We start from the raw sequence: 112390 nt of genomic DNA on the forward strand, positions 1-112390 counted from the left end.
AACGACCCCAATGACCCACCACCGTTCTGACCGGGGCGTGCTGTCAGGCCACCTGGCCCTGCACCACCGGCAACCCGGGATCGCTGACAGCGTCCAGCGGGGACGGCTCAGCGCCGGCCGCGATCAGGTGCGCGGCGAAGGAGGCGATCATGGCGCCGTTGTCGGTGCACAACCGCGGGCGTGGAATGCGCAGCGTCATCCCGGCCGCCTCACAGCGCTCGGCGGCCAGTTCCCGAAGCCGCGAGTTGGCCGCCACTCCTCCGGCGATCAGCAGCGTGGACACCCCCAACTCGCGTGCGGCGCGCACTGCCTTGAGGGTCAGCACATCGGCCACCGCCTCTTGGAAGCCCGCGGCGATGTCGGCCTGCGAAGCCTCGGGATGGCGCTCCACATAGCGGGCCACGGCGGTCTTCAGGCCGGAGAAACTGAAGGCGTGCGGGTCGTCGCGCGGCCCGGTCATCCCCCGCGGAAACACGATGGCGTCGCGGTCCCCGTCACGGGCGAGCTCGTCGAGCACCCGGCCCCCGGGATAGCCCAGCCCGAGCAGCCGCGCCACCTTGTCGTAGGCCTCCCCGGCAGCGTCGTCGACAGTAGAGCCCAGCTCGACGATCGGCTCCCCCAGCGAACGCACATGCAGGAGATTGGTGTGTCCGCCCGACACCAGCAACCCGACGGCTTCGGGCAGTGGGCCATGGTCGAAGACGTCGGCGGCCAGGTGTCCGCCCAGATGATTCACGGCGTAGAACGGAACCCCCCAGGCCGCCGCGTAGGCCTTGGCCGCGGCCACCCCGACCAACAACGCGCCCGCCAGCCCCGGGCCGATCGTCGCCGCGACGACGTCGGGCCGCGCGATCCCGGCCGCGGCCAGGGCACGGCGCATCGTCGGCCCCAACGCCTCCAGATGCGCACGCGAGGCGATCTCGGGCACCACCCCACCGAACCGGGCATGCTCGTCGACGCTGGACGCCACCTCGTCGGCGAGCAGCGTGACCGAACCGTCGCCGCCGAGTTCAGCGATCCCGACACCGGTTTCGTCGCAGGAACTCTCGATAGCCAGAATGATCATCGCCGATCCCGTTTCATCGTGTAGGCGTCCGCGCCGCTGACCCGGTAGTACCGCTTACGCAGCCCCACCTGCTCGAAGCCCTCGCTCTCGTACAGCGCGATCGCCGCCGCGTTGTCGGTGCGGACCTCCAGGAAAATCGTGGCGTCGCCGGCGAAGTCGAACAGGCCGCGCAGCAGCTGCCGGCCGATTCCCTGCCCTTGATAGGCCGGATCGACGCCGATGGTGTGGACCTCGTACTCGAAGGGCTTCACGCGGCCCAGGCGTGCGATCCCGGCGTATCCCACCAGCTTGTCGTCGACGCGTGCCGCGACATAGTGGTTGTGCTTTGCGGCGAGCTCGGCCAGGAACGCGCGCTCGGGCCAGGGGTCGTCGCCGTCGAACAACAGCGACTCGAGCTCCGCGCAGCGGGCGGCATCACGCGGGGTCAGCGGGCCGTACACGACCGTGCTCATCGCGGGGCCGCCGGCGGCTTCGCGTCGGGCCTGCGCAGATAGAGCGGCACCAACGGCTGTGGCTCGACATCCCAATCAGCCACGGCGGCAACCAGTCCGGCGGCGCTCGGATACACCGGCGCCAGCCTGGGCAACTCGAACAACGCCGCGTGTTCAGGGGAGCCGGCCACCGCCCCGGCACCTGCGGGAACGTCGGTCGCAGCGTTGACGGCCGGACCGTCGACACGCACACCGTCACGGTAGCGACCCCAATACACTTCCCGGCGGCGCGCATCGGTGACGACCAGCACGTCACCCGTCGTCCCCGCCGCGATCGCATCCAGGCTGCACACCCCGCGCACCGCGATCCCGAGCGCATGCCCGAACGCTGCGGCGGTCGCCATCCCGACGCGCAGTCCGGTGAACGGGCCGGGCCCGCACCCCACCACGACCGCGTCGAGACGATCTGCGGCCAGCCCAGCGTCGGACAAGGCGCCCACGATGTTGGGGGTCAACTGCTCGGCGTGGGCGCGCGCGTCCACCGTGACACGCTCGGCGAGCACCTCATCACCCGACTCGTCGCACCGAACCACCCCCGCGGTGACGGCCGGGGTGGCGGTGTCGATCGCCAGGACAAACCTGCTCACGGCCGACTCCAATTCCAGATCGCCGTGCGGGTTTCGGTGTCGGGGGCGCGTTCCAGCCGGATGTCGAGGTGGCTGTCGGACAGCCGCTCGGCGACGCCTTCACCCCATTCGACGACGACGACCGCGTCGTCGAGGTCGGTGTCGAGATCCAGGGAGTCCAGCTCGCCGAGCAGGTCCACCGACGTCTGGTCCAGCAACCGGTACAGATCGACGTGCACCATCGCCGGCGCGCCGGCGCGACGAGCCCGATGCACCCGCGCCAGCACGAACGTCGGCGAGATCACCGGGCCCTCGACGTCCATCGCCTGTGCGATCCCCTTGGCCAGCACCGTTTTCCCGGCACCCAACGGCCCGGACAGCACCACCACGTCTCCGGCCCGCAGGGAGCGCCCCAAAGAGGCGCCCAAGGCGATCGTGTCCTCGGCGGTCGACAGCTCGGCCGTACCTCCCCGGTCAGCCATGCAACCCCACCCGCTGCCGCATCCGACGGGTCAACGCCACGAGTTTGGACGGCGTCGCCCGCTCGACGAGACGCACCAGCGCGTCGTCGATGACGTCGGGACGCTCGAGCTGCACGAGATGACCTGCGCCGCCGACGATCACGAGCTGAGACTTGGCCAGTTGGTCGGCCATGTCCTGCGAGTAGTCCATCGGCGTGAGCAGGTCACGGTCCCCGCAAGCGACCAGAGTCGGCACCTTGCTCAGCGTCGTCAGCCCCGCGGTCTCGTCGTGCACCTCCAGCGCATGCAGGAACTCCACCAGCGTCGCGATCGGGGTGTCGTGCATCATCCGCTCGGAGAAGGCATTCACGCTGCGACTGATCCGGTGATCCCCATAGGACGCCGCTCGCAGGATCGGACCGATCACCGAACGCGCCGCACCGCGTCCCCGATGTACGAGCGCCGGGGCGTACCTGGCTGTGAACCGAACCGCCTCCAACGCCGGGTTGTTCAGGATCTCACCCAACGGCGAACGCGCCACCCCCTCTGCGGCAGAGGCGATCAACGCCGCACCGACGACACTGGTGGGATAGCGCTGCGGATACTGCCGGGCATGCGACAGCACCGTCATGCCGCCCATCGAATGCCCGACCAGCACCACCGGGCCGCGGGGGGCCACCACTGCGAGCACGCTCTCGAGGTCCTGGCCCAACTGTTCGACGGTGTAGGTGTCCGGTGGCGCCTCCCCGGACTGGCCATGCCCGCGTTGATCGTAGAAAACCATGCGGACCTGCTCACCCCACTGCTCGCTGAGCCGGGCCCGCTGAAAGTGGAACGATCCCATCCGAAGGCAGAACCCGTGCGCGAAAATGACAGTGAGGCCTGCGTTCTCGGGACCGACCTCGCGCACGGCCAGCGGCACTCCGTCGGGCGTGGTGACGACAGAGCTGCGGTCGGCGTCGAGCAGCTCGAAATCCTCGTCCCGGTACGGATCGTCGTCGCTGAACTTGCGCCGCAACGACTTCGCCACCGACAGACCCGCGGCAGTGCCCACGGCGGTCACCCCGGCCGCACCGGCCAGCCACCCCGCCCGGGCGCTCACCGGGACCGACCTCCGCGCAGGTAGGCCCGTGCGATGCGCCGGCGGGGACTGGTCACGACCTCGTAGCTGATGGTGCCGAGCAGGTCCGCCCACTCCTGTGCGGTCGGTTCCCCGTGGTCACCGGGCCCGAAGAGGACGGCCTGGTCGCCCTCGGCGACGTCGACGGCTCCGGGTCCCAGGTCGACCACGAACTGGTCCATGCAGACCCGGCCCACATTGGGGTAGCGACGTCCGTTGATGCTCACCTGCATCCGATTGCTGAGCAACCGGAACACGCCGTCGGCGTAACCGGCGGGGATCAGCGCCAGTGTGGTGTCGCGCGTCGCCGTCCAGGTGTGCCCGTAGGACACGCTTTCACCCGCGGCGACGGGGCGCAGCAGGGTCACCGGGCACGTCACCGTCATCGCCGGACGCAGCCCGAGATCGCCGCGCTCGGGAACAGGGCTGAGTCCATAGGTCGCCAGGCCCGGGCGCACCATGTCGAAGGCCAGGTCCGGGCGCGTCATGGTGGCGGGCGAGTTGCTCAGGTGCACGACCTCGAACTCGAGTCCGAAGTCGCGGGCCAGCATCGCGCGGGCGGTGAGCCGGCGGGCCTGCTCGTCGTTGAAGGGATGTTCGGGGTCGTCTCCGTGCGCCAGGTGCGACATCAGCCCCCGTACCCGCACCGCGTCGTCGGCGCAGGCCCTGCGCAGCCCGTCGAGCACCGCCGGGTAGTCGCTCTCCCCCACGCCGTTGCGGTTGAGCCCGGTGTCGGTCTTGACGGTCACCGTGGCCTGACAGCCGGTGCGCGACACCGCGTCGAGCAGGTCGGCGAGCTGGCGGGGCGAGGAGACGGCGATCTGGACGCCGGCCTGCAGTGCGGGCGCGAAGTCGGTGCCGGGCGGGTGCAGCCAGGCCAGCACCGGTGCGGTGATACCGGCCTGGCGCAGGTGCACCGCCTCGGCGACGGTCGCGACCCCCAACTCGGCGGCACCCGCTTCCAACGCCGCCCGGGCCACCTCCGTGGCGCCGTGGCCGTAGCCGTCGGCCTTGACGACGGTCATCACCGCGGCTGACCCGGCGCGTTCGCGCAGCACAGCGACGTTGTCGGCGATCGCGTCGAGGTCGACTGACGCGACGGGCAGAGCCCCCGACAGGTGCTGGGTCATGTTCGGCGTGGTGGTCACTGCACCCGATTGTCCCAGGCGCGGTGTCAGTGGGCGAAATGCGCCTCGTCGGCGAACCCGCCCACGTCGATGGCATCGAGCTTGTCGAGGACCTTGACCAGGTCGTCACGCAGGGCGCGGGCCAGGTTCGCCGAGAAGCCCTCTCGGACCACGATCCGCAGCACCGCGATGTCGGCCGCGTCGTCGGGCATGGTGTAGGCGGGGACCTGCCAGCCGAACCCGCGCAGCAGCGCCGAGACGTCGAAGACCGTGTATTTGATGCCGTCGACCAGCTTGAACGCCACCACCGGGATGGCCGATCCGTCGGAGATCACCTCGAAGACCGGCTTCCGGTCGGGTCCGGTCATCCCGGCCAGTTCGTGGGCCAGCCACTGCGCGTTCTCCGACAGGCACCGCATCACCTGCAGATAGCCGTCGCGGCCGAGCCGCAGGAAGTTGTAGTACTGACCCACCACCTGGTTGCCGGGCCGGGAGAAGTTCAGCGTGAACGTCGGCATGTCGCCGCCGAGGTAGTTGACCCGGAACACCAGGTCCTCGGGCAGGTGCTCGGCATTGCGCCAGACCACGAAGCCGATGCCGGGATAGGTCAGCCCGTATTTGTGTCCGCTGACGTTGATCGACACGACCCGGGGAAGCCGGAAATCCCACACCACGTCCGGATGCAGGAACGGCACCACGAACCCGCCGCTGGCGGCGTCGACGTGCACCGGCACATCGCACCCGCCGTCAGCAGCGAGCTTGTCCAGCGCGGCGCAGATGTCCCCGACGGGCTCGAGTTCGCCGGTGAACGTGGTGCCCAGGATCGCCACCACCCCGATCGTGTTCTCGTCGACGGCGTCGACGACCTGTTCGGGGGTGATGACGTAGCGCCCCTCCTCCATCGGCAGATAGCGGGCTTCGACATCGAAGTAGCGACAGAACTTCTCCCACACCACCTGCACGTTGGAACCCATGACCAGGTTGGGGGTGCGGTTCTTCCAGTCCCGTCCCTCTCCGGAACCGGCCCGCTCGCGCCACCGCCACTTCATCGCCAGCCCGGCGAGCATCACCGCCTCGCTGGAGCCTACGGTGGACACCCCGGTCGCACTGGACGGATCGTCGTCGCGCAGGTCCTCGGCGTGGAACAGGTCGGCCACCATGCACACGCAGCGCTGCTCGATCGCCGCGGTGACCGGATACTCGTCCTTGTCGATCATGTTCTTGTCGAAAGTCTCCGACATCAGCTGCCCCGCTTCGGGATCCATCCACGTGGTGACGAACGTCGCCAGGTTCAACCGTGAGCTGCCGTCGAGCATCAACTCGTCGTGGATGAACCGGTAGGCATTCTCCGGGTCGAGGGACTCGTCGGGCAGCCGCAGCGCCGGGATGGGTGAGGTGGACATCCGGCCCGTGTAGGCGGGGGTCAGAGACGAGTGACGTGAGACGTTGGGCATGCCCCTATTTCTAGAGGATCGAACCCAACGCTGTGCGCAGATGCGCCAGGATCTGCGACGACGACGTCGGCACCGGAGCCGGACCGGGATCGCAGGCCGCCGCCCCGGCGGCGCGCGAGTGCACGAACGCCGCCGCCGCTGCGGCCTCACCCGGCGGCAGACCGCCGGCCAGCAGCGCTCCGATGACCCCGGTGAGCACGTCACCCGAGCCCGCGGTGGCCGCCCAGGAATTGCCGGCGACGTTGAGGTAGACCGGCCCGGCCCCTGGCTCGGCGATGACGGTGACGTTGCCCTTCAACAGGACGGTCACCCCCAACCGATCGGCGAGCTTGCGGGTGTCGGCGATGCGGTCGTCGCCCGGCGGCGACCCCGCCAGACGGGCGAACTCACCGGCATGCGGTGTCAGCACCGTGGGCGGCTCCCGATCGGCCACCAGCTCCGGGTGCGCCGACAAGATCGTCAGCCCGTCGGCGTCGACGATCACCGGCAGATCGGACTCGAGCGCGAAGCACAGCGCGGACGCGCCCGCCTCGTCGGTGCCCAGCCCGGGTCCCACCGCCCAGGCCTGGACCCGGCCCGCGGTGGCGTGGCTGGGTGTGGCGATCACCTCGGGCCAGTGCGAAACCACCTCGCCCGCCGCGGTTCCCGCGTAACGCACCATGCCCGAGTGGGCCGCGACCGCCGCACCGGTGCACAGGATCGCCGCCCCGGGGTACGTCGACGACCCTGCCATCACGCCGGTGACGCCCTGGCTGTACTTGTCGTCGGCACGTCCGGGCACCGGCCAGCGCGCGGCGACGTCGGCGGCCTCGAACCCGAGAATGTCCGAGGGCGGCAGGTCCAGCCCGATGTCGACGAGTTCGACCCTGCCGCAGCGTCCGAGCGCATGCACCGGTTTGAGTCCGCCGAACGTGACGGTCAGCGCGGCGTCGACGTGGGCCCCCTCGGCGGCCCCGGTGTGCACGTCCAGACCGCTGGGCAGATCAACGGCGACGACGGGGATACCGGCCTGCTCCACGGCGGCGAACACCTCGGCCGCATTCGGCCGCAACGCACCTGAGCCCGAGATTCCGACGACGCCGTCGATCACCAGATCAGTTGCCGCTGGCACGGTTTCGACGATGCGGCCACCGGCGGCGCGGAATGCGGACAGCGCCTTGGGGTGCGCTTTGTCGGGGTTGAGCAGGACCGCGCGGGCACCGGCACCGCGACGCTTCAGCAGCGTCGCCGCCCACAGCGCGTCTCCGCCGTTGTCGCCGGAACCGACGACTGCGCACACGGTGCGACCGTTGACAGTTCCCAGCTCCCGGCTGATCGCGGTGGCCAGCCCGAACGCCGCGCGGCGCATCAGTACCCCGTCGGGCAGCGCGGCCAGTAGCGGCGCCTCGGAGTCGCGGATCTGCTGGGCGGTGTAGTAGGACCGCATGAGTTCCACGCTACGCGGCGACGTTCTGGTCATGGAGCACAGTGGGTATGACGACAGGCATGACGTTGAGTGAACTGCTCGAACTCGAACACGCCGGCTGGCGGTCGCTGTGCGACGGCACCGGCGATCAGTTCTACGGCTCGCTGATGACCGACGACGCGGTCATGGTGTTGGCCAACGGCATGGTGATGGACCGTGCGACCGTGACGGCGGCGCTGGGCCAGTCACCGCCGTGGGCGCGCTATGACATCACCGACGTGCGGGTGATCGAGATCTCCGCGGACACCGCCGCGCTGGTCTACACCGGCACCGCGCACCGGGACGGACAGCCCGAACCGTTCGTGGCGGCGATGTCGTCGGTGTATCACCGCACAGCCGATGGGTGGAGACTGGTGCTGTACCAGCAGTCGCCTCGCGGCTGAGTCAGGTCGCGGTGGCCGGTCGTCCGGCTCGCGCGTCCTCGAGGGTCGGATAGAGGTCGATGATCTGGTCGACGCACATCAGGCGCATCGGCCTGCTCGTCGCCGGCCCCTCGGCGACCACCCGCAGCGACACCCCCGCCGGTTCGGTCAGGCGGTGCGTCTCGACGAGCACGCTGATTCCCGCCGAGGACAGAAACGTGACGTCGAGGAGGTCGACGATCAGCAGCGCAGCACCGCCGCTCAACGCGACGTCCAGGTGTGTCATCAGCGTCGGCGCGGTGAGCACGTCCAGATCGCCGGCGACGTGCAGCACCAGCGCGTCACCGTCGCGGCGTGGGCTCACCGTGCAGCGACCGCTGCGTTCGTACCCATGGTGTTCCAGCATGTGATTTCCCGACCTTTGTTTGCGCAGATAAGCGCGGTCGCACCGGATTCGTCAGAGGAGCCACGGCAGCGGCGACCAAGCTGCCAGAAAACTCATACTTTTCTTATCGAACCCACATGCTTCGGCGTTACTACTCGACGGTCACCGACTTGGCCAGGTTGCGCGGCTTGTCCACGTCGTAGCCGCGAGCCCGGGCCACGCCGGCAGCGAACAGCTGCATCGGAATGGTCGACAGCAGCGGCTGGAAAAGCGTTGGCACCGAAGGGATCTCGATCAGGTGATCGGCGTAGGGCCGCACCGTGTCATCGTCCTCCTCGGCGATGACGATCGTGATGGCCCCGCGGGCCTGGATCTCCCGGATGTTCGACAACAGCTTGGCGTGCAGCATCGCGGCGTTCTTCGGCGACGGCATCACCACGATCACCGGCAGGTTGTCCTCGATCAGCGCGATCGGGCCGTGTTTGAGCTCGCCGGCCGCGAAGCCCTCGGCGTGCATGTATGCCAGCTCCTTGAGCTTGAGGGCTCCCTCGAGCGCCACCGGGAACCCGACATGGCGACCGAGGAACAGCACCGTCGGCGACGGAGCGAACTGCTGCGCCAGCTGCATCACCGGCTCGGCGGTGGCCAGCACCCGCGAGATCATCTCGGGCATGGCTTCCAGATCGTGGTACTCGCGGGCCACCTCGTCGGGGTATTTGGTGCCGCGCGCCTGGGCGAGGGCAAGCCCGACAAGATAATTGGCGGCGATCTGGGCCAGGAACGTCTTCGTCGAGGCCACCCCGACCTCCGGTCCGGCGCGCGTGTAGAGCACCGCGTCGCACTCCCGGGGAATCTGGCTGCCGTTGGTGTTGCAGATCGCCAGCACCTTGGCCTTCTGCTCCTTGGCGTGGCGCACCGCCTCGAGCGTGTCGGCGGTCTCACCGGACTGTGAGATCGCCACGACCAGCGTGTGGCTGTCCAGGACCGGATCGCGATACCGGAACTCGCTGGCCAGTTCGACCTCGACCGGCAGCCGCGTCCAGTGCTCGATGGCGTACTTGGCCAGCATCCCGGAGTGATAGGCGGTGCCGCAGGCCACGACGAAGACCTTGTCGATGTCGCGGAGCTCCTGGTCCGACAGGCGCTGCTCGTCCAGCACGATGCGGTTGTCGACGAAGTGGCCCAACAGCGTGTCCGACACCGCGTCGGGCTGCTCGGCGATCTCCTTGAGCATGAAGTACTCGTAGCCGCCCTTCTCGGCGGCCGAGGTGTCCCAGTCGATGTGGAACCTGCGGTAGTCGACATCGGCCACGGCGGGGTTACCGTCGAAATCGGTGATCCGGTAGCCCCCGGCGGTGACGACCACCGCCTGGTCCTGACCCAACTCGACGGCCTCGCGGGTGTGTTCGATGAACGCCGCGACGTCGGAGCCGACGAACATCTCGCCATCGCCCACACCGAGCACCAGCGGGGTCGAGCGGCGCGCAGCCACGATCGTGCCCGGCTCGTCGGCATGGGCGAACACCAGGGTGAAATGCCCCTCCAGGCGGCGCAGCACGGCCAGCACCGACGCCGCGAAATCGCCGGCGTGCCTGCCGTGGGCGAACTCGCGCGCCACCAGGTGCACCGAGACCTCGGTGTCGGTGTCGCTGGCGAACTCCACGCCTGCGAGCTCCAGCTCGTGACGCAACGCGGCGTAGTTCTCGATGATGCCGTTGTGCACGACCGCGACCTTGCCGGTGGCATCGCGGTGCGGGTGGGCGTTGCGATCGGTGGGCCTGCCATGCGTCGCCCACCGGGTGTGTCCGAGCCCGGTCGCTCCGCTGGCGCCGTTGATACCGGCCTCGTCCAGCGCTGCTTCCAGGTTCGCCACGCGACCCGCCTTGCGACTCACGATGAGCCCACCACTACCGTCGAGAAGCGCGACGCCTGCCGAGTCGTAACCCCGGTACTCCATGCGGCGCAGCGCATCGACGACGATCTCGCAGGCAGGGCGCTGCCCGACGTAGCCGACGATTCCGCACATAGGCAACCAGGGTACGGCAGAAGCACCTCGAACCCTGGTGGGCTACGGTCTTCGGGTGGCGAGTACCAAGAAGCTCTTTGGCGCGCTGACCCGGCGCGGTCCACAGCGCGTCATGCGGGGTGACCTGGGTTTTGCCGGTCTGCCCGGGGTCGTCTACACCCCGGCGGCGGGTACGAACCTGCCTGGAGTGGTGTTCGCTCACGACTGGATCACATCGGCACACCGCTACCACGCGACACTCGAGCATCTGGCTTCCTGGGGCATCGTCGCCGCCGGTGTCGACACCGAGATCGGGTTCGCCCCGTCGGCACTGAATCTGGCCTATGACATGGGCACCGCGCTCGACATCATCGCGGGCGTGCGCCTGGGCACCGGCGACATCAGCGTGCATCCCGAGAAGCTCGGGGTCGCCGGTCACGGCTTCGGTGCGTCGGCGGCGGTGTTCGCCGCGGCGGGGATGCCGAGCAGAGTCAAAGCGGCCTTCGCGGCCTATCCCACGGTCAGCAGCCCGCCTGCCGAGCAACCTGCGGCCACCCTGACGGTGCCGGGGCTGATCTTGACCGCCCCCGGTGACCCCATGACGTTGCGATCCAACGCGGTCGAGCTGGCGCGGGTGTGGAAATCCGCGACCCTGCGCTCGACACCCAAAGCCAAGTCCGGCGGCCTGGTGGAGGGCCGGCGGCTGGGCCGTGTCGTCGGACTGCCCGGCGCCGACAAGAGCTCGCAGAAAACCGTGCGGGCGCTGATGACCGGATATCTGCTGTACCAGCTGGCAGGCGACAAGCAGTACCGCGACTTCGCCGATGCCGAGGTCGAGCTGCCGAAGGCGCCGGTGATGGACCCGTTCGCCGACGATCCCGTGGACCTCGAGAACAAGGTCGTCGCGCTGCTCAAGCCGTAGCATCCCGCCCACGCGCACCCAACCAACCGGTTGGGGTATATAACTTTGTGATGCGCACCGGCATCTTCCTGAGTTACGCGGGCGGCTTCCTGGAGGCCGTCGACGAGGTCGTCGAACTCGAGAAGCTCGGGGTCGACCTGGCCCTGGTGGCCGAGGCCTACTCCTATGACGCGATCAGCCAACTGGGTTTCCTGGCCGCCCGCACCTCCCGCATCGAGTTGGGCACCGGCGTGGTCCCGATCTACACCCGCACCCCCGCTCTGATGGCGATGACGGCCGCCGGCCTCGACTACGTCTCCGACGGCCGCTTCCGGCTGGGACTGGGCACCTCCGGCCCGCAGGTCATCGAGGGCTTTCACGGTCTCCCGTTCGACGCACCGCTCGGGCGTACGCGGGAGGTCGTCGACATCTGCCGGCAGGTGTGGCGACGGGAGCGGCTGGCCTACGACGGCAAGCACTACCAGCTTCCGCTGCCCGCCGAGAAGGGCACCGGCCTGGGCAAACCTCTCAAGCTGATCAACCATCCGGTCCGCGAGCGCATCCCGATCACGATCGCTGCGCTCGGACCCAAGAACGTCGAGCTGACCGCCGAGATCGCCGAGGGGTGGCAGCCGGTGTTCTTCTACCCGGAGAAGGCCGACGAGGTCTGGGGTGACGCGCTGCGCGCCGGTGCCGCCAAACGCGACCCGGCCCTGGGTCCGCTCGACGTGATGGTCAGCGCGAGCCTGGCCATCGGCGACGACGTCGACGAACGGCTGTCGTGGGCCAAGCCGCAGCTGGCGCTCTACATCGGCGGTATGGGGGCACGCGGCCGGAACTTCTATCACAGCCTGGCCACGCGGTACGGGTTCGGTGAGGTCGCCGACCACATCCAGGATCTGTACCTGGCGGGCAAGAAGGCCGAGGCCATCGACGCGGTTCCCGATGACCTGGTTCGGCAGGTCTCGCTCGTCGGACCGGCCGGCTTCGTCAAGGAGCGAGTAGCCGCCTTCGCCGATGCCGGCGTCACGACCCTGTTGGTGCATCCGCTGTCGGGTGATCGCCGCGAGACCGTCGGCTTCGTCGAGGAATTGCAGAAGCTGCTGCCCTGACGGCGACCGTAGGCTGAGTCCATGGCTGAGCTGACCGACGACGTCATCGAATTCCTCTCCGAGGGCACCCGCACCGCCAAGCTGGGCTACGTCGCCGCCGACGGGCGGCCACTGGTCGCGCCGGTGTGGTTCGTCGTCGACGGCCGCGAGCTCGTTTTCAACACGGGCAGGGACACCGCCAAGGGCCGGGCGCTGCGCCGGGACCCGCGGGTCGTGGTGTGCGTCGACGACGAACGGCCGCCGTTCTCGTTCGTCCAGGTGCAGGGCGAGGTGACGCTCAGCGAGGACCCCGAGGAGCTGGTCGCCACCGCCACCCGGATCGGCGGCCGCTACATGGGTGCCGACCGCGCCCAGGAGTTCGGCCGCCGCAACGGAGTGCCTGGTGAACTGGTCGTGCGGGTGCGGCCGACCAAGATCGTCAAGGCTTTCGACCTGGCCGACTGACAGCCGGCCTCAACTGCCCGACAGGGTGTTCTCCCAGAACAGCAGTCGCGCGCGGAACCGGGGGTGAGCCACTTTGTCCAGCACCGTGAGCCCGGCTGTGGTCAGGGCGGGCACGCCGACCAAGCGGTGGAACATCCTCCCGCGCCGGTACTCGCGGCCCCACGTCGCGTTGACCGCCTGCTCGTAGTGGGTGAAGTCGGTGGGCCCACCGTTGGCCAGCGCGGCGACCGCGCACTCCCCGGCGGCCAGCCCCGATTGCAGCGCCTTGGAAATCCCGGCACCCGATACCGGGCGGGCGGCGCCCATCGCATCACCGGCGAACAGCACGCCCGGGCGCCAGGGCGGCCAGGCCGTGAAACCCATCGGCAACCGCCAGCCCTGCAACGCCTTGGACTTCTGCAGAGCGCCGACCGGCGGCAGCTCCCAGTCAGGCGGCAAAGTGGCCATGAACTGTCCCAGCAACTCGGCTGCGTTGATCTGTTTCCAGTGCCGGTAGCTGTTCACGTAACCCAGCCCCACGTTGACCCGTCCGTCGCCCAGAGGGAACACCCAGCCGTAGCCGGGCAATTGATCGCCGCGGTGGGAGATCTTCAGATGAATGTCCAGAGAGTCGGAGTCGGGGCGAACCGCGGACATCTCGGCACGTATCGCGATGGCTGAGTAACCGTGATAGCGACTGTCCAGCTTCAGTGAGCGTTTGACCGGCGAATAGGCGCCGTCTGCAGCGATCACCGCGTCGGCACGCACCTGCTCGCCGCCCTTCAGCGTGATGCCGGTGACGCGGCCGTCCTCGTCGGTGACGGCACCGACAACCTCCTCACCCTGCCTCACGTCGGCCCCGGCCGATGCGGCGTGGTCGATCAGCATGGTGTCCAACTGGGTGCGGCGGATGCCGTGGCCGTGGTCGGGCATCCCGGGCCGGTTCGGGAAAGACAGCTCCCATTCGCTGGGACTGAAGATGGTGGCGCGGTTGAGCCGGTGGAAGCGAGCCACCTCGTCACCCAGCCCCATCTTCTGCAGGTAACTCACCGCGCGTGGAGTCAGTCCGTCGCCGCACGGCTTGTCCCGCGGGAATTCCGCCTTGTCACACAACAACACGCGGGCCCCGTTCCGGACGGCCTGCCAGGCGGCCGCCGATCCTGCCGGCCCACCGCCGGCCACCACTACGTCGTATCGGTCAGTCATCGAATACCGCCTTCGCTCGCCTGAGTGGTCGTCAGGTATTCGACGCTGTCAGCGTTGCGGACTGCCCGTTCAGCAAACTGACAGGAATACCCTGCCCATCAGGCTCGGATGCCCGCGGTGACTATCGCGGCGAGCTCGCGGTAGGCATCGGCATCGTCGAGCCCGGTGGTGCGCCGCACCACGCGCTGTTGGATGCGCACCATCGCCGCGGCAACCAGATCGGCGGCGAACGCGGCATGCACGTCACGGAAGTCGCCGGCCGCGACGCCTTCGGCGATCAGTTCCTGCACCCGGCGGGCGGCGATGCCGGTGTTCTGCTCGTAGACCGCCCGAGCCGGAGCGAAGCCGTCGAGGTCGGTCATGAACTGCTCGGAGGCGGGGTCCAGTGCCGCCCCGACCGCGGACAGATAGGCGGCGATCCGGTCCCGCGCACCGGTGGTGGCCGCCACCCGGTCCTCGACGAACTCGGTCGCCGAGCGGAAGAAGTGCACCGTCGCCGCCTGGACGAGCTGCTCCTTGCTCGCCGCGAGCGTGTAGAGCGTGGACTTCGAACAGCGCAGCCGTGCGGCCATGTCGTCGAGGGTCAGATGCGCGAAACCCTCGGCCAGCAACAGCGCGACCAGCGCGTCGAACAATTCGGTCCGCCGCCGGGTGGCGAACGCTGGCCTGGTCACCCGCTCAATAGTACTGCAGAACGTCCTGTAGTACTGTTCGCGGTATGGCTGTAGACCGGCTGCTGCCGACCGACGAGGCCCGCGACGTGGTCGAGCTCGCGCGACAGATCGCCGACAAGACCCTCGCGCCGATCGTCGACCATCACGAGAAGCACGAGACCTATCCCGAAGGCGTGTTCGCCACGCTCGGCGAAGCCGGGCTGCTGAGCCTGCCCTACCCCGAGCGGTGGGGTGGCGGCGGGCAGCCCTACGAGGTCTACCTGCAGGTACTCGAAGAACTTGCCGCCCGCTGGGCGGCCGTGGCCGTCGCGGTCAGTGTGCACAGCCTCTCGTGTCATCCGCTGATGTCCTTCGGCACCGACGAACAGCGGCAGCGTTGGCTACCGGACATGCTGGGCGGTGCCACGATCGGCGCCTACAGCCTCTCCGAACCACAGGCCGGGTCGGACGCCGCCGCCCTGAGCTGCCGAGCCGCCGCCGACGGCGACGGCTACCGGATCACCGGCGCCAAGGCGTGGATCACCCACGGCGGGATCGCGGACTTCTACAACCTGTTCGCCCGCACCGCGGAGGGTTCGCAGGGCATCTCGTGTTTCCTCGTGCCCCGCGACACCGCCGGCCTCACGTTCGGCAGACCCGAAGAGAAGATGGGGCTGCATGCGGTGCCCACCACGGCCGCACACTACGACGACGCATTCGTGCCAGCTGACCGGCGCATCGGGACCGAGGGGCAGGGTCTGCAGATCGCCTTCAGTGCACTGGATTCCGGGCGCCTCGGTATCGCCGCGGTGGCCGTCGGGCTGGCGCAGGCCGCCCTCGACGAGGCAGTCTCCTACAGTCAGCAGCGAACGACGTTCGGCCGCAAGATCATCGACCATCAGGGGCTGGGATTCCTGCTCGCCGACATGGCCGCCGCAGTCGACGCCGCACGGGCCACCTATCTCGACGCGGCCCGCCGCCGCGACGCCGGGATGCCGTACTCGCGCCAGGCGTCGGTCGCCAAGCTCATCGCGACGGACGCGGCGATGAAGGTGACCACCGATGCCGTGCAGGTGTTCGGCGGAGCCGGCTACACCCGCGACTACCGGGTGGAGCGGTACATGCGCGAGGCCAAGATCATGCAGATCTTCGAGGGCACCAACCAGATTCAGCGGCTGGTGATCAGCCGCCACCTGGCTCGCTAGGTTGCGCTTCGCCGACCTGCGGTAGTTCGTCGGCAGCGATCTCGCACGGAGTGCGCTCGTCGACCTCGGTCTCCGCCACCGGCGGCAGCGGCTCGGCCGGCGGGGGCGGCGGAGGCGGCGGTGTCGGTGCGGGCATCGGTTCACCGGCGGCACCCTCCCCCGGCTCCTCCTCGGGCTCGCCCTCGGGGTTCTCGTCGAGGTCCTCCGCGGGGTCCTCACCGGCGTCGCCCTCGGGGTCCTCGTCGTCCTCGTCGTCCTCGTGGGCGTCGTCCTCGAGCTCCACGGTGTCGACAGGGTCGTCCAATTCGGGCACGTCGAGCGGTGGCGGGTCGGGCAGGCCACCGCCGCCGCCCAACAGTCCGGTCAGCGCGTCGGCGAACGGCTGACCCAACCCGGACAGACCGCCGCCCCCGCCGAGCCCGGGCAGCGCCGGGCCCGCCGAACCCAGTGACGGCATGGCAGGCGGAGCCGCTTCCGCGGGCGCAGGAGACATATCGGCCGGAGCGGGTGCCGGCCACGCGGCGGGCACCGTGGCCGGAGCAGGTACCGCGGGAGCGGTGACGCCGCCGGCCGAACCGACAACCGGCGCCGGAGCCGGAGCCGGAGCCGGCATCGATGCCACCGACCGTGGCTCCTCATCGGGCCAGTCACCGCTCGGCGGTGTCGGGGCGCTCCACACGGGGCCGAGATCACCGGGAATCGCGAAATCGGCAAGCCGCGCTCCCGCGATGTCGCCCGTCGCCTGCCGGTAGGCGGTGGTGACCGACGACATCGCGGTCCGCATCGCTGCGAGCCAGTCGGTGCGAATCACGCTGTCCACAAACGGTTTCACCGCGTGGTCGACAAGCTCGCCGGCCGTGGACCGGTCACCCACACCGGACGTGACGGTCGCAGCGGCCGCCGACCAGTCGGTCCGCGTCGTGGCGGCTCTGCCCTCGATCTCGATGACCGCGCCGACCTTGTCGTCGACGGCTTCCCAGAGTTGTTCCCGCAGCGCCTCCATCGCCTCGCGAGCCGTATGCAGGGCGGCCGCCAGCGTGGCCGATGCGTCACTGTGACGGCGCAGGAACTCCGCGGACGTGGCCGCGCCGACTCCCTGCCACAGGTCCGGCAGCGCGGCGCGTTGCCGGTCCTGCACCTGGACGGCCTCGTCCGCGGCGGATGCGGCCGCCTCGAGCACACCGCAATCGTGGAGCAGCGCTTCGAGGTCCATGCCGTCCTCGTTGCGGTACCAGTCCTGCAACTGGCCCGCGTGCACGGTCAGGTCGGGGTGCCGGTACCCCACCTGCGCGCTGGCGGCGACATACTGTTGCACCGTCAGTACCGCTGGCATGCCGTCGGCCAATCGCGCTGTGACGTCACACATCTCAGCCATGTGCGGCGATCTGGTCGGCCGACCGGTCAGCGGCCGCCCCGTACCGGATCGCCGAGTTCTGCAATGCCACAGCGATCTCGGCTGCGGCGCGCGACCACAGACGCATCGCCGTCGACAGCTCGGCGAGGGCCGTGGCCAGCTCGCCGCCGTGCGCGGCGTAGGCACGGCCCGAAAGCGCGGCGCCGAAACGTAGACTTCCCAATTGGTTACGCACCGCCGCGTCGATGATCGCCGATGCCGTGTCGTATTCGCGCGCCATCGCGCGCAGTCCTGCGGTGTCCACCCGCGTCGCCCCAGCCGATCCCATACGAGATCAGACGCGGGCGAGCCGCGATCGGTTCCCTCAGTTCTGGGCGCTGACCGACTCGGCCACGCGCGCCGCCAATTGTCTGGCGGTGTCCTCATCCGCCGCCTCGACCATCACGCGCACCATCTGTTCGGTGCCCGAGGGGCGCAGCAGGATCCGTCCGGTGTCGCCGAGCTCGGCCTCCGCCCGGGCGACCGCTTCTTGCACCGACGGCGCTCGGGCCACCGCTGCCTTGTCTGTGACCTCGACGTTGATCAGCACCTGAGGCAGCGTCTGCATCGGTTCGGCCAGCGCGGCCAGGCTTCGGCGGGTCTGGGCCATCCGGGCCATCAGCCGCAACCCGGTGACGATGCCGTCGCCGGTGGTGCCGAACGCCGGCAGCACGATGTGGCCGGACTGCTCGCCGCCGAGCGAGAACTCACCGGCACGGAGTTCCTCGAGCACATAGCGGTCGCCGACACCGGTGGTGCGGACCTGCACACCGGCCGCGCGCATCGCCAGGTGCAGACCCAGGTTGCTCATCACGGTCGCCACCAGCGTGTCGGAGGCCAGCTCGCCGGCCTCCTGCATGGCCAGGGCCAGCACCACCATGATCGCGTCACCGTCGATCACCGTGCCGTCCGCGGCCACGGCCAGGCAGCGGTCGGCGTCACCGTCATGGGCCAGGCCCAGATCGGCACCGTGGCTGACCACGGCCGCGCGCAACGTCTCCATGTGCGTCGAGCCGCACCCGTCGTTGATGTTCAACCCGTCCGGCTCGGCGTGAATCGGCACCACGGTGGCGCCGGCCGCCCGATAGGCGTCCGGCGCGGCCGTCGACGCGGCACCGTGCGCGCAGTCGACCACCACGGTCAATCCGTCGAGCCGGGTGGTGGCGGCCTTGCCGACGTGGCGCAGATAACGCTCCAACGCGTCCTCGGCGTCGACGATTCGCCCGATTCCCGCGCCGGTCGGGCGGTTGCCCGGGCCCTGACGGACCAGCTCCTCGATGCGATCCTCGGTCGCGTCGTCCAGCTTGAGGCCGCCGGGGCCGAAGATCTTGATGCCGTTGTCGGGCATCGGGTTGTGCGACGCGGAGATCATCACGCCGAAGTCGGCGTCGTAGGCGCTGGTCAGATACGCCACGGCGGGGGTGGGCAGCACGCCGACCCGCAGCGCATCCACTCCTTCGCTGGTCAGCCCGGCGATCACCGCAGCTTCCAGCATCTCCCCGCTGGCGCGCGGGTCCCGACCGACGACCGCGACCCGCCTGCGGGTCGCGCCGGTTCTGATGAGCCGCCGGGCCGCGGCCGCCCCCAGCGCTACCGCGAGCTCAGCGGTCAGGTCCTGGTTGGCGACGCCGCGCACTCCGTCGGTGCCGAACAGTCGAGCCATCGTGCCAACCTCTCACAGCCGCCCGCGAGGAAGCCAACCGGCGACAGGCCGGTCCGTGCCGTCGCCGGATCGATACAACCGCGTGATTCTCCCACGCCGAGCCCCGAACAGAGCTCACCGCCCACACCCGGTGCGGGTGTGGGCGGTGAGTCGGCTGCTACTTACCCAGCCTCTTGACCAGCGTCGTCCGCAGCGCCGGCCTCAGGCTGCTCCATTTCTGCGCTCACGTTCTGGGTGAGCATCAGATCGCCACCCGGCAGGCCCGCACACACGGTCTGGTCGGTGCCGTCGGCATCGACCTGCTCGGCGAGCGCGTTGACGTCCTCGGGGGCGCTGGCACAGAGGGCCCCCGCCGTGGCGGCGGCCGCGTCGGTGGGCACGCCCTGCAGGATCGTCGTGTCGCCGACGGCGATGTTCACAAGACCGTCCGGGGTCGTCTCGACGGGCTGCGCATTCGCTACGCCGAGTCCCGCGGTGAACAGCACCGACCCTCCGAGGACGGCACCCGCTGCGGCGTTCTTCACGAAGCTCATCAATTCACTCCTTCTCAGTCGCGGAGCCGCGGACTGTCGTTGCCGCGCTCCGCAATCGAGGCTGTCCGAACCCGGCCGGGGAATTCAAGCTGCGCTCGGCCAGATGGCGTCGGTCCGGTCCCGCAAACGACCCGTCGGTGAGGGTGACTAGGTAGCTGAACCGGCATCAACACAGTTCACACCGCAATAGCGCGTTACCAGAACTGCCGCTGCGAGTTCGCTGTGCAAACCCGTACAGACGACTGACGCCCGGCCGCTCGCGATGCGAACGAACCGGGCGCCATGCCGTGCTGAGATCAGCGCTTGCTGTACTGAGGCGCCTTGCGCGCCTTCTTGAGGCCGTACTTCTTGCGCTCGATGGCGCGCGGATCACGGGTCAGGAACCCGGCCCGCTTGAGCGCCGGACGGTCCTCGGGCTGGACCAGGATCAGCGCACGGGCGATCGCCAACCGCAGCGCGCCGGCCTGCCCGGAGGGGCCGCCACCGTCGAGGTGGGCGTAGATGTCGAACTGCTCGAGGCGGTCGACGGTCACCAGCGGAGCCTTGATGAGCTGCTGGTGCACCTTGTTGGGGAAGTAGTTCTCCAACGTGCGCCCGTCGAGGTGGAACTGTCCGGTGCCGGGCACCAGGCGCACCCGCACCACGGCCTCCTTGCGGCGGCCGACAGTCTGGATCGGACGGTCGAACAGCAACGGATCGGCCGCGACGTGGGCATCTTGGTCGTCGGCGAACACCGCGTCCTCGACAGCCACGGGGGTCTCGGCGCCCTCAGGGACCTCGACGGCCTCGACGGCCTCTGCGGTCTCGATCGGCTCGGGCACCGCGGCGGTTTCGGTGAAGTCGGATTCAGTCACTGGGACACCTGCTTGACGTCGTACGGAATCGGCTGCTGAGCGGTGTGCGGATGCTCCGATCCGGTGTACACGCGCAGCTTCTTCTGGATCTGGCGGCCGAGCTTGGTCTTCGGCAGCATGCCGACGATCGCCTTCTCGACGAGGCGGTCGGGATGCCGTTCCAGCATCTCGGCGACCGAGCGGCGGCGCAGACCACCGGGATAACCCGAGTGGCGGTAGTGGAACGTCCGCTGCGGCTTGTTACCGCTGACGGAGATCTTGTCGGCGTTGATGACGATGACGAAGTCACCGCCGTCGACGTTGGGCGTGAACGTCGGCTTGTGCTTGCCGCGCAGCAGATTGGCAGCTGCTACGGCGAGCCGGCCGAGCCTCACGTCGGTGGCGTCGATGACGTACCACGAACGCGTGGTGTCACCCGCCTTCGGCGTGTACGTAGGCACAGCGCGTACCTCTTCCTCTTACTCGGGTGGATCCCGGGGTGATCCCAGGTGCCGGTCCGGCGTGCACGTCAGCACGACCTCGGCGACCGGCGGGGACCCGAGGCGACCTGTGGCCGCAAGGCCAGCACACGCCAACGTGGCAGCCTACCCGGGGGTGTCTGCGCAGGTCAAAACGCGCTCCCGGGCGCGGCCCGCGGCTCGATTACGGATCGACGCCGAATCGGCCATACCATTTCCTCTGACATGACCGACTCTGCCCTCGACGCCGCCTCGCCGACCACCACCGGCGGCGGTGACCGCGCCACCGCTCGCATCGCCGCCGAAGCGCAGCGCCGCCGCACCTTCGCCGTGATCAGCCATCCCGACGCCGGTAAATCGACGCTCACCGAGGCCCTGGCCCTGCATGCGCGGGTGATCACCGAGGCCGGCGCCATCCACGGCAAGGCGGGTCGCCGCTCGACCGTGTCGGACTGGATGGAGATGGAGAAGGCCCGAGGCATCTCGATCACCTCGACGGCGCTGCAGTTCCCGTACCGGGACTGTGTCATCAACCTGCTGGACACGCCCGGCCACGCCGACTTCTCCGAGGACACCTACCGGGTGCTGACCGCGGTGGACTGCGCGGTGATGCTCATCGACGCCGCCAAGGGGCTCGAACCACAGACGTTGAAGCTGTTCCAGGTCTGCAAGCACCGGGGCATCCCGATCATCACCGTCATCAACAAATGGGACCGGCCGGGCCGACACGCCCTGGAGTTGATGGACGAGATCCACGAGCGCATCGGGCTGCGGACCACCCCGCTGACGTGGCCGGTGGGCATCGCCGGGGACTTCCGCGGCGTGCTGGACCGCCGGTCCGGGATGTTCATCCGCTTCACCCGCACCGCGGGCGGCGCCACCGCGGCACCGGAGGAACACATCGCCGCCTCCGACGCCCACGCCGCCGCGGGAGTGGACTGGGATACCGCTGTCGAGGAGTCCGAGCTGCTCTCCGCAGACGGGTCCGACTTCGACGAGGACCAGTTCCGCAGCGGCGCAGCCTCACCGGTGCTGTTCACCTCCGCGGCACTGAACTTCGGGGTCAACCAGCTCCTCGATGTCCTCGTCGAGCTCGCCCCGGCGCCCGCCGGCGCGGTGGACGTCGACGGCAATCGGCGCGCCGTCGCGTCGCCGTTCAGTGCGTTCGTGTTCAAGGTCCAGGCGGGAATGGACTCCGCGCACCGAGACCGGATCGCCTACGCGCGCGTGTGTTCGGGCACCTTCGAACGCGGTGAGGTCCTCACCCATGCGGCCACCGGCAAACCGTTCGTGACGAAGTACGCGCAGTCGGTGTTCGGCCAGCAGCGCTCGACGCTCGACACCGCGTGGCCCGGCGACGTGATCGGCCTGGCCAATGCCGCCGCGCTGCGTCCGGGCGACACGTTGTATCGGGATGTGCCCGTGGAGTTTCCACCGATCCCGAGCTTCTCCCCCGAGCATTTCGCAGTCGCCCGCGGCACCGACCCGAGCAAGCACAAGCAGTTCCGCCGGGGCATCGAACAACTCGAGCAGGAGGGCGTGGTGCAGGTGCTGCGATCCGACCTGCGCGGCGACCAGGCTCCCGTGCTCGCGGCCGTCGGCCCGATGCAGTTCGAGGTGGCCACCCACCGGATGGCCACCGAACTCAGCGCCCCGATCGCGCTGGAACCGTTGCCCTACCAGGTGGCCCGCATCGTCGACCCCGAGGACGCCGAGTTCATGAACAAGCAGGTGTCGGCGGAGGTGCTGACCCGCTCCGACGGGGTGATGCTGGTGCTGTTCTCCACTCCGTGGCGGCTCCAGGGTTTCCAGCGCGACAACCCGGACATCACGTTGCATTCCCTGGTAGCCGCCCAGAGCTGAGGCGTTCGGTCAGGCGGGCCGGGGAACCCCCATCGGATTTGGCACGGGCACCACGCCGCGATCGACGAGGACAGTGGCGAGCCGGCCGAGGGTGCGCATGGTCCATTCGGCGTCGTCGAGCGCGCGCCACGGGCCGGTCGCCAGGTCATCGGTGAGCCGCTCCACGTTCTCGCGTAACGCCACGCCTGCGCCGGTGAGCGCGCTGTCGGCGCTGAGCACCCCGCGCTCCCGCAGCTCCTCGATCGCTTCCGCCCACTGCTCGTCTGTCCAACCCCGGTTACGTTGCAGCACATCGCGATCCAGCGCTCCGGTGGCGACATGGGTGATCGATGCCTGCAGACCGGTCAAGCCACACGCGGTCGCGGCGACCACATGCCCGTCGCCGCGGTGCTCCCGCAGCGCCGTCACCGCCAACCACAGGCGCGCACACCACGACGCCGGACGCGCCACCGACTGCCACGCGCCGGCCAGCGCTCGGCCGTCGACCGCCAGCGAGTCGACCACCCGTTCCACGTTGGCGGTGACCCGGCGGAGGTCGTCGGTGGACCCGGCCGCCGCGTGAACCCCCACCACCGCGTCGGCGGCCGCGAAGCGCGCCTCACGCACACCGGCGGGGGTGATCCGGTTCCAGATCTTGGGGACGGCACGGGCCACCATCGCCGGTGCAAACCCGTAGAACAGCGCGGTCACCACCTGCGCAGGCGGAGCGCCGAGCGGAAAGGCGCGACCGGCGAAGTAGCCGTTCCAGCCGCCGGTGAGCCCCGCCTCGACCATGGCCGCGGCGAATGCCGGGTCGAAGTAGCAGACGGCGTGCACGGGTTCGTAGACCCGCCAGAACCGGCGTTCGGGTCGTTCGATGGCCATGCGCGGCATTCTGCACGCCCGCCCGACCTCCGGGCAGCGCCAATCCCGCAGCGGTGGACCAGTCCACTTTCGCCGAATTGGCCGCTGACAGCGGCGATTGGATCACGTTGACTGGGCAGTCCGACCGATCCTGAGGAGGAGACGAGCGTGACCCAGCAGACGCTGCACGCGCCCGACACCGTTGCCCACGGTGGTTTCCGCGTGACTCTCAATCCGGCCGCCCGCTCCGAGCGAGACCGGGCGGCGGTGCTGGCCGCCCCGGGCTTCGGCGCGCACTTCACCGATCACATGGTGCTCGTCGACTTCAGCGAGCGAAACGGCTGGCACGACCGGCGCGTGGTGCCCTACGGGCCGTTGCCGATGGATCCGGCCGCGACGGCGCTGCAGTACGGGCAGGAGATCTTCGAGGGTTTGAAGTTGTACCGCCACCGCGACGGTCACCTGCGCCTGTTCCGGCCCGACATGAATGCCCGGCGGTTCGCCGCCTCGGCGGCACGGTTGGCCTTGCCGGCCGTGCCCACCGGGTTGTTCGTCGAATCGATCCGCCAGCTGGCCCTCGTCGACGCCGCGTGGGTGCCCGACCGGCCCGGAGACAGCCTGTACGTGCGGCCGTTCGTCATCGGCACGGAGGCTCTCCTCGGTGTGCGACCGGCCCGGCACGCGACGTACGGGGTGATCGCCAGCCCCGCCGGCTCGTACTTCGACGACGCCGAGTCCGGGATTTCATTGTGGTTGTCGCCGAGTCATTCCCGCGCCGGCGCGGGCGGCACGGGCGCAGCCAAGTGTGGCGGTAACTACGCCGCCGCGCTGGTGGCCCAGACCGAGGCCAAGGCACACGGTTGCCAGCAGGTGCTGTTCACCGACGCCGCCACGCGTACCTGGGTCGAGGAAGCCGGCAGCATGAACATCTTCTTCGTCTTCGCCGACGGAACCTTGGTCACGCCGCCGTTGAACGGGGCCATCCTGGCCGGGGTGACCCGCGACAGCGTGATCGAACTGGCTCGCGATCGCGGCCATCGGGTCGAGGAGCGGCCGATCAGCATCGCGGAGTGGAAAGCGACGGCCGCCACGGGTGAGCTCACCGAGGTGTTCGCCGCGGGCACTGCCGCGGTGATCACACCGATCGCCGAACTCGTCACCGAAGACACGGTGATCGCCACCCGCGCAAGCGGAAGCGCCTCCATGGCAAGGGAACTCAGGGCGCAGCTCACCGGCATCCAGCACGGCACGATCCCGGACCGGAGAGGCTGGCTGCTCGATCTGGGACCTGCCCGGCGATGACGCGGTCTCTCGCCCGGGCACACATCGGAGCCAGGCAACTGGTCGCGCTGTTGGGTGAGTGGGAGGTCGGCGATGCGGTGTACAGCGCGCTGGCCGCGCGCATCGCCCTCCTGCTCGACGACGGCCGCATCGCCACCTACACCCGGTTACCCGCCGAGCGGGAACTGGCCGACGCCCTCGGACGCAGCCGCACCACCGTGGTCGCCGCCTACCGCGCCCTGCGGGACAGCGGACATCTCATCAGCGTGCGGGGTTCCGGCAGCGTCGCCGTGCTGCCCACCTCCCCCACCGCGACGTCGGGAACCGAGGTCGACTTCGCGCGCGCCGTTCCCCCGCCGGTCCCCGGACTGAGCGACGTCTTACGCCGCGCCGGTGAAGCCGCGACGACCATCCTGGCGCACCCGGGTTTCGATCTCGTGGGGGAACGGCACCTCCGGGAACAGATCGCGGAGCGCTACTGCGCGCTGGGTGCCCCGACAACCGCCGAACAGATCATGATCACCGTCGGCGCCCAGCACGCCATCGCGTTGGTGTGCCGAACAGTGCTGCGGCACCGGGACAACGTCGTCGTCGAAGCACCGACCTACCCCCATGCCTACGAGGCCGTTCTCACCGCCGGCGGCCGCCTGGCGAGCACGCCGGTGTCGAATCTCGGTTGGGACGGCGAGCATCTCGCCAGCGTCGTCACGCGCGTGCGACCGCAGCTCGCGTACCTGATTCCGGACTTTCACAACCCGACCGGTGCAACGATGCCCGAAGCGGTCCGCGAGCGGGTCCTCGATGCGGCACGCCGGAGCGGGACGCTGCTGCTCGTCGACGAGACCACCGCCGACCTCGACATCGACAGGCCGAGCGCGCCACCATCGTTCGCCTGTCTGGCCGGCCGGCACTCGGCCGGCACCGTGGTCAGCGTCGGGTCGTTGAGCAAGACCATCTGGGGTGGGCTGCGCATCGGCTGGGTCCGCGCCGACCCTGTTCTGCTCAGCCGGATGGTCGGCGCCCGTCCCGCCGGTGACCTCGGCACATCGGTACTCGACCAGACGGTCGCCGCCGACGTGCTCGCAAACTACGACGACTTCCTGACCCACCGGCGCGCGCTGCTGCGCGATCGACGCGACCTGCTCACCGAACTGTTGCGCACCCAGCTGCCCGACTGGGACATCCCCGTCGTCCGCGGCGGGCTCTCGCTGTGGGTGGGGCTGGGAGCCCCGATCAGTTCGGCGCTGGCACAGGCCGCGCAACGTCGCGGGGTCCGGATCACCGCGGGCTCCAAGTTCGGCACCGACGGAGCGCACGAACGATTCATCAGAGTGCCGTTCACCGGCGACCCCGACCGCATCCGGCGCGGCGTCGGCATCCTGCGCGACACGTGGGAGTCGCTGCTCCCGCTCGCCGGTGCGGCCGCGCACCACCGGCTCCCACCGACCCTGTAGCACCTCGACCAGCGAAAGGACCGCCCATGGCGAAGTCCGGCGACCTCGACGCCGACATCACCCGGCACATCACCGACAGCTTCTCCCGCCAGGGGCTCATGACACACCTCGGCGCGACCATCGCCGAGCTGCGTCGCGGCTTCTGCGCCCTGCACCTGCCCTATCGCGCCGAATTGACCCAGCAACACGGCTATTTCCACGCCGGTGCCACCAGTGCCCTGGTCGACACCGCCGGCGGTTACGCCGGGATGTCCACCTATTCGCCGCGGGACTCGGTGCTGACCGTCGATTTCACCGTCAACCTGCTGGCCCCGGCGATCGGCGACGTCCTGGTCGCCGAAGCGACCGTGCTCAAGAGCGGTCGGACCCTGACCGTGTGCCGACTCGAGGCCTTCGCCGTCAACGCCGGAAGCCGCACCCACGTGGCGACCGGGCGACAGACCGTGATCCGGCTGGTCGACACCGCCGACACGGAGTGACGGGTGGATCGCGCCGTTGCGGCGTTCGCCGGGATCGCCGTCGTCGTCGTGCTCATGCCCGGGGCCGACACCGTGCTCGTGCTCAACGCCAGCCTGCGCGACGGCACCCGCGCCGGCATCGTCACCGCGACAGGGGTGGTGTGCGGGCCGGTGCTGTGGGGCGCGTTGGCGGGGCTGGGCGTCGCGATGATCCTGGGCCGGAACCCGCTGGCCTCCGGACTGATTGCCGCGGCAGGCGGGATCTATCTGTGTCACCTCGCGATCCGCAGCTTCGCGGCCGCCCGCGCTTCGTGGCGTGAGGCGGTCGACATCGACCTTGCGCCGCCGCACCCACCGCACCGCAGGGCGGCGGTCACCCACTTCCTGACGGGCCTGACCACCAACGTCCTCAACCCGAAGATCGGCGTCTTCTACCTCTCGGTCATGCCGGCGTTGTTCTTCGGCCGGCCCGTCACCGTCTGGCTGGGCGCGCTGCTGGGACTGATCCACGCCGCCGTCGGGATGGTCTTCCTCACCGGCGTTTCTGTGATGTCCGGATTGGCCCGGCGACGCCTGAGCCGCCCACACAACCGTGCAGTCCTCGAATCGATCTGTGGGCTCTGCCTTCTCGGCTTCGGCGTCTACGCGCTGGGCCAGGCCTCAGCTGCCGTGGCCGGTGCGGTGCCAGCGCGCGAGCAGAGCGTCGTCATTGGCCTCGATGACCGCCAACCGCAGCGCGGCACACACCTCGACGCGCAGCCGGGCGATTCCCGGCGAACCTGAATTCGGCAGCAGCGGGCCGGAGCACAGGTCCAGCGCCCGCGAGATGTCCCCGGTCGCCAGCGCGTCGAGCACACCGTCGAGGTCGCTGGTCACCGGTTCGAGCAGCCGGTAGGGCTTCGAGCCCAGGAATCGGGCCCCGATCGCGCGGCGCAGCCGCGACATCTCGGCGCGCACCGAGACCGCGTCGAGGTCGTTGTCGTCGAGCAACACCGCCAGATGGTCGGCACTGAGCCCCTCGGGGTGCTGCATCAACAACACCAGGATGTCGGCGTGGCGCGGGGCCAGGTTGACCGACTGCCCGGCACCTGCGCCGCGACAGACCGTCCACGTGGGGCGGCGGGCCGTCAACACGGTCAACCGCGCGCTGCAGGAGCCGGGCCCCGCCTCGGCGGCGGTCTGCGTCAGCCGCTGCAACGCGACGTACTTGCCGACGGCGAGCGCGGTGGCCCGCAGCAACGCCAGGGTCTGGGGTGCGGCCGCGTCCGCGTGGCCGGTCAGGTCGATCACGCCCAACAGCTCTCCGGTGGTCGGGTCACGCACAGGAGCGGCCGTGCAACTCCACGGCTGGGCCACGCGGGAGAAATGCTCCCACCGCCTGATCTGCACCTCGCGGTCCACCACCAACGCCGTCCCGGGAGCATTCGTGCCTGCGCTGCGTTCACTCCAGTCCGCGCCGGGAAGGAAGTTCATCGCCTCGCCCTTGCGGCACGCCCGGCGGTTGCCCTCCACCCACAGCAGCGTCCCGGAGGCGTCGGCCACGCCGACCATGTGCCCGGCCTCGGCGGCGTCGTCGACCAGCAGACGGCGGATCAGCGGCATCGCCGTGGTCAACGGGTGCGCGCGGCGCAGACGCTCGAGTTCGTTGTCGTCTGCCGACTGAGGGCCCTGACGATCGGGATCGACCCCTCTGCTGATGCTTCGGCGCCAGCTGTCGGCGACGATCTCGCGAAGCGCCATGTCACCGAGCTCGGTCGGGTCGACCTGGCCGGCCACGACGAGTTCGTGCAGCTCCTGCACCTGCCTGTGGGCCATCCGGTTATGCGGCACGCTGCCAGCCGACGGCGGGGAGCAGCCGCCTCCTTCCCGTGATCTGTCCTAATGACCTGTCTAATGAAACGTTAGCCGAACTTCCTGTGAACCAGATCTCTCTTGCCCGGTCCGGAGGCGGGCCTAGACGTTCGTCGGGAAGGCGGGACTCAGCCTGTCCGGCGCGGGCAGGCCGGGTTAACGTCAACGCATGGGCAGTGATGAGCGGGCGCCGGGGAAACTCTGGGCGGTGGGCCTCGGCCCCGGCGACAGCGAGCTGGTCACGTTCAAGGCGGCACGCGCAATCGAGCGGGCCGACGTGGTCGCGTTCCACTGCGCCCGGCACGGCCGCAGCATCGCGCTGTCGGTGGCTCAGCCGTACCTGCGCGACGGGCAGATCCACGAGCGGCTCGTCTACCCGGTCACCACCGAGACCACCGACCATCCCGGCGGCTACCGGGGTGCGCTGGCGGAGTTCTACACCGCGGCCAGCGACGTGCTGGCGGCCCATCTGAGCGCCGGCCGTGACGTCGCGCTGCTGGCCGAGGGAGACCCGCTGTTCTACAGCTCCTACATGCACATGCACAAGCGGCTCGCCGGACGGTTCGACACCGAGATCATTCCCGGTGTGACCTCGGTGTCCGCGTCGGCGATGGCGGTGGGGACTCCGCTGGTCGAGGGCGAGGAGACGCTGACCGTGTTGCCCGGCACGCTGCCGACCGCCGAACTGGTGCGCCGCCTGCGGGACTGTGACGCCGCGGCGATCATGAAGCTGGGGCGCAACTTCGCGAAGGTCCGCGAGGCCCTCGACGCGGCCGGTGTCGCCGATCGCGCATGGTACGTCGAGCGCGCGTCCACCGGTGCCCAGAAGGTCGCACCGGTCGACGAGGTCGACCCGGCGTCGGTGCCGTACTTCTCGATGGTGGTGGTGCCCGGGCCGCTGAACAACCCGTCGGTCGGCGATCCGGCCCAGGCCGGCGAGGTCGTCGTCGTCGGACTCGGCCCCGGCGCCGACCGGTGGACCACCCCCGAGGTGCGGACCGAGCTGTCGCGGGCCACCGATCTGGTGGGCTACAAGACCTACCTGGGGCGGATCTGTCCGCGTCCCGGCCAACGCATGCACCCCAGCGACAACCAGGTCGAATCCGAGCGCGCCTGCATGGCCCTGGATCTCGCCCGCCGCGGCGCGCGGGTCGCGGTGGTCAGCTCCGGTGATCCCGGCGTCTTCGCGATGGCCGCAGCGGTGGCCGAGGTGGCCGCCGAACCGCAGTTCCACGACGTGGCGGTGCGGGTGGTGCCGGGGGTGACGGCGGCCAACGCCGTCGCTGCGGCGGTGGGCGCGCCGCTGGGCCACGACTACATGACGATCTCGCTGTCCGACCGGCTCAAGAGCTGGGAGGTCATCGAACGCCGCCTGCACAGCGCCCTCGACGCCGACCTGGTGATCGCCGTCTACAACCCCGGGTCGCGCAGCCGCGGCTGGCAGGTGGCAGCCTTGAAGGAGCTGCTGCAGCAACGGTTGCCGGCAGACCGGCCCGTCATCCTCGGTCATGACGTGGGCGGTGAGCAGCAGCGCCTGACCTCGACCACGGTCGCCGGGCTGGATCCCGCCGCCGTCGACATGCGCACCCTGCTCATCATCGGGTCGTCGACGACCCGCGTCGTCGCTCGCGCCGCCGGGGACCTGGTGTTCACGTCGCGGCGCTACGAGCAGCCGGCGGACTGAGCCGCAGGGGCACCCCCACGACGATGCGTGCCGCGTTGTGCCCGGCCCGTCGCGCGGCGCCGGCGGACGCGGCGCCGTCACACGCGAGCTCGGGCATCGGCGCCGTGAGCATCTCGTGGCTGATGCGCACCCGGCCGCGCCGGTCGATGCCCACCCCGACATCGAGCGACGACGCCCGCGCCGCGGTGTGCGCGAGTTCGTCGGCGTCGGTGTCGGTGGCGGGTCGGCTGAGCTCGAACGGCACCCCCTCCTCCTCGATCCCCGCGAGGACCTCGCGCTCGACAGGTCCGGCGGCGACACTGAGCACGTGGACTGCCGGCCGTTCGGGTTGACCACCGTCACGCATAGGCCGCCACCAGGCCGGTGGCCACCGCGTTGCGGGGCCCCTCACTGCCACGAACATTGCCGGTGCCGCAGACGATGCCGTAGGGCGCCAACGCGTCGGCTATCAGCTCGGGGATCTCGAAGTCCAGTGCACAACCGCCCAGCAGCACGACGAACCCGATCCGGCGCAGATCGCCGCCGGGGGCGACCGAACGCAACGCGCGCAGCGCGTTGACCACGAACACCCGCTCCTTGGCGGTACGGCGCACCTGCCGGATGCGGTCGAGGGAATGCCGCGTCGGGATCGGCGACATACCTTCGGGCGACAGCGTCACCACCCGGGCGAATGCGGTGGCGGGGAGAGCCTTCTCGAAGAACTGCGCGGTGCCGTTCTCCATCCTGACGTGAAAAAAGCTCTCCGCCTTGGCCGCCGGGTACTTCTTGACGCCCTCGGCGAGTTCCAGGTTGTCCAGGCCGAGTTCGGCGTCGATGAGTTTGGTCACCAGATCGCCCGCCCCGGCCAGGTGCACCGCCTGCACATCGCCGCGCGTCCCGAGAACCGCGGCATCGGTCGAGCCGCCGCCCATGTCGAGCACCACCAGCGGCGTATCGGTGCCGGGCGTGGTCAGCGCGCCCCGGACCGCCATCTCGGCCTCCACCCCCCCGACCCGCACGGTGATGTCCCGGCCCGCGGCCTCGCTGAGCTGCTCGGCGATGACGGCCGCGACAGCCTGCATACCGCTTTCCCGGGTCCGCACCATCGCCGCGAGCGCGACCGCGTTCTCGAGCGCTACCTCGCCGGCCACCCCGCCGCGCACCTCCTGCGGGACCAGCGTGTCGATCGCGAGGAGATCCCTGATCTTGACGTCGCGCAGCTCGTGCTGGGAGAGGTCCGCCATGCTCTGGCGGACGGTGGAGATCATCCCGCCGGTGTTCGTGCCCGACTCCCCGGCGACATCGGCCAGCGGAGAGACCCGTTCGACCTCGGCCATGATCTCTGCCGCACCACGGGAGACGTCGACACACACCGTGCGGTTGACCCCGATGAGCTCGAGTGACCCGGCCGGGATGGGACGGTCCTCGACGTCTCCGGACGGGGTGCGCACCACGACCGCCGACCGGTTACCCGTCAACGCCCGCGCGACCGGGGACACCGTCCTGGTCTGTTCGGCGTCCAAGCCGAAGATCGTGGCCAGACCGTAGGCGTTGGACAGCGTGCGGATCGACTGCCCGGGCGCGGCCACCTCGACGGCGGCCAGCATGCCGACCGGCACCGCGTCGATCCGCGACACCTCGTCGACGATCGGCATCGGCACCGTCAGCCGGTTGGCGACGAGCACGGCGTCGTCGTTGCCGAGTATCGCCGCGACGACGTCGATTCCGCGTGCCATCGCGGCATTGAGGGTGGCCGCGGTGACATCGAAGTCCACGCCACCGGCGACCAGCACGATCACCGGTTCGCCCGGTGCCTGATCGGACAGGGTCTCGGCGGCGACGATGGTGCCGACGCCCAGGCCCCGGCCTCCCGGCGTCCGCGGATCGTGGCCGATCATCGTGGACTCGGTGATGATCGTTTCGGTGATGGTCTCCATCGCCAGCCCGCTGATGACCGGTGTCGCCTCGTTCAGCAACACCACGTCGACGGCACCGAGCCCGACCCCGGCGTGCTCGGCGGCGCGGGTGACGACCTTGACGACACCGTCGACGTTCTTGACGGTGCCCTTGATCCCGGTGGTGCGGGTCAGTGCGCCGCCGAGATAGTCGACCGTGCCGTCGGGGCCGATGCGGGCGAGACTGGCTTCCGTGGTGGAATTGCCGATGTCGACCCCGACGACCGTCCGGTGCACCGTCAGGACAGCGCCGCCGGGGCCGCCGAGGAGAACTCGGCCTGCACCTCGACCGGTTTGGCGCCCTTGCTGATCTGCTCGGTCTCCTTCAGGTGCAGCAGCGCCGCCTTGGCCTGCCACCGCGGACGGGCCATCTGGTCGTTGAGCGTCGGAACCGGCTGCGGCGACTCACCTTTGGCGTACTGGGCGGCGTTGGAGCCGATGTTGCGGTAGGTCTCGAGCGTGAGCAGCGGACACTGCGGGAACAGTTCCAGACTCGACAACCGCGGCAGGTCACGCTGATGGATCATCGACGTGCCGCGAGACAGGATCCCGATACCGATGCCCGAACCGGACAACTTGGCCGCCGTGTGCGCCACCACCGCCAGATCGGAGCTGTGCCGGACCCGGATCACCCGGGCCGCGACCTCCTGCTCCTCGATTCCCGCCAGGATCTGACGGATGACCTCGGCGTGCGGGATGTTGACGATGGTCTGGGTGAAGAAGTCCGCGAAGGCCGGCGAGACGGCGAGAACCACCTCGTCGGAACGGGCTCCGCGCTGCGCGGGCCCGATCTCGCTGAAGCTCATCGTCCGCTGTACGTCGCTGGTGGTGCTCGCCACGGTCACTCGACCTCCATCTCGGGGTTCGACGCGCTGGTCACGTGTCGCAGTTTCTTCATCTCTTCCCACCGCGCCCCCGACGGGCGGTAGCCGGTACTCGGCCCCTGGTAGTCGTTGGCGTCGTTGACCGCCGACAACGGCTCCAGCGCGGGGGTCATGATCGCCGAGGTCTGCAACAGGTCACCGGACACCCGCTGACGCAGCACGGCCAGCAGGTTGGCGGCGACATCGGAGAACCCGGTCGACTCGAGCGCCTTCACCAGGTCCAGGCCGGTGATGCCGCGGTCCATGACCTGCTGGGCACCCTTGAGATCTTCCAGCACATCGCGGGGCAACAGGTCGGCCGAGCCGTTGGCGTACACCGCCGCGTCGATCTCCGCGTCGGAGATCACCGGCAGATCCAGGTAGTCGAACACCGCCTGCAGCGCTTTGGCGGCCCGGGTGCGCACGGCGAGGATGTCGTCCTCCTTGACGTGGCGCAAACCCCCGTCGATCTGCAGATCGCGCTGAATGGTGTTGAAGTCGTCGAAGTCGTCGCTGTCGACATTGGAGCCGGCGAACATGTTGTCGTAGTTGGGTGTTGCCGAGTATCCGGAGCAGACGAAGTCGGTGCCGGGCATCATCTGCGGCATCAACCGGGCGGTTCGGCGCATCGGCGAATGCGAGAACGACTGGTCGTTACCCGAGGCGCATTCCAGGTCGACCGCCGAGGCGATCATGTTCTCGGCAGCCACCGCGCGGATTCCGGCCGGCACCGCACCCGGCACGCCGATGCACGAGATCGAGCCGTTCTGCAGCCCCTGCACACCGGCACCCTTGGTGACCAGGATGCAGCGGATCTCCAGGTACAGCATCGACTTGCCCTGGGCGTTGCCCATCTGCACCTCCGAGCCGGTGCCCGAGGTGAATCTCATCTTGATGCCCCGGGAGGCGTAGGCCGCGGCCAGGAACGCCTTCGACCACGGGGTGTCGTCTCCGTCGACGAACACCGGTTCGGTGCCATACACCGAGATCGTCTCGGCATAGGCGGTGATGCCGCGCATGCCGAGTTCGAGTTCGGTGGCCTCTTCGAGGGCGCACTGGGTCAGCGCCACCCCCTCGCCGACCTGGCTGCCGATCTGTAACGCCATGGCCACCAGCGGGGCGTAGCGCACCACGCCCAAAGTCGTTTCCACCTCGGAGAATCCACGGATCGAGGCTTCGGCCGCCTCACACACCACCTGCACCGGGTTGTCCCGGGCGCTGGTGCAGTGCGCCTGGTTCGCCGGGGTACGACGGGCGCGCATCTTCTGCATCCCCATCATGATCTCGACGATGTTCATCGTCTTGGCGACCTCGAGCAGCTTCGCCGGGGTCAAACCCTTGGTGACCGCGATGACGTCGCTGCGGGAGGTGTTCGGGTCGACCAGCATCCGGGCGATCTCGACGGCCGGCAACGCCATAGAGTCCTCGGTGGTCTCGATGTCGATCGCATGGTCGGCGATGAACTGGTCGATGAAGTCGAAGTCGGCCCGCGCGACGCCGTCCATCTCGACGATCACCCCGTCCTGCACCCGCACGCTGGGCGCGGGGTCGAAGGGGCTGTCCATTGCGACCATGCCGACCTCGGGCCATTCCTCGACGAAGCCGTCGAGGTTGACCGGCCGGTTCTCCAGCACCTCGGTGCGCAGCGAGTGACGCACCCCGTCGAGCGGGGAACCCTGAGGGGCAACTGAGGCAGTCATGTCCGTCTCTCCTATTCGCTCGTGGCCAGAATGTCGCGGCGCTCGTAGACCTCCGCGGCTTCGCGCACCAACGCGGCGAGCAGTTCCGCGTGGTAGGTCGAGGACAGTTCGTCGGCGATCGCCTCCAGCTCGGCCCTGCTCGACGCGTTCGGGCGCAGCGCGTTGTAGATCTGCAGGACCCGCTCGTCGGACAGCGCGGTCATCTCCGCGGCGCGACGCAGGTTCGCGCCCAGCGCGGGGCGGCCGGACTTCTCCGAGATCTGAGCCTGCAACCGCAACGTCTCCGGGCTGATCCGCAGATCGGCGGCGTCCACGTCGCCGGCCATCACCGCGGGCATCGTGATCGCATCCAGCGGCTTGCCGGTGGGCGTGACCAGCAGGTCCCTGCGGTTCACGCTCAACGGGTAGTCCACCGCGGGGTCGAGGTCGGGTTCCGTCATGCACTTCTCCAGCGGTACGGGGCGGCACCGGCCGCCCAGGTGTGTCGTGACTTGGGAAAGTCCGCGAACCAGTGTGGCTCGGGTCACGTTGCACCGACGTTGCAGTTTCGCCGGTACTAGCGTGTGCGCCCGATGGACGACCACACCGATCCGGCCGTGCCGGAACGCGTTGCCCGCCTCGGCGGATACTTCGCGCTGGACACGGCGACGGGCTCCGGCTGGCGGCCCCTGGCCGAACTGCTCGACACCGCGGCCCTCGCCGATCGGGTGGGTGCCACCCGGGCGGCGATCGCCGGCTTCTCGGGGTGCGCACCCACCGATGTCCCGGTGCGGGTGGCCGCCTCCTCGCTGCAGATGGCGATCGCGGCCCGACTGATGTCACCGGCGCTCGGATCGTTCGCCGCGCTGCGCGCCGTCCCCATGTTGACCGCGCGCTCGCTGCGCTGGCGCACCGCGGGGCATTCGGTGCAGTTCGGCGCCACCGGGCTCGAGTGGCGCGACACCGGGGACGCGCTCACCGCCGCCCGCGCCATCGACACCGCGCTGCTCGGCGACGCCCTGGCGCCGCTGATCGACCGCCTGCATGCCGACGTCGCGCTGTCTCCGCAGGTCATGTGGGGCAACGTCGTCTCGTCGGCCAACGGAGCGGCGACCGTGCTGGGCATGACAGACCGGTCGCTGGTGAGCGCGGGCCGCCAGCTCGTCACCGCGCTGGCCGACACGCAGAGGCTGCGCGGGACCGTCGACACTGCCCAAGGCGCGTTCCGCAGGCGCAGCTGCTGCCTGTTCTATCAGGCACCGCACGGGGGCCTGTGCGGGGACTGCGTGCTGCACGGCGCCGACGCGCCACGCTGAGCGCCGCCCTCGGACCCGGGTCTCATTGCAACGTCGATGCAACGCAGGCCTCATTAGCATTCGGCCCGCCGACCGACCGGACGGAGTCACCGATGAGTTTGTCCCCCAGCGACTACGCAGTGCGCACCGCGCCCCCGCCGCGCGCCGACCTAGCCAGAAGCACGCAAATTCCCAGCGCACGAAGGGGTTTGGTGTCACCGCGCCGAATGCGGGCCGCGGTGGTGACCGACGACGAACTGCTCCGGCACGGCCTGGTGCACATGATGTCGCGCACCGACAGCGTCCTGCTCGTCGGCAACATGCGCCCCGGGGCCGAACTGGTGGGCCGACTGCAGAGCCTGCGACCGGACCTGCTGGTGTTCGGCACCGACCGCGACGTCACACTCCCCACGCTGCTGGCCGATCTGCATCCGCGGCCGAAGGTGGTCGTCGTCATCGACACCGACGACCCCCAGACCGACCCGCTGGATCTGATCCGGGCGGGCGCCGACGGACTGATCGACCGGCGGTCGACCTCCCACGAGTTGCTCGCCACCCTGATGCGGGTGGCCGCCGGGCACAACGCGCTGGACGCGTCGTGCGCGAACGCCGTGATCACCCGGCTGCGCGCGCCGGTCGCCGCACCGGACGAGGCATGCACACCGGTGTTGACGCGTCGGGAGCACGAGGTACTGCACCTGCTCACCGACGGCCTGGACAACCGCACCATCGCACGCAACCTGTTCATCAGCGAGGCGACGGTGAAGTTCCACCTGCACAACATCATGGGCAAGTTCGGTGTGCACCGCAGGGCCGCGCTGGTGTCGACGGCGTTGCGCGGCAGGGTGATCGGGGGACGGTGATGACTTCGGCCGCCGTCGGGACGAACCGATGACCGCGGGTGTCACCGTCGAGTTACCGGTGCACGGACGTCGCGTCCTGCTCGCCGGAGCCTCGGCACGCGCCATCTCGACCGCAGCGGCGCTGGTCGATGCCGGGGCCGTGCTGACCATCGTCTGCCCCTCCCCCGCCCCGTACTTCGACGATCTCGCCGAACGCGGTCTGCTCACGTTGCACCGGCGCGAGCCGACGGCCGCCGACATCGGCTCCGCGACAATCGTGTTCGCGCAGACCGGCAGCCGGGACGGCGACCACGACATCGCGCGACGGGCAGAACAACTCAACCGGCTCTGCATCTGCGCCGAACCGCCGGCCGCCCCCACCACCCGCCGTGCGGGCCCCGGCCGGGTCGTCATCGTCGGCGGCGGACCCGGCGACCCGGGCCTGCTGACGGTCGCCGGGCGCGACGCGCTGGCCGGCGCGGACGTGATCGTCACCGACCGGCTGGCACCGGTCGCGGCGCTGGCCACCCTCGCACCGAACGCCGAGATCGTCGACGTCTCCAAGATCCCCGGCGGGCGGCGCACCGAGCAGAGCACCATCAACGCGCTGCTCGTCGAGCATGCCGCGGCGGGCCGCACCGTCGTCCGGTTCAAGGGCGGGGACGGATTCGTCTTCGGCCGGGGCGGCGAGGAGCTCGACCACTGTCTGCGCGCCGGGATCCTGGTCGATGTGATCCCGGGCGTCAGCGCCTCGATCGCCGCGCCCGCCGCTGCGCTGATCCCGGTGACCCATCGTGGCCTCACCCAGGGATTCACGGTGGTGTCCGGGCACGTGCCGCCGGGGCACCCCGACTCCACCGTCGACTACGCCGCGCTGGCGCAGGCGAACACCACCATCGTGTTGATGATGGCCGTCGCCAATCTCGAAGCCATCAGCCGCGCGCTCACCGAGGCCGGACTCGATCCTGACACCCCGGCCGCGGTGATCGCCGACGGATGCCTGTCCAGCCAGCGGCAGGTGCGCGCCACGCTGGCCACGATCGCGCAGGCCGCCCGGTTCGCCCGGATCGGCCCGCCCGCGACGACGGTGATCGGCGCGGTGGCCGGATTCATCCCCGGGCGGGTGACCGCCGAGTCGGTTCAGCCGGTCGCCATCCTGCAAGCCTGACAGGCACTTTCGTCGCCGCCGCCGGCGGCTCAGGTGAGCACGCCGGCCAGCAGTGCTGCCAGCGCCGCCCCGATGAAGGGGCCGACGATGGGCACCCAGGAGTAGGACCACAGCGGGTCACCCTTGCCCTTGATCGGTAGCAGCGCGTACGCGATGCGGGGACCGAGGTCGCGGGCGGGGTTGATGGCGTAGCCGGTGGGACCACCGAGGCCGAACCCGATGGCCATGATGACGAAGGTGACCCCGGCGTAACCCAGCGTGTCGTTCACGGCCGGGGTAGTGAAGATCCACAGCAGCAATACGAAAGTCGCGATCACCTCGGTGACCAGGTTCCACCCGGTGCTGCGGATCGCGGGGGCCGTGCAGAAGATCGCCCGGGTGCCGGAGTTGTCGTCGTTGTGGTCGTACTGCAGCTTGAACGCCGCCCAGCACAGAACCGCGCCGAGGATGCCGCCCAGCAGCTGACCGCCCATGTAGAACGGCACACTGCCCCAGGGGACACCGCCGTTGATGGCCACCGCCAACGTCACCGCGGGGTTGATGTGCGCGCCTGACGGCTCGGCGATGCTGGCACCGGTGAAGACGCCGAAGCCCCAACCCAATACGATGACGAGCCAGTCGCCACCGCCGCCGTGCGAGAACGAGTTCTTCAGCACGACCGCCGCGACGGAACCGTTGCCGATCACCACGAGTACGCCGGTGCCCAGGAGCTCCCAGATGAAGATGTCGGTGTACGACACTGCCAGCCTTTCCGAAGTGGGTGTCCTGCCAGTGTCGGCGCCGGCGGCGCGGAAAGCCTCGCTACAGAGCAGGTCCCAACCGGCAACTGGCCGTAGCACTGGGCTTTCGGTTAGGTTGGCGGGCCCGGCGACGCCGAAGCCGCACGAACACGGTGTGTCTCGGCGCTCCAGGCCATAGCATCGGAGCCGAATCAAAACAGTTGCCGTACCGCTCTTTCGAAAGGTTCACCAATGACCTCGTTGCCGTTGACGAAAGCCCAGGCCGTCCTGGAGGCCGCCATCGCCAAAGCCGACGAGATCGGTCAGCCGATGAACATCGCCGTCGTCGACGACGGCGGGCACCTGGTCACGTTCGCCCGCATGGACGGTGCGATCAAGGCCAGCATCGACATCTCCACGCGCAAGGCCACCACATCGGTGTTGATGAACGCGCCCACCGCCGCCCTGATGGGCCTGGTGCAGCCGGGTGCCGAACTGTACGGACTCGAACAGCTCTCCGGTGGACTGGTGGTGTTCGGGGGCGGCATCCCGCTCCAACTCGACGGCGTCACGGTCGGCGCCATCGGTGTCAGCGCCGGCAGCGCTGCTCAGGACGTCACCGTGGCCGAGGCCGGCGTCGCAGCCCTGGCGGGCTGACGCCGGCCCGGCGCCGCGCGGTCCGTCGACCGATCAGTCGACGTCCACCCAGTCCAGCGTCCGCTGAACGGCCTTCTGCCACCCCGCGTACCCGGACTCGCGCTGCTCCTCGCTCCAGTCGGGTGACCAGCGCTGCCCCTCCTGCCAGTTGGCGCGCAATTCCTCCTCGTCCTTCCAGAACCCGACGGCCAGCCCGGCGGCGTACGCCGCGCCCAGCGCGGTGGTCTCGGCGACGACAGGCTTGACCACGTCGACGCCGAGCACGTCGGCCTGGATCTGCATGCACAGTTCGTTGGCGGTGATGCCGCCGTCGACCTTCAGTACCTCCAGATGCACACCGCTGTCGGCTTCCATCGCGTCGACGACGTCGCGCGACTGGTAACAGATCGACTCCAGCGTCGCCCGGGCCAGATGGGCGTTGGTGTTGAAGCGGCTGAGCCCGACGATCGCGCCGCGGGCGTCCGAACGCCAGTAGGGGGCGAACAGCCCGGAGAACGCGGGCACGAAATACACCCCGCCGTTGTCCTCGACCTGGCGCGCCAGCGATTCACTCTGTGCCGCACCGCTGATGATGCCGAGCTGGTCGCGCAGCCACTGCACCGCCGAGCCGGTCACCGCGATGGACCCTTCCAGGGCGTAGACCGGTTTGGCGTCGCCGAAGCGGTAGCACACGGTGGTCAGCAGCCCATGCTCGGAGCGCACGATCTTCTCACCGGTGTTGAGCAGCAGGAAGTTGCCGGTGCCGTAGGTGTTCTTGGCCTCACCGGAACTCAGGCACACCTGACCCACCATGGCGGCCTGCTGGTCACCCAGGATTCCGGTCAGCGGGATCTCGGTGTCCAGCGGACCGGCCGGATGCGTCACACCGTAGGCGTCCGGGGACGACGACGACGCGATCGCGGGCAGCATCTGGCGCGGAATCCCGAAGAACGACAACAGTTCATCGTCCCAGTCCAGCGTCTCCAGGTTCATCAGCATGGTGCGGCTGGCATTGGTCACGTCGGTGATGTGCACCCCGCCGCGGGTACCACCGGTGAGGTTCCACAGCACCCAGGTGTCACAGGTGCCGAAGATGGCGTCACCGCGTTCGGCGGCCTCACGCACCCCGTCGACGTTCTCCAGGATCCACTGGATCTTGCCGCCGGAGAAGTACGTGGCCGGCGGCAGACCGGCCTTCTGGCGGATGACGTCACCGCGGCCGTCACGATCCAGCGCCGAGGCGATCCGGTCGGTGCGGGTGTCCTGCCACACGATGGCGTTGTAGTAGGGCCGGCCGGTCTTGCGGTTCCACACCAGCGCGGTCTCGCGCTGGTTGGTGATGCCGAGAGCCACCACGTCCTGTGCCGACAGATCGGACTTGTTCAGCGCCGTCTGCAGGACCGAGCCGGTGCGCTCCCAGATCTCGACGGGATTGTGCTCCACCCACCCCGCCCGAGGCAGGATCTGCTCGTGCTCGAGTTGGTGTCGGGCCACCTCACGTCCGGCGTGGTCGAACACCATCGCCCTGGTGCTGGTCGTTCCTTGGTCGATAGCAGCTACGAAGTCGCCCAATTCCCGCTCCTTGAATCCTCGACCGGCGCCCCGCCGGTGACACCGTCCAACCTATCGGCCGTGCTGCGGACTCAGGCCGTATTGCCGCAAACTATCCGAACGGTGGGGCCGAAAAGCGTTGCCGTGCTTGAGCATGTCGGGCGACTACCGGTGAAAACACAAACTCGCACGGATCGAGGGAAATCCGTGCGAGTTTGCGTCCAGGAGATCAGAAGAACCCGAGGGCCTGATCGCTGTAGCTGACCAGCAGGTTCTTGGTCTGCTGGTAGTGGTCGAGCATCATCTTGTGGTTCTCGCGGCCGATGCCGGACTGCTTGTAGCCACCGAACGCGGCGTGCGCCGGGTACTGGTGATAGCAGTTCGTCCACACCCGGCCGGCCTTGATGTCCCGGCCGGCCCGGTAGGCGGTGTTGCCGTCGCGGCTCCACACCCCGGCGCCCAGGCCGTAGAGCGTGTCGTTGGCGATGCTGATCGCGTCGTCATAGTCGGTGAAGGACGTGACCGCGACCACCGGTCCGAAGATCTCCTCCTGGAACACCCGCATCTTGTTGTTGCCGGTGAAGATCGTCGGCGCGACGTAGTAGCCGCCGTTGAGTTCACCCCCGAGCTGGGCCCGCTCGCCGCCGGTGACCACCTGCGCGCCTTCGCTCTTGCCGATCTCGATGTAGGACAAGATCTTCTCGAGCTGGTCGTTGGACGCCTGCGCGCCGATCATCGTCTCGGTGTCCAGCGGGTCGCCCTGGCGCACCGCCTTGGTGCGGATCGCCGCCAGCGCCAGGAACTCGTCGTAGATGTCGGCCTGGATCAACGAGCGCGACGGGCAGGTGCACACCTCACCCTGGTTCAGGGCGAACATCGTGAAGCCCTCGAGCGCCTTGTCCTGATAGTTGTCGGCCGCGGCCATCACGTCGTTGAAGAAGATGTTCGGGCTCTTGCCGCCGAGCTCCAGCGTCACCGGGATCAGGTTCTGCGACGCGTACTGCATGATCAGCCGGCCGGTGGTGGTCTCACCGGTGAACGCGATCTTGGCGATCCGGTTGCTCGAGGCCAGCGGCTTACCCGCCTCGACGCCGAACCCGTTGACGATGTTGACGACACCGGCGGGCAGCAGATCACCGATCAGCTCGAACAGGTACAGGATCGAGGCGGGCGTCTGCTCGGCGGGCTTGAGTACCACCGCGTTGCCCGCGGCCAGCGCCGGCGCCAGCTTCCACGTCGCCATCAGGATCGGGAAGTTCCACGGGATGATCTGTCCGACCACACCGAGCGGCTCGTGGAAGTGGTAGGCGACGGTGTCGTCGTCGATCTCCGACAGCGAGCCCTCCTGCGCGCGGATCGCGCCGGCGAAATACCGGAAGTGGTCGACGGCCAACGGGATGTCGGCGTTCAGCGTCTCGCGGATCGGCTTGCCGTTGTCCCAGGACTCGGCCAGCGCGATCGACTCGAGGTTCTCCTCCATGCGGTCGGCGATCTTGTTCAGGATCAGCGCGCGCTCGGCGGCGGCGGTCTTACCCCAGGCCGGCGCCGCGGCGTGGGCGGCGTCGAGGGCCTTCTCGACGTCGGTTTCGTCCGATCGCGGGATCTCGCAGAACGGCTGTCCGGTGACCGGTGTCGGGTTCTCGAAGTAGCGACCGGCGTTCGGCGGTACCCACTGACCGCCGATGAAGTTGTCGTAGCGGGCCTTGAACGACATCAACGAGCCGTCCGTCCCGGGTCGGGCGTACACAGTCATGGTGAGTCTCCTGCTCGTGTGTGGTGCGTCACTCAACCTACGCGCGGAACCGTTGCAGCACGGTTGCATCGTGGAGCGGAAAGCGAGGACAATTCCGGGCATCGCCCCACCGAGCAACACACCTCGCCGCCGTGCCCGCCAGAAGCGCTCCCGCGACACGGTCGACATGCTGGTGGAAGCCGCCGCTGCGGTGTTCTCCCGGGAGGGTGCGGGCGCGACGACCAACCGCATCGCCGAGCGCGCCGGGTTCTCGATCGGCACTCTCTACCAGTACTTCCCCGACAAGCTGGCGTTGTTGCGCGCGGTGGCCGAGAAGCACCTGAACGACGCCGATCGCCGGCTGACCGAGGTGTTCGCGCAACTGCGCGCCGACGCTCCCCCGTTCGACACGACCCTGCGCACACTCCTCGACGCCGTCGTCGCCGAGCACGCCGACCGGCCGCGGCTGCACGCGCTGGTGCACCGGCTGGCACCGCGCGGGCTCGACGAGCTGGCCACCGTGCAGGCGCTCGAGGACCGGATCTGCGACGAGGTGGCGTTTCATCTGAAGCGCTGCGACCGCGGTGGCGACGACCCGCAGCGGGCCGCGCGCACGGTGGTGCACACCGTCGACGCGCACCTGCACCGGGTGATGACCCGGCACGGCTTCGACATCGACGCCCTGATGGCGACCGTCAACCAGCTTGTGCCGCCACCTGGCCGCGGAGTGTGAGCATCGCCTCGCGCAGCTGGCCCAGCCCGGGCTCCTCGATCGGGTAGTGCCCGCAGTTCTCCAGCCGCACCAGACTGGTGGGCGCCGAAATGCGCTGCAGGAAACGGATGCTCAGCTCCGGCGGAGTCCAGGTGTCGGCGGTGGGCGCGACCAGGGTGACGGGCGCGGCGGTGAAATCTTCAGCAGCGGTGTGCCGGAAGTTCATCCAACTGGACACGAAGCCCAGCGGCACGCTGGCCCCGCCGCCGCGGGGATCGGCCGCACACTGGCGGGAGAGCGCGGGGTCGTTGCTCATCTGGGTCATGTCGGCCAGCCAACGGATCGGGACCCGAACACGGCCCAGGGCCGGGTCGAGCGCACGCAGCACAGCGGGCGCGGACCGGCCCAGGAACGGGTAGCGGGTGGCCGCGGCCCGCGCGGCAGGGTCGGCCACGTCGAGCAGGCAGGTCGCCACCACGGCGGCCACCTGACCCGTCCGCGCGGCCACCTCGTAGGCGAGCATGCCGCCCATGCTGGCGCCGAACAGGATCAGCGGGCGCGGGTCGGCGGCGCGCTCGGCGGTCACCAGATCGGTCAACAGCGCCACCCAGTCCGGATAGCGCACCCGCGCGGGCTGCGCCACGACGGTGTCCCCGTACAACGGCAGGTCCGGGGCGAGCACGTCGGCCCCGTCGACATCGCTGCCCGCGGCGACCGCCGCGACGGGCCACAGTGCCCCGCCGTACCCACCGCCGCCGTGGATGAGCATCATGCGCACGTCGGCTCCGGGCGCCGGCGCTCTGGAGATGTGCACCCGGGTGCCGCGCCACTGCCACCAGGTGCTGGTCGGTGGCGCGAGATTGTTCACGTAGCGGGCGGGCAGGAACTGTGCGTAGCTCCGGTAGTCCATGGACTCATGGTCGGAAGCGCGGGCGCCGCTGACAACTCGCCTTGGCATGGCCGCTGAGCTGGGGATCGTTTCTGTTGCTCAGGTTTGGTCAGCCGAGCTCGAAGTCCAGGCCGGCCAGATGGCCGCCGGCCTGGGCACGGGCCACCGCGGTGAGGCCGGCGCTGTCTCGCAGCGCCTGCCAGCCGTCGCGGTCGTCGCGTCCCTCCGGAAGCTCGAGCCAGCGACGCAGCGGGCTGCTGCGCCCCTGGGCGTGTTCGGCGAGCACCGCTTCCCGCAGCGTGGTCGACAGCTGGGTGCGCAGCCGGCCGATGGCCGGCGACACCGAATGGGTGAGCAGCGGGCCGGGGTAGCGCGTCAGCGCGGTCTCGACGTCACCGGCGTCGAGGGCGGCGAACACCTCGCCGATGTCGCTGGTGATGGGGGCGAGCAGCCGGTAGGGCCGTGACCCGAGGTTCTCGGCACCGACGACCTTGCGCAGCCGCGACATCTCGGCGCGCACGGTGACGACGTCGAGGCTCTTGTCGTCGAGCAGCACCGCCAGGTGATCGGCCGACAGACCCTCGGGGTGCCGGCTGAGCAGAACCAGGATGTCGGCGTGCCGGCCGGTCAGGCTGGCCGCCCGCAGATGGCCGTAGCTGTCGGTGGTGACCCAGCGGGGGCGGTCGCCGCCCAGGACGACCAGATGCGGTTTGCGGGCAGCCGGTTCGGCCGAGATCCCGGAGATACCCGACACCCGCAGCAGCGCCAGATGGTTCTCGACGGCGACCGCGGTGGCGCGCACCAGCGCCAGGGTCTGGGTGGTGGCCACCTGGTTGCCGCCGGTCAGGTCGATGGCGCCCAGCAGCGCGCCGGTGCTCGGGTCGTGCACCGGCGCCGCGGTGCAACTCCACGGCTGCACGACGCGGGAGAAGTGTTCGGAACCGCGGATCTGCATCTCGCGATCCAGGGTGAGGGCGGTACCGGGCGCGTTGGTACCTGCGCCGCGCTCGCTCCAGTCGGCGCCGGGCACGAAGTTCATCGCCTCGGCCTTGCGGCATGCGGCCGGGTCCCCTTCGACCCACAGCAGAGTGCCGTCGGCGGCGCTGACCGCCACGACGACGCCGGAGTCGGCGGCGTCGGCGACCAGCAGCCGCCGGATGACGGGCAGTGCGGGCGCCAGCGGGTGCGTCTCGCGCAGTCGTTCGACCGCGGCGACGGCCGCGGCCGCGCGGGCGCCGTCCAGGTCTGGATCGACCCCGCCGGCCAGGCTGCGCTGCCAGCTCTGTGCGACGACGGGCCGCACCGAATTCGTGTTCAGGAAGTTGGCGTCGACCTCGCCGGCGACGAACAATTCGTGGACCGTACGCAGCGCAGAAGACGACGGGCGGGTCGTCGCCCGTCCGCGCGATGCTTTCGGAGTTGTCACCCGCCGTTCACGCTCCTCGCGGTGGACCTGGCAGCAGCAACGGGCACTGTGCCGGTCATCACACCTGGCGCCAGGGTAGCGCACGAGACGCGTCTGAGGGTGTACTGCGCGGCCCCGGCCGGCTCCCCTCCGTGCCGAGGCCGCGCAGACTCTGGTGGGGCGGCGATCACCCGCCCCAGGCTCGGGCGGCGCTGCGGTCGGTGGCGGCGACGTCGTCGGCGCCGTCGCGGACCGCGTTGCCGAGGCTGATCAGGATGTCGTTGAGCGCCGCGGCGGCCTGCTCCCACCGGGCCTGTTCGACGCGGTAGGCCTCGGCCGCTTCGCGACTCCAGGTCGCCTGCAGCGGCGCGATCTGAGCGCGCAGGTCATCCAGTGCCGCGTTCAGCCGGGCAGAGGTGGCGTGGATCTCCTGGCGCACGGTGTACTCGATCTCACCGAAGTCGTAGGACAGTGTGGCGTTCATGGATGTGGGCTCCTCAGATCGTGGCGGCGACGGAGCCGATGCGGTCGGCGTGGCCGTCGGTGGTGGTCCGCAGGATGCGCTCGTTGTCCCGGATCGTCTCGGCGATCCGTTGCAGCGCGGCGTGCAGTTTCAGCGACTCGCCGTTCCAGCGCTCCATGACCTCACGGAACCGGGTGGCCGCGACCCCGCCCCACACCGAGGGCGGCACACTGCTCATCGCGGCGACGAACGACTGCAGCATCGCGCGGATCTCGTCGTTGCGGGCGTCGGTCTTCCCGGCGACCGCCAGCATCAGGTCGAAGTCGGTGGTGAGGGCAGATCCTGCAGATTGCGGGGGCGGTGGCGGGGTCGGCATCGCGATCCTTCCGGGTTCGGGCGGGTGATCTATGAGATTGGACGCGCCGAGGCGCCCGTTCGGTTCCGTGCCGTCGACGAAAACTTTCACCGCACCGCCCGCGCGGACCGCACCGCCTCCAGACAGGGCCCGGCGACGGCGTCGCGGTGTCCGGCGGCGCTCTGGCAGCCGATCGCGATACGCAGCGTGCCGTCGACGACGACGGCCCAGGTGATTTCGGTTCCGGCCCGGTGCTCGCGGTAGGTGACCGCCGGTCTGCCCGCGACTCGGGCGCCGGCGTCGAAATCGGAGAACACGCCGGGCGGCTCGGCTTCAAGGGCGCGTCTGAGCGACTCGCCCACCGGCTGCGCGGTGGGACCATCGGACTGAGTGACGTGCAGCGCCGTCGACCCACCAGGCGGACCGACGCGTACCCGAGCCGAGCCGGGGCCGTCGGTGAGGCGCTCGGCGACCCAGTCGGCGGGCACCCGCACGGCGGCGCGACCCTCCACCAGAATCGCTGTCGCGTCAACCTGTTCCGCCGGCCCATGCGCCAGAACCGCCCCGGTCGCCACGGTGACAGCCGCCCCGGCGAACAGCGCCGGCAGACGTCGACGACACCACGCCGCCGGCACCGGCCGGGGCGCGACGGTGCACGACCGTTCGGCGGCCGCTGCCACCCGGGCACGGTCGGTGAAGGACACGGGTGCGCCCCCGGCGCGAAGGCGTGCGGTGACCGCCGGGGCCGGCGGTGCCACGGCCGCGGGGACATCGACGATCACCTCGTTCGCACCCGCCAGAAGATCGACCAGAGCCTCGTCGTCGCGGCGAAGCACCGTGGGCGACACTCCGGGAGCGGCGATCACGACGAGCTCGCTGCTCAGTTCGACCACGGTGGCGCGGGCGTCCCCGCCGAGAAGCGCGGCCCGTCGCACCACCGTGACCGCGGCACCGAGACTTCGGGCGGCCGCGGTGAGCACCTCGACCCGCGCAACCGGCCACCAGGTGGGCACCACCACCGCCAGAGGTCCCCCGCTCCCGGCGGCTGCGGCGCCGAGCACGTCGCACCAGAGCCTGCCCACCGGCAGCGGTCGATCGTCCAGCAGCGTGGTCGTGTCGTCGATACAGTCGACGGCCTGTCGGCTCCGTTGCGGTGCAGCAGCTCCCGGACCTCTCACCGTCACCGGACCGACCTCGATCACCGCCGTCACGGTGGCGGCACCCAGCCGAGCTGGATCAGTTCGTCGGCTCGGCCCCGGACCAGCAAGGTGCCACGGCCCGGCGGTTGCAGCGTGGGCCGGGTGGAGCCGAGCAACACACCCTCGTCGGGGCCGGCGCTCATCATCAACCCCGAGCAGCCCATGTCGCGCAGCCGGGCCAGGACGGGATCGAACATCGCCCGCGCGGCGCCGCCGGAGCGGCGCGCGACGATCAGATGCAGCCCGAGGTCCTTGGCGTGGGGCAGGTAGTCGGCCAGCGGCGTCAGCGGGTTGCCGGTGGCGCCGGCGACGAGGTCGTAGTCGTCGACGACGACGAAGATGTCCGGCCCGTCCCACCAGGACCGGTCCCTGAGCTGCTGTTGGGTGACGGTCTCGTCCGGCATCCGAGCGTCCAGCTGGGCAGACAGCGTCGCCATGCGGGCCGACAGCGCCGGCCCTGACACCGAATAGCCGCCGAGATGGGCGGTTTCGACGACGCCGAGCAGGGTGCGCCGATAGTCCACGAGCTCGATGCGTGCGCTGCTGGGCTCTGCGGTGCGGATCAGTTCGGTGCACAGCAGCCGCAGCGCCGCGGTCTTGCCGCATTCACCGTCACCGAGGACCAGCAGATGTGGGTGTCGGTCGAAATCTATGGTGATGGGCGCGAGCTCACGTTCACCGAGACCGAGCACCACGTCGCCGCGGCGGTCGATCCGGTGGTGGGGAATCAGCGCCGGCAGCACCTCGACGGGCCGGGCCCGGCCGGTGTCGGACGGTCGGCGCACCGCGGTTGCGTCGGGCAGGGCGAGCAGCATCTCCTTTCCGTCGCGGGTCAGGCCGCGTCCGGGCGGTCGGGTGGTGAGTTCGCGGGCGCGCCGCCGGTCCATCTCCGAATCGGCCGGGTCACCCAGCCTGAGCTCGATCCGGGTGCCGATCTGGTCTTTGAGCGCCGGGCGGAAATCCGCCCAGCGCGCCGTCGAGAGCATGACGTGCACGCCGAAGGCCAACCCCTGTGCGGCGATTGCGGTGATCGCCGAGTCGAGGCCGTCGAACTCCTGGCGCAGCACCGCCCAGCCGTCGACCACGAGGAACACGTCGCCGTAGGGGTCGTCGACACTGTCCGGCTCGGCCGCGGCGCGGCGGCGGTACTCGGCGAACGACGTGAGGCCGAGCCTGCGCATCGCCGATTCCCGCGCTCGCAGCAGGGATTCCAGCACCGCGACGGTGCGCCGGCACAGGTCGGCCTCGGCGCGGGTGGCGACCGAGCCGACGTGCGGCAGCCCTGCCACCGCGCCCAGCGCGCCCCCGCCGAAATCGAGGCAGTAGAACTGCATCTGAGCCGCATCGTGGGTCGCGGCCAGCGCGGTGATCACCGTCGCGAGCGCCGTCGACTTGCCCGAGCGCGGCGCACCGACAACGGCGACATGACCGGTCGCCCCGGACACGTCGACGAGCAGCGGATCGTATCGCTGCTCGAACGGGGAGTCGACGATGCCGACGGGCGCCCGCAGGGGCGCGGCGGGGGTCGCGGCCAGCAGCGCCGGTAGTGGCGGCGCCCGATGCAGCGGCGGCAACCAGATGCGGTGCGCGGCCGGTCCGCGTCCGGCCAGCGCGTGCAGCACCACCTCCAGCAGCGGCCGCGACGAGTTGGCCGATGCCGGGGCGGGAGGTGACGCGGTGTCGGCCAGGGTGAACCGCCGCACCGCGACAGGCCCCTCTCGACGAACCACGGACAGGTGCGGACCGGAGACGAACGCGGTGTGGAACCGGGTCAGCCGGCCGTCGGCGGTCTTGAGATAGCCGGCTCCGGGATCCGGTGGCAGGTGGTGGGCGTCGGCGATACCGATGACCGCCCGGGATTCTGCGGCCGAGAACGTCTTCAGGCAGATCCGGTAGGACAGGTGGGTCTCCAGTCCGCGCAACCTGCCCTCGTCGAGGCGCTGGCTGGCGAGCAGCAGGTGCATGCCCAACGAGCGGCCCAGCCGCCCGATCGCGACGAACACGTCGATGAAGTCGGGATGCTGGCTGAGCAGTTCGGAGAATTCGTCGACGACGATGAACAGTGCAGGCAGCGCCGCCATGGACCGATCGCGCTCCCACATTCGCTGGTACTGGCCGATGTCGGTGGCGTTGCCGGCCGCCCGAAGGAGTTCCTGGCGCCGATTGATCTCCCCGGTCAGTGCGTCGCGCATCCTGGCCACCAGTGGCGCCTCGTCGGCGAGGTTGGTGATGACAGCGGAGACGTGTTGGACGGTGTCCATCCCCAGAAATGTTGCGCCACCTTTGAAGTCGATCAACACGAGGTTGAGGGACTCGGGTGAGTGGGCGGCGATCATGCCCAGGGCCAGTGTCCGCAGGAATTCCGACTTGCCGGATCCGGTGGCGCCGACACACAGTCCGTGCGGCCCCATGCCTCCTGCGGCGGCCTCCTTGATGTCGAGATGCAGCGGCGCGCCGTCGGCGGCCACTCCGATCGGCGCGGTCAACCTCGCGCCCCACACCTGGTCCACGTCGATCCCCGCCGGATCCTCGATGCCCATCAGCGCCGGCCAGTCCGGCGCCCGACCCGCCCCCGCCTGCCGGCCCGGGGCCGCATCGGCACTCCCGGCGATCCGCCGCGCGCAGGCGGTGGCGTCGGGTAACGCCAGCACGTCGAGCGCCACCTGGTACACCACCCCGTCGACGCGGATCGTCGGCGCGGCCGCCGGCTCTGTGGCATGCAGGACGACAACGGTGCAGCCCGGCGCGGCCGGCGGCTCCGCTGCACCGTCGACGAGGAGCACCCGGTGTGACGCCGCATCGGGGTCGCGGGTGTGCGGCAACCATTTCAGCCAGTCCCAGTGCGGCGCCGCCGCGTCGTCGAGCAGGGCGGTGACACCGAGATCGTGGGGTGCGTGCAGCATCGCCAACTGGCACAGCAGCGCACGCGCGACCGATCGTGCCGCCGCCGGCTCACCCTCGACCGACATGCTCCGGCTGTCGTTCAGCCGCAACAGGACCGGAACACCCCTGCTCAGCGACCACCGACGCACCAGCTCGTGCACCGCGGCGACGGTGACGGGGTCGGCCGCGCCGGCAGGCGGGGTCCGCGGCGCCACCACGGTGGTGGCGCAAGGCCCCTCGCCCACCCCGATCCGGGCGGTCAGGTGATCGGGGTGCGCCGGGCCCCGCTCCCACATCCGGTCGCCACCGGCCAGGTTCCAGAGCGCCGCGGGTTCCGGGTGGGCCCGATGCAGGCGGCGGTGTTCCTGGTCGGCCGACTCCGCCAGTGTGGCGTGCACGGTGTCGAGGTAGCGCAGGTATTCGGCCCGCTGGGCATTGATCTCGGCGCCCCGGCCCGCTCCCCTGGCACCGTAGACGAGGGTGCCGACGAGGGACACGGCCATCATGACCGGGAAGAGCAGGAAGGTCGGGCTGCGCGGTGCACCCGAGGTCAGATACACCGCGCTCATACCCGCGACGGCGACGATCATCACGACCGGCAGCAGTCTGGCCATCGGGTTGGGTGGTGGTGTCCGCGGCACCTCCGGCGGAGGGTCGATCACGAGTTGGCCTGGCGGCGGCCGGGACCGCGGCGTTTCGGTGTGCTCCATCATCTGAATAGACGCATCGAGGCATTAGCGGGTTCCATCCACAGGCGGACGAAGATCTGCGCGACGCCGGGTTGCACCCGAGTTACGTTGATGCCGTGACGGATACGTTGCGCCGGGTGACCGTTCACGCCGCCGGGCCGCGCGGATGGTCGCAGGCCGATCTGATGCTGCCCACCGGTTGTCCGCTGGGCTCGATGATGCCCGAGATCGTCGACGCCGTCGTCGGGCCCGCCGAACCCGGCGGCCCCAGCTCGGCATCGCCACCGCTGGGGTGGTACGCGTCCCGATTGGCCGGCCAGCGCCTGGACCCGTCGCTGACCCTGCACGAGAGCGGCATCGCCGACGGCGAGCTGATCCTCCTGTCGACGACCGAACCGCCGACGCCTCAACGGGTTCCCGGCGACGGGTGTGCCGCAGTACTCACCGCCGCGGACGGTTCCACCACCGGCTGGAGCCGCGCCGGGTCCTGGGTCGGCCTGACGGGATGCCTGGCCGCCGCAGCGACCCTGGCATGGTCGGGGGCGCAGACGCCGGCCCCGGGCCCCTTGTGGGTCGCGGCGGTACTGGCGCTGTCCAGCTCGGCGGCCGCCCTGGCCGTGCGACGAACCGCACACGCGGCGACGACGCCTGCCGGCCTTGCCGCAGTGGCATTCGCCGCCGCCGCGGGATTCCTGGCCGTCCCGGATCCACCTGCGCCGGCAGCGCTGCTGCTGACCGCCTCGGCGGCACTGGTGATGTCGACGTCGATGGCGCGCAGCGCATGTCGCGACAGTGTCGCCCTCGGTGCGGTCGTCACCGCTGCCGCCGGCGTGGTGGCGGTTGCGGCAGTGTGCACGCTGAGCTCGCCGAGGATTGCGGTGGCGGGCTCGCTGCTGGCGGTCACCGCGGTGGTCGTGTTGTCGGTGGCGCCCAAACTCGCCATCACCGTTGCCGGAATCGGCCCTTCCCACAGCGTGGTCGACGAGAAGCGATCGGCGGATGCGCACCGGCTGTTGACCAGTGTGGTCACCGGTTCGGCGGGGACCGCGGCCCTGGCTGTCGCCCTGGTCGCGCTCGACGCCGCGCGGTCCCCGGAGGCGACGCTTCCCGTGCGCCTCGCGGCGGTGCTGCTCGCGGTCGACATCGGACTGGTGTTGTCGCTGCGCCAGCGTGTGCACTCCGACGGCCGACGCCGTATCGCGTTGGGCTTCGCCGCAATGGCCGCGCTGGCGACCGCCCTCGCGGGCGCAGCGGTCACCGCACCGGCGCAGGCGTACTGGATCGCCGGGGTCACCGGGGCAGCGGGCCTGGCTGTCATCGGTGTGCGCCGTGGGGATGAGATCGCCAATCCTGTTCTGCGTCAGTCGGTCAACGTGCTGGACTATCTGTCCGCGGCGGCGGTGGTGCCGCTGGCGGCGTGGGCGGGCGGCCTGTATGACGTAGCGCGCAACCTGGGCTTGCCGTGAGGTCGCCCAGGACTCTGGCCGCCGCGACGCTGGTCGCCGCCGCGGTGTGGGCCCCACCCTCCGCGTCCGCGGTCACCCCGCCGCCGGTGGACGAGAATCTCCTGCCGGCACCGGCTCCGCCGGGTCCGCCGCAGCCCACCACCCGGTTCGGCGACTGTGTCACCGCCGATCCGACGGCGTCGGACACCGGCGGCCGGCCGGGCCAGGTCGCCGGACAGGATCTGCGCGCGGTGTGGGCGTTGACCAGAGGAGCGGGCCAGACCGTCGCCGTGATCGACACCGGGGTGGCCCGGCACCGACGTCTGCCGCACCTGCGCGCCGGCGGCGACTACGTCTCGAGCGGTGACGGCACCGACGATTGCGACGGGCACGGCACCGCGGTCGCCGCGATCATCGGGGCGGCGCCCGACCCCACCGGGAACGGGTTCACCGGCATCGCCCCAGATGTCTCGATCATGGCGATCCGCCAGTCCAGCAACAAGTTCCGGGCCGACACCGATCCGGCCGGTTCGGGTTACGGCGATGTGGCCACGCTGGCAGCCGCGGTGCGGACCGCCGCCGACCTGGGTGCGACCGTCATCAACATCTCATCGGTGGCCTGCCTGCCGGCCGGCGCCGGCCTCGACGACCGCGCGCTCGGCGCTGCGCTCGCGTACGCCGTCGACGTCAAGAACGTCGTCGTGGTGACCGCGGCCGGCAACACCGACGGGCCGGGTCAGTGCCCGGCAGGCAACCCGGACGCCTCGAGCGACTGGGCCGACGTCGCCGTCGTGGCGAGCCCGGCCTGGTACGACGACTTCGTGCTGACCGTCGCCTCGGTCGGGCCGGGCGGCGTCGCCTCGCCGTTCACGCTTGCCGGGCCGTGGGTCGACGTCGCCGCGCCCGGCGAGGACATCGTGTCGCTGGCCGCGGCCGGTGAGGACACGGTGCGGGTCACGGGCACGAGTTACGCCGCACCGACGGTGAGCGCGGTCGCCGCGCTGGTGCGGGCCCGCTTTCCCGAACTGACCGCACGCCAGGTCATGCGCCGTATCGAGGACACCGCACGCCATCCCGGCGCCGGCTGGAACGCCGAGGTGGGCCACGGCCTGGTCGACGCGCTGGCAGCGGTCAGCGGCGGATCATCGCCGCGCCCGACGCCGTCGACAGAGCCCCTCACCCTCACACCGGCGGCGCCGGTCACCGATACCGGCGCCCGGGATACCGCGCTGCGGGCAGCGGTAATCTGCGTGGCGCTCAGCGTGGCCGTCGCCGCGGGTGCCCGGTCACGGCGACGCCGCGACCCCGTCCCGGGCGACTGAGGCCGCCGCCCGGCTGAGGTCCGGTCCGGCGGGCAGCGCAGCCAGCACCGGCCAGGGGGCGGGCACCGGCGGGTCGGGCAGACCCAGTGCCGCCGCGGCGTCGGCGTCGGGGACGCCGTATCGCACCCCGGCGTCGCTGACGAGGAACGTGGGTCCGGCTTGGTGTGCGTCGCCGCTGAGTCCGACGGAACGGACATAGCTGCCATGACCCGCCGGGATCGCCACCGCGTCCAGCGCCGGACCGCCACCATCGGCTTGTGCGAGAGGCAGCGAGGTGTGGCCTGCCGCCGGCTCGGCACCTGTGAGCAGCGCAGTGTGCGGTTCGGCGTCGGCGTCCCAGCGCGCACACACGACGGGATCGGCGCTGACACCGGCACGCTGTGGAAAGGTGGTGACGGGCAAGCTGTCGACCACCGGCAGGGCACCGATGCGGTCGGCGCCCACGGCAGGGATCTCCCGGGCCGCCCGGGCGTCGGTGTAGCGGATGAGATCGGCGGCGACCTGCCCGACGCGCTGGACGCCGCCGGCGAGGACGACGAACAGCTCGTCGGAGGCGGGCGTAGCGCCGGGCACCCTCAGCACGGTGCCGGCCGCCATGCCCGGCAGCGCGGAGCGACCGGAGGGGATGTGTGGCGGCACGATCGCCGGTGCCTCCGGAATGGCAGCCAGCAGCAGCGGGGACACCGGCTGCGGCACGAGTCCGTCGAGCCGCAGGGCGCGAACCACGGCGGGATGGCGCAGGTCGACACGTGCGCGCCAGGCGCCGTACAGCAGGTAGGTGGGGGCGGCGGGTTCGCCGCGCGCGGTGACCAACACGCTGCGCCCCTCGGTCAGGTCCCGGGGCGCTGCTCCGGCGATGACGGTGGTGAGCTCGGAACGGGCGTCATCGCACACCGTCCACCGACCGTCGGCCACCGGCGGCGCAACGTGCGGTGGGGCGCCGGGAACGCCGACCATGGGTCCACGCAATGCGCGGTCGACCGCCTGCTGCGAGACGATCCGGGGTTCTGCAGGGGAACCGATGATCAACCGGGCCGAGGCGAGGTTGAACACCGGGTGCACGCGGTCGTCGATGCGCACGTACAACGCGCCGCTGTCCCGGACCAGCATTATCGGTGCGTCGCCGAGATCCCCGGCCGGTCGTAGGAATGCCGGCACGGCCGCGACCGCGACGGCCACCACCGCGAGCACCGCCCCGATGACCAACGAGATCGACTGAGCGGCAAGCGGATCGTCGAGCATCCGGGCGTCGCCGCGCACCAGCGCATGTGCGGTGCGCCGCATCAGGAACCGGTGTCCGCTGATCTGTAGCCGTGTGGTCGGTTGTCGTCTCATGAGCCCCTTGGTGAGCGTAACCACGGCCGGGGCGGGCTCAGATCACTTGTTGGAGCGGCGCTCCCGGTAGGCGGCGACATGTTGGCGGTTGCCGCAGTTGCCCGTGTCGCAGAACTTGCCGGACCGGTTGCGTGACAGGTCGACCAGCACCGCTTCACAGTCGGGGGCGGCACAGATCTTGAGGCGGCGCAGCTCCCCCGACCGGATCAGGTCCGCCAGCGCCATCGCCATCTCGGCACCCATCCGTTGCCACAGCGGATCGTGGATCGACGCCAGGTGCAGGTGCCACTCGGGCATCTCGGGATGGCGGGTCAACCACGGCGCCGCCCGGGTGTCGGAGAGCAGCGCGTTCACTCCCCCGACGGCGCGGGCCTCGTCGTCGGCGGCCTCCCAGATCCGGCCGAGCCGGTCACGCAGCCGGTGGACGGCAGCCAACTCGGCAGCGTCGTGGTCGCGCCGGCCCGTCCAGCCGAAGCTGTCGAGATACTCGTCGAGCGCGGCGAGATCGCCCAGCCGTTCACCGTCGACCCGGTCGCTGTTGATCAGGACAGCCACGGCGCGCAGCGTGTGCTCGGTGTCATGATTGAAAAGCATTTGACTCATGACCTCCTCCGCCAGTACTGTCATGACCGAAGCTCATTTTACTCCTTACATCCAGCCCGCGTAGGCGGGCTACCTGGCCTTTCTCTGGAGGTGGAACCATGGCCGCCGATCTGACGCAGTCCTCGCCGCGCGCCGGCGCCACCCAGGCGCACCAGTTCCAGATGGGTCTACTCTTCGCCATCGGCTCCGCGCTCGCCTTCGGATCGTCCGGACCGTTCGCGAAATCACTGATGGAAGCCGGGTGGAGCCCCACCGGTGCCGTCACCGCCCGGCTGGCCGGCGGCGCGCTGGCCATGGCCGTGTTCGCCTCGTTCGTGCGGCCGGGATGGCTCACCGAGGCGCGGGCCCATGCCCGCACCGTGGTGCTCTACGGGTTGGTGCCCATCGCCGGCGCCCAGCTGTTCTACTACAACGCCGTGGCCCACCTGTCGGTCGGCGTGGCGCTGCTTCTCGAGTACACCGCGCCGATCCTGGTGGTCGGTTGGCTGTGGGCCACCACGCGTCGGCGCCCCACCAACCTGACACTGGGCGGTGTGGTCCTCGCCGTCGCGGGCATCATGCTGGTGCTCGGCGTCGTCGGGCCGAACGGGGTTTCCGGTGCCGACATCAACCTCGTCGGCGTCGGGTTCGGGTTGGCCGCCGCGGTGTGCGCGGCGTGCTACTTCCTCTGGTCGGACACCTCGCGGACCGCCAAGCCCGGCGCCGGGGACGCGGCGCCGCTGCACCCGATCACGCTGGCCGCCGCCGGCCTCGTCGTCGGCGCGGCGGCGGTCGCCGCGCTGGGGGCCACGGGGGTGATGCCGCTGGCCTTCGCCGCCAACGACGCCGTGATCGCCGGAATGACCACGTCGTGGATCGTGCCGGTCGTCGCCCTGGGGCTGATTCCCACCGCGATCGCCTACACCCTGGGCATCGTCGGCATCGCCAAGCTGCAGCCTCGCTTCGCCTCCCTGGTCGGGCTCTCCGAGGTGATGTTCGCCGTGCTCGCCGCCTGGCTGCTGCTCGGCGAGGCGATCACCGGCACCCAGGCCATCGGCGGCGCCATCGTGTTGGCCGGACTCGCGCTCGCGCGGGCGGGCGACCGCGGCGAGGCGTTGGGTCTCGACGACACGGTGACGTGGCCCGATGCGCCCGCAGCCCCGGAGGCGTTGCGCTAGTACGGGCGGCCGATAGCCCGGCTAGCTATCATCGCGAGGGTGACCTCCGATCTTGATGCCCGGCCCACCCGACCGATCACCCGGCTGATGTCGGTGTGCGCCGCGGCGCTCGTCGCGGCCACCGCCGTCGTCCTCGGCCCGGGCGCCACCACGGCGCAGGCCCAGGGCTGTCCCGACATCGAGGTGATCTTCGCGCGCGGCACCGACGACACACCCGGCCTGGGCCGCGTCGGCGCAGCGTTCGTCGACTCGCTGCGCGGCAAGGTCGGCGGTCGGTCGGTCAACGCGTACGCGGTCAACTATCCGGCCAGCTTCGACTTCCTCGCCGCGGCCGGTGGGGCCAACGACGCCAGCAGGCAGGTCCAGTTCATGATGGCCAACTGCCCCGGCACCCGGATGGTGCTCGGCGGCTACTCGCAGGGTGCGGCGGTCATCGACATCATCGCCGCCGTGCCGTTCCCCGCGGTCGGGTTCACCAACCCACTGCCGCCCAACGCTCCCGACTTCGTCGCGGCTGTCGCCGTGTTCGGTAACCCGACCGCGAAGGTCGGCCTGCCGATGACAGCCAGCCCGGTCTGGGGAACGCGGGCGATCGACCTGTGCACGGTCGGCGACCCGGTGTGCTCGGACGGTGACAGCGTCCCGGCCCACAGCGCCTACGTGTCCAGCGGACTGACCAACGAGGCTGCGTCGTTCGTCGCCGGTCTCGTCTGACTTCGGACGTCTGACCGGCATACGCTACGGTGTCTTGTGCTTTCCCACCGATTCGTCCGCCGCGTCCTGGCGGCGACCGCCGCCGCGGTGTTCCCGGTGGCGGCGACAGTCCTCTCGCCTGCCACGGCGTCCGCGCAGCCCTGCCCGGACGTCGAGGTGGTGTTCGCGCGCGGGACCAGCGAAGCGCCAGGGGTCGGACGAGTCGGGCAGGCGCTGGCAGATTCGCTGCGCGCACAGCTCGGCGGGCGCACCGTCGGCACCTACGGAGTGAACTATCCGGCGACGTATGACTTCCTCAACGCCGCGGGCGGCGCCACCGATGCCGAGAACCGCATTGCGCTGATGGCCCAGCAGTGCCCCGGCACCCGCATCGTGCTCGGCGGCTACTCCCAAGGTGCCGCGGTGGTCGACATGCTCGCCGGGGTGCCTCCGCTGGGCAACCGCATCGGCACTATCGGCTCGGCGCCCCCGTTGGCGGGCAGCCTGAACGGCAACGTCGCGGCGGTGGCGGTGTTCGGCAACCCGGCGACCAAGTTCGGCAATCCGGTCTCGGCCACGGGCTCGTTCGCGGGCAAGGCCATCGACCTGTGCGCCGACGGCGACCCGATCTGCTCGGACGGCCGCAACCCGTTCGCCCACACCCGCTATGAGACCCCCGAGTTCATCGGACCGGCGGCGGGCTTCGTCGCGGGAAGGGTCTGACCGCCTGCCCGCTTTCACCTTCGCCGTTAATATCGGGCAGGTGATCGTTGCTCTGGCCCGGCGATGCCGAGCCCTGTTCCTCGTACTGACCGTGCTGATGCCGGCCGTCGTGGCGTTGGCCCCCGGTGCCGCGGCCCAGTCCTGCCCGCAGGCCGAACTGATCTTCGCGCGGGGCCGCGTCGAACCGGCGGGCGCCGGGCAGATCGGCAGCGCGTTGATCGGTGCGCTGCGGCAGAAGACCGGCATGGACATCGACCTGTATTCGGTCAATTATCCCGCCGACACCGAGATCGACATCGGCGCCAACGACATGAGCCGGCGCATCCAGTACATGATGGACAACTGCTCGGACACCCGGCTGGTGCTCGGCGGCTACTCGTTGGGCGCGGCCGTCACCGACGTGGTCCTCGCCGTGCCGATCGCAGCGTTCGGATTCCGCAACCCGCTGCCGGCCGGGGCCGACCGGCACATCGCCGCGGTGGCGTTGTTCGGCAACGGCATCGCCTGGGTCGGGCCGATCTCCAACTTCAATCCGCTCTACAGTGACCGGACCATCGAGCTGTGTCACGGCGACGACCCGATCTGCAACCCCACCGATCCGGAGAACTGGCAGGACTACTGGGCTGACCACCTCGCTCCGGCCTACATCAACGCCGGCATGGTCAACCAGGCCGCCGACTTCGTCGCGGGCCGGCTCTGAGCGGTCAGCCGACCTCGTCGGACGTGCGCATGTCCCGGGTGACCCGGTTGCGCTCGGCCAGTTCGGCGTCGGGCGGGTAATCCACCGACACCAGGGTCAGGCCCCGGGCCGGGGCGGCCGCGAAGTCACTGGACCTCGCCGTCGCGGTCAGCAGTCGCGCACACCATCGGGAGTCGCGGCGCTGCTCCCCCACCGCGAGCAACGCTCCGACCAGTGAACGGACCATGTTCCAGCAGAACGCGTCGGCGCTGACCTGCACGCTCACCCGGTCGCCGTCGGCGGTCACGTCCAGCCGCTGCAGCTCCCGAATCGTCGTCGCCCCGTCGCGGTGCCGACAGAACGCGGCGAAGTCGTGCAGGCCCAGCAGCGCGGTGGAGGCGTCAGCCATCGCGGCCACGTCCAGCGGACGCGGCCAGGGGGTCACGAACCGCGCCTCGTGCGGATCGGCGCCGTACCGCGCCGTCGTCAGACGGTAGACGTAGTGACGCCGCAGCGCCGAGAACCGTGCATCGAATCCGGTCGCGGCGCGAGTGATGTCCCGCACCCGGAGGTCCTCGGGCAACATCCGGGCGAGGCGGCGCACCAGCGGCCCGAACTCGGCTTCACCGGCACGCACCGTCCGCGGATAGGCGTGCGACACCACTGTCGACGGGATATCGGCATGGGCGACCTGGCCGGCGGCGTGCACGCCGGCGTCGGTGCGTCCCGCCGCTCTGGTGACGACCGGCACCCGGAAGATCGTCGACAGGGCCTCGTCGAGCACTCCGGCCACCGTGCGCTGCCCGGCCTGCGTCGCCCAGCCGGCGAAGTCCGTTCCGTCGTAAGCGATGTCGAGACGCAGACGGGTCTCGTCACTCGACGAAGGAGGAGCACCCGCACGCGAGGAGGAAAAGGGAGACCCCGCACGCGAGGAGGGAAACGGAACAAGCCCGCCACCGGTGTCGATGGCGGGCTTGTTCACAGCAGAATCGCTAGGACTTCTTGTCATCCTCGTCGGCTGCCTCGGCGGCCTCTTCCGTCGCGACGGCCTCGGCCTCGGAGGCCTGCGCCTCCTCGATCGCGGCGTCCTCGGCCTTGATCTCGTCCACCGTCTCCTCGACCGACTCGTCCTCTGTGGTCGGCCCCTCGGCGGCTTCCGGCTCGACAGCAGCCTGCGGCGCAGCGGCGGCGGCGACCTTCTGGGCGCCGGCTGAGCCCGACTCGATGTCGCCGCCGGAGCGGCTCCGGCGGGCCCGGTCGGCCTCCGACGTCACCGTCTTCTCCCGCACCAGTTCGATGACCGCCATCGGGGCGTTGTCGCCCTTGCGGTTCTCGACCTTGACGATGCGGGTGTAGCCGCCGTTGCGATCCGCGTAGAACGGACCGATCTCGGCGAACAGGATGTGCACGACGTCCTTGTCGCGGATCTTCTTCATCACCTCACGCCGGTTGTGCAGCGTGCCCTTCTTGGCGTGGGTGATGAGCTTTTCCGCATACGGCCGCAGCGCCCGGGCCTTCGGCTCGGTGGTCTTGATGCGGCCGTGCTCGAACAGCGACGTGGCCAGGTTGGCCAGCAGCGCCTTCTGGTGCGAGGACGACCCGCCGAGGCGAGGACCCTTGGTGGGTTTGGGCATTGCGACTATCTCCTAAATGGGGCCGGCCCCCGTATCAGGTAGGACCGGGACGGTTTTTCTTCAGAGCCGGTGGGCTCAGAGCTGTTCGGTTTCGCGCCTAGAGCTGTTCGGTCTCGGCGTAGTCCTGGTTGTCGTCGGCCTCGTAGCCCGAGTCGTAGCCGGCGTCGCTGTTCCACGTGCCGGTGGCGACGTCGTAGCCGGCGACCTCGGACGGGTCGAAGCTGGCCGGGCTGTCCTTGAGCGACAGACCCAGCTGGTGCAGCTTGATCTTCACCTCGTCGATCGACTTCTGGCCGAAGTTGCGGATGTCCAGCAGGTCGGACTCCGTGCGGGCCACGAGCTCGCCCACGGTGTGCACACCCTCGCGCTTGAGGCAGTTGTACGAGCGCACGGTCAGGTCGAGGTCGTCGATCGGCAGCGCGAAGCTGGCGATGTGGTCGGCCTCGGCCGGTGACGGACCGATCTCGATGCCCTCGGCCTCGGTGTTGAGTTCCCGTGCCAGACCGAACAATTCGACCAGCGTCTTACCCGCCGAGGCGAGCGCGTCGCGCGGGCTGATCGAGTTCTTGGTCTCGACGTCGAGGATCAGCTTGTCGAAGTCGGTGCGCTGCTCGACGCGGGTCGCCTCGACCTTGTAGGTGACCTTGAGCACCGGCGAGTAGATGGAATCGACCGGGATACGGCCGATCTCGGCGCCGGAAGCCTTGTTCTGCACGGCAGGCACGTAGCCGCGGCCGCGCTCGACGACGAGCTCGACCTCGAGCTTGCCCTTGTCGTTGAGGGTGGCGATGTGCATGTCCGGGTTGTGCACGGTGACACCGGCCGGCGGGACGATGTCGCCCGCGGTGACCTCACCGGGTCCCTGCTTGCGCAGGTACATGGTGACCGGCTCGTCCTCCTCGGAGGACACCACCAGGCTCTTGAGGTTCAGGATGATGTCGGTGACGTCTTCCTTCACCCCGGGGACGGTGGTGAATTCGTGCAGCACGCCGTCGATGCGGATGCTGGTGACGGCTGCGCCCGGGATCGACGACAGCAACGTGCGCCGCAGCGAGTTGCCCAGGGTGTAACCGAATCCCGGCTCGAGGGGCTCGATGACGAACTGCGAGCGGTTCTCGGCGACGGTCTCTTCGCTGAGGGTGGGACGCTGAGAGATCAGCATGGTGTTTCTCTTCTCCTTCTCGGCAACCGCTATTTGATGCCGTTAGGTGTTTCCGGGGCGGCGGATGCCGCCCCGGAACAGTGAGCGCTACTTCGAGTAGAGCTCGACGATCAGCTGCTCGGTGAGCGGAACATCGATCTGCGCGCGCTCGGGCAGCTGGTGCACGAGGATGCGCTGACGCTCGCCGACGACCTGCAGCCAGCCCGGGATGGGACGCTCGCCGGCGGTCTGGCGGGCGACCTCGAAGGGCAGGGTGTTGATCGACTTGTCCTTGATGTCGATGATGTCGTACTGCGCGACCCGGTAGCTGGGGATGTCGACCTTCACGCCGTTGACGGTGAAGTGGCCGTGGCTGACCAGCTGACGCGCCATCCGGCGGGTCCGGGCCAGGCCGGCACGGTAGACGACGTTGTCGAGCCGGCTCTCCAGGATGCGCAGCAGGTTGTCACCGGTCTTGCCGGGGAGGCGGTTGGCCTCCTCGTAGTAGCGACGGAACTGCTTCTCCATCACGCCGTAGGTGAAGCGGGCCTTCTGCTTCTCCTGCAGCTGCTGGCGGTACTCGCTCTCCTTGATCCGCGCACGGCCGTGCTGGCCGGGCGGGTAAGGGCGCTTCTCGAAGGACTGATCTCCACCGACGAGGTCGACGCCGAGGCGGCGCGACTTGCGGGTGACGGGTCCGGTGTAACGAGCCATGTGTTTCTAACTCCTCTTCCCTAGACCCGGCGCCGCTTGGGCGGACGGCAGCCGTTGTGCGGCTGCGGGGTGACATCGGAAATTGCGCCGACCTCGAGACCGGCGGCCTGCAACGAACGGATCGCGGTCTCGCGGCCCGAACCCGGGCCCTTGACGAAGACGTCGACCTTCTTCACGCCGTGCTCCTGCGCCTTGCGGGCCGCGTTCTCGGCGGCCAGCTGCGCGGCGAACGGTGTCGACTTGCGCGACCCCTTGAAGCCGACGTGCCCCGACGACGCCCAGGCGATGACGTTGCCCTGCGGGTCGGTGATCGAGACGATCGTGTTGTTGAACGTGCTCTTGATGTGCGCGGCGCCGTGCGGGACGTTCTTCTTTTCCCTGCGGCGGGTGGTCTTACCCCGCTTACCGGCGGTACCCGCGGCCTTCTTCTGTGGTGGCATGTCTGATTACCTGGCCTTCTTCTTGCCGGCGATGGTGCGCTTGGGACCCTTGCGGGTGCGCGCGTTGGTCTTGGTCCGCTGGCCGCGCACCGGCAGGCCGCGGCGGTGCCGCAGGCCCTGGTAGCAGCCGATCTCGATCTTGCGACGGATGTCGGCCTGCACCTCGCGGCGCAGGTCACCCTCCACCTTGAGGTTGCCCTCGATGTAGTCGCGCAGCTGGGTCACCTGGTCGTCGGTGAGGTCTTTGGTGCGCAGTTCGCGGCTGATGCCGGTGGCGTCCAGGATCTCCTGCGACCGGGTGCGGCCGACGCCGTAGATGTAGGTCAGTGCGACCTCCATGCGCTTGTCGCGCGGGAGGTCAACGCCCATTAGTCGGGCCATGTGTGCCATTCCTCGTTCTCTGCGGAGGTCTTGTCCCAGCCCGTTCCCCGTGTGGGGTCCGGCCTCCGTGCCGGACGTGTGTCGAGGGCCCTATGCCCTCAGTGGTGCTGGGATTTCTGCATTCAGTTGTGGGTGCTGCTCAGCTGGTCTGCTGTCTAGCCCTGCCGCTGCTTGTGGCGGGGATCGGAGCAGATCACCATGACCCGCCCATGCCGGCGGATCACCCTGCACTTGTCGCAGATCGGCTTGACGCTCGGGTTCACCTTCACGGCTCGTTCGATCCTTCTCTTGCTTCGGTCGGGGTGGTTGTGCGTGTGCGACGGACGCGTGCGCTCGGTTGTCGATCCCTCGCGCGAGCGATCGTCACTTGTAGCGGTACACGATGCGGCCGCGGGACAGGTCGTAGGGAGACAACTCCACCACGACGCGGTCCTCCGGGAGGATGCGGATGTAGTGCTGCCGCATCTTTCCGCTGATGTGGGCGAGGACCTTGTGTCCGTTCTCCAGCTCAATGCGGAACATCGCATTGGGCAGAGGTTCGACAACACGGCCCTCGACCTCTATGGCACCGTCTTTCTTGGCCATACTCTGTAGCGATCCTTGCTTTCGTTTCGTATCGGCTTGTTGGCCTGCTCAGCCTCATCGGCCTGGTCAGCACAGCCTTCGGTCCGACTTGAAAACGTGGGCCGGATCTGGAGAATTCCCGGGAATTCCCGACAGGGCACGCAAAGAAGTCGGCGCGGTAGCCGCACCGTTGGTCCATGCTACTCCGAGAGCGTCCGGGCCCAAAATCCGCTGACCAGCGGTCCCGGCACGACAAACCCAGCCGTGGTCACCCGCAGTCGGGGTGGGCCTGGCGATACGCCTCGACCGCGGTGGGCAGCGTCATGAAGATCAGGTCGGGCCCGATGCGGTCGAGAAGCCCCGCCGCGGCGAGCGCGTCGCGCAGATCCTGTTTCACTCTCGCCATCGCGAACACGATGCCGCGGCGCTCGCACTCGGTTCGCAGCTGTTCCAGCGCGTCCAGAGCGGTCAGGTCCACCTCGACATTGGATTCCGCGTTGAGCAGGAACCAGCGCACGGGTCGTGGCGAGTCCTCGATCGCCGCCAGGGCGCGGCGACGGAAGTCGGCGGCGTTGGCGAAGAACAGCGGCGCGTCATAGCGGTAGACCAGCAGTCCGGGCACCACCGTCGCCGCCGGATAGTCGTCGACGTCGTGCATTCCCGGCAGGCCGGGCACCAGGCCCTGGACGCTGTCGTGGGCGTGCGCCAGCCGGCGCAACAGGTCTGCCACCGACAACCCGATCGCGACCAGCACGCCGTTGAGCACCCCGAAGACGACCACCGCCGCGGTGGTGGCCAGTGCGATCACCAACTCACTGCGGCGGAAGCGGGCCAGCCGGCCGAACTCGGCGACGTCGACCAGCTTCGTGGCGGCGAAGACGACCAGCGCTCCCAGCGCGGCGGACGGGATGGCGGCCATGACGCCTCCCCCGAAGACCAGCGCGGTGGCGAGCACCCCGAGCACCACCAGCGAGTAGACCTGGGTGCGGGCCCCTGCGGCGTCGGCGAGCGCGGTACGGCTGCCACTCGAGCTGATCGGGAATCCCCGGAACATCCCGGCGACGAGGTTGCACACCCCCAGCGCACGCAGCTCGGCATGGGGGTCGATGTCCTCACCTCGGCGCGAGGCGAAGGCCCGCGCGGTCAGCACGTTGTCGGAGAACGCCACGACGGCGATCCCCAGTGCGGGGACGACGAGGTCGCCGAGCATCTCGCCGGACAACGCAGGCCAGTCCGGAACGGGCAGTCCTGCCGGGATCGCGCCGACGACGTCGACTACGTCGGCGCCGTTGCGGGACCCCGCGAACAGCGCGACCGCGGCGGTCGCCGCGAGGATGCCGATCAACGGGCCGGGAAGGCGCGGCGCGCGAGAGTCGAGCGCGAAGATCACCGCCAGCACCGCCGCGGTGAGCGCCACTGTGGGCCAGTGCAACTCGGGCACCACGGTCACGAAGGTGCGCACCTGCTCGATGACCGAGTCGCCGGAGACCGTCACACCGGTCAGCCGGCCCAGCTGGCTGGCCACCATCATCGCGGCGATGCCGGCCAGATATCCGACCAGCACCGGCCGGGAGAGCAGGTTCGCCAGGAAACCCAGCCGGAGCAGCCCGGCGACGACGCAGATCACCCCGACCAGAAGCGCCAACGTCGCGGCGTGTGCGGCGTAACGGCCGGGGTCGGCGGAACCCACCACCGGCACCAGCACCGCTGCCGTCATCAGCGCGGTGGTGGACTCGGGACCGATGGACAGCTGGCGCGACGAGCCCAGAAACGCGTAGATCACCAACGGAGGCAATGCGGCCCACAAACCGGCAACGGGAGCGAGCCCGGCGAGGGTGGCATAGGCGAGGGCTTGCGGCACCAGATAGGCCGACACCGTCAGACCGCCCAGGACGTCGCCGCGCACCGCGGTACGGGGGTAGCCGCGGAAGTTGGCCAGCCCGGGTACGACCTGCGTCACCCACCCGGCGCCGATCATGGCCCTCCTCGGCGTGCGGCCCTCCCCGGTCCGGATCGACGTTAGATCATCCGGCGCTGACCGGTAGAGGCATTTGGACCCTGCCGCACGGTGACGTATGCCTCCGGCGCCGGTCGTCGCTGCGCCATACCGTCGATCCAGGTTCGCCGGCACTGCCGGATCGTCGGTTCGAGGAGGTCATCATGGCATCACATCGAGGAATCGTGGTCGGGGTGGACGGCTCGCCGGAGGCCGAATCGGCCGTCGAATGGGCCGCGCGGGAAGCGCTCCTGCACGGGGTACCGCTGACGCTGGCCCACGTTCTGCCCACCGCGCAAGCCCTCACCTGGTACGAGGTGTCGGTATCCGGTGAACTCGACGAGATCGCGCAGCGCCGCGCCCGCGAAATCCTGCGCCAGGCAACGCTGGTGGCCGAGCAGGCAGTCGCCGACGACGGTCCGATCACGATCAGCGAACACGTGGAAGAAGGCAACGCCACGAAGACGATGGTCGACCTGTCCAAGGACGCGCAACTGCTCGTGGTCGGCAACCGGGGACTCGGCCGGGTGGGCCGGGCTCTGCTGGGCTCGGTCAGCTCCGGCCTCATCCACCACGCCCACTGCCCGGTGGCGGTGGTCCACGAGCAGGCCGACGCGACGATGCAGTCCGAGCAGGCCCCGGTCGTGGTGGGTGTCGACGGGTCGCCGGCGTCGGAGACCGCGGTGGCGGTGGCTTTCGACGAGGCGTCCCGGCGGGCGGTGCCACTGGTGGCGGTGCACGCCTGGAGTGACCCCACCATCTATGCGTTCCCCAACGAAGAGTGGATGACGTTGCGCCCCCAGGCCGAGGAGCTGCTCGCCGAGCGGTTGGCCGGCTGGCAGGAGCGCTACCCGGAGGTGCAGGTACGGCGCGTGGTGGTGCGCGACCGGCCCGCCCATCAGCTGCTCGAGCAGGCCGAGTCCGCCCAGCTCGTCGTCGTCGGCAGTCACGGCCGCGGCGGTTTCGCCGGCATGCTGCTGGGTTCGGTGGGGACCGCGGTGGCCCAGTCCGCCCGGACGCCGGTGATCGTTGCACGCTCCAGCTGAACCGGGCGATCTGCTCGCCTCCGCCGACGCGGCGCTGCACCACGCCTCGACCCGGGTCCCCACCGCTGATGAGCTGACCCCGGTCGACGCGGCGCTCGACGCCATGCGGGGCCGCCGGTTCGACAGCGCCGCAGCGGTGGCCGTGCTCGACGGCCGGCACCTGGTGGGCGTCGCCACCATCGAGCAGTTGTTGGCCGCGCCTGCCGGCGCCTGCCTGCGTGACGTCATGGATGCCAACCCGCCGGTGGTCGCCCCGGACACGGACCGCGAGCACGCCGCGTGGCAGGCCGTGCAGCGTGGGGAGCCAGGGCTGGCGGTGGTCGACGAGGACGGTCGCTTCCGTGGACTGATCTCGCCTCAGCAGTTGCTCACCGTTCTGCTCCAGGAACACGACGAGGACCTGGCCCGCCTCGGCGGCTTCCTCAGCGATGTCGAGCATGCGCGGTCCACCAGCGTCGAGTCGATCGGGCGGCGATTGTGGCACCGGTTGCCCTGGCTGTTGATCGGGTTGCTCGGGGCCATGGTGTCGGCGGTGTTGATGACGGCGTTCGAGGCGCAGTTGTCGGCCGACCTCGCGGTCGCCTATTTCGTCCCCGGCATCGTCTACCTCGCCGACGCGGTGGGCACCCAGACCGAGACGCTGGCGATCCGGGGGCTGTCGGTCGGGGTCGGGATCCGCCGGATCACCGGCCGTGAAGCGCTGACCGGGTTGTCGATGGGTCTGCTGCTCGGTGCTGTGATGTGGCCGCTCGTCGCTGTCATGACGGGCAACGTCGCGCTGGCGCTGGCGGTTTCGGTGGCGATTCTGGGAGCGAGCACGGTGGCCACCGTGGTGGCGTTGTGTCTGCCGTGGCTGCTGCACCGCCTCGGCAAGGACCCGGCGTTCGGTTCGGGACCACTGGCCACCGTCGTGCAGGATCTGCTGTCGATCCTGCTGTACTTCGCCGCGGTCTCGGTGTTCCTCGGTTGAGCCGGTCGTCATAGAGTCGCCCATAGCGGCCGGGTCATCCGGCCCGACGCCCGTAGACAGCGAAAGGAAGCCCCTGATGACTGACGCCGCCGAGAGCACGGAGATCGTTGTCGGGGTTGATGATTCGCCGTCGTCGCAGGCAGCACTCGAGTGGGCAGCCCGAGACGCGAAGCTGCGCCAGACGGCACTGGTCGTCGTCTACGCAGCCACCCTGCCGATGGGGACGTGGCCGATCGCGCCGGTGCCGACCGGCATCATGGACTTCCAGCGTCAGATCGGCCAGGACATCCTCGACGACGCCACGACGATCGCCAGAGAGATCACCGGGGACTCCGTCCCCGTCTCCGCCGAGTTCGCCGTCACCACCCCCACGGCCGCGCTGGTGGAACGCTCCAAGACCGCCGGCCTCGTCGTGGTCGGCACCCACGGCCGCGGCGCCCTCGGCCGGATCTTCCAGGGCAGCGTCAGCACCGGGTTGGTGCACCGCGGTCACGGCCCCGTGGCGGTGATCCCGGAGATGGAGAACGAACCCGATCCCGCGGCGCCGGTCGTGCTGGGCTACGACGGGTCGCCCGCCTCGCAGCCGGCTATCGCGTTCGCCTTCGACGAAGCGAGTCGTCGCGGCGTGGAACTGGTGGTGGTGCACGCCTGGTGGTCACCCGGCGCCTTCGAGATGCCCGGTTTCGACTTCGAGGAGGTGCGCTCCACGGTCGACGCCGAACTGACCGAACAGCTGAGCCCGTGGCACCAGCGCTACCCCGATGTGACGACACGACGCGTGGTGGTCGTCGACCAGCCCGCCCGTCGCCTCGTGGAACAGGCTGAGTCCGCCCAGTTGCTGGTGGTCGGCAGCCACGGCCACGGCACCGTCGCAGCGACACTTCTGGGGTCGGTGAGCAGCGCGGTGGTGCAGGCAGCCACGGTGCCGGTCGTCGTCGTGCGGCCCCGCTGAGCGAAGCACTCTCACAGCTAGGGACGAAAGTCCCTACGGATAGCCGTCGACCGGGCCTGGCAGCAGCCGCGTCGGCTTGAGACGGTGAAGTGGTGAACACCGCAACCATCGTCGTAGCGGCTGTCGGCTGGATTCTGATCGGGCTGCTGTCCGGTATCTGGATGGCGCGGCGCGGTTTCGACGCCCTGTGGATCCTGCTCGCCGCCCCACTCGGGCCGTTGTTCGTGCCCATCGCGGTCGAGCGGGTCCGGCGCCGGCCCGACAGTGCTGAGGCCACGCCGTCGGAAAGTCTGCCGGCAGGCGCCGGGCCGCGGATCCTGATCGGAGTCGACGGGTCGCCTGAGTCCGTGCACGCAATGACGACGGCGCTGCGCACCCTCGGCTCCCAGGGCAGCATGCTGGTGCTGGCCGAGGTGGTGAACTACGAGGCGGCAGAATCCGGAGACGGGGCCGACATGGATGCGGCGACCCGGCGACTCGAGGCGGCGGCCAACCGCGTGAGGGTACCGGCCGCGGTGCATACGCGGGTGTTGGTCGGGGCGCCCGGTCCGGCGCTGCGTGAGTTCGCCGCGCGGCAGGGCTTCGACATCCTGGTGGTCGGGCGCCGCGGCCGCGGCCTGTCCCGCCATGTGCTGGGAAGCGTGTCCACCGATCTCGTCACGCATTCCACGGTCCCGGTACTGGTCGTCGAACCGCAGCGCGAGGAATAGGGATGGTCGTGTCGGACGCAGTGACGGCGAACGCGCACCACGGTCTCGCCGCCCACGAGGTCGTGCTGCTGTTGCAGACCGACCCCCATCGGGGGCTGACCACCGAGGTGGCCGACGAACGGCTGAAAGAGTTCGGGCTCAACACTCTTCCCGCGCCGCGAGGGGCCGGCCTGGTCACCCGGGTACTTCGCCAGTTCCACCACCCCCTGATCTATGTGCTTCTGGTAGCCGGCGTCGTGACCGCCACGCTGCGCGAATATGTCGATTCGGTCGTGATCTTCGCCGTCGTGGTGGTCAACGCCATCGTCGGATTCGTGCAGGAGACCAAGGCCGAAACCGCCCTGCAGAGCCTGCGCTCCATGGTGCGCACCGAGGCCAAGGTGATTCGCGACGGCCGCGAACGCACCATCGGCTCCGATCAGTTGGCGCCCGGTGACCTCGTCCTGGTCGAGGCCGGCGACAAGGTGCCGGCCGACGTCCGACTGATCCGGGAGAGCGAACTGCGCGTGGACGAGTCCGCGCTCACCGGGGAGTCGGTGCCGGTGGACAAGACCGAGGTGATGCTGCCGGAAGCCACGCCGGTGGCCGACCGCTGCAACATTGTCTATTCCGGGACGCTGGTGACCGCCGGTTCGGGAGCCGGGATCGTCGTGGCTACCGGTTCGGAGACCGAGATCGGTGAGATCCACCGCCTGGTCGGCGCGGCCGAGACGCTCGCTACGCCGCTGACCGCCAAACTCGCCTGGTTCAGCAAGATCCTGACGATCGGCATCCTCGCCCTGGCCGCTGCCACCTTCGCCCTCGGTTTGGCACGCCGGCAGGACGCAGTGGAGACCTTCACCGCCGCGGTCGCGTTGGCGGTCGGCGCCATTCCGGAAGGCCTGCCGGCGGCGGTCACCATCACACTGGCCATCGGTGTCGGACGAATGGCCAAGCGACGTGCGGTCATCCGGCGGCTGCCCGCGGTCGAGACGCTGGGCGGCACCACAGTCATCTGCGCCGACAAAACCGGCACCCTCACCGAGAACCAGATGACGGTGCGCAAGGTGTGGACTCCGCAACGTGCCGTGACCGCAACCGGATCCGGCTACGCGCCCACCGGAGCACTCCTCACCGGTGACGGCGAGCCGATGCCGGTCGACGCCGACGAGTCGTTGCGCTGGACGCTGGTCGCCGGTGCCGTGTGCAATGACGCCGCACTCTCGCCCGACGGGCCACGGTGGCAGATCGCCGGCGATCCGACCGAGGCCGCGATGCTCGTGGTCGCCGCGAAGGCGGGCCTGGCGATCGAGGACCTTCGGAACGACTTTCCGCGGGTGGGGGCGATCCCGTTCAGCTCCGAACGCCAGTACATGGCCACCCTGCACCAGTCCGCACGGCACCGTCACGTCGTGCTGGTCAAGGGTTCGGTCGAGCGCCTGCTCGAGTTGTGTGAACGACAGATGGATGCCGACGGCACGCTACGCCGCGTCGACCGATCCGCGGCGGTGGCCGCGGCCGAAGCGCTGGCCGCCGAGGGGTTACGGGTCCTCGCGTGCGGAGTGGCGGTACCGGCCGATCCGTCGCGCTTCACCGAGGCGCAGATAGCGGGATCGATCACGTTCACGGGCCTGCAGGCCATGCTGGATCCGCCGCGGGACGCGGCCGCACCGGCGGTCGCGGCCTGCCACTCCGCGGGTATCGCGGTGAAGATGATCACCGGCGACCATCCGGGTACCGCCAGCGCGATCGCGGAGTCCGTGGGCGTTCTCGCCCCGGGAGGGCCCGGACAGCGGTCGGTGATGACCGGCGCGCAACTCGCCGCGTCGAGCGCGGACGAATTCCCCGACCTCGTCGACGAGGCCAGCGTCTTCGCGCGGGTTTCCCCCGAACAGAAGTTGCGCCTGGTCGAAGCTCTTCAGGCCAAAGGACATGTCGTCGCGATGACGGGCGACGGCGTCAACGACGCACCGGCGTTACGGCAGGCCAGCATCGGTGTGGCGATGGGTCGGGGTGGCACCGAGGTCGCCAAGGACGCAGCCGACATGGTGCTCACCGACGACGACTTCGCCACCATCGAGGCCGCGGTCGAGGAAGGCCGCGGGGTGTTCGACAACCTGACCAAGTTCATCACGTGGACGCTGCCCACCAACATCGGTGAGGGACTGGTGATCCTGGCGGCCATCGCGATGGGGGCGATGTTGCCGATCCTGCCCACCCAGATCCTGTGGATCAACATGACCACCGCCGTGGCGCTCGGCCTGATGCTGGCCTTCGAACCCAAGGAGGCCGGAATCATGACGCGGCCGCCACGCGATCCCGGTCAACCGTTGCTGACCCGAGCTCTGATGGGCCGAATCCTTCTGGTATCGAGCCTGCTCGTCGCGGGCTCCTGGTGGTTGTTCGAATGGGAACTGGCACAGGGCGCTTCGCTGGCCGAAGCGCGCACCGCGGCTCTCAACGTGTTCGTCGTGGTCGAGGCGTTCTACCTGTTCAGCTGCCGATCGCTCACCCGCTCGGCCTGGCGGATCGGCCTTTTCACCAATCGGTGGTTGATCGTCGGCGTCGCTGTGCAGGCTGTCGCGCAGATCGCGATCACCTATCTGCCGGTGATGAACACGATCTTCGATACCGCCCCTCTGGACGCCGAGGTCTGGCTACGGATCTTCGGCATCGCCGTCGTCGTGAGCCTGGTGGTGGCGTCCGAAAAGTGGCTACGCGCCCGCAGCAGCACGGTTCGTCGAATCTAGGAGTACCGCGGGCGCACCCGCACCTCGGTGATCGCGTTGCGGTCTACGGCAGTGACATCGATGCGGTAAGTCCCGACTTCGACGTGGTCTCCCGGCTCTGTCGGGATGCGGCCCAGGACCGACAACACCAACCCGGCGATGGTCGTGTAGTCACCGCCGGGGAAGTCGGTGACATCGATACCGACGTCGACGAGATCGTGAACGGGGAAGGTGCCGGGCAGTATCCGGCTACCGTCCGACAGCACCCGTGCCGATCGGATGTCCTGGTCCGCTTCGTCGTAGATTTCGCCTACGATCTCCTCGAGCAGATCCTCGAGGGTGACGATGCCCGCCACGCCGCCGCGTTCGCCGATCACCAGCGCGAACTGTTCGCGTTCGGCGAGCATCCGGTTCAGTGCGGCGGTGACCCGGACACTGTCGGGCAGGCTCAGCACCGCGCGCGCCACGTCGGAGACCGTGCCGTCGGCACCGAGTAGCTCGCGCAGGTGTACCACTCCGACAGTGTCGTCGAGCTCGCCGGCGGCCACGACCGGCGCCCGGGTGTGCCCCGACTCCGCGAGCTCGGCACGCGCCTGCACCACCGGCATGTCCCCGTTCAGCCGGAACACCGCCGTGCGTGGCACCACCACGTCGCGCAGCGGACGTTCGTGGATCTCCAACGCACCCGAGATGATGGTGCGCTGCTCGGCGGTCAGGCCCCCGTGGCTGGTGATCAGTTGCCGCAGTTCCTCGAAGGTCAGCTCTTCGCGCCCCCGATGCGGGTCGCCGCCGAGCACGCGGACCACCACATCGGTCGCCTTGCCCAGCAACCACACGATGGGCCCGGTGATCGTCGCAAGGGCGCTGAGCGGCGAGGCGACCAACGCTGCCCAGCGCCGGGAGTGCTGCATCGCGAGACGTTTGGGTGCGAGCTCACCGACCACCAACGTCGATGCCGTGACCACCACCGTGACGATGGCGATACCGACCGGTTGCGCTGCGCCGCCGAGGAATTGGAGTTGGGCGGTCAGCGGTTCGGCGAGCGTGACGGCGGCGGTCGCCGAGGCGAGGAAGCCGGCGAGCGTGATACCGAGTTGGATGGTCGCCAGAAACCGATTGGGTTCGCGCGCCAGACGCACGACGAGCCGATCACGATGCTTGCCCCGGCGTTCCAGCTCACGCAGCTGCCCTTCCCGCAACGAGATGAACGCCGCCTCGCTGCCGGCCAGCAGCCCGTTGACCAGAACGAGGAACGCGACCAGTGCCAGGTCGAACCAATATCCGTCCATCGCTCGCTACCCGCGAACCGTCATGCTGGTCACGCTTAGCAGCCTGCTGGGCCGCCGCCTGCGGCGCAAGTATGCGCCTCCGGCGAGGCCGGGCCGGACAATGCCTCAGCGGTGGCGGATCGCTGCGTCCACCTCGTCGGCGGGAAGCTGCTTGGTGCAGAAGAACCAGTCCTCGCACTCCACCCCGTCGACGCCGCCGGTCATCCGGTCGTCGGCCGTCCCACACGAGCCGGCCGGCGGCACGATCACGGCGTCGCCAGGGCGCCAGTCCGCCGGGGTCGCGACCTCGAAATGGTCGGCGGTCTGCAGTGCCTTGACCACGCGCAGCAGCTCGTCGAAGTTGCGGCCCAGACTCAGCGGGTAGTAGATGATGGCCCGGATCACGGCCTTGGGATCGATGACGAACACGGCGCGAACCGCCTTGGTGGAGTCCTCACCCGGCATGATCATGCCGTACTTCTGCGCGATCTCCATCGACACGTCGTCGATGAGCGGGAACGTCACCTCGACGTCGCGCATGTCACGGAACGTGATCTTGTCCTTGATGGTGCGCAACCATGCGATGTGGCTGTAGAGACCGTCTACCGACAACCCGACCAGCTCGGTGTTGTAGGCCGCGAACTCTTTCTGCATCGAGGCGAATGTCATGAATTCACTGGTGCACACCGGGGTGAAGTCTGCCGGATGGGAGAACAGGACGACCCACCTGCCGACGTAGTCGGACGGAAAACTGATGTCCCCTTGGGTCGTGCTTGCGGTGAACGACGGTGCGGGGTCACCGATTCGGGGCATTCCCGTGACGGGGATCGGTGTCTCGATGGCGGTCATGAATGCTTCCTCTCTGCGCGATCACTACTGATGAACTATACCCTATGGGGTATCCGACGATAGGGTCCAATGACCCGACCTGAACAGCTCGGTTGTGTGATGCCACACAGTGGGAGGCAGTGCGCAACCGATACGCCGACGGGCCCTGTACGGCGACGAAATCGGCTGCAAAGAAAGGTCTGAAGTCCCTCACAGCGACGACCAACTGCTCCGGATCCGCGAGGGATTCCTGAATAGAGTGAAGCTGCAACGAAGCGGGGACGGGAGAGCCACATGACCGACATGTCATCTCATGGCGTCGTGGTAGGGGTCGACGGGTCCGCGTCCTCGGCCGCCGCAGTGACCTGGGCCGCGCAGGACGCGCAATCGCGGGGCGTGGCCCTGAGCCTGGTGCATGTGGTGCCGCCGATCGTGCTGCCGTCGTCGCCGATGCCGGACATGCCGGCGAGCTATGCGCGGGCTGAGGAGGACCGGGCACGTCGCATCGTCGACGACGCCCGCAAGCTGGCTTGCGAGGTGGCGCCACAACACATGTCGCGAGTCAACACCGAGGTGATCATGGGGCCGATCGTCCCCACACTGGTCGACATGTCGAAGTCGGCCGCGCTGGTGGTGGTCGGCTGCCTCGGACAAAGTGCCGTGGACCGTGCGCTGTTGGGTTCGGTCAGTTCCGGACTGGTCCATCATGCGCACTGCCCGGTCGCGGTCATCCACACCGAACACACTCCTTCCCCGCGGGATCCCGTCCTGGTGGGTATCGACGGTTCACCGGCGTCGGAACGGGCCACGGCGATCGCGTTCGACGCGGCGTCCCGCCGTGGCGTCGACCTGGTTGCGCTGCACGCGTGGACGGACATGGGCCCCCTCGAATTCCCGAGTGTCAACTGGGCGCCGATCGAGTGGCGCAACATCAAAGAGCGCGAAGAAGAGGTGCTCTCCGAGAGGCTGTCCGGCTGGCAGGCTCAGTACCCCGACGTGGGCGTGCATCAGGTGGTCGTCGCCGACCGGCCGGGCCTGCGGCTACTCGAACATGCCGGCCGCGCCCAGCTCGTGGTGGTGGGCAGCCATGGCCGCGGCGGCTTTTCGGGCATGCTGCTGGGGTCGGTGAGCAGTGCGCTCATGCACTCGGCGCAAGTTCCGGTGATCGTCGCGCGGCAGGACTGATTCGCCTCAGCCGGTCTGGGTGTCCGGACGACCGGACCGGTCGGCGGGGTCGGCTCCGGTGACCAACCCCGACTGGATCAGGGCGTCGGTGACGAACTGCTGCACCGGACGGGACTGGAAGAAGCCCGCGTGACCGCCCCGGTACCACTCGATCTCGGGCCGGCCCCAGTGGTCCCACAGCCTGTTGACCTGCTCGCGCGGATGAACCACCTGATCGGCGAGACCGGCATAGATGAAGCGGCCGGACATCGGCACCTTCGGTGTCAGCGAGAGCGGCGAGATCATTCGGCCGAGCGGAGTGGCCAGCGCGATGGTCTCTCGACGGGGATCGTCCTGCGACAACCCCGAATGCCGCCCGAGCAGTTCGATCAGGTCGGCGACCGGAACACCGAGCACCGCGCAGGTCAGGTGGTCGTCGAGGCTGGCCACGAGAGCGGCGACGAAGCCCCCCAGCGACAACCCGTAAATCCCGATCGAGGCGTCGGGTTCCTGTGCCCGGATCCAGCCCAACACGCCCCGGACATCCCAGACGGCGTTGGCCGTGGCGTGGATGTCGTCGAGCACGTCTTCACCGGGGAACACAGCGCCTTTGGGCAGCCCCTTCGCACGGGGACCGTGCAGGGGCAGGACCGGGAGAACGACGTTGAGCCCGAGCCTTTCGTGCAGGTACCACGCCCGGAACAGCGCCAGGTCGATCGCCGCCCGGCCCATTTCGGTGCCGTGAACGCACACCAGCCACGGCCGAGGCTCGCGGTGGCGCAGCATCAGACCGTAGCCATGACTGACCGCCTGGTAGCCCAACCATCTGTCGGCGCCGGGCTCGTCGCGACGCGGGCGATAGCCGCTGTTCCAGCGCAGCCGAAAATACGACCGGTTTCGACGCTGCACCGGGCGGACCTCCAGCTCGTCCAACCGCCCCGGGGCACGAAAGAACCCCTTCGGCTTGTCCAGCCATCCACCGGCGCCGTAGAACTCGAGCGCCGCCAGGACCTCGGCGTGGATACGTTCGAACGCCTGGGGATCGCTGACCGGACGGCGCGCCCGCAGGCCGAGCAGGACGACTTCGTCGCGCAGGGCCTCGGCGGCCAGCGCGACGGTGGGCCGGGCGATCGGCATCTGCTGGGGCCCGTCGTCGAGATAGTCGCGCCACGACCGTGCGTAGTACCTTCCTGTCCTGGTCAAAGGCCCAATGACGTTGCGCACCGGAGCCGAACCAGGCACGCGGTCGACGACGGAACGCCGCAGTGGCCGGCTCGATCCGGCGGCGTCGCTGGAATCCATTCCCCCGACGCTAGCGGCAGGCCTGGGACGCCCACAGGAGTCCTTGGTCACACGGCGGGTGACCGTCTGGCCGAAAATCGGCATACGCTCCACACATGGTCGGGTACGGAGCCCGCGAGGTTGCCTTCGAGTCCGGCGGGTCGACGATCGCCGCTGTGTTCTACCGGCCGGACCGACCGGGGCGTCATCCGTGCGTGGTGATGGCGCACGGCTTCTCCGGGACGATGGACTGGATTCTCCCCGACTTCGCCGCAGTGTTCGCCGCCGCTGGGTTCGCCGTGCTGACGTTCGACTACCGCCATTTCGGCGCGAGCGAGGGCCGGCCGCGGCAACTGGTGGATTCGCAGCGCCAACTGGCGGACATCCGCAGCGCGCTCGCCCACGTTCGGTCTAGCGATGACGTGGACGCCGATCGTGTCGCCCTGTGGGGGACCTCGCTGGGCGGCAGCCACGTCATCGTCATCGCGGCCGAGGACCCCGGGTTGGCAGCGGTGGTCGCCAACGTGCCCGCTCTCGACATGTACAGGGGTCTGCGGGGGCGCTACAGACCACCGCATTTTCACCCCGGCCCCGCGCGCAGTGCGCTGGCCGCGGCGCGACTGGTGGGTTCGGCCCTTCTCGACGCGGCTCGGGGACGGCTCGGAGCGTCACCGCACTACCTGCCCGTCTACGGACGTCTCGGCCATGCCGCGTTCAGCGATCCCGCGCTGGCGGGCCTGTTCCGACAGGTCGAGCAGGGCTCTCCCCGCTGGCGTAACGAGTTCACCCCGCGGTTCCTGTTTCACGCTCCCCGGTACCGAGCCGGCACGGTCGAGAAGATCCGCTGCCCACTCCTGGTGACACTGGCCCGTGACGATTCGGAGGTGTCATCGGCTTTGGTGTTGCAGAAGGTGGGCCGGGCACAGCATCCCGAGATCCGGATATACCCGGTCGGGCATTTCGACATGTACCACGGTGCCGTCCGCGACGAGGTCGCCCGGGACCACCGCGACTTCCTGCTGCGTCACCTGATGCCGCTTACTGCTCGGTGATGCTGCGGTTCACCAACTCCAGCGCATCGTCGAGATGCCTGTCGGCCTGCTCCAGTGTGGAGGCGAACTCGCCGTCGTAGTTGTTCAGCGATCGCTGCAGCACCGAGAGGCACATGTGCGCCGCGGCGTGGGCGTCGCCGGCGGCCGCAGTCAACTCCGCGGTGACGTACGGGTCGGGCGCCGGCAGGTGCGCGGGAACCGCCACCGCCGCGGCGTCGTGCATCCGTTGGCACGCCGATGCGACCACCGTTGCGTCCAGCTGCTGCATGGCGCGGGTCGTGTCGTTGACGCCGGTTTCGAGATCGTGGACGGCCGGGTAGGCGCTCGACCACCATTCGGCCAGTGCAGTGCGGTCCGCGGGCGTGAGGCGTGCCGTGTCGTCCGGGTGATCGGACAGGGTGACGGCGAGGAACGCCGACGTCAGTACCACGGTGCCGACCACCGTCGCGGCGATCCACACAGAAAACCGGCGGTACCAGGGGCGGTTTGCGGGCTCCAGCCACGCGTCGAGCTGCGCCCCACACGCCGGGCAGGTGCCGGGGTGCCCGGCGTGCGCACCCGGCGGCGACGCGGACTGGGTCATCTCGATGTCACTTCGACGTTCGAGACGCGATGTAGGTGCTGACCACCGCCATCACGGCGATGATGGCGGCGATGAGCACGGCGGCGGTCGGCCAATCCATGGCGCCCTCCCGAAGCGATCGATACGAAACCCCGTCACGGACGACGCTATGACCGTGACAGCCCTGGCATCAGGGCCGTAGGTCCCGTCTTCGCGGCGGATTCGGGTCAGCACCGTGGGACGGACAGGTACAGCGCTGCGAGGGCGGCACAGAGCGCATGACCTCGTCGACGTGCTGACCGCATCCCTGCCAGCCCGTCTTTCCGCAGACGGGACACGTGGCCGGATAACACATGGGAAACCTCCTCGGTGATCGAGCGGGTCAGACCCGCGCGTCGGCTTGGCGCTCGGCGATCGTGGCGCGCACCTGCGCCATGTCCAGTCCCTGAACCTGTCCGATCAGGTCCTCCAGCGCAGCGGGCGGCATCGCACCGGCCTGGCTGTAGACCAGGACTCCCTCTCGGAATGCCATCACCGTCGGAATCGACTGGATGCCGAGGAGTGCCGAGAGCTGCTGCTCGGCCTGGGTGTCCACCTTGGCGTGCACGACATCTGGGTGGGCCGCGGCGGATCGCTCGAAGACGGGGGCGAAGGCGCGGCACGGTCCACACCACGAGGCCCAGAAGTCCACGAGGACGACAGGGCTTTCCGTGATGGTGGCTTCGAAGTCGGCGAGGGTGAGGTTGCGGGTGTTCATCGGTTGATCCTGTTCTCGTGTCGGTATTTTCGGTCAGGCACTCACGTGCGCGTCGGCCCAGGCGTGGTAGCCGCCCTCGAGGTCCGAGACGGTGTCGAACCCTTCGGCGCGCAGCAGCGAGGCCGCGACGCTGGAGCGCCACCCGCCGGCGCAGTGCACGACGATCGGGCGCTCTTTCGGGATGTCGGCCAGCCGCATCCGCAGGTTCGCCAGCGGCATCGGGATCGCGCCCGGGATGCTGCCCGCCTCGACTTCGCCCGGGTTGCGGATGTCCACGAGGGTGACGGCATCGTCGGTGAGCATGCGGTCCAGCTCGGCCACCGTGACGCGGGGCGCGGTGCGGACCAGATCGGCCAACTCGGCGGGGAACCCACCAGCGCGACCCACCGCGAAGTAGCCGATGACGTTGTCCGACCCCACCCGGGCCAGCCGCAGCGCGGCTTCCTGCTCCTCCCCGGGATAGGCGATCAGCGCGATCCTGTCACCGATCCCGGCCACCATGCCCCCGGTCTCGGCGAAGCGGCCGTCGAAGCCGACGTTGACCGAACCCCGGAGGTGGCCCGCGGCGAAGTCCTCGACGCTGCGCGCATCGACGACGCGCACCCCGTCGGCCAGCGCCTGGCGGATCTGCGTCGCCGTCAGCACCGGGATACTGCGGTCCTGGACCAGAAGCGGGTGGACGCGCTTGTTCATCGCGGCGTCGACCGAGAAGTACGCCGGCGCGGCGGGTTGACCGTGGGTGACCAGTTCGACGAAGTCCTGCTCGGACATCGGCTGCACCGACGGATTGGTGCGGCGCTGTTCGCCGATGGTCGAGGTCAGCTCGGTGGACAGATTCTTGCCGCAGGACGATCCGGCGCCGTGTGCGGGCATCACCGTGACGCTGTCGGGCAGCCTCAGCAGCTTGTCGTGGAGGGTGTGATACATCGCCCTGGCCAGATCGCTGGTCGAGCTGTCGCCGATGTTGACCAGGTCGGGGCGCCCGACATCGCCGATGAACAGCGAGTCGCCGGTCAGCACCGCGGTGGGCACGGCGTCGGGGTGCTCACGCACGAGCACGCTGATCGATTCCCAGGTGTGACCGGGCGTGGACAAGATCTCCAGATCGACCTCGCCGAGCGACAGATGCTCCCCATCGGCCAGGCGGCGAATCGGGTAGTCGGTTTCGGCGGCTTCACCGAAACCGATCCACGCTCCGGTCGCCTCGACGAGTTCGAGATGCCCCGAGACGAAGTCGGCGTGGAAGTGGGTGTTGATGACCCCTTCGATGGTCAGCCCGTACCTCTGGGCATCGGCGAGATAGTCGGTGATGTCCCTGCGCGGGTCGACGACGATCGCGCGACCGGTGGACTCGTCGCCGATCAGATACGACGCGTGTGACAGGCATTCGATGTAGTACTGCTCCAGAACCATCGGATTTCCCTTCCTGACGTGGTGGGCGGCGAGAACGTCGCTCGCCTATATACCCCTATGGGTATTATGAGCACCGGTTCCGCCGTTGCTATTCCCGCTTGACTATACCCCCTAGGGTATGTATGAATGATGTCAGTTTATACCCCTATGGGTATCTTGAGAAAGGATTCACCGATGACCGCACCGATGCCCGCCATGATCGATTCGGCCGAACTGAACCGGCGCCTGGCTTCTGCCGCGCCCCCGCGCGTGCTCGACGTCCGTACCCCCGGCGAGTTCGAGACCGTCCACATGCCCGGCTCGTACAACGTGCCGCTCGACCTGCTGCGCGAACACCGCGACGAAATCATCGCCCACGTGGACGAGGACGTGGTGCTGGTGTGCCGCTCCGGGCAGCGCGCCGCCCAGGCCGAGGAGACCCTGCGCAAAGCGGGGTTGCCCAACGTGCACATCCTCGACGGGGGGATCACCGCCTGGCAGACAGGAGGATTCGTGGTGAACCAGCGCGGCCAGCGCTGGGACCTGGAACGTCAGGTGCGTCTGGTGGCCGGGCTGATCGTCGCCGTCAGCATCCTCGCCAGCATCCTGGTGCCCGGGCTGAAATGGGTGGCCTTCGCCATCGGGGCCGGCCTGACCTTCGCCGCCGTGACCAACACGTGCGCAATGGGCATGCTGCTGGCCAAGCTGCCCTACAACCGCGGCGCAAGCTGTGATCTGCGCACGGTGGTTGCCCAGTTGGTGGACGCGAAATGACTGCCATGATCGCGCTGACGGTGGGCCTGGCCGTGCTGGTCGGCGTCTCCCTCGGCTTGCTCGGAGGCGGCGGATCCATCCTGACTGTGCCGCTGCTGGCTTATGTGGCCGGCATGGACGCCAAGCAGGCCATCGCGACATCCCTGCTGGTGGTCGGGGCCACCAGCGCCGTCGGCGCCATCTCCCACGCCCGGGCCGGCCGGGTGCAATGGCGCACCGGCCTCTTCTTCGGCATCGCCGGCATGGCGGGCGCCTACGGCGGCGGCCTGCTGGCCCGCTTCATCCCGGGATCGGTGCTGCTGATCGGTTTCGCGGCGATCATGATCGCCACTGCCGTGGCGATGCTGCGCGGCCGAAAGGACGTCGACCCCGGTGCCGCGCCGTCGTCGTTGCCCGTCGGCAAGGTCGTGGCCGAGGGCCTGGTCGTCGGCCTGGTCACCGGCCTGGTCGGTGCGGGCGGCGGCTTCCTCGTCGTGCCGGCGCTGGCCCTGCTCGGCGGGCTGCCCATGCCGATTGCGGTCGGGACCTCACTGGTCGTGATCGCGATGAAGTCGTTCGCCGGCCTGGCCGGATACCTGTCCAGCGTGCAGATCGACTGGGCGCTGGCCGGTGCCGTCACCGCGGCAGCCCTGGTCGGCGCGCTCATCGGCGCGCGCCTGACCGCGGTGATCGACCCCGACTCCCTGCGCAAGGCATTCGGCTGGTTCGTGCTGGCGATGTCCTCGGTGATCCTGTGGCAGGAGGTGGGCCCGGCCGTCGGCGCCGCCACCGCCGCGGTGGTCGCCCTCGCAGGGGCAACCTCGCTGGTCTGTGCCCGGTACGCGCGGTGCCCGCTGGCGCGGTTGGCCGGGCGGCGTGACACCACTGCCGCAGCGACGTGACCCGGGGAGAATACCCCGGGGCGTACCATGGAGTCATAGTGACAGAAAGGAGTGACCGCCATGACCGGAGATGAAGACTCCACCGCAGCGGTGCTCAACCGGCTTCGCCGCGCCCAGGGACAGCTGTCCGGCGTCATCGCGATGATCGAGCAAGGGCGCGACTGCAAGGAGGTCGTCACGCAGTTGGCGGCGGTGTCCAGGGCGCTCGACCGGGCGGGATTCAAGATCGTCGCGACCGGGTTGCGGGAATGCGCCACCGGCGACACCTCGGACGCCGGCAAGCCGATGACCGAAGACGAACTGGAGAAGCTCTTTCTGGCGCTAGCGTGACACCACAGGCCGAAGAAACGTACTTCCCCGAAAAGGAGATCCCATGGGATTCGCACTGTCCACCGTGCTGCGCACCTCCTTCGACGACGCCGTGACCCGCACCCGAGAAGCACTCGCGGCGCAAGGATTCGGCGTGCTCACCGAAATCGACATGCAGGCCACCCTGAAAGCCAAGCTCGGTGAGGACATGGAGCAGTATCTGATCCTCGGCGCATGCAACCCCCCGCTGGCCCACCGCGCCGTCGACGTCAATCGCCAGATCGGTCTCCTGTTGCCCTGCAACGTCGTTGTGCGCGCCGACCCGTCCGATGAGGCCGCGGTGCTCGTCGAGGCGATGGATCCGCAGGTCCTCGTCGACGTCACCGGTGAAGAGCAGGTGAAGCCGGTCGCCGACGAGGTCGCGGCCAAACTGCGCGCGGCCATCAACTCGCTGCAGAACTGACGTCGTCGCCGGGGTCGGGGCCGCCGACGCGTCCCGCCAGGCCCAGCACCTCGCCCCAGCGTGACTCGACTTCGTCACGATGGTCGAAACGACTGGAGACACCACTGGTCAACGAGATCAGGGCGCGGCTCAACGCCGTCGCGCCGATGCCCGTCTGACGGGCGGCCTCCGCGATCTCCGCGAACGCCGTTGCGGCCGAACAATGTCGACGCCCCATCAGTACTCCGACGGCGGTATCGAGTTCGGTGCGGGTGGACTCGGCACGCATCATGACGCTCCTCACGCCGACCCCATCGCGGAGCGGTCGGCGAGGTAGCCGATGACGTCGTTCAGCGTGCGCAACTTCCGGTAGTCGGCTTCGGGAATGTCGACACTGAACCGCTTGTGCAGGCCGACCAGGAAGTTCAGCCAGTCCATCGAGTCGAGGTCGACCTGGTCACGAAGCAGCGCGTCGTCGCGAATCTCGTCCGGCTCGACTTCGGGAGCGATCGCGGTCAGCACCGCCAGGACCTCGTCGCGGATGCCAAGGTGGGTCTGCGTCATCTCTTCTCTCACTTCTCCAGGAGTTCCGGTTGCTGCAACAGGTCGTTGATGGCGCTGAGGAACAGCGCCCCCCGGTGCCCGTCACTGGCCCGATGGTCGGCCGCCAGCGTGGCCTGGACGGTGGTCGCGATCCGGATGCCGCCGTCCACCGCGCACACCCGCTGGGCCGGCTTACCGAATCCGACCAGCGCGACCTGCGGTGGATAGATCACGCCGAAAACGGTCGCCGATCCCTGATCGCCCAGGTTGGTGACCGTGATCGTCGGGTCCGACATCTCGGAGCTCCGCAGCGAGCCGGCGCGGGCGCGCGCCACCAGGTCGGTGAGGTCGGCCATGAGCTCGTCGAGATTCTTGGCGCCGACTTCGTGGATCGCCGGCGCCACCAGGCCGCCGCCGCGCAACGAGATCGCCACCCCGACGTGCACGGCGTCAGCCGCAACGAACCGATCGTCGCGCCAGAAGCCGTTGAACTCCGAAAACCGTTGCGCCGCCATGCCGACCGCCTTGAGCAGAAGGACCGCCGGTAACGCCCGCTCGGTGATCGGCCGAGCGGCGTTGCGCTCACCCAGCCACGCCATTGCCGAGTCCATCACGACCTCGTCGGCCAGATAGTAGTGCGGGATCTCACGCTTGGACCTGCTCATCGCGGCCGCGATGGACCGGCGCATCTCCACAGCCCGGTCTGCTGGGGTGCGCCCGCGCAGGGGCTTCTTCGCCTCGGCCGCAACGTGTTCGACATCCCTGATGGTGACCGCACCCTGCGGGCCGGAACCGGTCACGGCATCGACGTCGACGCCCAGCGTGTGGGCAAGACGGCGCGCCGCCGGCGAAACCCACCGGCGGTGTGAGGTTGCCGCGGGACCCGCGGTCGGAGCCGGCATGATCTCCCCTCGAGCCGGCTCGACGACCGCGGGTGGCTCAGGGACGGTCGCGGGTTTCGCAGCAGGTGTCTGACCGGGGCGCTCCCCGGGCTCGAGCAACGTCGCCAGCGGCGTCCCGACCTCTACGGTCTGCCCCACCGGCACCAGCAGCTCCCCGACCGTTCCTTCGTGCCAGCACTCGACTTCGACTGCCGCCTTGGTCGTTTCGACGACCGCGACGACCTGACCGCGCTCCACCGTGTCACCGGGGGAAACCAGCCACTGGTCGAGCGTGCCTTCGTCCATGTCCGAACCGAGGGCCGGCATCGTGAACTCGATCACGGCTGCCCACCCATCGTGGTGCGCACCGCCGCGACGATGTCGTCACGCTGCGGCAACGCCGCCTGCTCCAGATGCTTCGCGTACGGCATCGGCACCTCCGCGCTGCAGACACGGGCGATCGGCGCGTCGAGGTCGAAGAACGCGTTCTCGGCGATCTGGGCACTGATCTCACCGGCCAGACTCCCTGTCCGCCATGCTTCGTCGACCACGACAGCGCGATGGGTCTTGCGCACCGAGTCCAGGATCGTCTCGGTGTCCAACGGACGCAGCACCCGCAGATCGATGACCTCGCAGTTGATTCCGGCCAGAGACAGCTCGTCGGCGGCGTCCAGTGCTTTGGCCAGACAGCCGCCGTAGGCGATCACCGTGACGTCGGAGCCCGTCCGGCGCACGGCCGCCGAGCAGATGTCCTGCGCCGCCAGCGTGTCGACATCGGCAGCGGTGTTGTACAACGTGACGTGCTCGAACACCACGACCGGATCGGGGTCGGCCAGCGCGGAGGCCAGCATCCCGTACGCGTCCTGCACCGTCGCGGGGGCAACGACTTTGATGCCCGGGATGTGCGCATACCAGTTCTCCAGGCTGTGCGAGTGCTGAGCCGCCAGCTGCCGTCCCGCCCCGGTGGCCATCCGCACCACCAGCGGAACCGAGAATTGACCTCCGGACATGTGGCGCAGCGTGGCGGCCGTGTTGACGATCTGGTCCAGGGCCAGCAGGCTGAAGTTGACGGTCATCACTTCGACGATCGGGCGGAGTCCCCCCAGCGCGGCACCGATTCCGACCCCGACGAACCCCAGCTCCGACAGCGGTGTGTCCCGCACCCGGTCGGGGCCGAATTCCTCCAGCAGGCCTTTGGACGCCGCGTAGGTGCCGCCGTAACGGCCGACGTCCTCGCCCATCAACACCACGCGGGGGTCGTCGCGCAGTGCGTCTCGGAGCGCGTTGTGGACTGCGGTGCGATATGTCGTCTTCATCGCCGAACCTCCGCTGCCGGGGTGAGCACATCACGTTCCAGGTCCGCGACGTCCTCCCACGTGCCGGCGTCGGCGAAGGCCACGGCCGCATCGACCTCGGAGTCGGCCGCCTGCTCGAGGTCGGCGATGTCCTGGGGAGCCAGCAGTCCGTCGCGTAGGCACCGATCGGTGAACAGCGTGATCGGGTCCCGGGTGCGCCATTCCTCGACCTCGGCCTTGCCGCGGTAGAGCTCGGGGTCGAACATCGAGTGAGCGCGGAAGCGGTAGGTGCGGAACTCCAGGAAGAAGGGGCCGCCCGCGGTGCGGATGGAGTCGACCGCCTTCGCTGTGGCGTCATGGCATGCCGCGACATCCATTCCGTCGACGGTCAACGTCGCCACGTTGTAGGCGGCAGCCTTGGCGGCGAGATCGGTCTGGGACTGGGCACGTTCGAGCGCGGTGCCCATCGCGTACAGGTTGTTCTCGCAACAGAACAACACGGGGAGTTGCCACAGCGCCGCCATGTTCAACGATTCGTGAAAGGCGCCCTCGGCGACCGCACCGTCACCGAAATAACACGCGGTCACGCGGTTTCGCTGCTGCATGGCGTCGGCGAGTGCCAGTCCGACGGCCAGCGGCAGTCCCCCGGCGACGATGGCGTTACCGCCGTAGAATCTGCGGTCGGCGTCGAAGAGGTGCATCGACCCGCCACGGCCCCGCGAGCAGCCCTCCTGCTTGCCGAACATCTCGGCCATGATCGACGCCATGGGCACTCCGCGCAGCAGCGCGTGCGCGTGTTCGCGGTATGTCGCGACCACCGCATCGTCGGCGTCGAGGGCCCGCAGCGATCCCGCGGCCACCGCCTCTTCCCCCACGTACAGGTGCAGGAACCCGCGGATCTTCGTCTCACCGTAGAGTTCGGCGCACTTCTCCTCCATGCGACGCACCCGGACCATGTCCGCCAACAGCGGCCGGGCCAGCGGGTCGGCGCTCATGAGCGCACCTCCTGCACATCGGGACGCTCGACCGTCTCGATCGTGGACGTGTCGCCCTCCGGGAGCCCCAACTCTCGGGCCTTGAGCAACCGCCGCATGATCTTGCCGCTGCGGGTGTGCGGCAGCGCGTCGGTGAACTCGATCTGTTTGGGGGCCACTGCCGCGCCCAGTCGGGTGCGGGCGTGCGCCATCAGTTCTCGGCGCAGGTCCTCACCGGCCGTGTAGTCGTTCTTCAGCGTGACGAAGGCCTTGACCACTTCACCCGACGTGGCGTCCGGGATGCCGATCACCGCGGCCTCGGCGACGGCGGGGTGGTCGGTCAGCGCGTTCTCGACTTCGAACGGTCCGATCAGATGTCCCGCTGATTTGATGACGTCGTCGGCGCGGCCGACGAACCAGAAGTAGCCGTCCGAGTCCCGGCTGGCCAGGTCACCCGACAGGTACAAACCGTCGACGAAACTGTCGCGATAGCGCTGCTCCTGATTCAAGTAGCCCCGGAACATCGACGGCCACCCCGGCTCGAGCGCCAACTCCCCGTCGACGCCGGGTTCGGTGACCACGGCGACGGTCCCGTCGTCGCGGCGGTGGACGATGTACGCCTCGACGCCGGGCAGCGGGCGGCCCATGGAGCCAGGCTTGATGTCGAAGGCCGGGGTGTTGGCGATCATGATGCCGCCGGTCTCGGTCTGCCACCAGTTGTCGTGGATGGGCAATCCCAGTACCCGCTGGCCCCACCAGACCGCCTCCGCGTTGAGCGGCTCGCCGACACTGGCGATGAAGCGCAGCTTCGGGAAACGGAACCGCGAAGCGAGTTCGGGACCGGCTTTGATCAGCATGCGGATCGCGGTCGGTGCGGTGTACCAGATCGTGACGCCTTGGCTCTCCAGGATGCGGTACCAGCGCTCGGCGTCGAAGTCCGCTTCGTCGACGATGGAGGTCACCCCGTGCAGAAGCGGCGCGATGACCCCGTAGGACATCCCCGTCACCCAGCCCGGGTCCGCTGTGCACCAGTAGATGTCGTCGGGATGCAGGTCCAGCGCGTACCTCCCGGTGACATAGTGCATCGTCACCGCGCCGTGTACATGCAGGGCGCCCTTGGGTGTGCCGGTGGTGCCGCTGGTGAAGTGCAGCAACGCCGGATCCTCGGCGGTGGTGACCTCGATCGGGGCCTCGGGGCCGGCCGCGTCCAGCAACGGCCAGAATCCCAGCGTTCCGGGAACGGCGTCGTCGGCATCGCCATCGATGATCAGCACGTGGCGCAGCGACGGCACCCGGTCGCGGATCGTCGCGACCTTCTTGCGGTACAGCGCCTTGGTGGTGACCAAGACGTTCGCTTCGCCCAGGGTCAGGCGGGTGGCGATGGGCTCGGGTCCGAAGGCCGAGAACAGGGGCGAGACCACACTTCCGTTGCGCAATGAGCCGAGAATCGCGACGTAGAGCTCGGGGCAGCGGCTGGTCAGCGTGAACACCCGGTCGCCCTTGCCCACACCCAGGGCGCGCAGGACGTTCGTGAATCGGTGCGCCCAGCCCGCCAATTCGGCGTAGCTGAGATCTTGGGTCTGCACGGCACCGTCCGAGCCCGCGGCGGAGACGAACCGCAATGCGGTCCGCGTGGCCGCCGGACCGTGCACATGCCGATCGAGCGCCGCGAAGGCGATGTTGCACCCGCCGCCCTCCATCCCTTCGCACACGTCGGGTGCGTCCTGCCACGCGAACCTCGCCCGCGTTCCCTCGTAATCCGTGAAATTCGGTTCCACGCGCCAGTCATCGGCGCGTTTGTGGATCACATTCATGGCAGGCTTCCCTAATTCTGCTGCGGCACAACGCCGGTCTGCAGGGCGGCGCCGATGTTGGCCATGACCCTGTCCAACAGGGCCTCGTAGGCGGTCCCGTCGTCGTGGAGCTGGTCGTATCCGCGGTGGCGCAGAAACGCGTCGAGTCGGCGGTCGATGGGCCAGTCCAGGTAGATCTCGCCGGCGAACTCCGAACGGAGGAACTGCCAGGCGACGTCGTCGAGCGCACTGCGGACCCCGGCTGTGTGGTCGGTCGATGTCATCGTCACTCCTGTCGACAGACGAACCGAACCCATCGTTTTCCAGCCGGGTGCCCGGCAATAGAGACGAAAGTCACATCCCGGAGATCGGGTGCCTTTGGTCCTTCGAGGACAGTCCGCTCGGCCCTGACGCGCGACTTCGGGGCCCGGCGACCATGTGGGCATGTCTCGCGACACGATGAGCCCGGTGCGCGACGCGGTGCGGACGTTCAACAAGCACGTGCTCAACCCGATGATGGTGCGGGCCGCCGGACGCAAACACTGGTATGCAGCGCTTGTCGAGCACGAGGGGCGTTGCTCCGGCAGGAGGTACGCCACCCCCGTCGTGGCGGACAAGGTCGCGGGCGGGTTCCTCGTCCCCCTTCCCTACGGAATCACCGTGGACTGGCTTCGCAACACCCAGGCGGCCGGCGGCGCAACGATCACGTCGAAAGGTGACACGTACGAGGTGGCGGGTCCGACGATCGTCGACGCCTCGACGGCAGCTGGTCTGCTCCCGCCCGGTCGACTGCGTGTTTTCCAGCGCTTCGGGATCGATCACTTCGCCAGGTTTGCTCTGGCGTCCGACCTCACCGGGCGGGATCGAGACCAGTGAACGCGTCCGCATACTCGTCGACCCACCGGGACCCTGGACAGAAACGAATCGGATTCCGGCCAGATCAGCGGTGACGCGCCACGATCACCGGAGCCCGGGCGTGCTCGGCGACCGCCGCACTGACCGATCCGAGCAGGGCGCCGCTGACGCTGCCACGACCGTGGCTCCCGAGCACGATGAGCTGCGCCCGCTCGCCTTGCCTGAGGAGTTGGCGTACCGGATTCCAGAACCGCACCAGGTGGTGGACCCGGACGGCGGGATGTTGCGTCCGCAACGCCGACAGCGACTTCGTCAGGATGGCCTCGGCCGCCTCGACGAGCAACGGGTCACGCTTCCCGCCGGCCGGTGGCGCCTCGGAGTCGTGACAGACATGCATCGCGAGCAGATCCACACCGCGCCACGCCGCTTCGTCGAACGCGATGACCGCGGCGAGGTTCGAGGCGCGGGACCCGTCGACACCGACCAGGACGGGGCGATGGTGTGGCGACGGGTGGCTGGGCTCCTCCCGGACGACGGCGACCGGGCAGTGCGCATGCTGGATGACGCCTCGGCTCACCGGACCCAGCCCGCGCCGATGCCTGCCGGTGACCCCGTGACCGCCCACTGCGACCAACTGGGCCGACCTGGACAGCTCCGCAAGCGCCGCCACCGGTCTGCCGTGGCAGAGCACCGCACGGATCTCGTGCACCCCCTCTCCGCTCTCCTCGGCCGCCGCGACCGAGCGGGCGAGCACGCCACCGGTGTCGCGTTCGGCGAGTTCGCGAACCTCGTCGGGTGCCCGGCCGGTCGGCCACGACCAGGTCGCGCCCACGGTGTCGTCCGCGTGGTTTCCGACGACGTGCGCGACTGTCACGTCGACGTTTCGGAACGCGGCGGCCCGGGCGGCCCATTGCGCCGCCACGAGCGCGTTGGACGATCCGTCCGTGCCGACCACAACTCCGTGAGCGGCGGATCTTCCAGACACGTCAGCGCCCACGAATCGTCTCTTGCACCTGCGTCATCCGTTCGCGGGCTCGTTCGTCGGCAGACCTCTGTTCGGCAGCCGTCACGACGATCGCGTCCGGGCCCGGGAACACCATCGCTTCGCGTCCGGTGTCCAGCCAGCGCACCACGAAGGGCGGGGTCCCGTCGGCGGAGTGCACCTCGGTGATCAACCCCCGCTGCTCGGAGCGGTCGACGGTGGGGCCCTTGAGCACCAGCCAGTCACCAACCTCGGCTCTCATCGGTCTCCCTTTCGCTGGTTCGGCCGGCTAACCCGGGTGGTGCAGGGCAGCGCCGGCCGCTGACTCCGAAGCGCCCGAACTCTCCGGCTGGGCTCGGCCCTCGGCGCGCCGTTTGATGCCCAGCAGGATCCCCCTGGTGATGAAGGCCCTGGCCGGTCCGAGAAGTTCGGCGAACGCGACCTCGGCAGGGTGGCGCAAGGCCAGCCGCGACCGGATCACCAACCGGCACCGGTCATCCCAGTGCGGGATGACGTGGAAGGACCACACGGCGTCCCAGGGCAACCCCGGCTGCGCCCGCAACACGATCGACTGACCGTCGATCAGCTCCGCGACGGCGAGTTCGATCCCGTCCGGCAGGCCCAGCCAGCCCTTCGGCACGAGCCGGACCACGTCACCGACCGTGATGTGCTGCCATTCGGGATGGATGCAGTCGGCATTGCGGTACCCCAGACCCACGGCGCTCTCCAGCTTCTCGAAGCTGTACAACCCGCCACGGTCCTGCCCCATCTGCACCAGCCACGGCCACACCTCCCCGGCGCCGGCATCGATCCACACCGCTTCGGTGGCCTGCAGCACCGGCGGAGAGATCAGTTCGTCACCGGGCATCTTTCCGCTGCATTCGGCCTTGGTGGTGCCCCAGTCACGGAAGTAGCGGCGCGCCCCGTACAGCAGTGCCCCCGCTGCGAGCGCCTTCACGATCGTGTTCGCCATGAGGCAAGCTTGCGGGCCTTTCCGGCCGGACGATAGGGCCGGTGGTCCTCTGCTCACCCGTGGTGGCCGGCCCGATCGGCGACGACCTGATTCCGCTCCCGGGCGGGTGCACCGCCCCGGGACCATCATGTCCTGCGCCCCTTTGTGCACCGAAATTTGCTCGGATGCAGGACTTTCGGCTCTACCAGCCGGGAGCGTGCCGAACCTACCGTCGAACCATGGGAAGGTACCGGCCGGGGCTGGCGGACATCATGGCCGCCGTCGGGATCGCAGCGTGGTACCACGTCCACCTGCGGCCGTGGATGTACACCTGGGGCGCCCGCAACGACGAGATCGCCGCGGTGATGCCGGGTGACGACATGGTCGAGGCTATTCCGTCGCGGCCGTCCCCCCGCACCACACGGGCGGTCACCGTCGACGCACCGCCGGCCCAGGTCTGGCCGTGGCTTGCTCAGATCGGCGAGGACCGGGGCGGCTTCTACAGCTACTCGTTGCTGGAACGCGCGGTCGGCGCCGACATGCACAACGCGGCCATCGTGCATCCCGAATGGCAGCAGCTCAACACCGGCGACACCGTGTGGCTGGCGCGCCGTTACGGTCCCGCCGCCCGGCAGATCGTCGCCGCCGTCGAGCCCGGCTCCCACCTCGTGCTCGTCTCGCCGGCCGATTTCGACCGTCTGGATCGAGGGCAGAAGGCTTCGGGCTGCTGGTCGTTCACGCTTCGCCCCGACGGCGACCGGACCCGGCTGATCGCGCGCGGCAGCGGCGGCCCCGTCGGGCACTTCTGGTTCGATGTCCCGCATTTCGTGATGGAGCAGAAGATGCTGCGCGGCATCGCCCGCCGCGTTGAGCGTTCACGGGGCGCCACCGCACCCCATGCGGAAGTCGCCGCACTTCCCACGCCCTGATCATCCGTGCACGACGAGCACCGGGCGGTGCGTGCGGTGTACCGCCCCGCGCGCGACGCTCCCGAGCAGCACCTCGCGGATGGTCGAGCGTCCCCGCGAGCCTACGACCAGCACCGCGGCGTCGTGCTGGTCGGCGCACTCGACGAGCAGGTCGGCCGCCACCCGCGAAGCCGGGCCGGCGAGCTTCGGCATCCGCAGCGACAGCAGCTCGGCGTCACGCGCCGCGGGACCCAGCGGCACGTCCTCGTCCCCGTCGCGGACGGCGGCGAGCAGCAGCCGCCGGCCCGGAAACAGCCGGCGCGCGCTGTCGAGCGCCTTCTCGGCGCCGTCGGAACCGTCATAGCCCACCACCACCGGCCCGTCGGCCAGCGCCTCGAACTCCTTGATCAACAGCGGATTGGGCACCACCAGCACCGGCACCGTCGCGTAATGCACGACCAGGTCGGAGACACTGCCCAGCACCGCGTCGGTACCGCTGAGGCCCCGGCTGCCCACGACGATGACATCGCCGTGCAACTGCTCGGCCAGTTGCGCGAGCCGCAGGCCGTCGGATCCCATCGTGCGATTGACGAGCGGTTCGGCGTCCCACTCGGCCGCGGTGGCCAGCGCGACTCCGGCGGCGGCGATGGCGTCGGCCTCCCGCTGCCCTTCGCGCTCGATCAGCTCGACCAGGTCGTCGATGTCGCGAGCCGAGGTGCGCAACCGCCGACGCAGCCTCGTGCTGCCGAAGGGCGGCGTCCAGACGTACACCACCCAGGCATGCGCCTCGGGGAACAACGACGCCCCGGCGCTGATGGCCTCACCCGCCGAGGGCGAGCCGTCGTATCCCACGATCACGTTGGTCGGCATGCACCCACGCTAGGCCGCTCCGCCGCGGCGGGGAAGGGTACCTTTCACCCGCCAACCCGACCGCGATTTCCGCTGGACACGAGGCGCATACTTGAGGCGATGACTGGACCTGAGCACCAGCCCCGCAAACCGGTGATCCTCACCGTCGACGACGACCCCGCGGTGTCCCGTGCGGTAGCCCGCGACCTTCGTCGGCACTACGGCGAGAAGTTCCGCATCGTGCGGGCCGAGTCGGGCCCTGACGCGCTGGAGACCCTCAACGAGCTGAAGCTGCGCGGAGAGACCGTCGCGGTGTTCGTCGCCGACTACCGGATGCCGCAGATGAGCGGCATCGAGTTCCTCGAAGCCGCGATGGATGTCTACCCGGCGGCCCGGCGCGTGCTGCTCACCGCCTACGCCGACACCCACGCCGCGATCGACGCGATCAACGTCGTCGACCTCGACCACTACCTGCTCAAGCCCTGGGATCCTCCGCAGGAGAAGCTCTACCCGGTCATCGACGCGCTGATCGAGGCGTGGCGGGCGGCCGGCGACCGGGCCATCCCGCACACCAAGATCATCGGGCACCCGTGGAACGCGCGGTCGTCCGAAGTGCGTGAGTTCCTGGCCCGGAACCGGCTGTACTACACCTGGTTTCGGTCCGACGAACCGCGTGGCGCGCAACTGCTCGAAGCCGCGGGCCAGGACGGTCTGATCCTGCCGGTGGTGATCACCGAGCAGGGCGAGACGCTGGTCGACCCCACCGACGCGGAGCTGGCCGCGACGCTGGGCCTCACGACGACGCCCGCGGGCGATTTCTACGACCTCGTCGTCGTCGGCGGTGGGCCCGCCGGCCTGGCCGCCGCCGTCTACGGAGCATCCGAGGGGCTCAAGACCGTCCTCATCGAACGGACCGCCACCGGCGGACAGGCCGGCCAGAGCTCCCGCATCGAGAACTACCTCGGCTTCCCCGACGGCGTTCCGGGATCACAGCTCGCCGAGCGCGCCCGTCGGCAGGCCGAGAAGTTCTCCGCCGAACTGATCACCGCCGCCGAGGTCACCGGTCTGGACATCGACGGCAACGCCCGCACGGTGCACCTGTCCGACGGCCGCTCGATCGGCACGCGCGCGGTGATCCTCGCGATGGGTGTGGAATACCGCCAGCTGTCGGCGGAGGGGTGTGCGGATCTGACCGGTGCCGGCGTGTACTACGGCGCGACCACGTCGGTCGCCTCGGACTGTGAGGACGACGAGGTCTATGTCATCGGCGGCGCCAACTCGGCCGGGCAGGCCGCGATGTACCTGGCCCGCACCGCCAAGTCGGTGACCATCGTCAGCCGGCGCACCCTCGAAGACTCGATGTCGCACTACCTGATCCAGCAGATTCGCGCCCAGGACAACATCAAGGAGTTGCCCTACACCGTCGTGCACGCGGTGAAGGGGGACGGACACCTGGAGAGCATCTGTCTGGAGAACAACCAGACCGGCGAACGCGAAGAGTTCCACTGCGGCCGGATGTTCATCTTCATCGGCGCCGAACCGCGCACCGACTGGCTCGACGGCGTCGTGGTGCGCGACGACCACGGATTCGTCGTCGCCGGCCCGGACCTGCGCGACGTCAGCGGATGGACCCTGGAACGCCCGCCGCACCACCTGGAGTCCAGCGTGCCAGGGGTGTTCGTGGCCGGCGACGTGCGCGCCGACTCCGCCAAGCGGGTGGCCGCCGCGGTCGGTGAGGGGTCGATGGCCGTCATGCTCGTGCACCGCTACCTGGCCGAAACGTAGGGCCGAGCCGGTCATGGAATCCACACCGGGTGATTCGCGTTTCACTTCTCCAGTGCCCCTGCACGCTCCGACACAGCAGGTTCCGAGTTGACCGTTGGAAGGATCCACCGTGGGTGAGAAATGCCTGCCCGATGAGCTGCGCAGCCTGTTCCTGTTCGAGGCGCTGTCCGACCGTCAGCTGCAGATTCTGTGCGAGAACGGCCACATCGCGACGTTCGAACCGGGTCCGATCCACGTCGAGGGCGAACCCGCCACCTGCTTCTACGTCCTGATCGACGGCGAGTTGGTCATGTCCAAGCGTTCCGGCGGTGTGGACATCGAGACCAACCGGACGTCGCAACGCGGGGTGTACTGCGGGGCCTGGTCGGCCTACATCCCCGGTGAAGAGCACGTCTACCAGGCCTCGGTGCGGGTGACCCGCCCGTCGCGGTTCTTCGTCCTCGACGCCGACGCGTTCGCCCGGTTCATGCGCGACGAGTTCCCGATGGCGGTGCACCTGCTCGAAGGCCACATGGTCGGCGGGATGCGCCAACGCCAGATCGTGGGGCAACGCGAGAAGCTGCTGGCGCTGGGCCAACTGTCCGCAGGGCTGACCCACCAGCTCAACAACCCCGCCGGCGCGACCGCCCGCGCGGTGGCCGACCTGCGCGAAGGGGTCGGCAAGATGCGCCACAAGCTGGCCATGCTGGCCGAGGGCAAATTCACCCCCGCCGCACTGAAGGTGCTGGTCAGCATCCAGGACGAAGTCGCCGAACAGGTCGCCAAGTCGAAGTCCCAGGAGCTCACCGCGCTGGAGACCTCCGACCGGGAGGACCACATCGGCGACTGGCTGGAGTCACACGGCATCTCCAGCGCCTGGGATTACGCCCCCACGTTCGTCGAGGCCGGCCTGGACGTGGACTGGCTGGAACGGGTACAGGCGTCGATCGACGACGTCGACTGCTCGGCGACGCTGCCCGGAGCGATCGGCTGGCTGAAGTACACCATCGACAACGAGCTGCTGATGAACCAGATCGCCGAGGCCAGCAAGCGGATCTCGGCACTGCTGGCCGGCGCGAAGCAGTACTCGCAGATGGACCGTGCCGAATACCAGAGCGCCAACGTGCACGAGTTGCTCTACAGCACCGTCAAGACGATCTTCGGCGACAAGGTCGGCAAGGACAAACCGGTCGAGCTGGTGTGGGAGAAGGACACGTCGCTGCCCGAACTGCTGTGTTACCCGGGCGATCTCAACCAGGTGTGGACGAACATCATCGACAACGCGATCCAGGCGATGGACGGCCACGGCACGTTGACCATCCGCACCCGGCGGGAGAACGAGGACATGATCCGGGTGGAGATCGGCGACACCGGGCCCGGCATCTCCGAGGACAACATCGAGCGCATCTTCACACCGTTCTTCACCACCAAACCGTTCGGCGAAGGTACCGGGCTCGGTCTGGACCTGGCCTGGCAGATCGTCGTCAAGAAGCACCTCGGCAACCTGTCGGTGCAGTCCAAGCCCGGCGACACGACGTTCATCGTCTGCCTTCCGCTGCAGGCGCCGGCCCCCGACGCACCGATGACCGCCGGCGAGGGAGACTGACCCGGCTTCGGCGCGGGTACCCCCGGTGACTGAGAAGCTGATACCGCACCGACGCCACCTCCGACCGGAAGGAACCCCTCCCCCATGACATCCGACGAGCGCTCGCGCGAGGACGACCAGACCACACAGGGTGTCTCCCTCAAGCCCGCACTCGGGGATTTCGGGGTGTGGACCGGCGCACCGGTCAGCCCTGACCAGGCGGTGGAGATCGAAAAACTCGGCTACGGCACGGTGTGGGTGGGCGCCTCTCCGGCGGCCGACCTCGCCTTCGTCGAGCCGATCCTGGAGAAGACCGAGAACCTGCAGGTCGCCACCGGGATCGTGAACATCTGGACCGCCGACGCGCGCGAGGTGGCCTCGTCGTATCACCGCATCGAAGAAGCATTCCCCGGCCGCTTCCTGCTGGGCGTCGGCGTCGGGCATCCCGAGCACACCGAGCAGTACACCAAGCCCTACGAGGCGCTCGAGGAGTATCTGGACGTGCTCGACTCGGCCACGGTGCCGACCAGTCGGCGGGTGCTGGCCGCGCTGGGTCCCAAGGTGCTGCAGCTGGCGGCCCAGCGGTCCGCGGGCGCGCACCCGTACCTGACCACCCCGGTGCACACCGGTCAGGCGCGCGAGTTGCTGGGCCCCACGGTCCTCATCGCGCCCGAACACAAGGTCGTGCTCACCGACGACGCCGAGAAGGCCCGTGAGGTCGGTCGCGAAACCGTCGACTTCTACCTCGGGCTGTCGAACTACGTGAACAACTGGAAGCGTCTCGGATTCACCGACGACGACGTGGAGCGCCCGGGCAGCGACCGGTTGATCGACTCCCTCGTCGCCTACGGGTCGCCCGACCAGATCGCCGCGCGGCTGACCGAGCACCTGCAGGCCGGCGCCGACCACGTCGCCATCCAGGTGCTCGGTGGTCCCGACGAGCTGCTGTCGACGCTCGAGGAGCTGGCGGGTCCGCTGGGGTTGTCCAGCTAGGCCGCTACGCTTGCGGGCTATGCGGTTGCTGGTCACCGGCGGCGCCGGGTTCATCGGTGCCAACTTCGTCCACGCGACCGTGCGTGAGCGCCCGGACGTGCAGGTCAGCGTGCTCGATTCGCTCACCTATGCCGGCAGCCGGGAGTCGCTGGCGCCGGTGGCGCACCAGGTCAGGTTGATCGAGGGCGACGTCACCGACGCCGCCCTGGTGACCAGCCTGGTGTCCGACGCCGACGCCGTCGTGCACTTCGCCGCCGAGACGCACGTCGACAACGCGCTGGCCGACCCCGCACCGTTCGTACACACCAACGTCGTGGGAACGTTCACCGTTCTCGAAGCGGTGCGCAGCCACGGCGTGCGCCTGCATCACGTCTCGACCGACGAGGTGTACGGGGACCTGCCGCTCGATGCGCCGGACCGGTTCACCGAGTCCACGCCGTATCAGCCGTCCAGCCCCTATTCGTCGACGAAGGCGGCCGCCGACCTGCTGGTGCGGGCCTGGGTGCGGTCCTACGGGGTGGCTGCGACGATCTCGAACTGTTCGAACAACTACGGCCCGTACCAGCACGTCGAGAAGTTCATCCCGCGCCAGATCACCAACATCCTGACCGGGCGGCGCCCCAAGCTCTACGGGCGCGGCGCCAACGTGCGGGACTGGATCCACGTCGAGGACCACAACAGCGCCGTGTGGCGCATCCTCACCGACGGCACCCTCGGACGCACCTACCTCATCGGCGCCGAGGGCGAGCGCGACAATCTGACCGTGATGCGCACGATTCTGCGGTTGATGGGCCGCTCCGAGGACGACTTCGATCACGTCACCGATCGCGCCGGGCATGACCTGCGCTACGCCATCGACCCGTCGGCCCTGTATCAGGAACTCGGCTGGCGGCCCGGCCACACCGACTTCGAGCAGGGGCTGCGCGCCACCATCGACTGGTATGAGTCCAACGAATCATGGTGGGGGCCTTTGAAGAACGCCGTGGAAGCGACCTACGCGGGCCGCGGCCAGTGACCGCGCGCGAGTTGGCCGTCCCCGGCGCGTGGGAGATCACCCCGCGCCTGCACGGTGACGCCCGGGGGACGTTCTTCGAGTGGTTCACCGAGTCGGCGTTTCGTGAATTCGCCGGACACGACTTCGCGCTCGCACAGGCCAACTGCTCGGTGTCCTCGGCCGGTGTCCTGCGCGGTCTGCACTTCGCCGAGCTGCCGCCGAGCCAGGCGAAGTACGTGACGTGCGTGCGCGGGGCGGTGTTCGACGTCGCCGTCGACATCCGGCTGGGCTCGCCCACGTTCGGGCGCTGGGACGGCGTGTTGCTGGACGACCGCAGCCGCCGCAGCATCTATCTGTCCGAGGGCCTCGCCCACGGATTCCTTGCGCTGGAGGACGATTCGACGGTGATGTACCTGTGCTCGGCCCCCTACACCCCGGCGCGCGAGCACACGATCCTGGCCACCGATCCCGCGATCGGCATCCAGTGGCCCATCGAACACCACCTCGCGCTGTCGGGCCGGGACGCCGAGGCGCCCACCCTCGCCGACATCGAATCCAGCGGTGTGCTCCCCACGTGGCAGGACACCCGCGCGTTCGTCGAGGCGCTGCGCGGACGCTGAGCGCCGTCCGCGTCGAGAACCTCTTGCCATCCCCGCCGGCCAATTACTAGGATATCCAAGTATCGACGCGGAAGGTTTGAGCATGACCACACGGATCCCCCACTTCATCGACGGCAAGCGCACCGAGCTGGCATCCACCCGGACCGCCGACGTGATGAACCCCAGCACCGGCCAGGTGCAGTCGCAGGTCGTCCTCGCCAGCGCGGCCGACGTCGACACCGCCGTCACCTCGGCGATCGAAGCCCAGAAAGAGTGGGCCGCCTGGAACCCGCAGCGCCGCGCCCGGGTGATGATGAAGTTCATCGAACTGGTCAACGCCCACACCGAGGAACTGGCCGAGCTGCTGAGCCTCGAGCACGGCAAGACCATCCCGGACGCCAAGGGCGACATCCAGCGCGGCATCGAGGTCATCGAGTTCGCCATCGGCATCCCCCACCTGCTCAAGGGGGAGTACACCGAGGGGGCCGGCTCGGGCATCGACGTCTACTCGCTGCGTCAGCCCCTCGGCGTGGTCGCCGGCATCACGCCGTTCAACTTCCCGGCGATGATCCCGCTGTGGAAGGCCGGCCCGGCACTGGCCTGCGGCAATGCGTTCATCCTCAAGCCTTCCGAGCGCGATCCGTCGGTGCCGGTGCGGCTGGCCGAGCTGTTCCTTGAGGCGGGTCTGCCCGCCGGGGTGTTCCAGGTCGTGCAGGGCGACAAGGAGGCCGTCGACGCGATTCTCACCCACCCCGACATCCAGGGGGTCGGGTTCGTCGGAAGCTCCGACATCGCGCAGTACATTTACTCCACCGCCGCCGCCAACGGGAAGCGCTCGCAATGTTTCGGGGGCGCCAAGAACCACATGATCGTGATGCCCGACGCCGATCTCGATCAGGCTGTCGACGCGTTGATCGGTGCCGGCTACGGCAGCGCCGGTGAACGTTGCATGGCGATCAGCGTGGCGGTACCGGTCGGCGAGGAGACGGCGAACCGGCTGCGCAACCGCCTGGTGGAGCGCATCAACCAGTTGCGCGTCGGGCACAGCCTGGACCCCAAGGCCGACTACGGACCGCTGGTCACCGAGGCCGCGCTCAAGCGGGTGCGCGACTACATCGGCCAAGGTGTGGAGGCCGGTGCCGACCTGGTGGTCGACGGCCGCGAACGCAGCTCCGACGAGCTGACTTTCGACGACCAGGACCTCTCCGGCGGCTACTTCATCGGGCCCACCCTGTTCGACCACGTCACCACCGACATGTCGATCTACACCGACGAGATCTTCGGTCCGGTGCTGTGCATCGTCAGAGCCCAGGACTACGACGAGGCCCTGAGCCTGCCGAGCAAGCACGAGTACGGCAACGGGGTGGCGATCTTCACCCGCGACGGCGACGCGGCCCGCGACTTCGTGGCCAACGTCCAGGTCGGCATGGTCGGGGTCAACGTACCCATCCCGGTTCCGGTGGCCTACCACACCTTCGGCGGTTGGAAGCGCTCCGGATTCGGCGACCTCAACCAACACGGACCGGCGTCGATCCAGTTCTACACCAAGGTCAAGACCGTCACATCGCGCTGGCCCTCGGGCATCAAAGACGGGGCTGAGTTCGTCATCCCCACCATGAAGTAGGTACCCGCACCGATGGACTACTTCGGCCTCGACGAGGACGAACGCGTGATCGCCGAAACGGCGGCCGCGTTCGCCGACAAGCGGCTGGCTCCGCACGCCCTCGACTGGGATCAGAGCCACCACTTCCCCACCGACGCGCTACGGGAGGCCGCCGAACTCGGCATGGCGGCCATCTACTGCCACGAGGACGTCGGCGGCAGCGGGCTGCGGCGCATCGACGCGGTACGGATCTTCGAGAAGCTCGCCACCGCCGACCCGACGGTGTCGGCTTTCCTGTCGATCCACAACATGTGCGCATGGATGGTGGATTCGTTCGGCACGCCGGAGCAGCGCAAGAGCTGGGTGCCGCGGTTGGCCTCGATGGAGGCCATCGCCAGCTACTGCCTGACCGAGCCGGGCGCCGGCTCCGATGCAAGCGCCCTGCGCACCAAGGCGATTCGGTCCGGATCGGACTACGTGCTCGACGGCGTCAAACAATTCATCTCCGGGGCGGGCTCCTCAGACGTCTACCTGGTGATGGCCCGCACCGGAGGCGAAGGGCCGCGGGGCATCTCGGCGTTCCTGGTGGACAAGGACACCCCCGGGCTGAGTTTCGGAGCCGACGAGCAGAAGATGGGCTGGAATGCCCAGCCCACGCGGCAGGTCATCCTGGAAGGGGCCCGCGTACCCGCCGAGGCGATGCTCGGCGGCACCGACGGCGAGGGCACCGGATTCGGCATCGCGATGAACGGCCTCAACGGCGGCCGCATCAACATCGCCGCGTGCTCGCTGGGCGGCGCGCAGGCCGCCTACGACAAGGCCGCCGCCTATCTGGCCGACCGGCAGGCCTTCGGCGGCGCGCTGCTCGACGAGCCGACCATCCGATTCACGCTGGCCGACATGGCAACAGCGCTGGAGACCTCGCGGATGATGCTGTGGCGCGCCGCCCGGGCCCTCGACGATTCCCACCCCGACAAGGTCGAACTGTGCGCGATGGCCAAACTCCACGTCACCGACGCCTGCTTCGAGGTCGCCGACAAGGCACTGCAACTGCACGGCGGGTACGGCTACCTGCGCGAGTACGGGCTGGAGAAGATCGTCCGGGATCTGCGGGTGCACCGCATCCTGGAGGGCACCAACGAAATCATGCGGGTGGTCATCGGACGGTCAGCGGCCGCCCGGGCACGCGCGTCGTAACGAAGCGACGGGAGAACACATGACGACGATCGCGTTCCTGGGGCTGGGCAACATGGGTGGACCCATGGCGGCCAATCTGGTCTCGGCCGGCCACACCGTGCACGGCTTCGACCCGGTGACCGCGCTGAAAGAGGCCGCCGCGGCCAAGGGGGCCACCGTGTTCGACGCCGCCGCGGACGCGGTCGCCGGCGCCGACGTGGTGATCACCTCCCTGCCCAACGGCGACATCGTCAAGAGCGTCTACGCCGAGGTGGTTCCCGCGGCGACATCCGGTGCACTGCTGATCGATACGTCCACGATCTCCGTCGACGACGCCCGCGCCGTCAACGCGCAGGCGACCGAGCGTGGGCTGGCCCAGATCGACGCCCCGGTGTCCGGGGGCATCAAGGGTGCGACCGCCGGCACGCTGGCATTCATGGTGGGCGGTGACGAGTCGGCGTTCGAGCGGGCCAAGCCGGTGCTGGAACCCATGGCGGGCAAGATGATCCACTGCGGCGCGTCGGGCGCCGGGCAGGCCGCCAAGTTGTGCAACAACATGGTGCTGGCCGTGCAGCAGATCGCGATCGGCGAGGCCTTCGTGCTCGCCGAGAAGTTGGGCCTGCCCGCGCAGTCGCTGTTCGACGTCATCACCGGTGCGACCGGCAACTGCTGGGCCGTGCACACGAACTGTCCGGTGCCGGGCCCGGTTCCGACGTCCCCGGCCAACAACGGCTTCAAACCCGGATTCGCCACCGCGTTGATGAACAAGGACCTCGGCCTGGCGATGGCGGCCGTGCAGTCCTCCGGCTCGTCGGCGCCGCTGGGCAGTCATGCCGCCGAGATCTACGAGCAGTTCGCCGCCGAGCACGCCGACAAGGACTTCAGCGCGATCATCGAGATGCTGCGCAGCTGACGTGAGTGACGTTCAGACTGCGCTGGCCGCGCGCTCCACTCGAACTTCTCCGCACCTGACGCAGTCTCGACGATCTCGTCAGGCCGCTGAGGGGCGGCGGGCGTGCGGCGACGCGTCACGCAGTCGCTGGCAGTCGGCGACCCGCAGGGGCGCGCTGCCGTCGGCGACCAGCACACTCGCCAGGCCCGCCAACGTACACATGCGCTGAGTCGCCGGGGACGCCACGAAGGCCAGCGAGTCGGATGCGGTGACGCCGAGCTCGGCCAGCGCCGCGCGATACAGTTCGCCGGCCGGCGCGTCGTCGGCGGTGACCACCACACCCACGACTCCGTCGCCGACCAGTTGACGCACCAACGGCTCGACCCAGGCGTGGTTGCCACTGCTGACGATGCCGATGCCGATGCCGGCGCCGAACGCCTCGGTGATCAGGTCGACCATGCCCGGCCGCGCGGTGATGTCCGCGTCGAGAATGGTCTCGGCGAGGATCATCTCCTTGGTCGCGCAGACCTCGTCGACCAGCAGCTCCGCCAGCACGTCGCATTCGGTGCCGATGCCACGCTTGCGGAGTTCGGCGGCGACCCGGCGGCGTTCGTCGCTGAGCACCAGCAACTGCCGGTACCGAGCCTCCGACCAGTGGATCCCGAGGTTCAATTCGTCGAACGCCGCGTTGAACGCGGCGCGGTGACCCGCGGTGTCGATGTCGGCCAGCGCGTCGAGATCGAAGATCATCGCGCGCAGTGGTTGCACTGTCGTTTCGCTGGGCTGGGGCCAATCCCACCAGAATCGACCGGCTCGCCAAGCTTTCTGCTGTGTGGGCTGCACGAGAAACATCGTGTCCCAGATCACACAGTGCGCGCCTCCCCCATGTGGGGGATTCGGCGCGCCAAGTTGTCCGGGCGCGCCCCCGGGCAGCCTTAAGGTATGGCCATGGGTTCAGCCCCGCCGGTGCGGATCGTCCTGGTCGATGACCACGAGATGGTCATCGAGGGGCTCAAGGCGATGCTCGCGGCGTTCGACAGCCGGGTGACCGTGGTGGGGCAGGCTGTCGGCGCCGAGCGGGTGCTCAGCGTCGTGGGTGACCTCGATCCGGACATCGTGCTCTGCGACGTCCGGATGCAGGGGTCCAGCGGTCTGGACGTGTGCCAGCAGCTGCGCGAACGCGACCCCGACCGCAAGGTCGTCATGCTGTCGGTCTACGACGACGAGCAGTACCTGTTCCAGGCGTTGCGGGTCGGCGCGTCGGGCTATCTGCTCAAGAGCATCAGCAGCGAGGAGCTGGTCCGTCAGCTCGAGTTCGTCAACAGCGGCGAGACCGCCATCGACCCGGGGATGGCGGCCAGGGCTGTCGACACCGCGGCCCGCATCCAGCGCGCGGAGTTCTGGCCCGGCGCCCGCCAGGGCTTGACCCAGCGGGAGAGCGAGATCCTGGCGCTGGTCGTCAACGGGCTGTCCAACCGGGCGATCGCGGCCAAGCTGGTCATCGGAGACGAGACCGTCAAGACGCATCTGAGTTCGATCTACCGCAAGCTCGGTGTCAGCGACCGCACCGGGGCAGTCGCCACGGCGCTGCGGGAAGGCATCTACCAGTGAGCGCGCGTCCCCTGCTGGCCGCCGACCGCGAACTGGCGCTGTTGCGCGAGCTGATCCAGGCTGCCTCCAGCGGCCCCGGGGTGGAGCCGCTGGCCGCCGCGGCCGCGCGGATCATCACCGCCGCCACCGACAGCGATGTGTGTTTCGTGCACGTCCTCGACGACACCGAGCGGTCGTTGACGCTGGCCGGGGCGACCCCCCCGTTCGACTCCGAGGTGGGCAAGATCCGGCTGCCGCTGGGCCAGGGCATCTCGGGCTGGGTGGCCAGCCACCGGGAGCCGGTGGTGATCCTCGACGACAAGGAGTCCGATCCGAGGTACCTGCCGTTCCAGTCGCTGCGCGGCCGGGACTTCACGTCGATGGTGTCGGTGCCGATGGAGACCGACCCCGGCGGGCTGGTGGGGGTGCTCAACGTGCACACCGTGGCGCAGCGCGAGTTCGGTGACCGCGACGTCGAGCTGCTGCTCGTCATCGGCCGGCTCATCGCCGGCGCGATGCACCAGGCGCGGCTGCACCGGCAACTGGTCGCCCGTGAGCGCGCCCACGAGAACTTCGTCGAGCAGGTCATCGAGGCTCAGGAACTGGAGCGCCGGCGACTGGCCGGCGACATCCACGACGGCATCTCCCAGCGGCTGGTCACGCTCAGTTACCGGCTCGACGCCGCCGCACAGGCCGCCAAGTCGATCGACGACCGGTCGGCGCTGACCGAACAGCTCGACCGCGCCCGTGAGCTCGCCGAGCTCACGCTGCAGGAGGCCCGCGCCGCGATCAGCGGGTTGCGGCCCCCGGTGCTGGACGACCTGGGGCTCTCCGGCGGGCTGGCCAGCCTGGCGCGCTCCATCCCGCAGGTCGACGTCCGCACCGACCTCGCCGACGTGCGCCTGCCCGACCACATCGAGCTGGCGCTGTACCGCATCGCCCAGGAGTGTCTGCAGAACGTCGTCAAACACGCCGGGGCCACCGAGGCCCGGCTGACCTTCACCGTCGACACCGGTGACAGCGGCGACGTCGCCCGGCTCGAGATCGTCGACGACGGTGTCGGCTTCGACACCCTGGAGCATCCGCTGGGCAGCGACGAGATGGGCGGCTATGGGCTGCTGTCGATGGCCGAGCGCGCCGAGATCGTCGGTGGACGGCTCAACATCCGCTCACGGCCCGGCTCGGGCACCGCGGTCACCGCCACGATCCCGGTGCCCAGCTCGGCATCGCCGCCCGCGACACCCTGACCGCGAACGTGCATTCCCTGTCGCAGATCGGCTCGGACAACTACCGAGCGTGCACTCTCGCGGCGGACCAGCCCGCTCAGAAGTCGCCGGCGCTGTGGCGCAGCGTCTGGATCGACGCCGCCAGGGCGCGCGACTCCTCGTCGGACATGCCGATGTCGGAGAACACGTCGTCGTTGAGCGTGACCGTGGCGTCCTCGACGGTGGAGCGACCCAGCTCGGTGATCCGCACCAGGGTGGTGCGTCCGTCGGTGGGATGCGGCAACCGCTCGACCAGGCCGTCGGCCTCCAGCCGTCGGATCGCGTGGGTGACGCTGGTGACGTGCACCTGCAGCCGGTCGGAGGCCTTGGTGATCGGCAGCGCGCCGGTGCGGCTGAACGCCAGCAAGCGCAGCAACTCGAAGCGCGAGAAACTCAGGTCATAGGGCCGCAGCGCCGTTTCGACGCGGGCCAGCAGAATCTGGTGCGCGCGCATCACGGACGTCACCGCGACCATGCCGTCGGCCACCTCGGCCCATCCGGAGCGCTCCCAGTTGGTGCGGGCGACGGCGATCGGGTCGGGCTTGTCGCCCTCGTCGGCCGGCGGTCGGGCAGGCACAGCTGTTCCTCGTGGTCAGACGGCCTGCGTCAGGATGCGCGGCCCGTCGTCGGTGACGGCGACGGTGTGCTCCCAGTGCGCGGCGCGCGAGCCGTCCGCGGTGACCACGGTCCAGCCGTCCTCGAGCACGACGGTCTTGGTGGTGCCGAGGGTGAGCATCGGTTCGATGGCAAGCACCGAACCCACCGCCAGGTAGGGGCCCCGGCCGGGCGCACCCTCGTTGGGCAGGAACGGATCCATGTGCATCTCCCGCCCGATGCCGTGGCCGCCATAGCCGGCCACGATCCCGAACCGCCGGTCGTGGCGCTTCTCGGCGGCGCGGGTGCCCTGCTCGATGGCGTGCGAGACGTCGGTGAGGCGGTTACCCGGCACCATGGCCGCGATCCCGGCCTGCATCGACTCCCGCGTCGCCTGCGACAGCGCGTCGTCGACGGGGATGACCGCACCGACCCCGAAGGTGAAGGCGGAGTCCCCGTGCCAGCCGTCGAGGATCGCACCACAGTCGATGGAAACCAGATCGCCGGCGGCCAGTGTCTCGGTGGCCGACGGGATGCCGTGCACGACGCGATCGTTGACCGACGAGCAGATCGAAGCCGGGAAACCGTGATAGCCCTTGAACGACGGGATGCCGCCGCCGTCGCGGATCACCGCCTCGGCCACCTGGTCGAGGTCGAGGGTGCTCACGCCGGGCGCAGCGGCCCGGTGCACGGCGCGCAGCGCGGCGGCGACGAGCGCGCCCGCCGCTGCCATCGCGTCGAGCTCACCGGCGCTTCGCTGGGGCACCGTCTTGCGGCCACGCAGGCCGGGCAGGGAGACCATCAACGCAGGATCAGCGGCCGAGCGCCTTCAGCGCACGGGCGAAGACCTCGTCGAGCTCACCGACGGCGTCCACGGTGGCGAGGTTGTCGCTGTAGTAGTCGAGCAGCGGGGCGGTCTCGTCGCGGTAGACCTTGAAGCGGTTGCGGATGACGTCTTCGGTGTCGTCGGCGCGGCCGCGGCCCTTGAGACGGGTGACGAGTTCTTCCTCGGGGACCCGGAACTCCAGGACGGCGTCCAGCGACAGGTTGCGCTTGGCGAGCATCTCGTCGAGCGCCTTGGCCTGCTCCACCGAGCGGGGGAACCCGTCGAGGATGAATCCCTGCGCCGCATCCTCGTCGTCGAGGCGGTCGTCGACCAGCGCATTGGTCAACGTGGCCGGCACCAGGTCACCGGCGTCGAGGTACTTCTTCGCCTCCAGACCCAGCTCGGTGCCGTTGGTGATGTTGAACCGGAACAGGTCGCCGGTGGAGATCTGTGGGATCTCGAGCTTCTCGGCCAGCTTCTGCGCCTGGGTGCCTTTGCCCGCCCCCGGCGGTCCCAACAACACGATTCTCACTTCAGGAACCCTTCATAGTTGCGCTGCATGAGCTGGCTTTCGATTTGTTTCACGGTGTCCAGGCCGACGCCGATCATGATCAGCACCGCAGTGCCGCCGAACGGCAGGTTCTGCACCGACCCGGTGTTGCCGACCTGCAGGAACAGGTTCGGCAGGACGGCGATGCTGCCCAGGTAGATCGAGCCGGGCAGCGTGATGCGCGACAGCACGAACCGCAGGTAGTCCGCGGTCGGCTTGCCGGGCCGGATGCCCGGGATGAACCCGCCGTACTTCTTCATCTCGTCAGCACGTTCGTCGGGGTTGAACGTGATGGAGACGTAGAAGTAGGTGAAGAACACGATCAGGCCGAAGTACAGGGCGATGTAGACCGGATCGGCCGGGTTGGTCAGGTAGTCGGCGACGAACGACTGCCACCAGCCGGTGCTGGGGTTGTCGCTGGCGCTGGTGATCAGCTGGGTGATCAGGTGCGGGATGTAGATCAACGACGACGCGAAGATGACCGGGATGACGCCGGCCTGGTTGACCTTCAACGGCAGGTAGGTCGACGTGCCGCCGTACATGCGCCGGCCCACCATCCGCTTGGCGTACTGGACCGGGATCCGGCGCTGGCCCTGCTCGACGAAGACCACACCGATGATGATGATCAGCGCCGCGATGCAGACCAGCGTGAAAACCATGCCGCCGCGGCTGTCCAGGATGGACTTGCCCTCACCGGGGATGGCGGCGGCGATGCTGGCGAAGATCATCAGCGACATGCCGTTGCCGACGCCGCGCTCGGTGACCAGCTCGCCCATCCACATCACCAGCGCCGCGCCGGCGGTCATGACGATGACCATCGTGGCGAGGGTGACGAAGTTCAGGCCCTCGCTCTGGCCCTGGATGATGTCCAGCGAGCAGCCCTGCAGCAGGCCGCCGTTGGCGGCCAGCGCGACGACGCTGGTGGACTGCAGGATCGCCAGCGCGATCGTCAGATACCGGGTGTACTGCGTGAGCTTGGCCTGTCCCGCCTGCCCCTCCTTGCGGAGCTGTTCGAAGCGCGGGATCACCACGCCGAGCAGCTGCACGATGATGCTGGCGGTGATGTACGGCATGACGCCGACGGCGAACACCGACAGCTGCAGCAGCGCGCCGCCGGAGAACAGGTTGATCAGCGAATAGATCTGCCCGGACTCACCGCCGGTGGCCTGGGTGATGCACTGCTGCACGTTGGGGTAGTTCACGCCCGGCGAGGGGACCGAGGCACCCACCCGGTAGAGAAGGACGATGCCCAGCGTGAACAGGATCTTTCGCCTCAGGTCGACCGTTCGCAGTGATGAGATGAAAGCCGAGAGCACTCTTTCCTCCTGCACGGCCGAGTGACGATCGCGGCGTGCTCCGTGGCTGGCGTGACCAGCGTCGTGGTTAAGTCGTATACGCGACGGGACCGGCAGGCGATTGGCCTGCGCAGGTCACGCGTCCAAACAGTCTACGAGACTAACAGTTGCATCTCCGTTGGCCCGAATCCGAGCCCCATTCGACGCCCGATTCGACGCTCGATTCGGCGCGTACAGTGGGGGCAAGTCATTAACTCGCCTAACTAATACGTCTCGAGGGATGGGCATGCCACGTACTGACAACGACACCTGGGATCTCGCCTCCAGCGTGGGCGCCACCGCGACGATGGTGGCCGCCGCACGGGCGGTCGCCAGCCGCGCCGACCAGCCGGTCATCGACGATCCGTTCGCCGCGCCCCTGGTGCGCGCGGTCGGTATCGATTTCTTCACCCGGCTCGCCACGGGTGAACTGACCCCCGCCGATCTGGACGCCGGGGACGGCGACGGCGGCTCCTCCCCCGTCGGCATGAGCCGGTTCGCCGACGGCATGGCCGCCCGGACCCGCTTCTTCGACGACTTCTTCGCCGACGCGGCGGCCGCCGGAGTCCGCCAGGCCGTCATCCTGGCCTCCGGACTGGACGCCCGCGCCTACCGACTCGGTTGGCCGCAGGACATGGTGGTCTACGAGATCGATCAACCCGAGGTGATCGAGTTCAAGACGACGACGCTGGCCGGCCTCGGCGCCGAGCCGACCGCACAGCTGCGCACCGTCGGCATCGATCTGCGTCAGGACTGGCCGGCCGCCCTGGCCGCCGCCGGCTTCGATGCCAACGCCCCGACAGCCTGGATCGCCGAAGGCCTGCTGGGCTACCTACCACCCGATGGGCAGGACCGCCTGCTCGACCAGATCGGCGAACTGAGCGCGCCCGGCAGCCGACTGGGCGCCGAAGCGGTGCCGTCGCATCACGACCTCGACGAGCAGGAACTGCGGGAGCGGATGCAGCAGTCCACCGACCGCTGGCGCGACCAGGGTTTCGACCTCGACTTCTCCGAGCTCGTGTTCCTCGGTGAGCGCAATGACGTCACCGACTACCTGCGCAAGGCCGGGTGGACCGTGGACCCGACCCCCACCAACGATCTGCTGGTCCGCTACGGCCTGGCGCCGCTGGACGACGACGAGGGATTCGCCGAGGTCGTCTACGTGTCGGCGACGAAGTAGGGCTGCGACGATGCGCACCGACGGTGACAGCTGGGATCTGGCGTCCAGCGTGGGCGCCACCGCCACATCGGTGGCGGCGTCCCGCGCGTTGGCCAGCCGGGGGCCCGATCCGCTCATCGAGGACCCGTACGCGGCCACCCTGGTCAAAGCGGTGGGGCTGCCCCACTTCGTCAAGATGGCCGAGGGTCAGCTCGACGTCGACGACCCGTTGTTCAGCGCACGGCAGATGTGCGAACACATCGCTGTGCGCACCCGGTTCTTCGATCAGCTGTTCACCGATGCGTGCGCGGCCGGAATCCGGCAGGCCGTCATTCTGGCCTCCGGTCTGGACACCCGCGCCTACCGGTTGGCCTGGCCGGCGGGCACGGTCGTGTTCGAGATCGATCAGCCCGCCGTCATCGACTTCAAGACCCAGGTGCTCACCGACGCCGGTGCGACGCCGGCGGCCGAGCGCCGAACCGTCGGCGTCGATCTGCGCGACGACTGGCCGCGCGCACTGCGCGACGGCGGATTCGATCCCGGCCAGCCCACGGCGTGGATCGCCGAGGGGCTGCTGATCTATCTGCCGCCCGAGGCGCAGGACCGGCTGCTGGACGCCGTCACCGAACTGTCGGCGCCGGGCAGCCGGTTGGCCACCGAGCACATGGACGCCAAGGCGCTGACCGGTGACTGGGCCAAGGCGATGACCGAACGTGGCCGCCGCCTCGGCAGCACGATCGATCTGACCGAGCTGTTCTACACCGGGACCCGCAACTCCGCGGCCGACCACCTGCGTGCGCAAGGATGGTCGGTGACGGTGCAGCCGAATTCGGACGCCTACGTGGCCAACGGGTTTGCACCGCCGGCTGATGAGTTGATCGCGTTGACGGGCGACTCCGGTTACCTGACGGCGCAGCTGGGATAGGAGCGCGGATGGCACGCACCGGTGACGATTCCTGGGATCTGGCCTCCAGTGTCGGCGCGACGGCGACGATGGTGGCCGCGGCCCGGGCCATGGCCAGCGCAGCAGACGACCCGCTGATCGACGATCCGTGGGCGGCGCCGCTGGTGCGGGCGGTGGGGCTGGACTTCTTCACCAAGATGCTCGATGGCGACCTGGACCTGTCGCAGATTCCCAACTCGTCACCGGAGCGGTTGCGGGCGATGATCGACGCGATGGCCTCGCGGACCAAGTTCTTCGACGACCATTGCATCGACTCGACGGCGGCCGGGATCCGTCAGGTGGTGATTCTGGCTTCGGGGCTGGACTCACGCGCCTACCGGCTGCCGTGGCCGACGGGGACGGTCGTCTACGAGCTGGACCAACCGAAGGTGATCGAGTTCAAGTCGGCGACTCTGGCGGAGGCGGGTGCGCGACCGACCGCGCAGCGGCGGGCCATCCCGATCGATCTGCGTGAGGATTGGCCGTCGGCGTTGCGCGCGGCCGGCTTCGATCCCTCCGCGCCGGCCGCCTGGCTCGCCGAGGGGTTGTTGATCTATCTGCCACCCGACGCCCAGGACCGGCTCTTCGATCAGATCACCGCGCTGTCCGCGCCGGGCAGCACGTTGGCCACTGAATACGCCCCGGGCATCATCGATTTCGACGCCGACAAGGCGCGCGAGCTGTCCGCTCCGCTGCGGGAGCACGGTCTCGACATCGACATGGCCGAGCTCGTGTACTCCGGGGAGCGCAGCCACGTGATGCCGTACCTCACCGAGACCGGCTGGCAGGTGTCTGGAATCCCCCGCTATGACTTGTTCATGCGGCACGGCCTCACACCGCCCGACGTGGCCGAGGACACCGACCCGCTCGGCGAGATCGTCTACGTCAGCGCGGTGCGCTAGGGGTCGGCTTTTTGTGTCTGGCCGGTGGCGCCCGGGAGGCGCTCACCCTGACGCCCACTCGCCCTAGTTTCGCGGTGGTGGTTGGGGTTGGAAGGGTTCGTACCACCACCAGTCGGCGCGTTCGCCGGTCGGCCCCGTGCAGGGCGCGACGGCCGGTGGCGGCTGTGTGGGTGGGCGCGCCAGCGAGGCGTTGGTCAGGGCCTGGCCGTCGGCGTCGGTGACCACAAGCTGGTGGGCAGGGCCGGTCAGGGTGATCCCACCGGCGTGGTGCAGCCGGTGATGGTACGGACAGACCAGAGGGTGTCGCACGAATCG

The 112390-nt window shown here is 69.3% G+C and carries 114 protein-coding genes and 2 pseudogenes; 48 read left to right on the forward strand and 68 right to left on the reverse strand.

Features of this window, described 5'->3' with window-relative positions:
• Positions 1–43: 43 nt before the first annotated feature.
• Genes tsaD through J3476_RS05720 form a run of 8 tightly spaced genes read right to left on the reverse strand, consistent with a single transcriptional unit; the run spans position 44 to position 7711 of the window.
• Complete coding sequence (gene tsaD / locus J3476_RS05685; RefSeq protein WP_207065538.1) at positions 44–1066, reverse strand: tRNA (adenosine(37)-N6)-threonylcarbamoyltransferase complex transferase subunit TsaD; 1023 nt, start codon at positions 1064–1066, stop codon at positions 44–46.
• Positions 1063–1518: a ribosomal protein S18-alanine N-acetyltransferase gene (rimI, locus tag J3476_RS05690; RefSeq protein WP_207065539.1), complete on the reverse strand. Its 456-nt coding sequence runs from the start codon at positions 1516–1518 to the stop codon at positions 1063–1065. The genes tsaD and rimI overlap by 4 nt, the downstream gene beginning before the upstream one ends.
• Complete coding sequence (tsaB, locus tag J3476_RS05695; protein ID WP_207065540.1) at positions 1515–2144, reverse strand: tRNA (adenosine(37)-N6)-threonylcarbamoyltransferase complex dimerization subunit type 1 TsaB; 630 nt, start codon at positions 2142–2144, stop codon at positions 1515–1517. The genes rimI and tsaB overlap by 4 nt, the downstream gene beginning before the upstream one ends.
• A complete protein-coding gene (tsaE, locus tag J3476_RS05700; RefSeq protein ID WP_207065541.1) occupies positions 2141–2605 on the reverse strand; it encodes a tRNA (adenosine(37)-N6)-threonylcarbamoyltransferase complex ATPase subunit type 1 TsaE in 465 nt (154 codons plus the stop codon). Before tsaE ends, tsaB begins: the two co-directional genes overlap by 4 nt.
• Positions 2598–3686 carry an alpha/beta fold hydrolase gene (locus J3476_RS05705; protein ID WP_207065542.1) on the reverse strand — a complete coding sequence of 363 codons (1089 nt, stop codon included), beginning with the start codon at positions 3684–3686 and terminating at the stop codon, positions 2598–2600. The genes tsaE and J3476_RS05705 overlap by 8 nt, the downstream gene beginning before the upstream one ends.
• The gene (alr, locus tag J3476_RS05710) at positions 3683–4834 is read right to left on the reverse strand and encodes an alanine racemase (protein ID WP_207065628.1); all 1152 of its coding nucleotides are present in this window, start codon (positions 4832–4834) and stop codon (positions 3683–3685) included. The genes J3476_RS05705 and alr overlap by 4 nt, the downstream gene beginning before the upstream one ends.
• Positions 4835–4878: 44 nt before the next feature.
• Entirely contained in the window at positions 4879–6285 is a 1407-nt protein-coding gene (locus J3476_RS05715; RefSeq protein WP_207065543.1) for a glutamate decarboxylase, read from the reverse strand.
• A gap of 10 nt (positions 6286–6295) precedes the next feature.
• Positions 6296–7711, reverse strand: a complete 1416-nt coding sequence (locus J3476_RS05720; RefSeq protein ID WP_207065629.1) for an NAD(P)H-hydrate dehydratase — start codon at positions 7709–7711, stop codon at positions 6296–6298.
• Positions 7712–7758: 47 nt separating this feature from the next.
• On the opposite strand from J3476_RS05720, the gene J3476_RS05725 reads away from it, so the two are divergent.
• Complete coding sequence (locus J3476_RS05725) at positions 7759–8133, forward strand: nuclear transport factor 2 family protein (RefSeq protein ID WP_286182638.1); 375 nt, start codon at positions 7759–7761, stop codon at positions 8131–8133.
• A 1-nt stretch (position 8134) separates the two neighbouring features.
• On the opposite strand, the gene J3476_RS05730 is transcribed toward J3476_RS05725, so the two are convergent.
• On the reverse strand, positions 8135–8518 hold the full coding sequence (locus J3476_RS05730) for an STAS domain-containing protein (protein ID WP_207065544.1): 384 nt from the start codon (positions 8516–8518) through the stop codon (positions 8135–8137).
• A 130-nt stretch (positions 8519–8648) separates the two neighbouring features.
• Positions 8649–10523 (reverse strand): glutamine--fructose-6-phosphate transaminase (isomerizing), encoded by a 1875-nt coding sequence (gene glmS, locus J3476_RS05735; protein WP_207065545.1) that lies wholly within the window; start codon positions 10521–10523, stop codon positions 8649–8651.
• Between the two features lie 55 nt (positions 10524–10578).
• Here glmS and J3476_RS05740 point away from each other — a divergent pair, with 55 nt between their 5' ends.
• The 3 genes from J3476_RS05740 to J3476_RS05750 are packed head-to-tail and all read left to right on the forward strand — an operon-like array spanning position 10579 to position 12959.
• Entirely contained in the window at positions 10579–11424 is an 846-nt protein-coding gene (locus J3476_RS05740; protein ID WP_207065546.1) for a dienelactone hydrolase family protein, read from the forward strand.
• A gap of 50 nt (positions 11425–11474) precedes the next feature.
• Complete coding sequence (locus J3476_RS05745; RefSeq protein WP_207065547.1) at positions 11475–12515, forward strand: LLM class F420-dependent oxidoreductase; 1041 nt, start codon at positions 11475–11477, stop codon at positions 12513–12515.
• Positions 12516–12536: 21 nt separating this feature from the next.
• On the forward strand, positions 12537–12959 hold the full coding sequence (locus tag J3476_RS05750; protein ID WP_207065548.1) for a PPOX class F420-dependent oxidoreductase: 423 nt from the start codon (positions 12537–12539) through the stop codon (positions 12957–12959).
• 9 nt (positions 12960–12968) lie between these two features.
• Here the strand turns inward: J3476_RS05750 and J3476_RS05755 are convergent, their stop codons facing one another.
• Both J3476_RS05755 and J3476_RS05760 read right to left on the reverse strand, forming a co-directional pair.
• Positions 12969–14144, reverse strand: coding sequence for a geranylgeranyl reductase family protein (locus J3476_RS05755; RefSeq protein WP_207065549.1), 1176 nt, complete (start codon positions 14142–14144; stop codon positions 12969–12971).
• 98 nt (positions 14145–14242) lie between these two features.
• The gene (locus tag J3476_RS05760; protein ID WP_207065631.1) at positions 14243–14827 is read right to left on the reverse strand and encodes a TetR/AcrR family transcriptional regulator; all 585 of its coding nucleotides are present in this window, start codon (positions 14825–14827) and stop codon (positions 14243–14245) included.
• Positions 14828–14862: 35 nt separating this feature from the next.
• Between J3476_RS05760 and J3476_RS05765 the strand changes: the two genes are divergently transcribed.
• Entirely contained in the window at positions 14863–16002 is a 1140-nt protein-coding gene (locus J3476_RS05765) for an acyl-CoA dehydrogenase family protein (protein WP_207065550.1), read from the forward strand.
• On the opposite strand, the gene J3476_RS05770 is transcribed toward J3476_RS05765, so the two are convergent.
• The 6 genes from J3476_RS05770 to rplM all read right to left on the reverse strand — a co-directional run bounded on the left by J3476_RS05770 (position 15980) and on the right by rplM (position 20885).
• Positions 15980–17377 (reverse strand): hypothetical protein, encoded by a 1398-nt coding sequence (locus J3476_RS05770; protein WP_207065551.1) that lies wholly within the window; start codon positions 17375–17377, stop codon positions 15980–15982. The two genes, J3476_RS05765 and J3476_RS05770, sit on opposite strands and share 23 nt — an antisense overlap.
• Positions 17370–17684 carry a type VII secretion target gene (locus J3476_RS05775; protein WP_207065552.1) on the reverse strand — a complete coding sequence of 105 codons (315 nt, stop codon included), beginning with the start codon at positions 17682–17684 and terminating at the stop codon, positions 17370–17372. The genes J3476_RS05770 and J3476_RS05775 overlap by 8 nt, the downstream gene beginning before the upstream one ends.
• Before the next feature lie 36 nt (positions 17685–17720).
• Positions 17721–19058, reverse strand: coding sequence for a phosphoglucosamine mutase (gene glmM, locus J3476_RS05780; protein WP_207065553.1), 1338 nt, complete (start codon positions 19056–19058; stop codon positions 17721–17723).
• A gap of 161 nt (positions 19059–19219) precedes the next feature.
• Positions 19220–19591, reverse strand: a complete 372-nt coding sequence (locus J3476_RS05785) for a hypothetical protein (protein ID WP_207065554.1) — start codon at positions 19589–19591, stop codon at positions 19220–19222.
• Positions 19592–19887: 296 nt separating this feature from the next.
• On the reverse strand, positions 19888–20325 hold the full coding sequence (rpsI, locus tag J3476_RS05790) for a 30S ribosomal protein S9 (protein ID WP_207065632.1): 438 nt from the start codon (positions 20323–20325) through the stop codon (positions 19888–19890).
• 116 nt (positions 20326–20441) lie between these two features.
• Entirely contained in the window at positions 20442–20885 is a 444-nt protein-coding gene (gene rplM / locus J3476_RS05795; RefSeq protein WP_152515811.1) for a 50S ribosomal protein L13, read from the reverse strand.
• A gap of 243 nt (positions 20886–21128) precedes the next feature.
• Here rplM and J3476_RS05800 point away from each other — a divergent pair, with 243 nt between their 5' ends.
• The gene (locus tag J3476_RS05800; RefSeq protein ID WP_207065555.1) at positions 21129–22766 is read left to right on the forward strand and encodes a peptide chain release factor 3; all 1638 of its coding nucleotides are present in this window, start codon (positions 21129–21131) and stop codon (positions 22764–22766) included.
• Positions 22767–22775: 9 nt separating this feature from the next.
• Here J3476_RS05800 and J3476_RS05805 read toward each other — a convergent pair whose 3' ends face one another.
• Positions 22776–23630, reverse strand: coding sequence for a hypothetical protein (locus J3476_RS05805; RefSeq protein ID WP_207065556.1), 855 nt, complete (start codon positions 23628–23630; stop codon positions 22776–22778).
• 147 nt (positions 23631–23777) lie between these two features.
• Here J3476_RS05805 and J3476_RS05810 point away from each other — a divergent pair, with 147 nt between their 5' ends.
• The 4 genes and pseudogenes from J3476_RS05810 to J3476_RS27835 all read left to right on the forward strand — a co-directional run.
• A complete protein-coding gene (locus tag J3476_RS05810) occupies positions 23778–24911 on the forward strand; it encodes a branched-chain amino acid aminotransferase (protein ID WP_373889031.1) in 1134 nt (377 codons plus the stop codon).
• On the forward strand, positions 24908–26344 hold the full coding sequence (locus J3476_RS05815; protein WP_207065557.1) for a PLP-dependent aminotransferase family protein: 1437 nt from the start codon (positions 24908–24910) through the stop codon (positions 26342–26344). The genes J3476_RS05810 and J3476_RS05815 overlap by 4 nt, the downstream gene beginning before the upstream one ends.
• A 26-nt stretch (positions 26345–26370) precedes the next feature.
• Entirely contained in the window at positions 26371–26823 is a 453-nt protein-coding gene (locus J3476_RS05820) for a PaaI family thioesterase (RefSeq protein ID WP_207065558.1), read from the forward strand.
• A 54-nt stretch (positions 26824–26877) separates the two neighbouring features.
• Positions 26878–27441: pseudogene (locus tag J3476_RS27835) on the forward strand (LysE family translocator); the annotation flags it as partial.
• A gap of 21 nt (positions 27442–27462) precedes the next feature.
• On the opposite strand, the gene J3476_RS05825 reads toward J3476_RS27835, so the two are convergent.
• Entirely contained in the window at positions 27463–28617 is a 1155-nt protein-coding gene (locus tag J3476_RS05825; RefSeq protein WP_207065559.1) for a GAF domain-containing protein, read from the reverse strand.
• 205 nt (positions 28618–28822) lie between these two features.
• Between J3476_RS05825 and J3476_RS05830 the strand changes: the two genes are divergently transcribed.
• Positions 28823–30337, forward strand: coding sequence for a precorrin-2 C(20)-methyltransferase (locus tag J3476_RS05830; protein ID WP_207065560.1), 1515 nt, complete (start codon positions 28823–28825; stop codon positions 30335–30337).
• Here the strand turns inward: J3476_RS05830 and J3476_RS05835 are convergent.
• Genes J3476_RS05835 through J3476_RS05855 form a run of 5 tightly spaced genes read right to left on the reverse strand, consistent with a single transcriptional unit; the run spans position 30303 to position 35274 of the window.
• Complete coding sequence (locus J3476_RS05835) at positions 30303–30683, reverse strand: glycerol dehydratase reactivase beta/small subunit family protein (RefSeq protein ID WP_207065561.1); 381 nt, start codon at positions 30681–30683, stop codon at positions 30303–30305. The two genes, J3476_RS05830 and J3476_RS05835, sit on opposite strands and share 35 nt — an antisense overlap.
• The gene (locus J3476_RS05840) at positions 30676–32508 is read right to left on the reverse strand and encodes a diol dehydratase reactivase subunit alpha (RefSeq protein WP_207065562.1); all 1833 of its coding nucleotides are present in this window, start codon (positions 32506–32508) and stop codon (positions 30676–30678) included. The genes J3476_RS05835 and J3476_RS05840 overlap by 8 nt, the downstream gene beginning before the upstream one ends.
• Positions 32509–32510: 2 nt before the next feature.
• Positions 32511–33116 carry a propanediol/glycerol family dehydratase medium subunit gene (locus J3476_RS05845; RefSeq protein WP_207065563.1) on the reverse strand — a complete coding sequence of 202 codons (606 nt, stop codon included), beginning with the start codon at positions 33114–33116 and terminating at the stop codon, positions 32511–32513.
• Entirely contained in the window at positions 33113–34834 is a 1722-nt protein-coding gene (locus J3476_RS05850; protein ID WP_207065564.1) for a propanediol/glycerol family dehydratase large subunit, read from the reverse strand. The genes J3476_RS05845 and J3476_RS05850 overlap by 4 nt, the downstream gene beginning before the upstream one ends.
• A gap of 11 nt (positions 34835–34845) precedes the next feature.
• Complete coding sequence (locus tag J3476_RS05855; RefSeq protein ID WP_207065565.1) at positions 34846–35274, reverse strand: diol dehydratase small subunit; 429 nt, start codon at positions 35272–35274, stop codon at positions 34846–34848.
• A 132-nt stretch (positions 35275–35406) separates the two neighbouring features.
• Here J3476_RS05855 and J3476_RS05860 point away from each other — a divergent pair, with 132 nt between their 5' ends.
• The 3 genes from J3476_RS05860 to cobA all read left to right on the forward strand — a co-directional run bounded on the left by J3476_RS05860 (position 35407) and on the right by cobA (position 38118).
• Complete coding sequence (locus J3476_RS05860) at positions 35407–36129, forward strand: (2Fe-2S)-binding protein (protein ID WP_207065566.1); 723 nt, start codon at positions 35407–35409, stop codon at positions 36127–36129.
• 191 nt (positions 36130–36320) lie between these two features.
• Entirely contained in the window at positions 36321–36971 is a 651-nt protein-coding gene (locus tag J3476_RS05865; protein WP_207065567.1) for a response regulator transcription factor, read from the forward strand.
• Between the two features lie 28 nt (positions 36972–36999).
• Entirely contained in the window at positions 37000–38118 is a 1119-nt protein-coding gene (gene cobA, locus J3476_RS05870; protein WP_207065568.1) for a uroporphyrinogen-III C-methyltransferase, read from the forward strand.
• A gap of 29 nt (positions 38119–38147) precedes the next feature.
• Here the strand turns inward: cobA and J3476_RS05875 are convergent, their stop codons facing one another.
• Positions 38148–38858 (reverse strand): MIP/aquaporin family protein, encoded by a 711-nt coding sequence (locus tag J3476_RS05875; RefSeq protein ID WP_207065569.1) that lies wholly within the window; start codon positions 38856–38858, stop codon positions 38148–38150.
• A 231-nt stretch (positions 38859–39089) separates the two neighbouring features.
• Between J3476_RS05875 and J3476_RS05880 the strand changes: the two genes are divergently transcribed.
• Positions 39090–39494 carry a heme-binding protein gene (locus tag J3476_RS05880; protein ID WP_207065570.1) on the forward strand — a complete coding sequence of 135 codons (405 nt, stop codon included), beginning with the start codon at positions 39090–39092 and terminating at the stop codon, positions 39492–39494.
• Positions 39495–39527: 33 nt separating this feature from the next.
• Here J3476_RS05880 and glpK read toward each other — a convergent pair whose 3' ends face one another.
• Together glpK and adh are read right to left on the reverse strand one after the other, a co-directional pair.
• Positions 39528–41045: a glycerol kinase GlpK gene (gene glpK / locus J3476_RS05885; protein ID WP_207065571.1), complete on the reverse strand. Its 1518-nt coding sequence runs from the start codon at positions 41043–41045 to the stop codon at positions 39528–39530.
• Between the two features lie 208 nt (positions 41046–41253).
• Positions 41254–42777 (reverse strand): aldehyde dehydrogenase, encoded by a 1524-nt coding sequence (gene adh / locus J3476_RS05890; protein WP_207065572.1) that lies wholly within the window; start codon positions 42775–42777, stop codon positions 41254–41256.
• Between the two features lie 166 nt (positions 42778–42943).
• Here adh and J3476_RS05895 point away from each other — a divergent pair, with 166 nt between their 5' ends.
• On the forward strand, positions 42944–43489 hold the full coding sequence (locus J3476_RS05895) for a TetR/AcrR family transcriptional regulator (RefSeq protein WP_286182657.1): 546 nt from the start codon (positions 42944–42946) through the stop codon (positions 43487–43489).
• On the opposite strand, the gene J3476_RS05900 is transcribed toward J3476_RS05895, so the two are convergent.
• The 6 genes from J3476_RS05900 to eccCb all read right to left on the reverse strand — a co-directional run bounded on the left by J3476_RS05900 (position 43452) and on the right by eccCb (position 51372).
• On the reverse strand, positions 43452–44378 hold the full coding sequence (locus tag J3476_RS05900; RefSeq protein ID WP_207065574.1) for an alpha/beta hydrolase: 927 nt from the start codon (positions 44376–44378) through the stop codon (positions 43452–43454). The genes J3476_RS05895 and J3476_RS05900 overlap by 38 nt on opposite strands.
• An 88-nt stretch (positions 44379–44466) precedes the next feature.
• Complete coding sequence (locus J3476_RS05905) at positions 44467–45783, reverse strand: helix-turn-helix domain-containing protein (protein WP_207065575.1); 1317 nt, start codon at positions 45781–45783, stop codon at positions 44467–44469.
• Positions 45784–45949: 166 nt separating this feature from the next.
• A complete protein-coding gene (locus J3476_RS05910; protein ID WP_207065576.1) occupies positions 45950–46246 on the reverse strand; it encodes a WXG100 family type VII secretion target in 297 nt (98 codons plus the stop codon).
• Positions 46247–46259: 13 nt separating this feature from the next.
• The gene (locus J3476_RS05915; protein WP_207065577.1) at positions 46260–46601 is read right to left on the reverse strand and encodes a WXG100 family type VII secretion target; all 342 of its coding nucleotides are present in this window, start codon (positions 46599–46601) and stop codon (positions 46260–46262) included.
• Positions 46602–46687: 86 nt separating this feature from the next.
• Positions 46688–47791, reverse strand: coding sequence for a type VII secretion-associated protein (locus J3476_RS05920; RefSeq protein WP_207065578.1), 1104 nt, complete (start codon positions 47789–47791; stop codon positions 46688–46690).
• Positions 47788–51372, reverse strand: coding sequence for a type VII secretion protein EccCb (gene eccCb, locus J3476_RS05925; protein WP_207065579.1), 3585 nt, complete (start codon positions 51370–51372; stop codon positions 47788–47790). The genes J3476_RS05920 and eccCb overlap by 4 nt, the downstream gene beginning before the upstream one ends.
• A gap of 95 nt (positions 51373–51467) precedes the next feature.
• Between eccCb and eccD the strand changes: the two genes are divergently transcribed.
• Positions 51468–52817, forward strand: a complete 1350-nt coding sequence (eccD, locus tag J3476_RS05930) for a type VII secretion integral membrane protein EccD (RefSeq protein WP_207065580.1) — start codon at positions 51468–51470, stop codon at positions 52815–52817.
• A complete protein-coding gene (gene mycP / locus J3476_RS05935) occupies positions 52814–54118 on the forward strand; it encodes a type VII secretion-associated serine protease mycosin (RefSeq protein WP_286182642.1) in 1305 nt (434 codons plus the stop codon). Before eccD ends, mycP begins: the two co-directional genes overlap by 4 nt.
• Here the strand turns inward: mycP and eccB are convergent.
• Positions 54083–55453 carry a type VII secretion protein EccB gene (gene eccB, locus J3476_RS05940; protein ID WP_207065581.1) on the reverse strand — a complete coding sequence of 457 codons (1371 nt, stop codon included), beginning with the start codon at positions 55451–55453 and terminating at the stop codon, positions 54083–54085. The genes mycP and eccB overlap by 36 nt on opposite strands.
• A 42-nt stretch (positions 55454–55495) precedes the next feature.
• The gene (locus tag J3476_RS05945) at positions 55496–56047 is read right to left on the reverse strand and encodes a CGNR zinc finger domain-containing protein (protein ID WP_207065635.1); all 552 of its coding nucleotides are present in this window, start codon (positions 56045–56047) and stop codon (positions 55496–55498) included.
• 107 nt (positions 56048–56154) lie between these two features.
• Here J3476_RS05945 and J3476_RS05950 point away from each other — a divergent pair, with 107 nt between their 5' ends.
• The 4 genes from J3476_RS05950 (at position 56155) to J3476_RS05965 (ending at position 59329) form a co-directional block, all read left to right on the forward strand.
• Positions 56155–57213, forward strand: a complete 1059-nt coding sequence (locus J3476_RS05950; protein ID WP_207065582.1) for a DMT family transporter — start codon at positions 56155–56157, stop codon at positions 57211–57213.
• A gap of 87 nt (positions 57214–57300) precedes the next feature.
• The gene (locus tag J3476_RS05955; RefSeq protein WP_207065636.1) at positions 57301–57927 is read left to right on the forward strand and encodes a cutinase family protein; all 627 of its coding nucleotides are present in this window, start codon (positions 57301–57303) and stop codon (positions 57925–57927) included.
• A 36-nt stretch (positions 57928–57963) separates the two neighbouring features.
• The gene (locus J3476_RS05960; protein ID WP_286182644.1) at positions 57964–58629 is read left to right on the forward strand and encodes a cutinase family protein; all 666 of its coding nucleotides are present in this window, start codon (positions 57964–57966) and stop codon (positions 58627–58629) included.
• A gap of 97 nt (positions 58630–58726) precedes the next feature.
• Positions 58727–59329, forward strand: coding sequence for a cutinase family protein (locus J3476_RS05965; protein ID WP_207065638.1), 603 nt, complete (start codon positions 58727–58729; stop codon positions 59327–59329).
• Positions 59330–59333: 4 nt separating this feature from the next.
• Here the strand turns inward: J3476_RS05965 and truA are convergent, their stop codons facing one another.
• From truA to J3476_RS06010, 9 genes are all read right to left on the reverse strand, one after another.
• A complete protein-coding gene (gene truA / locus J3476_RS05970; RefSeq protein WP_373889032.1) occupies positions 59334–60290 on the reverse strand; it encodes a tRNA pseudouridine(38-40) synthase TruA in 957 nt (318 codons plus the stop codon).
• A 10-nt stretch (positions 60291–60300) separates the two neighbouring features.
• Positions 60301–60942, reverse strand: coding sequence for a 50S ribosomal protein L17 (gene rplQ, locus J3476_RS05975; protein WP_207065584.1), 642 nt, complete (start codon positions 60940–60942; stop codon positions 60301–60303).
• Between the two features lie 97 nt (positions 60943–61039).
• Positions 61040–62104 carry a DNA-directed RNA polymerase subunit alpha gene (locus tag J3476_RS05980; protein WP_207065585.1) on the reverse strand — a complete coding sequence of 355 codons (1065 nt, stop codon included), beginning with the start codon at positions 62102–62104 and terminating at the stop codon, positions 61040–61042.
• An 87-nt stretch (positions 62105–62191) separates the two neighbouring features.
• Complete coding sequence (gene rpsD / locus J3476_RS05985) at positions 62192–62797, reverse strand: 30S ribosomal protein S4 (protein WP_152515775.1); 606 nt, start codon at positions 62795–62797, stop codon at positions 62192–62194.
• Positions 62798–62817: 20 nt separating this feature from the next.
• Complete coding sequence (gene rpsK, locus J3476_RS05990) at positions 62818–63237, reverse strand: 30S ribosomal protein S11 (protein WP_152515774.1); 420 nt, start codon at positions 63235–63237, stop codon at positions 62818–62820.
• Positions 63238–63243: 6 nt separating this feature from the next.
• Entirely contained in the window at positions 63244–63618 is a 375-nt protein-coding gene (gene rpsM, locus J3476_RS05995; RefSeq protein WP_152515773.1) for a 30S ribosomal protein S13, read from the reverse strand.
• A gap of 155 nt (positions 63619–63773) precedes the next feature.
• Positions 63774–63887 carry a 50S ribosomal protein L36 gene (gene rpmJ / locus J3476_RS06000; protein ID WP_003879483.1) on the reverse strand — a complete coding sequence of 38 codons (114 nt, stop codon included), beginning with the start codon at positions 63885–63887 and terminating at the stop codon, positions 63774–63776.
• A gap of 94 nt (positions 63888–63981) precedes the next feature.
• Positions 63982–64203, reverse strand: coding sequence for a translation initiation factor IF-1 (gene infA, locus J3476_RS06005; RefSeq protein ID WP_003418601.1), 222 nt, complete (start codon positions 64201–64203; stop codon positions 63982–63984).
• Positions 64204–64450: 247 nt separating this feature from the next.
• The gene (locus tag J3476_RS06010) at positions 64451–66160 is read right to left on the reverse strand and encodes a SulP family inorganic anion transporter (protein WP_207065586.1); all 1710 of its coding nucleotides are present in this window, start codon (positions 66158–66160) and stop codon (positions 64451–64453) included.
• A 182-nt stretch (positions 66161–66342) separates the two neighbouring features.
• Between J3476_RS06010 and J3476_RS06015 the strand changes: the two genes are divergently transcribed.
• The 5 genes from J3476_RS06015 (at position 66343) to J3476_RS06035 (ending at position 72585) form a co-directional block, all read left to right on the forward strand.
• Positions 66343–67224: a universal stress protein gene (locus tag J3476_RS06015; RefSeq protein WP_207065587.1), complete on the forward strand. Its 882-nt coding sequence runs from the start codon at positions 66343–66345 to the stop codon at positions 67222–67224.
• Positions 67208–68194 (forward strand): magnesium transporter, encoded by a 987-nt coding sequence (locus J3476_RS06020; RefSeq protein ID WP_207065588.1) that lies wholly within the window; start codon positions 67208–67210, stop codon positions 68192–68194. The genes J3476_RS06015 and J3476_RS06020 overlap by 17 nt, the downstream gene beginning before the upstream one ends.
• Before the next feature lie 76 nt (positions 68195–68270).
• Positions 68271–69146 (forward strand): universal stress protein, encoded by an 876-nt coding sequence (locus J3476_RS06025; RefSeq protein ID WP_207065589.1) that lies wholly within the window; start codon positions 68271–68273, stop codon positions 69144–69146.
• Positions 69147–69238: 92 nt separating this feature from the next.
• Entirely contained in the window at positions 69239–69856 is a 618-nt protein-coding gene (locus J3476_RS06030) for a universal stress protein (RefSeq protein ID WP_207065590.1), read from the forward strand.
• Positions 69857–69864: 8 nt separating this feature from the next.
• Positions 69865–72585 carry an HAD-IC family P-type ATPase gene (locus J3476_RS06035; protein ID WP_373889034.1) on the forward strand — a complete coding sequence of 907 codons (2721 nt, stop codon included), beginning with the start codon at positions 69865–69867 and terminating at the stop codon, positions 72583–72585.
• On the opposite strand, the gene J3476_RS06040 is transcribed toward J3476_RS06035, so the two are convergent.
• Entirely contained in the window at positions 72582–73853 is a 1272-nt protein-coding gene (locus tag J3476_RS06040; RefSeq protein WP_207065592.1) for a hemolysin family protein, read from the reverse strand. The genes J3476_RS06035 and J3476_RS06040 overlap by 4 nt on opposite strands.
• A 105-nt stretch (positions 73854–73958) precedes the next feature.
• Complete coding sequence (locus J3476_RS06045; protein WP_207065593.1) at positions 73959–74681, reverse strand: peroxiredoxin; 723 nt, start codon at positions 74679–74681, stop codon at positions 73959–73961.
• Between the two features lie 273 nt (positions 74682–74954).
• Here J3476_RS06045 and J3476_RS06050 point away from each other — a divergent pair, with 273 nt between their 5' ends.
• Positions 74955–75845 (forward strand): universal stress protein, encoded by an 891-nt coding sequence (locus J3476_RS06050; RefSeq protein ID WP_373889033.1) that lies wholly within the window; start codon positions 74955–74957, stop codon positions 75843–75845.
• 6 nt (positions 75846–75851) lie between these two features.
• Here J3476_RS06050 and J3476_RS06055 read toward each other — a convergent pair whose 3' ends face one another.
• The gene (locus tag J3476_RS06055; protein ID WP_207065640.1) at positions 75852–77036 is read right to left on the reverse strand and encodes a hypothetical protein; all 1185 of its coding nucleotides are present in this window, start codon (positions 77034–77036) and stop codon (positions 75852–75854) included.
• A 185-nt stretch (positions 77037–77221) separates the two neighbouring features.
• Here J3476_RS06055 and J3476_RS06060 point away from each other — a divergent pair, with 185 nt between their 5' ends.
• Positions 77222–78157: an alpha/beta hydrolase gene (locus J3476_RS06060; protein WP_207065594.1), complete on the forward strand. Its 936-nt coding sequence runs from the start codon at positions 77222–77224 to the stop codon at positions 78155–78157.
• On the opposite strand, the gene J3476_RS06065 is transcribed toward J3476_RS06060, so the two are convergent.
• From J3476_RS06065 to J3476_RS06075, 3 genes are all read right to left on the reverse strand, one after another.
• Positions 78144–78740 carry a hypothetical protein gene (locus J3476_RS06065; RefSeq protein ID WP_207065595.1) on the reverse strand — a complete coding sequence of 199 codons (597 nt, stop codon included), beginning with the start codon at positions 78738–78740 and terminating at the stop codon, positions 78144–78146. The genes J3476_RS06060 and J3476_RS06065 overlap by 14 nt on opposite strands.
• Positions 78741–79101: 361 nt before the next feature.
• A complete protein-coding gene (gene trxA / locus J3476_RS06070; RefSeq protein ID WP_207065596.1) occupies positions 79102–79476 on the reverse strand; it encodes a thioredoxin in 375 nt (124 codons plus the stop codon).
• Between the two features lie 33 nt (positions 79477–79509).
• On the reverse strand, positions 79510–80889 hold the full coding sequence (locus J3476_RS06075; protein ID WP_207065597.1) for a rhodanese-like domain-containing protein: 1380 nt from the start codon (positions 80887–80889) through the stop codon (positions 79510–79512).
• Between the two features lie 174 nt (positions 80890–81063).
• On the opposite strand from J3476_RS06075, the gene J3476_RS06080 reads away from it, so the two are divergent.
• Genes J3476_RS06080 through J3476_RS06095 form a run of 4 tightly spaced genes read left to right on the forward strand, consistent with a single transcriptional unit; the run spans position 81064 to position 83295 of the window.
• Positions 81064–81642 (forward strand): rhodanese-like domain-containing protein, encoded by a 579-nt coding sequence (locus J3476_RS06080; protein ID WP_207065598.1) that lies wholly within the window; start codon positions 81064–81066, stop codon positions 81640–81642.
• Positions 81643–81647: 5 nt separating this feature from the next.
• Entirely contained in the window at positions 81648–82523 is an 876-nt protein-coding gene (locus J3476_RS06085; RefSeq protein ID WP_207065641.1) for a sulfite exporter TauE/SafE family protein, read from the forward strand.
• A gap of 60 nt (positions 82524–82583) precedes the next feature.
• A complete protein-coding gene (locus J3476_RS06090; protein WP_163673220.1) occupies positions 82584–82853 on the forward strand; it encodes a metal-sensitive transcriptional regulator in 270 nt (89 codons plus the stop codon).
• A gap of 43 nt (positions 82854–82896) precedes the next feature.
• A complete protein-coding gene (locus tag J3476_RS06095; RefSeq protein ID WP_207065599.1) occupies positions 82897–83295 on the forward strand; it encodes a DUF302 domain-containing protein in 399 nt (132 codons plus the stop codon).
• Here J3476_RS06095 and J3476_RS06100 read toward each other — a convergent pair.
• The 7 genes from J3476_RS06100 to J3476_RS06130 are packed head-to-tail and all read right to left on the reverse strand — an operon-like array spanning position 83276 to position 89044.
• A complete protein-coding gene (locus tag J3476_RS06100; protein WP_207065600.1) occupies positions 83276–83563 on the reverse strand; it encodes an ANTAR domain-containing protein in 288 nt (95 codons plus the stop codon). The two genes, J3476_RS06095 and J3476_RS06100, sit on opposite strands and share 20 nt — an antisense overlap.
• Positions 83564–83574: 11 nt before the next feature.
• Positions 83575–83838 carry an acyl carrier protein gene (locus J3476_RS06105; RefSeq protein ID WP_207065601.1) on the reverse strand — a complete coding sequence of 88 codons (264 nt, stop codon included), beginning with the start codon at positions 83836–83838 and terminating at the stop codon, positions 83575–83577.
• A gap of 8 nt (positions 83839–83846) precedes the next feature.
• Positions 83847–85040 carry a dihydrolipoamide acetyltransferase family protein gene (locus J3476_RS06110; protein WP_207065602.1) on the reverse strand — a complete coding sequence of 398 codons (1194 nt, stop codon included), beginning with the start codon at positions 85038–85040 and terminating at the stop codon, positions 83847–83849.
• Positions 85037–86014, reverse strand: a complete 978-nt coding sequence (locus tag J3476_RS06115) for an alpha-ketoacid dehydrogenase subunit beta (RefSeq protein WP_207065603.1) — start codon at positions 86012–86014, stop codon at positions 85037–85039. The genes J3476_RS06110 and J3476_RS06115 overlap by 4 nt, the downstream gene beginning before the upstream one ends.
• Entirely contained in the window at positions 86011–86988 is a 978-nt protein-coding gene (gene pdhA, locus J3476_RS06120) for a pyruvate dehydrogenase (acetyl-transferring) E1 component subunit alpha (protein WP_207065604.1), read from the reverse strand. The genes J3476_RS06115 and pdhA overlap by 4 nt, the downstream gene beginning before the upstream one ends.
• Complete coding sequence (gene acsA, locus J3476_RS06125) at positions 86985–88781, reverse strand: acetate--CoA ligase (protein WP_207065605.1); 1797 nt, start codon at positions 88779–88781, stop codon at positions 86985–86987. The genes pdhA and acsA overlap by 4 nt, the downstream gene beginning before the upstream one ends.
• Positions 88782–88792: 11 nt before the next feature.
• The gene (locus J3476_RS06130; RefSeq protein WP_207065606.1) at positions 88793–89044 is read right to left on the reverse strand and encodes a hypothetical protein; all 252 of its coding nucleotides are present in this window, start codon (positions 89042–89044) and stop codon (positions 88793–88795) included.
• 160 nt (positions 89045–89204) lie between these two features.
• Here J3476_RS06130 and J3476_RS06135 point away from each other — a divergent pair, with 160 nt between their 5' ends.
• Positions 89205–89636, forward strand: a complete 432-nt coding sequence (locus tag J3476_RS06135) for a nitroreductase (RefSeq protein WP_207065607.1) — start codon at positions 89205–89207, stop codon at positions 89634–89636.
• A gap of 64 nt (positions 89637–89700) precedes the next feature.
• On the opposite strand, the gene J3476_RS06140 is transcribed toward J3476_RS06135, so the two are convergent.
• The 3 genes from J3476_RS06140 to J3476_RS06150 are packed head-to-tail and all read right to left on the reverse strand — an operon-like array spanning position 89701 to position 91570.
• A complete protein-coding gene (locus J3476_RS06140; protein WP_286182650.1) occupies positions 89701–90570 on the reverse strand; it encodes a universal stress protein in 870 nt (289 codons plus the stop codon).
• 31 nt (positions 90571–90601) lie between these two features.
• Positions 90602–90859: a DUF1918 domain-containing protein gene (locus tag J3476_RS06145; protein ID WP_207065609.1), complete on the reverse strand. Its 258-nt coding sequence runs from the start codon at positions 90857–90859 to the stop codon at positions 90602–90604.
• 27 nt (positions 90860–90886) lie between these two features.
• Positions 90887–91570, reverse strand: coding sequence for an SRPBCC family protein (locus J3476_RS06150; protein ID WP_207065610.1), 684 nt, complete (start codon positions 91568–91570; stop codon positions 90887–90889).
• Positions 91571–91788: 218 nt separating this feature from the next.
• On the opposite strand from J3476_RS06150, the gene J3476_RS06155 reads away from it, so the two are divergent.
• The gene (locus J3476_RS06155; RefSeq protein WP_207065611.1) at positions 91789–92478 is read left to right on the forward strand and encodes a hypothetical protein; all 690 of its coding nucleotides are present in this window, start codon (positions 91789–91791) and stop codon (positions 92476–92478) included.
• Here the strand turns inward: J3476_RS06155 and J3476_RS06160 are convergent, their stop codons facing one another.
• Entirely contained in the window at positions 92479–93327 is an 849-nt protein-coding gene (locus J3476_RS06160; RefSeq protein WP_207065612.1) for a universal stress protein, read from the reverse strand.
• A 99-nt stretch (positions 93328–93426) separates the two neighbouring features.
• Here J3476_RS06160 and J3476_RS06165 point away from each other — a divergent pair, with 99 nt between their 5' ends.
• The 8 genes from J3476_RS06165 to mmsB all read left to right on the forward strand — a co-directional run bounded on the left by J3476_RS06165 (position 93427) and on the right by mmsB (position 102933).
• Positions 93427–95091 carry an FAD-dependent oxidoreductase gene (locus J3476_RS06165; protein ID WP_207065613.1) on the forward strand — a complete coding sequence of 555 codons (1665 nt, stop codon included), beginning with the start codon at positions 93427–93429 and terminating at the stop codon, positions 95089–95091.
• A 109-nt stretch (positions 95092–95200) separates the two neighbouring features.
• Positions 95201–96676 (forward strand): ATP-binding protein, encoded by a 1476-nt coding sequence (locus J3476_RS06170; protein ID WP_207065614.1) that lies wholly within the window; start codon positions 95201–95203, stop codon positions 96674–96676.
• A gap of 84 nt (positions 96677–96760) precedes the next feature.
• A complete protein-coding gene (locus tag J3476_RS06175) occupies positions 96761–97648 on the forward strand; it encodes an LLM class F420-dependent oxidoreductase (protein WP_207065615.1) in 888 nt (295 codons plus the stop codon).
• Between the two features lie 19 nt (positions 97649–97667).
• On the forward strand, positions 97668–98663 hold the full coding sequence (gene rfbB / locus J3476_RS06180; RefSeq protein WP_207065616.1) for a dTDP-glucose 4,6-dehydratase: 996 nt from the start codon (positions 97668–97670) through the stop codon (positions 98661–98663).
• Positions 98660–99262, forward strand: a complete 603-nt coding sequence (gene rfbC, locus J3476_RS06185) for a dTDP-4-dehydrorhamnose 3,5-epimerase (protein WP_286182651.1) — start codon at positions 98660–98662, stop codon at positions 99260–99262. Before rfbB ends, rfbC begins: the two co-directional genes overlap by 4 nt.
• An 82-nt stretch (positions 99263–99344) precedes the next feature.
• Entirely contained in the window at positions 99345–100865 is a 1521-nt protein-coding gene (locus J3476_RS06190) for a CoA-acylating methylmalonate-semialdehyde dehydrogenase (protein WP_207065618.1), read from the forward strand.
• A gap of 12 nt (positions 100866–100877) precedes the next feature.
• Complete coding sequence (locus J3476_RS06195; RefSeq protein ID WP_207065619.1) at positions 100878–102041, forward strand: acyl-CoA dehydrogenase family protein; 1164 nt, start codon at positions 100878–100880, stop codon at positions 102039–102041.
• A 19-nt stretch (positions 102042–102060) separates the two neighbouring features.
• Positions 102061–102933 (forward strand): 3-hydroxyisobutyrate dehydrogenase, encoded by an 873-nt coding sequence (gene mmsB, locus J3476_RS06200; RefSeq protein ID WP_207065620.1) that lies wholly within the window; start codon positions 102061–102063, stop codon positions 102931–102933.
• Positions 102934–103011: 78 nt separating this feature from the next.
• On the opposite strand, the gene J3476_RS06205 is transcribed toward mmsB, so the two are convergent.
• A complete protein-coding gene (locus J3476_RS06205) occupies positions 103012–103764 on the reverse strand; it encodes an HAD family hydrolase (protein ID WP_207065642.1) in 753 nt (250 codons plus the stop codon).
• Between the two features lie 96 nt (positions 103765–103860).
• Here J3476_RS06205 and J3476_RS06210 point away from each other — a divergent pair, with 96 nt between their 5' ends.
• Together J3476_RS06210 and J3476_RS06215 are read left to right on the forward strand one after the other, a co-directional pair.
• Positions 103861–104523, forward strand: coding sequence for a response regulator transcription factor (locus J3476_RS06210; protein ID WP_152515741.1), 663 nt, complete (start codon positions 103861–103863; stop codon positions 104521–104523).
• Positions 104520–105749 carry a GAF domain-containing sensor histidine kinase gene (locus J3476_RS06215; protein WP_207065621.1) on the forward strand — a complete coding sequence of 410 codons (1230 nt, stop codon included), beginning with the start codon at positions 104520–104522 and terminating at the stop codon, positions 105747–105749. Before J3476_RS06210 ends, J3476_RS06215 begins: the two co-directional genes overlap by 4 nt.
• 76 nt (positions 105750–105825) lie before the next feature.
• On the opposite strand, the gene J3476_RS06220 is transcribed toward J3476_RS06215, so the two are convergent.
• Genes J3476_RS06220 through secY form a run of 4 tightly spaced genes read right to left on the reverse strand, consistent with a single transcriptional unit; the run spans position 105826 to position 109053 of the window.
• Complete coding sequence (locus J3476_RS06220) at positions 105826–106344, reverse strand: MarR family transcriptional regulator (RefSeq protein WP_207065622.1); 519 nt, start codon at positions 106342–106344, stop codon at positions 105826–105828.
• 15 nt (positions 106345–106359) lie between these two features.
• Positions 106360–107163: a type I methionyl aminopeptidase gene (gene map / locus J3476_RS06225; protein ID WP_207065623.1), complete on the reverse strand. Its 804-nt coding sequence runs from the start codon at positions 107161–107163 to the stop codon at positions 106360–106362.
• A gap of 10 nt (positions 107164–107173) precedes the next feature.
• On the reverse strand, positions 107174–107719 hold the full coding sequence (locus tag J3476_RS06230) for an adenylate kinase (protein WP_207065624.1): 546 nt from the start codon (positions 107717–107719) through the stop codon (positions 107174–107176).
• On the reverse strand, positions 107716–109053 hold the full coding sequence (gene secY, locus J3476_RS06235) for a preprotein translocase subunit SecY (RefSeq protein WP_163673202.1): 1338 nt from the start codon (positions 109051–109053) through the stop codon (positions 107716–107718). The genes J3476_RS06230 and secY overlap by 4 nt, the downstream gene beginning before the upstream one ends.
• 265 nt (positions 109054–109318) lie before the next feature.
• Between secY and J3476_RS06240 the strand changes: the two genes are divergently transcribed.
• Genes J3476_RS06240 through J3476_RS06250 form a run of 3 tightly spaced genes read left to right on the forward strand, consistent with a single transcriptional unit; the run spans position 109319 to position 112075 of the window.
• Positions 109319–110251: a class I SAM-dependent methyltransferase gene (locus tag J3476_RS06240; protein WP_207065625.1), complete on the forward strand. Its 933-nt coding sequence runs from the start codon at positions 109319–109321 to the stop codon at positions 110249–110251.
• Between the two features lie 10 nt (positions 110252–110261).
• On the forward strand, positions 110262–111155 hold the full coding sequence (locus J3476_RS06245) for a class I SAM-dependent methyltransferase (protein WP_207065626.1): 894 nt from the start codon (positions 110262–110264) through the stop codon (positions 111153–111155).
• An 8-nt stretch (positions 111156–111163) separates the two neighbouring features.
• Complete coding sequence (locus tag J3476_RS06250) at positions 111164–112075, forward strand: class I SAM-dependent methyltransferase (protein ID WP_207065627.1); 912 nt, start codon at positions 111164–111166, stop codon at positions 112073–112075.
• A 63-nt stretch (positions 112076–112138) separates the two neighbouring features.
• Here J3476_RS06250 and J3476_RS06255 read toward each other — a convergent pair.
• Positions 112139–112390, reverse strand: a pseudogene (locus tag J3476_RS06255) (hypothetical protein); the annotation flags it as partial.

It is taken from the genome of Mycobacterium sp. PO1 (genome assembly GCF_017312405.1).
Lineage (GTDB): Bacteria > Actinomycetota > Actinomycetes > Mycobacteriales > Mycobacteriaceae > Mycobacterium.

Coding starts and splice junctions, on each gene's coding strand:
- J3476_RS06190 (WP_207065618.1), top strand. CDS start 99,345: ATGACCACACGGATCCCCCACTTCATCGACGGCAAGCGCACCGAGCTG.
- J3476_RS05855 (WP_207065565.1), bottom strand. CDS start 35,274: ATGACGGAACCCGACCTCGACCCCGCGGTGGACTACCCGTTGAGCGTG.
- J3476_RS06245 (WP_207065626.1), top strand. CDS start 110,262: ATGCGCACCGACGGTGACAGCTGGGATCTGGCGTCCAGCGTGGGCGCC.
- J3476_RS05715 (WP_207065543.1), bottom strand. CDS start 6,285: ATGCCCAACGTCTCACGTCACTCGTCTCTGACCCCCGCCTACACGGGC.
- J3476_RS05825 (WP_207065559.1), bottom strand. CDS start 28,617: ATGGCCCACAGGCAGGTGCAGGAGCTGCACGAACTCGTCGTGGCCGGC.
- rpsK (WP_152515774.1), bottom strand. CDS start 63,237: ATGCCACCACAGAAGAAGGCCGCGGGTACCGCCGGTAAGCGGGGTAAG.
- J3476_RS05980 (WP_207065585.1), bottom strand. CDS start 62,104: ATGCTGATCTCTCAGCGTCCCACCCTCAGCGAAGAGACCGTCGCCGAG.
- adh (WP_207065572.1), bottom strand. CDS start 42,777: ATGACTGTGTACGCCCGACCCGGGACGGACGGCTCGTTGATGTCGTTC.
- J3476_RS06050 (WP_373889033.1), top strand. CDS start 74,955: ATGACCGACATGTCATCTCATGGCGTCGTGGTAGGGGTCGACGGGTCC.
- trxA (WP_207065596.1), bottom strand. CDS start 79,476: ATGAACACCCGCAACCTCACCCTCGCCGACTTCGAAGCCACCATCACG.
- J3476_RS06130 (WP_207065606.1), bottom strand. CDS start 89,044: ATGACATCGACCGACCACACAGCCGGGGTCCGCAGTGCGCTCGACGAC.
- J3476_RS05835 (WP_207065561.1), bottom strand. CDS start 30,683: ATGCGTGACGGTGGTCAACCCGAACGGCCGGCAGTCCACGTGCTCAGT.
- rpsD (WP_152515775.1), bottom strand. CDS start 62,797: ATGGCTCGTTACACCGGACCCGTCACCCGCAAGTCGCGCCGCCTCGGC.
- J3476_RS06240 (WP_207065625.1), top strand. CDS start 109,319: ATGCCACGTACTGACAACGACACCTGGGATCTCGCCTCCAGCGTGGGC.
- J3476_RS06045 (WP_207065593.1), bottom strand. CDS start 74,681: ATGACCGCCATCGAGACACCGATCCCCGTCACGGGAATGCCCCGAATC.
- J3476_RS05755 (WP_207065549.1), bottom strand. CDS start 14,144: ATGACTGACCGATACGACGTAGTGGTGGCCGGCGGTGGGCCGGCAGGA.
- rfbB (WP_207065616.1), top strand. CDS start 97,668: ATGCGGTTGCTGGTCACCGGCGGCGCCGGGTTCATCGGTGCCAACTTC.
- J3476_RS06135 (WP_207065607.1), top strand. CDS start 89,205: ATGTCTCGCGACACGATGAGCCCGGTGCGCGACGCGGTGCGGACGTTC.
- J3476_RS05850 (WP_207065564.1), bottom strand. CDS start 34,834: ATGACTGCCTCAGTTGCCCCTCAGGGTTCCCCGCTCGACGGGGTGCGT.
- J3476_RS05725 (WP_286182638.1), top strand. CDS start 7,759: ATGACGACAGGCATGACGTTGAGTGAACTGCTCGAACTCGAACACGCC.
- glmM (WP_207065553.1), bottom strand. CDS start 19,058: ATGGCTCGACTGTTCGGCACCGACGGAGTGCGCGGCGTCGCCAACCAG.
- J3476_RS06095 (WP_207065599.1), top strand. CDS start 82,897: ATGGGATTCGCACTGTCCACCGTGCTGCGCACCTCCTTCGACGACGCC.
- J3476_RS06100 (WP_207065600.1), bottom strand. CDS start 83,563: ATGCGTGCCGAGTCCACCCGCACCGAACTCGATACCGCCGTCGGAGTA.
- J3476_RS05775 (WP_207065552.1), bottom strand. CDS start 17,684: ATGGGATCGGCTGGGGCGACGCGGGTGGACACCGCAGGACTGCGCGCG.
- J3476_RS05820 (WP_207065558.1), top strand. CDS start 26,371: ATGGCGAAGTCCGGCGACCTCGACGCCGACATCACCCGGCACATCACC.
- J3476_RS05770 (WP_207065551.1), bottom strand. CDS start 17,377: ATGGCTGAGATGTGTGACGTCACAGCGCGATTGGCCGACGGCATGCCA.
- rimI (WP_207065539.1), bottom strand. CDS start 1,518: ATGAGCACGGTCGTGTACGGCCCGCTGACCCCGCGTGATGCCGCCCGC.
- glmS (WP_207065545.1), bottom strand. CDS start 10,523: ATGTGCGGAATCGTCGGCTACGTCGGGCAGCGCCCTGCCTGCGAGATC.
- J3476_RS05765 (WP_207065550.1), top strand. CDS start 14,863: ATGGCTGTAGACCGGCTGCTGCCGACCGACGAGGCCCGCGACGTGGTC.
- eccCb (WP_207065579.1), bottom strand. CDS start 51,372: ATGGAGCACACCGAAACGCCGCGGTCCCGGCCGCCGCCAGGCCAACTC.
- J3476_RS05730 (WP_207065544.1), bottom strand. CDS start 8,518: ATGCTGGAACACCATGGGTACGAACGCAGCGGTCGCTGCACGGTGAGC.
- alr (WP_207065628.1), bottom strand. CDS start 4,834: ATGACCCAGCACCTGTCGGGGGCTCTGCCCGTCGCGTCAGTCGACCTC.
- J3476_RS05800 (WP_207065555.1), top strand. CDS start 21,129: ATGACCGACTCTGCCCTCGACGCCGCCTCGCCGACCACCACCGGCGGC.
- cobA (WP_207065568.1), top strand. CDS start 37,000: ATGACCGCGGGTGTCACCGTCGAGTTACCGGTGCACGGACGTCGCGTC.
- J3476_RS05910 (WP_207065576.1), bottom strand. CDS start 46,246: ATGAACGCCACACTGTCCTACGACTTCGGTGAGATCGAGTACACCGTG.
- acsA (WP_207065605.1), bottom strand. CDS start 88,781: ATGAATGTGATCCACAAACGCGCCGATGACTGGCGCGTGGAACCGAAT.
- mmsB (WP_207065620.1), top strand. CDS start 102,061: ATGACGACGATCGCGTTCCTGGGGCTGGGCAACATGGGTGGACCCATG.
- J3476_RS05965 (WP_207065638.1), top strand. CDS start 58,727: ATGCCGGCCGTCGTGGCGTTGGCCCCCGGTGCCGCGGCCCAGTCCTGC.
- J3476_RS06085 (WP_207065641.1), top strand. CDS start 81,648: ATGATCGCGCTGACGGTGGGCCTGGCCGTGCTGGTCGGCGTCTCCCTC.
- J3476_RS05880 (WP_207065570.1), top strand. CDS start 39,090: ATGACCTCGTTGCCGTTGACGAAAGCCCAGGCCGTCCTGGAGGCCGCC.
- J3476_RS06060 (WP_207065594.1), top strand. CDS start 77,222: ATGGTCGGGTACGGAGCCCGCGAGGTTGCCTTCGAGTCCGGCGGGTCG.
- eccB (WP_207065581.1), bottom strand. CDS start 55,453: ATGAGACGACAACCGACCACACGGCTACAGATCAGCGGACACCGGTTC.
- J3476_RS05750 (WP_207065548.1), top strand. CDS start 12,537: ATGGCTGAGCTGACCGACGACGTCATCGAATTCCTCTCCGAGGGCACC.
- J3476_RS06040 (WP_207065592.1), bottom strand. CDS start 73,853: ATGGACGGATATTGGTTCGACCTGGCACTGGTCGCGTTCCTCGTTCTG.
- J3476_RS05830 (WP_207065560.1), top strand. CDS start 28,823: ATGGGCAGTGATGAGCGGGCGCCGGGGAAACTCTGGGCGGTGGGCCTC.
- J3476_RS05745 (WP_207065547.1), top strand. CDS start 11,475: ATGCGCACCGGCATCTTCCTGAGTTACGCGGGCGGCTTCCTGGAGGCC.
- J3476_RS06150 (WP_207065610.1), bottom strand. CDS start 91,570: ATGGCGAACACGATCGTGAAGGCGCTCGCAGCGGGGGCACTGCTGTAC.
- J3476_RS05805 (WP_207065556.1), bottom strand. CDS start 23,630: ATGGCCATCGAACGACCCGAACGCCGGTTCTGGCGGGTCTACGAACCC.
- J3476_RS06105 (WP_207065601.1), bottom strand. CDS start 83,838: ATGACGCAGACCCACCTTGGCATCCGCGACGAGGTCCTGGCGGTGCTG.
- J3476_RS06250 (WP_207065627.1), top strand. CDS start 111,164: ATGGCACGCACCGGTGACGATTCCTGGGATCTGGCCTCCAGTGTCGGC.
- J3476_RS06090 (WP_163673220.1), top strand. CDS start 82,584: ATGACCGGAGATGAAGACTCCACCGCAGCGGTGCTCAACCGGCTTCGC.
- infA (WP_003418601.1), bottom strand. CDS start 64,203: ATGGCCAAGAAAGACGGTGCCATAGAGGTCGAGGGCCGTGTTGTCGAA.
- J3476_RS05950 (WP_207065582.1), top strand. CDS start 56,155: ATGGCCGCCGATCTGACGCAGTCCTCGCCGCGCGCCGGCGCCACCCAG.
- J3476_RS05720 (WP_207065629.1), bottom strand. CDS start 7,711: ATGCGGTCCTACTACACCGCCCAGCAGATCCGCGACTCCGAGGCGCCG.
- J3476_RS06115 (WP_207065603.1), bottom strand. CDS start 86,014: ATGAAGACGACATATCGCACCGCAGTCCACAACGCGCTCCGAGACGCA.
- J3476_RS05785 (WP_207065554.1), bottom strand. CDS start 19,591: ATGAGCTTCGTGAAGAACGCCGCAGCGGGTGCCGTCCTCGGAGGGTCG.
- J3476_RS05900 (WP_207065574.1), bottom strand. CDS start 44,378: ATGGACTACCGGAGCTACGCACAGTTCCTGCCCGCCCGCTACGTGAAC.
- J3476_RS05895 (WP_286182657.1), top strand. CDS start 42,944: ATGCTGGTGGAAGCCGCCGCTGCGGTGTTCTCCCGGGAGGGTGCGGGC.
- J3476_RS05860 (WP_207065566.1), top strand. CDS start 35,407: ATGGACGACCACACCGATCCGGCCGTGCCGGAACGCGTTGCCCGCCTC.
- J3476_RS06155 (WP_207065611.1), top strand. CDS start 91,789: ATGGGAAGGTACCGGCCGGGGCTGGCGGACATCATGGCCGCCGTCGGG.
- tsaD (WP_207065538.1), bottom strand. CDS start 1,066: ATGATCATTCTGGCTATCGAGAGTTCCTGCGACGAAACCGGTGTCGGG.
- J3476_RS06175 (WP_207065615.1), top strand. CDS start 96,761: ATGACATCCGACGAGCGCTCGCGCGAGGACGACCAGACCACACAGGGT.
- J3476_RS06075 (WP_207065597.1), bottom strand. CDS start 80,889: ATGGTTCTGGAGCAGTACTACATCGAATGCCTGTCACACGCGTCGTAT.
- pdhA (WP_207065604.1), bottom strand. CDS start 86,988: ATGAGCGCCGACCCGCTGGCCCGGCCGCTGTTGGCGGACATGGTCCGG.
- J3476_RS05815 (WP_207065557.1), top strand. CDS start 24,908: ATGACGCGGTCTCTCGCCCGGGCACACATCGGAGCCAGGCAACTGGTC.
- J3476_RS06080 (WP_207065598.1), top strand. CDS start 81,064: ATGACCGCACCGATGCCCGCCATGATCGATTCGGCCGAACTGAACCGG.
- J3476_RS06205 (WP_207065642.1), bottom strand. CDS start 103,764: ATGTTTCTCGTGCAGCCCACACAGCAGAAAGCTTGGCGAGCCGGTCGA.
- J3476_RS06145 (WP_207065609.1), bottom strand. CDS start 90,859: ATGAGAGCCGAGGTTGGTGACTGGCTGGTGCTCAAGGGCCCCACCGTC.
- J3476_RS06015 (WP_207065587.1), top strand. CDS start 66,343: ATGGCATCACATCGAGGAATCGTGGTCGGGGTGGACGGCTCGCCGGAG.
- J3476_RS06025 (WP_207065589.1), top strand. CDS start 68,271: ATGACTGACGCCGCCGAGAGCACGGAGATCGTTGTCGGGGTTGATGAT.
- rplQ (WP_207065584.1), bottom strand. CDS start 60,942: ATGCCCAAACCCACCAAGGGTCCTCGCCTCGGCGGGTCGTCCTCGCAC.
- J3476_RS06195 (WP_207065619.1), top strand. CDS start 100,878: ATGGACTACTTCGGCCTCGACGAGGACGAACGCGTGATCGCCGAAACG.
- tsaE (WP_207065541.1), bottom strand. CDS start 2,605: ATGGCTGACCGGGGAGGTACGGCCGAGCTGTCGACCGCCGAGGACACG.
- map (WP_207065623.1), bottom strand. CDS start 107,163: ATGGTCTCCCTGCCCGGCCTGCGTGGCCGCAAGACGGTGCCCCAGCGA.
- J3476_RS05945 (WP_207065635.1), bottom strand. CDS start 56,047: ATGCTTTTCAATCATGACACCGAGCACACGCTGCGCGCCGTGGCTGTC.
- J3476_RS05915 (WP_207065577.1), bottom strand. CDS start 46,601: ATGCCGACCCCGCCACCGCCCCCGCAATCTGCAGGATCTGCCCTCACC.
- rpsM (WP_152515773.1), bottom strand. CDS start 63,618: ATGGCCCGACTAATGGGCGTTGACCTCCCGCGCGACAAGCGCATGGAG.
- J3476_RS06210 (WP_152515741.1), top strand. CDS start 103,861: ATGGGTTCAGCCCCGCCGGTGCGGATCGTCCTGGTCGATGACCACGAG.
- J3476_RS06010 (WP_207065586.1), bottom strand. CDS start 66,160: ATGATCGGCGCCGGGTGGGTGACGCAGGTCGTACCCGGGCTGGCCAAC.
- J3476_RS06065 (WP_207065595.1), bottom strand. CDS start 78,740: ATGACCCAGTCCGCGTCGCCGCCGGGTGCGCACGCCGGGCACCCCGGC.
- J3476_RS05955 (WP_207065636.1), top strand. CDS start 57,301: ATGTCGGTGTGCGCCGCGGCGCTCGTCGCGGCCACCGCCGTCGTCCTC.
- J3476_RS06165 (WP_207065613.1), top strand. CDS start 93,427: ATGACTGGACCTGAGCACCAGCCCCGCAAACCGGTGATCCTCACCGTC.
- J3476_RS06160 (WP_207065612.1), bottom strand. CDS start 93,327: ATGCCGACCAACGTGATCGTGGGATACGACGGCTCGCCCTCGGCGGGT.